Genomic DNA, 115,343 nt, shown 5'->3' on the forward strand with positions numbered 1-115,343 from the left:
CACGTCTCACTTTCTTTTTTCAGCCGGCACAATGATGGGGTTTTCGGTCTTGTTGTATTCTTTCTTATTTCGTCGAGAGGGGCAAAACCTCTATTTCATCTTGCTTGTCGGGATGATTCTCGGTACGTTTATGCAGAGTGTGACGTCGTTTTTGCAATATTTGATTGATCCGAATGAGTTTTCCATCATTCAAGACCGAATGTTTGCGAGCATCAACAATATGAAAACCGATTTGCTTTGGCCGGCTGGATGGTGCATTGCCGCTGCCACGGCCTATACATATCGCCACCTTCATGAGCTGGATGTGTTATCGCTAGGCAAAGATCACGCCATCAATTTGGGGGTGGACTATGAACGGATCGTCAAGCGATTGTTGATGGTGGTGGCTCTGCTTGTCTCAATTTCAACAGCGCTTGTCGGGCCCATCATGTTTTTCGGACTGATCGTCGCCAATCTTGCGTATGCGTTTTTTCAAACGTATGAGCATCGGTATTTGCTGGCGGGAGCGGGGCTGTTTGGCATCGCTGCCTTGATTGGTGGTCAGCTGATCGTCGAGAGAGTGTTTGTGTTTTCGACGCCATTGTCTGTCATCGTCAATATAGTCGGGGGCGCGTATTTTCTGTACCTCTTGATAAAGGAGCGAAAGGCATGGTAGAGGTGAAACAAGTGACAAAGCGGTACGGTGGAAAGACGGTCGTCGATCGCGTATCTTTAACCGTTCCGCCTCGGCAATTAACGTCGCTCATCGGACCGAACGGAGCGGGGAAAAGCACACTCCTTGCCATGATGAGCCGCTTGATTTCAAAAGATGACGGAGAAATCTGGGTTGAAGGAAAAGAAATCAGTTGCTATCGAACAGAAGAGTTAGCGAAAAAAATTTCTATTTTAAAGCAGTCCAATCATATCGCTGCCCGGCTGACGGTCAACGAATTGGTGTCGTTCGGCCGCTTTCCATACTCGCGCGGCCGTTTGACGCGCGAAGACCGGGACTATGTGCGCGAAGCGATTCGCTATATGGAATTGGAAGAGTTGCAAAACCGGTATATTGATGAGCTGAGCGGCGGACAGCGTCAGCGGGCCTATATCGCCATGGTGTTGGCACAAGATACGGATTACATTTTTTTGGACGAACCGTTGAACAATTTGGATATGAAACATGCGGTGCAAATGATGAAAGTGTTGCGCCAGCTGGTCGATGAGCTCAACAAAACGATTGTCGTTGTGATGCACGATATCAATTTTGCTTCCTGTTATTCCGATCATATGGTCGCTTTAAAAGATGGCACGGTCATCTGCGAAGGAGATGTCTCATCGATCATGCGCAATGAGCTTCTTCACCGTATTTACGATTTGGATGTGCGCGTGCAAACGATAGAGAATAGACGCATCTGTGTGTATTTTTAAGGTTGGCGATTACGGCGGCGCAAATGGGCCTGCCGAGAATAGCCGCATCTGTCTGTAGTTTTAAGAGACTGGTGAAAACCAACCGATTCGCCCGATCGGTGGAAATCACAAGAAATGATGACATTTCAAACGGTTCGATTGGAAACACCATGCGGGAGACTGGCGAAGCGCATGGATACACTCCTATTCCAGTAACGTACAACAGGTTGATCCGGCTTTTCTTGGAACATTGGCAAGAAAGGGCGCCCCTTGCCGTGGGAAAAGAAAGCCGTCAACATATACAGAACATTGTTGAAGGGGGTAAGAGCCAATGAAGCAGCGTTGGCTGATGCTAGTTGTAGCCTTGCTTGTCGTCATGTTGGCCGCATGCGGAAACGGCCAAACAAAGAGTGAAAGTAGCGGCACGAGCGGAAAGAATAACGAAAAGAAAACGGAACAGGCAGAAGAAATGACGATCAAGCACCAGCTTGGAGAAGCGAAAGTGAAGAAAAATCCTGAAAAAGTGGTCGTCTTTGATTTCGGGGTGTTGGACACATTAGATAAGCTCGGTGTCAAAGTGACCGCCTTGCCGCAGATGAATGTTCCGAAATACTTGGAAAAATACAAAAGCAATGAGTATCAAAACGTGGGAAGTTTGATGGAGCCAGATTTTGAGAAATTAAGCGAAATAAAGCCTGATGTTATTTTTATTTCCGGGCGGCAGGCCAATTTGTATGACAAGTTGAAAGAAATAGGCCCTACCGTGTACATGGGCATTGACACCCAGCATTATTGGGATTCGTTCACAAACAATATGAAGCTAATCGGACAAATATTCGGTAAAGAGAAAGAAGTGGATGGGGAATTAGCAAACATCGAGAAACAAATCGAAGAAGTGAAGGCGAAAGCGGGAGATAAGAAAGCGTTGATTATTCTAACGACAGGAGGAAAAGTAAGCGCGTATGGAACGGGATCACGGTTTGGTCTCATTCATGATGTGCTCGGCGTCCCGGCCGCGGATCCGAATTTGAAAGTAACGAATCCGCACGGACAAAGTGTGTCGTTTGAATACATTGCCGAAAAAAATCCAGATTACTTGTTTGTCATTGACCGCGATGCCGTTGTTGAAGGAAAGCCGACAGCCAAGCAAACCATTGAGAACGCGCTTGTGAAAAAGACGAAGGCATATCAAAACGGACAGATCGTGTATTTGGATCCGAACTATTGGTATCTGTCAGGAGGCGGATTGACGTCCGTATCCGAGATGGTCAAGCAGGTGGAAGAAGGATTGAAATGAGAACAGGCGGGCCGCAACAGCCCGCCTTCCTTCATAAAATGGCCTGTTTTATTACGATGCCGGTGATTTAAGGGAGCAGGTCGCTTACAAACCTCGTTTCTCAAATGGAAAAGCCTTGTCGCATCAGGATCGTCTTTCAAACGCTCCCCCCATTGCTGAAAAGAAACAACCATTTTTGACCAGCCCTTTAGAAGGTTGGTGAAAAGCGCCAATTCCCTTCAGCAATGGGAGAATGAGTGAAAAACAAGACCGGTGCAACAAGGTTTTTCGAATGGAGAAATGACATGGTAAAGACGTATCCGCGAGTCAATCCCTCTCTCTTAGAAGGTTGGTGAAAACCGCTGTTTGCCCTGATCGATGATGGAACGCGTGAACATAGAAGTTGAGGCAGCAAGTTCTTTCTACTTGGGAACCGATTCCGAGAAGCCGTTGCGCGAGTCAATCCCCATCCTCTTAGATGCCTCGTCCGTGTTCGGTGATTTTGTTTGAGAGGAAAAGGAGATTGTCGGTGCGTGAACGGTTTGCTTACAATAGAAAAAAGAGCATGTGCGAGAGGAGGAATGGCATGAGCCAACCGGATGAGCAACGCCGGTATACGCTAGGCGAGTTTTTTTCTTTAGCTGGAGACGAGCGGATGGAGCTGTACGAAGGAACGATGGTGTTAATGTCCCCAGCTCCTTATGAGCATGAAGGAGTGGTCGCCAATTTGATTGCCGAGTTTCGCATGGCGTTAAAACGAAGTTCTTGCCTTGTATTCGGCAGCAATCTCCAAGTTGTTTTTTTGTTTGAAGATGAACAAAAAGGAAAACGAAACGTGACCGTGTTGCCGGATCTAGCTATTGTTTGCGACCGGACGAAACTGCGCCAAGGGCGGTGTTATGGCGCCCCTGACCTTGTGGTGGAAGTGTTGTCGCCAAGTACGGCCCGCAACGACCGCCTGTTTAAGCGTTATTATTATGAGAAAGCGGGAGTCCGTGAGTACTGGCTTGTCGATTACCAGCACCAGACGATGGAAAAGTACGTTTGGCAATCGGGGACGTTTCAGCTAGAAGACGTGTACGATGTCGCCAACGGGATGGCTGCATCGACCGTGTTTCCCGAGGTGCGTTTTTCCGTGAAGGAGATTTTTGCGTTTTTGTCGTTGGACAGTTGACGTTTTTGGTCAATCATACAAGTTGACATAACCACATTTTATTTTTCAAAGGGGTGGAAGGGGTGTGCAAAATGGCCTCTTGCCACCTTGGAAAATCAATGGTAAAATGAAGGTGCTCTTGAAAGGGGAAGGCCTCGTTTAGAGGATTGACACACCTTTTTTGGTAATTATTACGTCCCCTTCTTCAATAGTCTTGAAAGAGGAAGGCCTCGTTTAGAGGATTCTACCCCGCTTCCGTTCGCAGGAGGCGGGGTTGTTTTTCGGCTAGAAATGGAGGCAGGAAAACCGTTTGCCATGGCGAAATAATGGAAACACGAGCACTTTTTCGCGGACATGGGGGAGGGGGCGTGCGATGGCAAACGGCGGCAGGAGAGCGAAAAAAGCAGCGAGGGCGCGGCTTGAGTTGGTTAAAGAGCTTTTTCCGGAGGCGGTGGCGAGCGGAGCGATTGACTGGGAGCGGCTGAAAAAGGCGCTTGGCTGCCAGGCGGAGGACGAAGTGTACGAGTTTACGTGGCCAGGAAAAGCGGAGGCGAAGCGGTTGGCAGAGGCGCCCGCTGCGGGGGTGCTGCAGCCGGACCGGGAAAAAAGCAAGAGGTGGGAGACGACAAGCAATTGGTACATTGAAGGGGATAATTTGGAAGCGTTAAAGCTTTTGCGCTCCTCGCATGAAGGAAAAGTGCAGATGATTTACATTGATCCGCCTTACAATACAGGAAAAGCGTTGATGTACAAAGACAATTGGCGCAAGCGAAAACGTGCCGCTTCAGGTTTAGGGCGGGAAGAGGCGCGTGCCCATGCCGGCTGGCTCAACATGATGTATCCTCGTCTTTGGGCGGCGAAGGCGTTGTTGGCTGAAACAGGGGCGATTTTTATCTCTATTGATGATACGGAGCAGGCGAATTTGAAAAAGGTGTGCGATGAAATTTTCGGTGAGCGGAATTTCGTTGCGACGTTCATTTGGCAGCGGGCGTTTTCGCCGGTGAATATGAACAAATTCGCCTCGCGCAATCATGATTTCATTTTATGTTACGCGAAAGATATCGACCGCCTCGCTTGGTACGGCTTGCCGCGCCATCCGGAAGCGGACGGGCGGTATGCCAACCCGGACAATGACCCGCGCGGTCCGTGGACGTCCGGCGATTTGTCGGTCGGCCCGCCGATTCCGGAAAAAATTTATGACATCGTGACCCCAAGCGGCCGGATTGTTTCGCCGCCCCATGGGTATTGTTGGCGGGTGACGAAAGAGCGCTTTGCCGAGTTGGCGGCGGACAACCGCATTTGGTTTGGCAAAGACGGCAACGGGGTGCCGCGCTTAAAGCGGTTTTTGCGCGAGGTGAAACCGACGATGACACCGCTCACGATCTGGACGCATGACGAGGTGTCCCACTCGCAGGAGGCGAAAAAGGAGCTGAAGGAGCTGTTTAACGGGGTGGCGGTGATGGATTACCCGAAGCCCGTCAAGCTGATTCAGCGTATGATCGCATTGACGACGAAGAACGATGATGTCATCCTCGACTTTTTTTCCGGCTCGGCGACAACGGCCCATGCGGTCATGCAGCAAAACGCCGAAGACGGCGGCCGGCGGTCGTTCATTATGGTGCAGCTTCCTGAACGGCTGGCGGAAACGTCAGCGGCATATCGGGCTGGGTTTCGGACGATTTGCGACATCGGCCGCGAGCGCATTCGCCGCGCGGGGGAGAAAATCGTTTATGAAAGGGAGACGGAGTTGGATATCGGTTTTCAAGTGTTTCGAATTGAACGGAAATCAAACCAGCCCGATCGCTAGGCGAACGGGTTGGTTCCTTGACTAGGTGAATGAAAGGCGCTGTCTCCGCTGTCCATCGTTTCGGGCGTTTTTTACAACGACGCCGCAGCCCAACGGTCATTGATAAAGACATCGTATTCTGCGGCAATCGTTTCTTTGAGCTCCGCTAAAGACGGGATGCCGTCGGCGAAAGTGTAGGTGTCAAGGAGAATGAGGGAGTATTCGTCGCCGGGATCAAATACGATGGTGACGACTTCTTCCGTGCCAGCGTCCACTTGCCGGACGGTGTCGCCGTCTTTTGGTTCAACGAGTACGTTTTGGTACGTTTCGCGAATAATGTAATAGCCTTTTTGAACTTGCTCGGTAAACAAATGTTCTATCCCTATCAGTTCATGAATGATCATAGTTTCGGCCTCCTAGTTTGTGAAATTGTTCTCAATATCAGTATATATAGCAATGGAATCGATGTATACCAATGCGAGAGGAAGTTTGAAAAGTTGTCAAGTTTGTATGTCTGTGTGGACGTGGTTGCGGGCGAGCAGAGAAGACGGGCTGTTCAAAAGGAATAGCGCCCTTTGTGATGGGCGCTAGGCTCATCCATCCATAATGAACGTTACTCTTTTATGACTGTTGATGCTGGCGGTTGGTAGTTTGGCTGAAGATGACGCCGGGCAAACACGAAGTAGCAAACGATCACGACAACGGTAATGAGCAATGTTAACAACAGCTGAGAAGCCATGGATTCAATGAATAGCATAGAAACGAGGATGACGAGCAAAACAAGAATTGTAAAATAAGTCAAGTATGGAAACAGCCACATTTTAATTTTTAAGGCAGCATTGGTTTCACGTTCGAGTTTTTTCCGTAGGCGGAGCTGCGAGACAGCAATAGCTAAATAGACGAGCAGCGCGATCGCCCCGGAAGAGTTGACGAGAAAGAGAAACACTTTATCAGGTGAAACGTAGTTCATGATGACGGCGATGTAGCCAAACAGCGTGCTGGCGATAACAGCTCGAACTGGGACGCCGTTTTTGTTCAGCCGCAAAAACGATTTCGGTGCCTCGCCTTTTTCCGCCAAGGAGTACAACATGCGTGACGTTGTGTACAGCCCGGAGTTGAGGCAAGACAATACCGCGGTCAATACAATAAAGTTCATAATTTGGGCGGCCGCAGGAACACCGACGTGTTCCAATACGGCAACAAATGGGCTTTTCAAGACACTTGCCGAGTTCCACGGCAGCAATGTGACGACAACGGCGATAGAGCCGATGTAAAACACTAAAATCCGCCATGTGACCGATTTCGTCGCCTTCGACACCGCTTCTTGCGGCTCGGCCGATTCTCCGGCGGCGATCGTGACGATTTCTGTCCCGAAGAATGAGAAAATGACGATGACGATTCCGACAAGGATCGAACCGATGCCATGCGGCATAAACCCGCCGTGGCCGGTCAAATTTGTCAAGCCGACCGGATCGCTGCCCGGGGCAAGGCCGAAGATGAACGCTAAGCCAAGAATGAGAAAAAGCACGATACTTGCCACTTTGATGAAGGCGAACCAATATTCAAACTCCCCGTACGATTGAACCGACCAAATATTGGTCAGTGTCATCAATATGGTCAGTCCAAGGCTAAGTAGCCATAACGGAATGGAAGGAAACCAATATTGGATGATGGCGGCCCCTGCATTCGCTTCAATGGCAATGACGATCACCCAGAAAAACCAATAAAGCCAGCCGACTGTAAACCCGGCCCACGGGCCGATCGCTTCATGGGCGTAAGCGGCGAATGATCCGCTCGTTGGGCGGGCTGCCGCCATTTCCCCGAGCATCCGCATAACAAGCACAACGAGCGCACCTGCTAGAGCGTAAGAGACAATGGCTCCTAGTCCTGTCGAGTGGATGACAGCTCCGCTTCCAACAAACAGACCGGCGCCGATGACCCCGGCGATGGCGATCATGGCCATATGACGTTCTTTCAATCCTTTTTGCAAGCTCGAATGATTCATCCGAACTCCTCCTCAATGAAGTTTGAATTTACGAAATAGTCAGATCATAATGTTGTTTTTAGTGTAAGTGGAAATCCTGTCTTGCGCATTAGACAAAGTGCCAACAAAAAATGGAGCATCATTGGACAATTTGTCAATAGACGCCTCCCATGATAGAAGGATTTTGGCTATAAAATTTCGAATGTTTTTATGAAAAATTAGGCTAAAAGAAAGGGGAGGAGAGGATGGGGGGCAACTTTCCCCTTACAGTCGCTGATATTTTGCAGCGAAAACATTTTGAAAATACAATGGTTGTCGCAGGGAAGGAAGGATTGTCCAGGACGGTCAAATGGGTGCATGTCGTCGAGGTGACGAAAATCAGCAACTTGTTGCGCGGCAAGGAGTTGATTTTGTCTACCGGAGTTGGATGGCGGGAGGACGATTCGCTCTTTTTGTCGCTGCTTCAGCAATTGATTGAGTGTGACGCCTCCGGGCTGTGCATTGAACTGGGAACATACGCTTCGTCCATTCCGGAAGAGGCGATCGAGTTGGCTGATCAGCACCATTTCCCACTTATTCTTTTTCTTGAGGAAGTCCCGTTCGTTGAGATCACCCATGACATTCATACCTATTTAATTAACCAGCAGTATAAGATGATTTCCCAGCTTGAGTCCTATTCCCAAGAGCTGAATAAAAAGTTGCTGGCCATCCACCATCATCGCGACATTTTGAAAGTTCTCCATCGCTGCCTAGGCCATGATGTCATGTTCAAAATGAACGGTGGGGAAGCTGAGTATGTCCCTGGACGGCCGAAGCGGGGGAACGAAAGCGGTGTTCCATCCGAAGCCAGCCTGCCGCCGGGCGCCGTTTCGAAACCGATTTCTTTGTTTGGCACGGAATATGCGGAACTGGCCCTTCTCCCCACCGATCGGGACATCAATGAGTTTGATTTGCTGATTTTGGATCGAACAGCTACTGCCTTGGCACAGCACTTGTTGCGGAATCTTTACATTGAGGAAAAGCGGCGGACGGAAGAAAACGAATGGGTGAAGGGATGGATGGAAGGGAAGTATACGGACGAAGAGGTTTCGTCTTATTTGTCTCATTATTTTCCATATTACCAAATCAACGGGGGAGCTGTGTGGGTGTGCAAAGCAGAAGGGGCCGGCCAAAAAGGAAATTTCGATTCGACGTACTTTAAGCTGTTGTGTCGGTCGGTGTTTGAGCAGCGTGGTTTTTTTCTGCTTTCATCCGACATGGGACGGCACTTGGCGTTTATCGCAATCAATCAACGGGATGAGGCGACGTGGAAAAGCCGGATCGCGGAAAGTATCAGGTGTCTTATGGAGTCAGAGTTTGTCCAAACGAGACTTCCTCATTTGCTCGTCGGCGTTGGGACGTTTGTCAAGTCCCTTTCGGCGATGAAGAAAAGTTATGCGGCCGCGCTCGAGGCGCTGACCATTCGGAGCCGGATGAAGGGGAAATCGACCAGCCTATTTTATAATGACCTTGATTTGTATCGGATGATCACGGTGCTTGATAAATATAGCGATCTTCGTGAAATGGTAGGCAGCTATTTAGGCCCGATTATCGAGTATGACCGGAAACATAACGGAAAGCTGCTCGAAACGCTTAAGGTGTATTTGCAGTGCAACGGCTCAAAACAAGAAACGGCGAGGCGGCTGTTTATTGTCCGGCAGACGTTGTACCACCGCATGGAAAAGCTAGAAAGATTCCTTGGGACTGATTTCATGGAAGCGGACAAGCGGTTGGCTCTCGAGTTGATGCTCAAAGCGTACGACTACTTGATGAGCGGCGGGGAGATGCATGGGCAACGGAGGGCCGCGCTTGGAGCCGAGTAAAGGCCATAGCCCTAGAGGGATGGACGCAGTCCTAGCAGAGATTCGTCTCTAGAGGGCTGGTGAAAAGCAGTGGTTTCCTTTGTTCAATGAATAAATGTGTACAGTGTTTCAAGTTTTTTTATTTAAGAAACAATGCCGAGAAGCGGTATGCACGATGTAATCGCCGGTCTCCTAGTGGTTTAGGGTGAAAATGGTAGTCAAACTGTGGAACGGATGAAACGACTATTTTTACACTTTGTCTAATGAACCGTGGTGCGGGATGAGCGATAATGGCTGTAAAATAGAACGATTTCCAATGGAAGGGAGCCAAGCGGTGATGAAAACCGAACCAACCCACCAACTGTGGCTCGACAAAGACGATCGATACGTTTGGCATTCGATGAAGCCGTATAACCCACAAGCAACGCTGATTGCGGACCAAGCAAAAGGCTGTTGGGTGGTGGACGCAGCTGGTCGTCAGTATTTGGATGCGATGGCCGGGCTTTGGTGCGTCAACGTCGGGTATGGGCGCGAGGAGCTGGCGGAGGCGGCGTATGAGCAGCTGAAAACGCTGGCGTATTTCCCGCTCACGCAAAGCCACCTGCCGGCGATCCAGCTCGGCGAAAAGCTCAGCGAACTGTTGGGCGATGAGTATGTCATCTTCTTCTCAAACAGCGGGTCAGAGGCGAACGAAACGGCGTTTAAAATCGCCCGCCAATACCATCAGCAACGCGGAGAACCCCACCGATACAAAATCGTCTCCCGCTACCGGGCGTATCATGGCAACTCGATGGGAGCGCTTGCGGCGACCGGGCAGGCGCAACGGAAATACAAATACGAGCCGCTCGCCCCGGGCTTCATCCATGTGCCGCCGCCTGATCGCTACCGCGATCCTGACACAGCGGACGATCCGCGCCAGCTTCGGGCCGTGAAAGCAGTTGACGATGTGATGACGTGGGAGCTGAGTGAGACGATTGCCGCCATGATCATGGAGCCGATCATCACTGGCGGCGGGGTGCTGATGCCGCCCGATGGATACATGAAAGCGGTCAAGGAAGTATGTGAAAAGCACGGCGCCTTGCTCATTGTCGATGAGGTCATCTGCGGTTTCGGCCGAACCGGGAAGCCGTTCGGGTTCATGCATGAAGAGGTTAAGCCGGACATCATTACGATGGCCAAAGGCATTACGAGCGCCTACTTGCCGCTGGCGGCCACGGCGGTGCGGAAAGAGATTTATGAGGCGTTTAAAGGAACGGACGAATACGATTACTTCCGCCATGTCAATACGTTTGGCGGCCACCCGGCTGCTTGTGCGGTGGCGCTGAAAAACATCGAAATCATGGAGACGGAGCGCTTGTTTGACCGTTCCCGTGAAGCCGGCGAATGGCTGCTTTCGGCACTGAAAACGAAACTGGCCGATCATCCGTACGTCGGGGATGTGCGCGGAAGAGGACTGCTTGTCGGCATTGAGTTGGTCGTCGACCGAGCGACGAAAGAGCCGCTTGATGTGTCGCTCGTCAACCAAGTAATCAGCCAATGCAAAGCCCATGGCGTCATCATCGGCAAAAACGGAACGACGGTCGCCGGGTACAACAACGTGCTCACCTTGTCGCCGCCACTTTGCATCAGTGATGACGAACTGTCGCTCCTTGTCCGCGTCTTAACAGAGGCGTTAGCAGCCATTCAATAAGAAGAAGGACAAACGCCAGCTTGGATCGACGGGCTGGCGTTTTGTTTGCTTTTGTGCGGATGTTTGGAAAAATATGGTATGAAACGGCTGCCGCGGGGGCAGAATGTTCTTCCGCCTATGCGCTTGGGTTTCGGGAGGGGAGATTTTTAGGAGCGTCTGCCCGATCATCGATTCCTGTCTGTTTGACGAAAGATCGATCATGAACACTGAATGGTCAGAACCGTTTTAACTCCATTCAAATACATACGTTAATGGAATAGCTAAGTCCTTAAATTGTACGGAATGCAGCGCGTCTTGTTGCCCGTATGTGGCATGCCGTTGATAGACCCCTTTGTGCAAAGTGTATACATGAAGCATTTTGTTAGCCGTATCGACGATCCAATATTCCGCAATGCCATAGTGTTGGTAAGTATAAAATTTTTCGTTGTAATCTTTTAAAGCGGTTGAAGGTGACAAGACTTCAACAACTAGCGCAGGCGCCCCGTAACCCCCTTTTTTGACAATCTGTTTTTTATTGCAAATCACCACAATATCGGGTTGGACAATGTCATCAGGGGTTTCATACGTTTCCTTTTTGCTAAGGAATACATCAAACGGCGCCATAAAGACGTAACAATGTTGGTTTTGGAAAAAATGGCGCAAAGCAAAATACAATTCTCCGACTGCAAATTGATGTTCCGAAGATGGAGGAGGGGTCATATTATAGGCTTTTCCATTGATCAGTTCCCAGCGACCTTCCCATGTTTTCCAGTCCGCGTACGTGTAAATTTTGTTCGGGTCAGGGATATTGCCCACTGTTTCCCCCTCTTTCATTTTAAGGATGCGTTTGTTTCCAGTTTAGCAAAAGAAATCAAGGAAGGGTAGGGAGGACGTTCATGAGAGGTTTATTCATCACTCGCCTACGCCCACAAGCCGAAGTGAAGGTTTTCTTGGTTCAGAAAGGAATGTAGCGTCTGTTTGTCGAATGACATGAGGGAAAAATGCATGGGGAAAGGGTGAGGAAACGATGTCCGCATTTCAAGCGTTTGTTGTCAACAAAACGGAAACGGAGTTTACAGCTGAGGTGAAAACGATCTCGATGGACGATTTGCCGGAAGGGGATGTCGTCGTCCGCGTCCATTATTCAAGCGTCAACTACAAAGACGGGCTGGCGTCGATCCCGGACGGCAAAATTGTGAAAACGTATCCGTTCGTGCCCGGGATTGACTTGGCCGGAGTCGTCGTCTCGTCGCAACATCCGCGGTTCCTTGAAGGGGATGAGGTGGTCGCTACCGGCTATGAAATTGGCGTCACCCACTTTGGCGGCTACAGCGAGTATGCGCGTTTGCCCGGCGACTGGCTCGTGCCATTGCCGAAAGGGTTGACGTTGAAAGAAGCGATGGCGATCGGCACGGCGGGGTTCACGGCGGCGTTGTCCATCCATCGGCTTGAGGAGCACGGGCTGACGCCGGAACACGGGCCGGTGCTCGTTACGGGGGCGACGGGCGGCGTCGGCAGTCTGGCGGTGTCGATGCTCGCGAAGCGCGGCTACACGGTAGAGGCGAGCACAGGCAAAGCGGCGGAGCACGATTATTTGCGCGCCCTTGGCGCCAAGGAAGTGTTGGCGCGCGAAGAGGTCACCGCCGAGCGCATTCGCTCGCTCGATCAGCAGCGCTGGGCGGCGGCGGTCGATCCGGTCGGCGGCCGGACGCTGGCGACCGTGCTAAGCCGCATCCGTTACGGCGGGGCCGTGGCGGTAAGCGGATTGACGGGAGGAGCGGACGTGCCGACAACGGTCTACCCATTCATTTTGCGCGGCGTCAGCTTGCTTGGCATCGATTCGGTCTATTGTCCGATGGATTTGCGGCTTCGCATTTGGGAACGGCTCGCTGGCGATTTGAAGCCGGATTTGGAGCGGATTGCCAAAGAGATTTCGCTCGCTGAATTGCCGCAGGCGCTTAAGCGCATTTTGCGTGGAGAGCTGCGCGGCCGGATGGTAGTGCGGCTGGCTTGATCAGGAACCATCTCGATTTTACCGGGCGACTATTCGTTTAGGAGGCCGGTGATTTCATGTAAAATGTTGCTGATTCCACCCATTTCTCAATTAGAGAAACTTTGCAGAATCAGCTTTCTTTTTTGAATGAAAATGCCGTTGATTGGTATGCGACAGCGGTTTTTCACCGGCCTTTTCGGCTTGCGAAGCAGTGAAACAAATGGTAAAAATTGAAAAATAAAAGCTGGTGAAACGAACGCTCTCATGTTGTTTAGCGGGAGGGGGAAGCGGCATCTCCCCTTCCCTTTTCGTTCGGGCTTCCTACCCAAGCTGATACCGCTCCAGCTCGGAGAAAAAATTTTTCACAAACCGGTAAAACACTTTCACCGACGGGGCGAGCTCGTGATGGTCGGAGATGATGATGCCGACGTTGCGCCGCACTTGCGGAGTTTCGATCGGCACTTTGGCGGCGTAGCGGAGGAGGCTCTCCGACAAGGCGCTTTCCGGCAGCAGAGTGACGCCGATGCCGGCGGAGACGAGCCCTTTAATGGCGTCGAGATCCTCGCCTTCCGAGGAGATGTTCGGGGAAAACCCCGCTTGATGACAGGCGTCAATTAAAATTTGATGCAAAATGTATCCTTTGGGAAACGTGACAAACGGGTCGTGGCGCAGTTCGTTCAACACGATCCGGTCGCGGCGAGCGAGCGGGTGGCTGTTCGGCAAGAGGGCGGCAAACGGTTCGGAAAATAAAATTTCCCCTTTAATGCCCATTTCGCGCGCGGGAATGGGGCCAAGAAAGGCCAAATCAATTTCCCGCTTTTTCACCGCTTCGATTAAATAATAGTACGATCCTTGGCGGAGATGGAACGAGACGTTTGGGTGTTCCGCTTTAAAGGCGGAGATGACCATCGGCATCATATGGCTCGCGAGGCTGGTCGGGAACCCGATTTTAATCGTTCCGCGCTCCGGATCCAAATACTCCTCAATTTGTTGCTTTGCATCCTCAACCGCTTTTAACACCGCTTCGGCGTGCGGCAAAAAATGGCGGCCGATCGGGGTGAGCTTGACGTTCCGTCCTTCCCGTTCAAAGAGCTGGACGCCAAGCTCTGCTTCTAAGTTGGCGATTTGCCGGCTGATCGCCGACTGCGCGACATGAAGGGCATCGGCGGCTTCAGAGACATGTTCGCGCCGGGCGACTTCCACAAAATATTGCAACTGCCGCAGCTCCATTGTTTCCTCTCCTTTTTCATTAATCGCGAAATGAGATCAATTTTATCTAAATTATATATTGTTTATATTAATTTTGAAAACTACAATGAATATTACAGACAATTCGGAACGGGAGGGGAAGGCAGCATGAAACACTACGGATTACCGAAAGCGCAAGGGCTGTATCGTCCGGAATTTGAACATGACGCGTGCGGGATCGGGTTTTATGCGCATTTAAAAGGAAAAGCATCGCATGATGTGATCGAAAAAGCGCTCCATATGCTCCGTCAACTTGAACATCGGGGCGGGCAGGGAAGCGATCCGGAAACGGGCGACGGCGCGGGCATTATGACGCAAATTCCTCACGAATATTTTCAAGACGTGTGCAATCGGATGAACTTGCCGGAAAAAGGGCGCTATGGGGTCGGGATGTTCTTTTTGCCGGAAAATGAAGAAAAACGGGCGTATTATGAAGCAAAAGTAAATGAAATCATCGCCCAGGAAGGACAACAGCTGCTCGGCTGGCGGACCGTGCCGGTTGACGGTACCAAGCTTGGCAAGCTGGCGCGGCAAAGCCAACCGTTCATTCGTCAAGTGTTTGTCGCGGCAGGGGATGATGCGGCCGATGAGCTGGCGTTTGAACGGAAGCTGTATGTGATCCGCAAACAGTTCGAAAAATGGGTGGAACACAACGAGTGCTATGTAGCGAGCTTCTCGAGCCGGACGATTGTCTATAAAGGGCTGCTTACGCCGGAACAAATCGATGCGTTTTATTTGGATTTGCAGGATGAACGGTTCCGCTCGGCGTTTGCCCTCGTGCACTCGCGCTTCAGCACGAACACGTTCCCGAGCTGGGAGCGGGCCCATCCGAACCGCTATTTGATTCATAACGGCGAGATCAACACGCTCCGCGGCAATGTCAACTGGATGGCGGCGCGCGAGAAGCAATTTGTGTCGGAAGCGTTCGGCGCCGATTTGGAAAAAGTGTTGCCGATTTTGGATACAAACGGGAGCGACTCGTCGATTTTGGACAATGCGTTTGAATTTTTCGTTCTTGCTGGCCGTAATCCGGCCCATGTGGCGATGATGCTCATTCCGGAACCGTGGTTTTGGGATGAACAAATGGATGACGCGAAAAAGGCGTTTTACGAGTATCATAGCTGTCTCATGGAGCCGTGGGACGGCCCAACGGCGATTTCGTTCACCGACGGCAAGCAAATCGGCGCCATTTTGGACCGGAACGGCTTGCGCCCGGCCCGCTATTACGTCACGAAAGACGATTACATTGTTTTCTCGTCCGAGGTCGGCGTCATTGATATCGATCCGAACAACATTTTATATAAGGAACGGCTGAGCCCGGGGAAAATGTTGCTTGTTGATTTAGAGCAAGGGCGGATCATTTCCGACCAGGAAATTAAAGAAGAAATGGCGAGCCAACAGCCGTACCGCCAATGGATCAATGAGCAAATGATCACGCTTGGCGATCTGGAGATTCCGGAGGACGTCGAAGCGCCGAAGCAGCTTGTCAAACGGCAAAAAGCGTTCGGCTACACGTTTGAAGATGTGGAAAAAACGATTTTACCGATGGCGACGGAAGGAAAAGACCCAACCGGCGCCATGGGCATGGATGCCCCGTTGGCGGTATTGTCGGAGCGGCCGCAAAGCTTGTTCAACTACTTCAAGCAGCTGTTTGCCCAAGTCACGAACCCGCCGATTGACGCGATTCGCGAGTATGTCGTCACGTCAACGATGACGCTGCTCGGCAAAGAAGGAAACATTTTGCATCCAGACGCCAAAGCGGCGCGGCGCATTCGCTTGGAAACTCCGCTATTGACGAACGAAGAATTGGCCGCGTTAAAAGCCAATCCGTATCCGGAGTTTACATGTGTGGTGCTGCCGACGCTGTTTACGGATGACTTGAAGCAAGCGTTGGATGAGTTGTTTGCCAAAGCGGACGAAGCGATCGCGAACGGGGCAACGCTTCTCGTTTTGTCCGATCGCGGCGTTGATGAGACGCATGTGGCGATTCCGGTGTTGCTGGCGGTGAGCGGGCTTCATCAACACCTGATCCGGAACGGGACGCGCACAAACGTCAGCCTGCTGGTCGAAAGCGGCGAAGCGCGCGAAGTCCATCATTTTGCGGCGCTGATCGGCTACGGGGCGGACGCCATTAACCCGTACTTGGCGCTCGAGACGATCCGCCAGGCGTCCGAAAACGGCGTCATTGCCTTGTCGTACCGTGACGCGGTGAGCACGTATAGGAAGGCGGCTGTTGACGGTGTGGTCAAAGTGATGTCAAAAATGGGCATCTCGACGGTGCAAAGCTACCGCGGTGCGCAAATTTTTGAAGCCGTTGGCATCGGCAACGCCGTCATTGATCAATACTTCACCGGCACCGCCTCGCAAATTGGCGGCATCGGGCTTGAGGAAATCGCCAAAGAGGCGAAAATGCGCCATGAAGCGGCATTTGCCGCCCGGCACGAAGATCATGTGCTCGATACCGGCAGCGAGCTGCAATGGCGGCGCAACGGCGAACATCACGCGTTCAATCCGAAGACGATCCATTTGTTGCAATGGGCGTGCCGGAAAAATGATTACAATCTTTATAAGCAATATTCGAAACTGGCCAATGAAGAACAGTTGACGTTCTTGCGCAACTTGTTCGACTTCGATCCGAACCGGACGCCGGTGCCGATTGAAGAAGTCGAGCCGGTCGAGTCGATTGTCCGCCGCTTCAAAACCGGAGCGATGTCGTTTGGCTCGATCAGCCAAGAGGCGCATGAGGCGTTGGCGATTGCCATGAACCGGATCGGTGGAAAAAGCAACAGCGGTGAAGGCGGGGAAGACCCGGCTCGCTATGTGAAGGACGAAAACGGCGACTGGCGCCGCAGCGCGATCAAGCAGGTCGCTTCCGGGCGTTTTGGCGTGAAAAGTCATTATTTGGTCAACGCCGACGAATTGCAAATTAAAATGGCCCAAGGGGCAAAACCAGGCGAAGGCGGGCAGCTTCCGGCCAACAAAGTGTACCCGTGGGTCGGCAAAGTGCGCGGCTCGACGCCGGGGGTGGAGCTCATTTCTCCGCCGCCGCACCATGACATTTACTCGATCGAAGATTTGGCTCAGCTCATTTACGACTTAAAAAATGCGAACAAAGACGCGCGCATCAGCGTTAAGCTCGTCGCCAAAGCGGGCGTCGGCACGATTGCGGCCGGCGTGGCGAAAGGGAACGCCGATGTCATCGTCATCAGCGGTTATGACGGTGGCACGGGCGCGTCGCCGAAGACGAGCATTAAGCACGCAGGGCTTCCATGGGAGCTCGGTTTGGCGGAAACACACCAGACGCTGATGCTCAACGGCTTGCGCGACCGCGTCGTGTTGGAAACCGACGGCAAACTGATGACCGGCCGCGACGTTGTGATGGCGGCGCTGTTTGGCGCCGAGGAATTTGGGTTTGCGACGGCGCCGCTCGTCGTGTTGGGCTGCGTCATGATGCGCGTTTGCCATCTGGATACATGTCCGGTCGGGGTGGCGACGCAAAATCCGGAGCTGCGCAAAAAATTTACCGGCCAACCGGAACATGTCGTCAACTTCATGTATTTTGTCGCTCAGGAAGTGCGGGAGATCATGGCCGAGCTCGGCTTCCGCACGATCGACGAGATGGTGGGCCGCGTCGATGTGCTGACAGTGAGTGAGCGGGCGAAAACGCATTGGAAAGCGAAACATCTCGACTTGTCGCGCCTGCTGCACCAAGTCGACGGCCCGCGCACTTGCGGCCAAGGACAAACCCATCGCATGGAAGAAACGCTTGACTATACGACGATTTTGCCGGCGGTGCAGCCGGCGCTCGAAAACCGGGAGCCGGTTGCGCTTGAACTTACGATCCGCAACGTCCATCGGACGGTCGGAGCGATGACCGGCAGCGAAATTTCGAAACGGTACGGCGAAGAAGGATTGCCGGATGATACGATCCGCCTCCGCTTCACCGGATCGGCAGGGCAGAGCTTCGCGGCGTTTGTGCCGAAAGGGATGACGCTCGAGCTTGTCGGCGACGCGAACGATTACGTCGGCAAGGGACTCTCCGGCGGCAAAGTGATCGTCCGTCCGCCGGATGAGGCGCCGTTTGCGGCAGCGGACAACGTCATTATCGGCAACGTCGCCTTCTACGGAGCGACGGGCGGCGAGGCGTATATTCGCGGCCGCGCCGGCGAGCGGTTCTGCGTGCGCAACAGCGGCGTCCATGCCGTTGTCGAGGGCGTCGGCGACCACGGCTGTGAGTACATGACCGGCGGCCGTGTCGTCATCCTCGGCTCGGTCGGCAAAAACTTCGCCGCTGGCATGTCGGGGGGCATCGCCTACGTCCTCGCTGATGAAGATAGCTGGACGCAAGCAGCCAACCTTGAGCTCGTTTCCTTGGAACGGCTCGAGAATGAGGAAGAAATTCGCGCCGTCCGCCGGATGATCGAAAACCATTTCCGCTATACCGGGAGTCCGCGGGCCTCGCTGGTGCTTGACGAGTGGGACGCTTATGTGAAACGGTTTGTCAAAGTCATTCCGCACAACTACAAACTGATGGTGGAAACGATTCAAGCGCTCGAACAATCCGGGCTTTCGTATGATGAAGCTGCCATGGCGGCGTTTGAAACGGTGGCGAAACAGAAAAAAGCGGCTGCCGCCAACGCTCCAATGTTGCAAGCGGCCGCAAAGTAGTCCCGCTTTTTCGGTCGGCTGCGCATGGCGGCGCCGCTTCGGCCCCGCGCCGCCGCGGGGCTCGCTTTTTGGCTGCCAAACAGGCGGGAAGGATAGAGCGGAGAGAAGAGAGGACGCAGAAGGAGGGGAACCGTCGTGGGAAAAGCAACGGGGTTTATGGAATATGCTCGCGAGGAAGAAAAAAAGCGCGACCCGCTTTCCCGTCTTGACGATTGGAAGGAATATACAAAGCCGTTTTCCGAAGACGTGTTGGCGCGCCAAGGAGCTCGCTGTATGGATTGCGGCACGCCGTTTTGCCATATGGGATTGGAGCTGAACGGTCTCACCTCGGGGTGCCCGGTGCACAACTTCATTCCGGAATGGAACGATTTGGTGTACCGCGGCCGTTGGAAAGAAGCGCTCGATCGGCTCTTGAAAACGAACAACTTTCCAGAGTTTACGGGCCGCGTCTGTCCGGCGCCGTGCGAAGGATCGTGTACGGTGGCCATTTCCGACCCAGCGGTGGCGATCAAAGGAATCGAACGGGCCATTATTGATAAAGGGTTTGCCGAAGGTTGGGTGAAACCGCGCATCCCGAAAACGCGCACCGGAAAAAAGGTGGCTATCGTCGGCTCCGGCCCGGCCGGGCTCGCCTGTGCCGACCAGCTTAACCAAGCCGGCCATTCGGTGACGGTGTACGAGCGGGCCGATCGCATCGGCGGCTTGTTGATGTACGGGATCCCGAACATGAAGCTGGAAAAAGACATCGTCGAACGGCGAGTGCGGCTGCTTGAAGAAGAGGGCATCACCTTTGTTGTAAACACCGAAGTCGGCAAAGATATTACCGCCGATGAGCTGCGCGCTCAATACGATGCCGTTGTGTTGTGCGTTGGGGCGCAAAAGCAGCGCGATTTGGCCATTGAAGGTCGGGAGCTTACAGGCGTTCATTTTGCCATGGATTATTTAACAGGCGTCACGAAAAGTTTGCTCGATTCGAATTTTGCCGACGGTCAGTTTATTGACGCCAAGAACAAACGTGTCATCGTCATCGGCGGCGGCGACACGGGGGCTGACTGTGTGGCGACCGCGCTGCGCCAAGGCTGCAAAAGCGTCGTCCAGTTTGGCAAACACCCGGCGTTGCCGGACAAGCGCCCAGACGATAACCCGTGGCCGCAATATCCGCTCGTGTTCACGCTTGATTATGCGTATGAGGAAGCGAAGGCGAAATTCGGGGCAGACCCGCGCCAATATTGCATTCAAACGAAAAAAATCGTAGGCGACGAGCACGGCCGGGTGAAAGAACTGCATACGGTTCAAATGGAAAAAATCATTGATGAAAACGGCAAAGCGACCTTTCAAGAAATTCCGGGGACGGAGCAAGTATGGCCGTGCGATTTGGTGTTCATCGCGATTGGCTTCGAAGGTCCTGAACAGCCACTGTTGCAGCAGTTTGGTGTGGAAACGGTCAACAATAAAGTGAAAGCTCCGTACGGCAAATATACGACAAACATTGAAGGCGTGTTTGCGGCCGGCGACGCCCGCCGCGGCCAAAGCCTGATCGTTTGGGCGATTCACGAAGGCCGGGGGGCGGCCCGTGAAGTGGACCGGTTCCTGATGGGAGAGACGAAGCTGCCGTCGTAACGGTTGTTTCCTCCTTAAAAAGTGCTGCTTTTTAAGGAGGATTTTTCTTTTGTTCGTAAAAATATTATTGAGAAACTTTCAATGTTTCTTTTGGGTTTCATCTCCATACAAATCTATTTGACGATCTCGTAGTGGACAACCGACTGATGTGGTTGTGAGGAAGCATCGATAAGGAGTGAGTCAGAGTGAACCGACGATTATGGATGATAGCGGCTGTCGGCGCGGTCTTTTTTTTAGCTGTTTGGGCAAGCGTGGCAGCCGGGGTGACAAAGGCGGCTGACGAAGGTGGGCTGCAGCTGTTTGATTCATGGCAATGGCTCGATCCGTTTACGTTTCTCGGCAATGGGAAAACAATAGGCATCATCAGTGTGATGCTTGTTATTGGTTTATGGTTTTTCCGCCGCGATGTCTATGGAATGGTGTTGGTGGTCGTCGCTGTTGGTGGGGGGTATGGCATCAATGAATGGATCAAGCATGTGGTTGGGCGGGAGCGCCCGCCGCATGCCGAGATCGGAGGATTCAGTTTTCCGAGCGGCCACGCGATGATCGGGACGATTTATTTGTTGCTTTTGGCGTATTTTTTGGCGCAAACGCGCACAAAGCGCGGGGAGCGGGCGGCCATTTACGGCGTGTTTGCGACGCTGGCGCTCTTAACCGGCTTAAGCCGGCTAAGCTTGCAAGTGCATTATCCGTCTGATGTGCTTGGCGGGTTTGTGCTTGGCGGCGCTTACTTGTCGGCCTGCCTTGCTCTTTATCGGATGTCGATTCATCGAGGCGACCGTTGGTAGCTGATCATCAAAAAATCACTTTTGCCCCATAGTGATTTGATGATGAAGCCGATTCATCGGCTTGATCTAGCGTCTCGTCTTGTCGAAAAGGCGCAGAAAATCTCTTTTTCTATACTATGACGTTGTGTGGGACCATGATACAATGGAGGAAAGGAGGTGAGAAACGATGAGTCAAGCCGAACTCGTGCAACTAATGGCTGAATTGCTTGACCAAAAGTTGAATCCGATCCACATGCGGCTCGATCGGATCGAAGGCGATGTCCGGGCCCTTCAAGAAGGACAAGCGCGTTTGGAAATTGAGATCCAAGCGCTGAAAGAAGGACAGGCGCGCTTGGAAGGTGAAGTGCAGTTGTTGCAAGAGGGACAAGCCCGCTTGGAACAGCGACTTGACCGAGTGGAAGAGGATGTGCGCACATTAAAAGCGGACATGGACATGGTCAAAGGCGATGTGCAAACGTTGAAAGCAGACATGGACATGGTCAAAGGCGATGTGCAAACGTTGAAAGCGGACATGGACATGGTCAAAGGCGACGTGCAAACGCTGAAAGCGGACATGGACATGGTCAAAGGCGATGTGCAAACGTTGAAAGCAGACATGGACATGGTCAAGGGCGATGTGCAAACGTTGAAAGCGGACATGGACATGGTCAAGGGCGATGTGCAAACGTTGAAAGCGGACATGGACATGGTCAAGGGCGACGTGCAAACGTTGAAAGCGGACATGGACATGGTCAAGGGCGACGTGCAAACGTTGAAAGCAGACATGGACATGGTCAAGGGCGATGTGCAAACGTTGAAAGCAGACATGGACATGGTCAAAGGCGATGTGCAAACGTTGAAAGCGGACATGGACGTGGTCAAAGGCGATGTGCAAACGCTGAAAGCGGACATGGACGTGGTCAAAGGCGACGTGCAAACGCTCAAAGAAGGACAACAACGGCTTGAAGTGAAAGTTGAACGGGTCGAAGAAAAAGTGGACAACCTTGCAACAGAAATGCGGAGCCACTTTCGCCACATCGAGAACATGCTTCATAAGCATCAGGCCGCTCTTGATCTGGCTTCGCGCGAATTCTCTTCCAAGCAAACATCCATCGATTATTTGATAAAAAAAGTGGCCGAGCATGATATGGAAATTTTCCACTTAAAACATCATCTCCAACTGTAATGTTCTTCATCGCAAGCAGGAACCGAGAAGACTGGTGACAAACAACCGTTGGAAAACAAAACGGAGAAAGAGGGTGGTGTTTCCGACAGTGTCAGCTTAAGAAGCGCTGTTGGAGCACCACCCTATCCGCGAGCCTTCTAGAGGGCTGGCGAAAAACGGTTGTTTCTTTTGAGCAATGGGGGAGCGTTTGAAAGATGATCCTGATGCGACAAGGCTTTTCTATTTGAGAAACGAGGTTGGTAAGGGACCTGCTCCCTTAAATCACCGGCATCCTAGCGAACCGGCAGCATCTGGAAACGTGCGAGGAAATAAGGCGTATTTTCAACGGTCTTCTAGACAGCTTTTTCTGCATATATTTTTATAGAAAAAACCAGTGACAAGGGGGAAGCGATATGGCGGCCCGGATCGTGAAAACAGGGTATGCGTTGGCGTTTTTGTGCATCATTGCCGGCATCGTGTATTTTTTTGCCGCCAACTGGCCGGAGATGGGGCGAGAGGCGAAAGTCGGAATCAGTATCGGCATGATGGCGGGGTTTTATGGAGCAAGCGCTGCTTTGGCGGGCCGCCATCGCTTTTTAGGGCGCTGGATGTTGATCGGTGGGGTGTTGTCGTTTGGCATCTCATTGGCGTTAGTAGGACAAATTTATAATTCTCACGCCGACAGTTATTGGTTGTTCCTCATTTGGCTGGCGCCGACAGCGTTGTTGGCGCGGCTGACGAAAGATCCGGCGCTTTCGGTCATCGCTGTCGTGCTGCTGCAACTTGCTTGCTGGTTTTATTATTTTCCTTCCGCTTACCATATCGAGTGGACGGAATGGGCATCGTTTGGCTGGCTGCTTCTGTTCGCTGTGGTCAACGGCGCGCTCGTTCGCTTCAGCCGTTCGCCTTGGACAGCGTATCCCGCGTATGCGGCGATGCACGGCTGGCTGCTTGTCATCGGCATCACCGGCTTTTCGTACGGGCGCGATGTTTGGTGGCCGTACGTGTATGCGGCGCTGCTTGTCGGGCTGCTTTACTACTTTTTCTCGGTTGCCAAACAGCGTGGCTATGGTTTGCTGACGAGTTTGTTTGCCGGCTTGTTTTTGTTCATTCAATACCACCGTTTGCTGGTGGATCATTTTGAAACATGGCTGCTTCTTCTCGGACTTGTCGTTTCCACCATCGTCCTGTACGGCGGGGTCGTCTTTTTGCGCCGGGCCGGAGTGTTTTCGGCGAGAACGCGGGCCGGGAAATGGTTTTTGGCTGCGTTTCAAGCGGTGATTACGCTCGCAGCTTCGTCGTTGGCCATATCGAGTTTGCTCGGTTTGTATTTTCTGTGGGCGGACACGTGGTCGCCGTATGTGCTGTTTTTCCTTTCGATCTTTGGATTGGTGCTTCCGGCTTGGCTCGGCCGCCGTTGGAACGCCGTTGTGCGTTATACGCTGCTGGCGGTCGGTTACGGGCTTGGCTGGACGGTGACGTGGGAACTGTCGACGGTGGTGTTGGTTCTTTATATCGCCGTGCTCGCCGTGGGAGTGATCCGTGTCCCGGAGCGCGGGATGCAGCGGTTGACGACGGTTGCGTTGACGCTTTATTTGTATGTAGTGCTTGATGGGAACATGGAGAATGGACGGGTGGAGCTGTTGCTGCTCGCCCTATGGAACGGGGCGTTGTACGCGTACAGTCGATGGAGAGGGAAGACGGCCGCGACCCCGCTCGTGCTGGCGCTTAGTGCGCTCGGGATTGCGACAAGTGTTCACATCTCCGAACCTGATGGGCTTTATATGGCGTCCAATCTCGCTATGGTAGCGGTGCTCGCCTTTTTCTTGTTTCAACGACGGCGCCGCGAGCGGACCATTGCTTGGGGGTATACCGTTCTTTATTTTGTGCTCAAATATTATGAGCTGGCGTGGAACTTGCTCCATAAATCGGTCAGTTTGTTGGCGGCTGGGGTGGTGTTGCTCGCTTGGGCTGTTTGGCTGGAAAAACGGAATCGGCTTCATTTCCCTAAGGAGGCGGCGTGGCCTCGCAACGTTTCCTTCGGTGTCCTGTTGATCGTTGTTGCCCAATTTCTGTTTACCGGATATACCGTATGGGAGAAAGAACGGCTATTGCGAGACGGACAGGTGGTAAAATTAGCGCTCGAGCCGGTGGATCCGCGTTCTGTGCTGCAAGGGGATTATATCCGGCTTCGCTATGACATTTCTACGATCTCGTCTCTGGATGGAAACGGCAAGGTGAAAGTTGCGCTGCGAAAGGGACCGGATGGGGTGCACCGCTTTGCTGGGGTGTACGCCGTGAATGGGGAAGAATGGCCCGGATTTAAGCGGCAACAAGGGGATATTTTGATTAACGGCACTTTTTATAGTACGCAAGTCGTATACGGGATTGAATCGTATTTCGTGCCGGAACAAAGCGGGGAACGGTGGCGGGACGCCCGCTTCGCTTATGTGCGCGTCAGCCGAAACGGCGATGCGCTGCTTGAAAAGATCGGCGCAGAATGAGCGAACTGGGGAGCGGGCCTGCTTGAGCGTCCGCTCCTTATCGACATACAGGCGGTGTTTTCGCAAAAAGGGCTGTTCGTATGGACAACTGGGTCAACGGCACGTACCATGTAACAAGTTTAGGAAAAGTCAACGGCAGCACGCTGGTGTTGCGTCCGGAATGAGCGGTCAAGTCAAGCGGGGGGCTACTCCCCCGCATAACGTTCAAGCACGCGGTCGACGGATCGGCCATACGATTCGCCAAACAGATTCAAATGCACGAGTAAATAAAACAGCTGGTAAAGCGGTTTTCGTTCATGATACTCCGGAGTAAGGGGCATCAGCTCTTGATAGCTTGCATAAAACCGAGCGGGAAAGCCGCCAAACAGCTCGGTGAACGCGATCTCCAACTCATAATGACCGTAAAACACGGACGGGTCGATCAAATAAGGAGCTCCGCCGGGACCGGGAAGCCAGTTGCCGCCCCATAAGTCGCCGTGCAACAACGACGGAAAACAATCGTTTGGAATCCAGCGGTCAAGCCGCTCAAGCAGCCGCTCCAACTTTCTTTGTCGCTCGGCGGGCAGGAGGCCGTTTGCCGCCGCCCGTTTCATTTGCGGGGCGAGTCGGGCATCGCGGTAATAGTCAAGCCAGCGGCCGTACCAGCCGTTTCGTTGCGGCAGCGTCCCGATATATGTATCGTGGTCGAGCCCGAACGCCGGCCCGCGGCATCGATGGAGGCGGGCGAGGCCGCGCCCGAGCTGTTTGGCCGTCTGCGCTGTTTCTGTTCCTTCAATCCACTCGAGGACAAGCCAGCCCCATCCGTTTGCTTCCCCCACGCCAAAGACAGCCGGGACGTGGATGGCGTCCGCCTGGCGAAGCCGTTCCAATCCTGCTTGTTCGGCGGTGAAAAAGCCGGTTGGCGGAAAGCGCTGCATTTTGATGAAATACGTTTGCTTGCCGCTTTGGACGCGGTAGGCGTCATTGATGTCGCCGCCGGATACGCGCCGCCAATGGCGGATTCGTGAATCATCGCCGATTGAGCGAAGCGCCTCTTGTAACATCGCTTCCCGGTTCATGACGTTCCTCCCGTCAGCTGTTCGTTAAGTTCTTTCAGCACGTCGCCAATTTTCCGTTGCTGGATGACGGCGTCAGCGAGATCATCAAGTTCCGTCGGTTCCCAATTGATGATGACGAGTTTGGCGCCGTTTCGTTTGGCGACAAGCGGCAGTTGGTTCGCCGGCGCTACTTGCAAGGATGAGCCGAGCACAAGGAACAAGTCCGCTTGGCGGGCGGCTTCCCACGCTGCATTGATGGCATTCTCCGGCAGCGGCTCGCCAAACAATACGACCGATGGACGCAAAACACCGCCGCATTCGCACGTCAACACACCGTGCAAATAGACAAAGCTAGGCTTTGATTGCCCGCACCGCTGACAATGGACGGTTCGGAGCGAGCCGTGCAGTTCGATGACGCATCGGCTGCCGGCTTGTTGATGAAATCCATCGACGTTTTGCGTCACAATCGTCTGCACGATTCCGCGCTGCTCCCAGTCGGCGAGCAGGCGATGTCCATCATGCGGCTGGCATTGCTGCAAGGTGCGGATGCGATATTGGTAAAACTCGACAAACGACTCGCGGCGGCGGTACAACGCATCGATGGTAGCGAGTTCGCTCGGGTTAAAACGCGCCCACAGCCCGGTGCGCGGCGAACGGAAATCCGGCAGCCCGCTTTCGGTCGACATGCCGGCGCCGGTAAGCACCACCGTTCGGCGCGATTCGGCGAGCCAAGAGGCAATGGTCATAGTTGATTCCTCCTTGATCATGCGCTTCTTCCTCGTTAAAGCTTCACACGCCCCTTTTTCTATCGATTCGACAATCATTTTGCTTTTCCTTTCCGCCGGTTTCCATTATGATAAAAGAGAAGGAAAAAATGGACAAGGGGGGCGAGAACGATGAGCAAAAAAGTGTTGATCATCACCGGCGACGCTGTTGAGGCGCTGGAGGTGTATTATCCGTATTATCGTTTGGTGGAGGAAGGGCATGACGTAACGATTGCCGCGCCGAAGAAAAAGAAACTGCACACCGTTGTCCATGATTTTGCCGACTGGGATACGTACGTGGAAAAACAAGCCTATTTGATCGACGCCCATGCCTCGTTTGCCGAGATCGACCCGACCGAATACGATGCGTTAGTCATTCCGGGCGGGCGGGCGCCGGAATACATTCGCCTTGATGAAAACGTGCAGCGCATCGTCCGTCATTTCTTTGAGGCGAATAAGCCGATCGCGGCGATTTGCCATGCTTCGCTCATTTTTGAGACGATGCCGGAGGTGCTGAAAGGGCGGAGCTTGACGGCGTATATCGCCTGCAAACCGGGGGTTGAAGCGCTCGGAGCAACGTATGTGTCCGACCGTACGGTGCATGTCGACGGCAACCTTGTTTCCGCCCATGCGTGGCCGGATTTGCCGGCGTTTATGCGCGAGTTTCTCCGCCTGCTTCAATAGCGGAAAGGCAGCGGTCTTCCTGCATCCGGGAAGGCCGCTTTTTTTCGTGAAACTCCTACCGACTAATGTCGCCAAAGCAGGTCTGTTTCTGCGCTGGCCGCTTTGCCTGTCACGCCAGCATCCGTTTGGCTTGTTCGAACAATAAGGGTTGTCTTTTTGGCGCTCATAAGATAACATTTGTACCGTAGACCATTTACAAAATATAGAGAAAAGGAAGGACGATGGGTATGGCATTACCAGGCGGGGCAGCGATGAACATTACGATTCGTCTTCAGTTTGAAAAAGACCGCGTCTCTTTTAGCGATATCGCCGCGGCGATCGGCAAGGCGGGCGGAGACATCGTCGGGATTGACGTCATCTCATCAAGCAAAGTCCATACGGTGCGCGACATCACCGTCAGTGCGCTTGATACGAAACAGTGCGACTTGATCATCGAAGCGCTGAAACGGATTCAGGGCGTCAAAATTGTGAACGTTTCCGACCGCACGTTTTTGATGCATATCGGGGGGAAAATTGAAACCAGCTCGAAAATTCCGGTGAAAACGCGCGATGATTTGTCGCGGGTGTATACGCCGGGCGTGGCACGCGTTTGCACGGCCATCGCTGAAGATCCGCGCAAAGCGTATTCGCTGACGATTAAACGGAATACGGTCGCCGTCGTCTCGGATGGCACAGCGGTGCTCGGGCTTGGCGACATCGGCCCGTATGCGGCGATGCCGGTCATGGAAGGGAAGGCGATGCTGTTTAAGGAGTTTGCCGGTGTCGATGCATTTCCGATTTGCTTGGACACGAAAGACACGGAAGAGATTATTCAAATTGTGAAAGCGATCGCTCCGGCGTTTGGCGGCATTAACCTCGAAGACATTTCCGCTCCTCGTTGTTTTGAGATTGAAAAGCGATTGAAAGAAGAGTTGGACATTCCGGTGTTCCATGATGATCAACATGGCACGGCGGTCGTGCTGCTCGCCGGATTGCTCAATGCCTTGAAAATTGTTGATAAAAAGCTGGAAGACATTAAGGTCGTCTTAACCGGCATTGGCGCGGCTGGGATTGCTTGCACGAAAATTTTGCTTGCCGCTGGCGTGCGCAACATTATCGGGGTGGACCGCCACGGCGCCATCCACCGCGACGAAACGTACGACAATCCGTATTGGCAAGAATATGCGCAAATGACGAATCCAGATAATCTGAAAGGAAGCTTGTCGGATGTGATCGCCGGCGCGGATGTGTTTATCGGCGTTTCCGCCCCCGGCATTTTGAAAGTCGAAGACGTGAAAAAAATGGCGCGCGACCCAATCGTGTTCGCGATGGCCAACCCGATTCCCGAAATCGACCCGGAGCTGGCCGAGCCGCACGTGCGCGTAATGGCGACCGGACGTTCCGACTATCCGAACCAAATCAACAACGTTCTTTGCTTCCCCGGCATTTTCCGCGGTGCATTGGACTGCCGGGCGAAAGAGATTAACGAAGAAATGAAGCTCGCTGCCGCGAAGGCGATTGCCTCTGTCGTGACGGAGGATGAATTGAACGAAACATACATCATCCCGAGCGTCTTCAACAGCAAAGTCGTGGAACGCGTCCGCCAGGCGGTGATTGAAGCGGCTTACCGCACCGGCGTTGCCCGGAAAGACAACATCCCGGTTGGCGGGTATACAGGGCAATAAAGAAACAAATACAACGAGCTGCTGGACGGTTTCCTTTGATAGGAAGCCGTTTTTTTGGCTGCAGGAGTGTTTCAGCCGCGGCTGTTGGGGGCCAAATCTAGTTTAGAGATAGAAAATCAAGCGCTTAAGAGGTGAATGGACGATGATCGATCAATATTTCCAAAAAGTGAACGAACGTTTGGAACTCGTTTTAAAACATGAGAAAGGCAATCTAAAAAAGCTGCTTATATAGTAAGTGAAGCCATTCAAAAAGTCGGAAACAAGCGTTGTAGCCAACCGCCATCGGTTCTTGCTAAAATAGTAGCAAACGAGAAGATGGTGGGGGATGGGAGACCGATGCGGTTTGACGAACGGGTGCGGCTGTATGCCGATAAGCTGAACGATACGGATGACCAAATTGTCGATTACATTATCAAACACCGTGAGGAGATCGCCGACATTCCGATTCAAAAAATGGCGGAAGCGCTTTATACAGTGCCGAACACGATCGTCCGGTTTGCCAAAAAATTAGGATATAAAGGGTTTGCAGAACTAAAGGCGGCGTTGGCGCTCGAGCAGCGCGATGAGACGGCGATCAAGGCGGACGGAAAAACGGTCATCGAAAAAACAAAAAAGTTGATCGATGAGCAGCTCATCGACGAAGCCAAACGAAGTGCAAACCGCACTCATTGTCGATCAAAAGCATGAATAACCGTCAAAGCTGGGGCGAAACGCCGCAGCTTCTTTTTTTATAACAAAACATTGAGGTTCTCTTCTGTTTTGTAACACAGCTGTAACAATTGTTAAACGAAACGGCCGAAATCAGAGGTTGTCAACTCCTTTTTTGCAAGAAAAATATAGATGGTTGAGGGGATACAGGAAAAAAAGGGATGACTGTTAGTGAAAGGATGTTTATTCCAACTGTTGCAGCCATCAACAATCAGTGTTGATTTGGCAATGAAAACAAGCGTCTTTTTTACCGAAGGCTGCCAATGCGCTGATTTTTCCATTTTGGACCAAAAATATTACAAAAACTCCGTGCTATAATGGGGACGAGGCAAGGGAACAAGAAAATCGTTTCCCTTCGAATCTCGTTGTGTAGTCAGATGGACGCAAGATCTATGAGACTTTTAAATAGATACAAGGAGGAATTCCCATGAAGAAAAAAATGGTAGCAACTATCGCCGCTTCGGTCGCACTCGTCGGCGCTTCGTTCGCGGCAACGAAAACGGAAGCAGCTGGGACAACATGTCCGACAGCGAATGCGTATCAAGTAAAATATGTCAGCACAAACGTTCAAGATGTGGAGAAATGGCTGCAACAATACTTCCCGTTCGTATCGTTCCAACCGGTAAAGCCGGTAACAAAACAACCGGCGGCAAAACAGCCAACGGCGGTGGCGAAACAGCCAACGGCGGTGGCAAAACAGCCAACGACGGTGGCAAAACAGCCAACGACGGTGGCGAAACAGCCAACGACAAAACCACAAGCGCCGGCAACGGTCAAACAGCCGGCGGCCAAACCGCAAGCCAATACGCAAGCGCCGGCGAAAACGCCAGCTGCGGCACCAAAGACCGGCACACAAAAAACAACCGGTTTAAACGCCTATGAGCAGCAAGTTGTTGAGCTGACGAACAAAGAACGGGCGAAATACGGCTTGCCGCCGCTTCAAGTTGACTTGGCCCTCAGCAAAGTCGCTCGCGAAAAATCGCGCGATATGGCGGTCAACAACTACTTCTCGCACAACAGCCCGACGTATGGCTCTCCGTTTGAGATGATGAAAAAATTTGGCATCTCGTACACAGCCGCTGGGGAAAACATTGCCAAAGGCCAACGCACCCCGCAAGAAGTCGTCAATGCGTGGATGAACAGCGAAGGCCATCGGGCGAACATTTTGAACAAAAACTTTACGCATATCGGCGTTGGTTTTGAAGAAAACGGCTATATTTGGACGCAGCAATTCATCCGCAAGTAAGATATACATGTCAGTCGAAGGTGTCCCAAAAGGATGGGGCACCTTTTTCTTATGGTCAAAAACCGTATGTTGCGTTTCGTTTCAGGAAAACAACGTTTGGGTCATTCTTTTATTTGAAAACTATTTCTACCGTTTCAATAAAAATATGATATAATTTCCAAAGAAGTTTGAGAGACGAAAGATTAGGGGGACAGCGGATGCGAATACGTGAGTGGGATCGCAACTTGAAAGTGCGCCTGTTTGGCGAGGCGCTGATGAATACGACATTTTGGATGTTTTTTCCGTTTATGGCTATTTACTTTGCCGATTCGTTCGGCAAAGAAACGGCGAGCGTGTTGTTGATCGTGTCACAGCTATTTTCTGTTGTGGCGAATTTGTGCGGCGGTTATTGTGCCGATGTGTTCGGACGCAAGCGGATGATGGTGCTGTCCGCCTACGGGCAAGGGGCAGCGTTTTTGTTCTTTGCTTTGGCTAGCACGCCATGGTGGTCGTCGCCGTTTGTCGGGTTTCTTTGTTTTACGTTTGCCGGCATTTGCGGGGCGTTTTATTGGCCGGCCAGCCAAGCGATGGTGGCGGATGTTGTGCCGGAACAAGAGCGGAGTCATGTGTTTGCCGTATTTTATACCTCGGTCAACATTTCGGTAGTGATCGGCCCCACCATCGGGGGGCTCTTTTATGCGGACCATCAGTTTGCATTGCTAATGGCTGCTGCTGGCTCATGTTTCGCGATGGCGACGCTATTGGCGAAACAGTTGCGCGAAACCGCGCCATTGGCAGCGCCCAGCCAGAAAGCGGGGTCATGGACGCAGTTTTGGCGTGAACAAATCCGGCAGTACGTTGTGATCGTCCGCGACCGGACTTTTTTCTTGTTTATCGCCGCTGGGGTATTGGTGGCGCAAACGTTCATGCAACTTGATTTATTGATTCCTGTGTATACAAAAGAAATAATGAAAGAGGAAACCGTATGGGGCCGTTTTACGGTGGACGGGGCCCAGGCGTTTGGGTTGCTGATTGCGGAAAACGGGTTGCTTGTCGCCCTGGGCACGGTGGTCGTGACGCGGTGGATGGGCCGCTACAATGAACGATGGGTCTTTATTGGTTCGTCAATGGTATACGGCGTCACGATGTGGTTGTTTAGCCATGCCACATCGATCATCGAGCTGATGGCGGTGATGGCGCTGTTTACGTTCGCCGAGCTGATGACGGCCGGCTTACAGCAGGCGTTTGTGTCGAAGCTAGCTCCTAGGGATATGCGCGGCCAATATTTTGCCGCGGCGAGCCTTCGTTTTACGATCGGTCGGATGCTGGCGCCGGTGTCGCTGGCGGCGGTGACTTGGATCGGTTATACGTGGACGTTTGCGTATCTCGGTTTGCTTGCTTTGGCCAGCGCGGGGTTGTATGCTTGGATGTTTCGACAAGCCGCGCGGCGATCCAGTGTCTCGCTGTCTTAATGTCCGGGTGGCCGGGACTGTGCAAACGGCTACCCGTTTTTTTTATTGATCATTATAATAAAAAACGTATCGGTGTTCATGTAACATAGATTCCCTGTCTCTTACATAAAGTGGAATTAGATAGAGAGAAGGAGAGGGGAAGGCAACATGAAGCCGTATACGTCTGAGCCGGACAGAATTGAGGGGGGAAGCGGGAAAGACGGCGCGGCGGCGTTGGCGCGTTATGCGAGACGCCAGCAAGCGCATGTCTTGTCCCGGGAAAAGAGAAAAAAAACCGTTCGTTTCTTCAGCTGGCTGTTTTTCGCTTTGGCTGTCGCTTGGGGAGCAGGAACGTTGATTTGGAACGGGTACGGCGCGTTAAAAACAGCGGCCAGCCGTGAAATGGCCATTCGCCAGCTAAAAAATGCCATTGACGATCATGATGTAGCTGCCTTGCGGGGGATGCTGCGGGTGACGAATGAAGAGGTGCCGATCAATGAAAAAACGCTGGCGCCGTTATTCGCTTACTTTGATCGGCATTCTGAAGCGTATGATGAATTGGATAAAGAGTTTGACCGCCAGCGCAAGGGGGAGCATGTATACATCAAAGGGCTGACATCCCGTCCCCCTGTGTTTGCGATCCATGCCTTTAGGGATCGGTACGTTTTTGAGCCTGCTTTCTATTTTCTCCATGTCCGCGTCGCTGACCCCGAGGTAACGCTTGTTGTCAATGGAGTGACAATGAAGGGGGAAGCAACGAAAGACCCGTTTGTTCAAAAAATCGGCCCGTGCTTGCCGGGTTTGTACGAGATCACGGTTGTTGATCGAAACGGGAAAAAGAAAACGGTCCGCGTCGAGTTGTTCGGCGGGGCCCGCGTTCGCGAAATCGACCTCACGAAATGAATGAATAGGCGAATATCGCTTTAACGGCGGCACAGATGGCCACATCTTGTGTCTGGATGGGCGGCGCTTTGGAAAAAGCAGCAACAGCCGTTTGCGAGTATGGTGCCGGCGGCGAGGCGGGCTTCTCTTTCAGCTCAACGGGTAGATCGTAAAGCGGCAAGCCAAGAGCGCGGGCAATGGCCAGCGCTTTTTCTTTGGCATTGTGGACGGCTCGTGCGAGCGCCTGTTGATAGTACACCGGCTCGTTTGCCAGCCGAAATTCCAAGCCGCGGGCCAGATTTGCCCCGTGAGTGACACCTGTTTCGTAAATGGAGCTGGCTTTTTTGGGTCGTGGACGGTGATGCGCAGCCAATGTTCAACCTCATAGCCGGACAAGGCCGGGGGGCTTTGCTTGATGAAACTTCCCGGAAAGCTTGTGCGTATCAAAATATGGACATGCTATAATGGAAGAAAAGATGAAGAAAGGGATGGAACCGTGAAGCCATTGTTTCGCACGATATGGCGTTGGTTTGTTTCGTGGAACGTTGGGGCTGTGACGGCTGTTGTCGTTTTTTTCGCCGCTGATTTTCGCTTTTGGCCGTCGTTCGTATCGGGAATGGCGGCGATGTGGGGAGTGTCGGCCGTCATGAAGAGGCGGCATCGCTTGGCGGCCGGTGTGCCGGTTGAGGAGCAGGCTTACGTCCGCAGTCAGCTTCACGAGGCGCGGGCGTTATGGAAACGGCTGCGCCGCGCTCGGTACCGGCTGCGCTCGGTAGCGATGTGGCAAACTGTCTCGCGGTTAGGGGCGGTCGTTGATCAGCTCATCCGCATCATCGAACAAAAGCCGCATCAGCTCCGCCTTGTTCAGCCGTTTTTCTTAAACGAATGGCCAACGGCAGTGGAGATGGTCGAAAAATACGTATATTTGTCGCGGCAACCGGTGCAAAGCGCCGACATGACGGAAGCGCTGCGGAAGACGGAACGGTTGCTCAGCGAGCTGACCGAAGCGGCGGAGCGGCAGCTGCTTGATGTGTTGTCAGGCGACGTTTGGTCGCTGCAGACGGAAGCGAAAGTGCTTGAGCAATCGCTCCAGCAGTCGGATCGGCTTCATCTCCGCTATCTGCAAGGAGAACCGCAATTCAAGCGTTAGCAAAACAAGGGAGCTGACCGGCTGTCGCGAACGAAAGGGGAATGACGATGGACGAACGGAATCGTGACAGGATCGACTTAGCTGAACGGAATCGTGACAGGATCGACTTATCTCATGAACAGGAACGGACAAGCGTGCTCGATGAACTGTTGGCTCGACCGTTTTCTTCTCCGGCGGCGCCGTTCGCCGAAGAGGCGGAAAAGCCGGCCAATGTGCTTGAGACGTTAAAGCCGGAACATAGAGAAAAAGCGCTGGCGCTTGCCAAACAGATCGATCCGGCCAATCATCAGGCTATTTTACAGTATGGCGTGGCAGCCCAAGCCGAACTGTCGAAGTTTTCCCATACGATATTGCATCATGTGCAGACGAAAGATGCCGGCCCGATCGGCGAAGTGATCAGCGAGCTGATGGCGAAAATTAAAGAGGTCAACCCGGATGACCTCATGCCGGCGAAAAAAGGATGGTTGTCGCGCCTGTTTGGCACGGTGGCCAAACCGCTGCAAGGCATGGTCGCCAAATATCAAAAAATCGGCGTCGAAATTGATAAAATCGCCGACCAGCTTGAGAAACATCGACATGGACTGCTGCGCGATGTGATGATGCTCGAGACGCTTTATGAGAAAAATAAAGACTATTTTGAGGCGCTCAATATTTATATTGCGGCGGCCGAATATAAGCTTGCAGAGCTGCGGACGAAAACGATTCCCGAAAAGCAGGCGGCCGCTGAGCGCTCCGGCGACCAAATGGCATGGCAGGACGTTCAGGACTTGCGGCAGTTCGCTGATCGGCTGGAGAAGCGGGTGCACGACCTGAAGCTCAGCCGGCAAGTGACGATCCAAACGGCGCCGCAAATCCGCATGATTCAACATATGAATGAGACATTGATCGAGCGCATCCAATCGTCGATTTTAAACGCGATCCCGCTTTGGAAAAATCAGATTGTCATCGCCTTGACCCTTTTCCGGCAACAAAAAGCGGCCGAGGCGCAAAAGCGGGTTGCCGAAACGACGAACGAACTGTTGCTGCGCAACTCGGAAATGTTGAAAACAAACAGCATCGAAATCGCCAAGGAAAACGAGCGCGGCCTTCTCGACATCGAGACATTGAAGCGAACGCAAGAAAACTTGATCGCCACGCTCGAAGAAACGTTAAAAATTCAAGCCGAAGGTCGGTTGAAACGGCAGCAGGCTGAACGCGAACTCGCAGCGATGGAAGCGGAACTAAAGCAGACGCTGCTGGCGCTGAAACGGCCGGAACAATAAAAAAGGCGCCGTTGCTCTTTGGCCATTGGCCGAACGGGCAGAGGGCGGCCCGTTGAGTGCGGAAACAAGCGATTAGGGTGAGTATCATCATATGTAAAACGGGTGTCTCGCGAGCGAGAAGACACCCGTTTTTTGCTGTTGTAGTGTTCCGCTTGGTGGAGAAACGAACAGACCGGTCGCCGTTCGGCCATCGCTAATGAGCATTGGTTATTTGGCGTCTGTTCGCTGCTTACAAAATAGGAGGATGGGGCGGTTCTTGTTCCTGCCGGTCTCCTTTTTGTTTCACCTGTGCGCCTTCTTGATCGCCGGGGCGGGCGGCGCGGACGTCAAACTCTTCCGCCGCTTCCGTTTGCCAACGCGGGCCGCCGGCAAGCGGTGCGTCTTCCTCTCCGTGTTGGCCGACGACAAACCGGAGAACATAGGCGTGCAACAGCAGCTCGCCAAACGCGGCAAGCAGCGCGGCGAAAAACGCTGCGTTTACGACCGCCCCGCCACCGGTGTCGTAAAACGCGCCAACACCAATCCAGACGGCAACGAAGACGAAGCCAAAATCGGCGATCGTCGCCGAAACGTTGCCAAGGCGCGGCAAAAGGTACAAGTCGCCGAGCGCATAGGCGGCAAGCGTTAGCCAGAGGCTGAACGACAATATTTCCGCTGATGAGATGCGCAAAAACAGCGGCAAAATAGCGAACATGACCGTCGCGGTAAGCAAATATTTGAGCGTCAACGCAAGCAAATGTCTCATCTTGCCCTGCCGCCTTTATTCCGCCGGGTAGTTCGGGCCCTCTAGTTTTTTATCGCCGTAGCCCGGTTGCTTTTCCAGTTCTTTGTCGGGTTGCTGCTTTTTTTGTTGTTGTTCTAAGCTGTCGTTTCGTTTCGGCTGCTTCATTGATCATCATCCTCTCTGTGAACGTTTATCATTAGTTTGTCGCGCGAGCCGCCATGTATGCATGCATCATCCATAAACTTCCTTCTTTTCTTTTTCCCTTTGTTCCACATAAATAAAATGAAGGTGATGAACGGAAAGGAGGGAGCAACGATGACAGAAAACAGACGATCGCTCGACGTCATCGGGCGCCACGCTGACCCATCCGCTGAGCCATCCGCTTCACTTCTTAACGCTGCGTTGGCGGAAACGCATGAACAAGTCAGCGATGTGTACATGGAAGGAACGATCGAGGCGGGGGACCGAAAAAAGGCGAACCCTCCTTTCTCCCAGCCTGAGTAAAGCGGCGGAGGTTGACTGCGACGGGCCCATCCCCGCCCCGGCTTGGTTGAGAAAAGGAAGGAAAACAGGAAAGAAAAACAGGAAAGAAAAACAGTTCGTACGTTTCGCCAAGGCGGTCTATACTAGTAATGCGCACGGCGATTCACCGATATAAGGGGGATGATCCTCGTGAGATGGCAGCGAGCATTGTTATCGTTGCTTAAGGAGCGCAAGGACCATTCGATTGCCTTGGCGATTGATACATCGAACCGTCCGGCGCGGCCGGTGCTGATTCAAAACATCGTCAACCTGTTTGAAAAACTGCGTCCGGACACATTGCTCGTCCAAGCGGATTTTAAAATTCGCGATGTCTCTCCGGTTGGCGTGGCGACGATCAAATATTTCAAGCACGGGAAATCGTCGTACACCGAAGTGCTGGAATGGGCCGCTAGGCAAAAAATTGATACGTTGTTTTACATTACCGATGTAACCGGCTATTTTTATGAAGAACTCGAAGTTGACTATGAAGTGTTTTGGCTTGTGCCGGACGATTATATGCCGCGCGTGCCGTTTGGCAAGCCGATTCGTGTGGCGTAACATGGTGAAGAATGCCCTTCGTGATGAGGGGCATTCTTTTATTGTCAAAAAAATTAACAAACTTTTTCTATCAGAAACCGGTTTCAAGAAAAAATGATCGTTGTTATTGGTTGAATTATGTTATATATTATTACATATATAAGTTATAAAAAATGACAGAGGGGGATGTGCACGATGGATGAAAAAACGTTGACGCTCGGGCTCGATGCCCTTTGGGTCATGCTCTCGGCGGTGCTCGTGATCGGCATGCAGGCAGGGTTTGCTTTGCTTGAGGCCGGATCCACGCGCATGAAAAACTCCGGGCATGTGGCCGGCAAACAAATTTTAAGTTTTGCCCTCGCATCATTGGCGTTTTGGGCGTTCGGCTTTGCGATTACATTTGGGGCTGGGAATGGCTTCGTCGGGACGGAAGGATGGTTTTTAAAAGAAGGAAAAGGAACGTTTGATTCGTTATCGTGGGCGAATGTGCCGCTCGAGCTCAAATTTTTATTCCAACTCGGCTTTGCCGGCGTGTCGCTGGCGATCGCTTGGGGCGGCTTTGCCGAGCGGGCGAAACTGTCTGTTTATTTTCTCTTTGGGACGATGTTTACGATCGCCATTTACCCCGTGATCGGCCATTGGGTGTGGGGCGGCGGCTGGCTTGGAAAAATGGGAATGCAAGATTTTGCCGGTTCAACAGTCGTCCATCTGCAAGGAGCGATTGCGGCGCTTGTGGCGACGGTTTTGCTTGGGCCGCGCATCGGCAAGTTCAATAAAGATGGGACGCCAAACGTGATCCCCGGGCATAACCAAGTATATACGGTCATCGGTGGGTTGATTTTATGGATCGGCTGGTTTGGTTTTAACGCCGGCAGCACGATGGCCGTTGGTGACGGATTTTTCGGCTATGTGGCGCTGACGACGAATTTGGCTGCTGCGGCAGGGGCGGTTGCCGCGATCTTGACGGCGAAAATTTTGGTTGGCAAAGCGGACATTCCGGCGATGGTGAACGGTGTGCTCGCCGCTTTAGTCGCCATTACCGCCGCATGCGCGTTCGTCGAACCGTGGGCGGCGGTGGTGATCGGCGCGGTGGCCGGGGCGCTGACATTCTGGACATCGATTTATTTTGAGCGCAAAGGGATTGACGATCCGATTTACGCGTTTTCTGTCCACGGGATTGCCGGCATCATCGGCACGATTTCCACCGGGTTTTTCGCCTCGCCGCGTTTAGTCGAGATCACGGGCATCGGGAAGGCTGGGCTGTTTTACGGGGGCGGATTTGATCAGCTGATTGTGCAAACGGTCGGTGTGCTCGGTGCGGCAGTGTATGTCGCGGCTGTCTCGTTTGTTATCTTATATGCCATGAAGAAAACGGTCGGGCTGCGTGTTACGGCCGAGCAAGAAATTTCCGGTCTTGATATTAGTGAGCACGGTTCGTATGGCTATCCGGAACAGCTCGATCCGGCGTATCAGCCCAAAACCCTCGCCCAGCAGTAATCGGGAGGGGAAAAGAGGATGGAATTATTGGCGGCAAAGGTGGTCGAGCGGCTAAACCGAGCCGAGTCGGCCGCCGAACTTCGTTTTTGCCACGATGAACTGGCGCGTGAACTGCGGCGCTATGCAGTACGTGAACAAATGGGTCAGCTCGCCAATGACATCGTTTCTGTTCATGAAGCCATCCTTCGCCGCGCGTTCTTCCTTGCCGAGCGGGAGACGATGAAACGGTCGGTCGGCGTTCGTCCCTCAGCGTGGTGCTGGTATGTGATGGGAAGCATCGGCCGGTGTGAGCCGACGATTTGGACGGATCAAGATCACGGCATTTTATTCAACTGTCCTGAGAACGAGGAAACGGCTTGTTATGAATTCATTCGCCATATGGCGACGATCGGGGTGGATATGCTGCATGAGGCTGGGTATCCGTACTGTTCCGGTTACGTGATGGCGACGAACAAGCGGTGGGCACAGTCAGTCCGCGGTTGGGAGCAACAGCTTGTTTCCTACTTGGACAGCGGGTGGCCGAACGACATTCGTTTTTTGTTGATTGCGATGGATATGCGGCCTCTTTATGGGGAAGCGGAATTGGCTGAGACGGCAAGAAAGGCGCTGTTTGCGGCGGTGGCCGAACGGCCGCTGCTGTTGACGCGCATGGGCGAGCACGTTCAGTTTCCTCCGGTTCCGCTCGGCTGGTTGGGCAACGTGCAAACGGAGCGATGGGGGCCGTATAGCGGGGCCGTTCATATGAAACAGGGCGGTTACGTGCAGCTCACCAACGCTTTGAAATGGTTGGCGTGTTTTGCGCACGTCCCGGCGGCGGGCACAGCCGAGCGGCGGCGGGCGCTTGAAGCGAATGGCGTGTTGACGGCGCCGTTTTCCGACGCCGTTTGCGAGGCGCTTTCTGTTTACTATTCGATTCGCCTGAAGTACAGCACTGAGGCGGGGGACGGGCGTGAATACGTGTTATGGCGGGCGCTTGAGCGGCCGGAACAAAAGCGGCTGAAACAAGCGATGCGCACCGCTAAACGATTGCAGCGCTTTGTCGCCCGGCGGGTGGCTAACATTCATGCATGAGCGGCACCGGTTTTGGCAGCGGGCGCTCCGCATGTTGTCGCTCGGCGTTCCGCGCGAGGCATCATCCGCCTTATTTGGACAGGACCATTCATGGCAACAAGAATCGTGGCTTCGCTCGCTGCAAAAGGAAAAACAGCACGTCATCGATTGGCATGACCGTTTGATCGATATCCCGTTTGTCATCATCGATCTGGAAACGACCGGCTTTTCCCCGGAGCAAGGCGATGAAATTTTGGCCATGGCGGCGGCGAAAACGGTCGGAGGGATCGTGACGGATGCGTACATGACGCTCGTCAAGCCGGAAAAGCCCATTCCAGAACCTATATCCGCCTTGACCGGCATTGAGGCGAAGGATGTCATGTTCGCTCCGCCGCTTGCCGAGGCGCTGCGCGCGTTTGTGCCGTTTATTGCCGCCGGTGTACTCCTCGGTTATCACATTGGCCATGACTTGGCGTTTTTACGCCATGGCCTTTGGCGCCATTACCGGCAAAAATGGAGCGGGCGCTTTCTTGACTTGCAGCCGATGATGACGCTGATCGGCCATTCATGCCCGACGTTTGACGATGCATTAGCCTGTTATGGCATCCGCTGCCCGCGCCGTCATACGGCGGACGGCGATGTGGAAGCGATGGCGAAGTTATGGGTCATCTTGCTCGACGAACTGCGTAAACGCGGCATCGAAACATTGCATGATTTGTACGCCGCGCTCAGCCGGTGTTGATGTTGCCCGCGCCGACAGGCCATTGGGGGAGTATCTTTGACAGGGGAACTCGAGTTTTAACACATTGACCGCGAAGTCTCCCACCTCTAAAAGGTCGGTGATTTAGGGCAAAATACCGCTGAGTTTTACCCATTTCCCAATTAGAAAAACCTCGCAGAATCAGCTTTCTTTTTTGAGTGAAAATGCCGCCGATTGGTGTGTAACAGCGGTGTTTCACCAGCTTTCTAAGAGGCTGGTGATTTAATCTTGGATCCAGCTTTGCAATGTCACTTCTCAACTAGAAAAACCTTGGTGTATCGATCCTGCGTTTCACGTGTTCTCCCATTGGAGGAAGGAACTCCGCCGTTTTTCACGATCCTTCTAAGCACAGTGTAGGTGGGAGAGGTTCATCAGCTGATCTTGGAGGTTGGTGCTTGAATTGTGCATATATCCTTACCATTTTATTTCTAAAAACATTGTTTTATCGGTCCTGCTTTCCGCTTATTCTTCCATTGAGGGGATCAGCCGTTTTTCACGAGCCTTCTCGGCCAACAGGCGGAACGAACCGTCAAAAAGCGCTGGGTCTCATTGGGCTGTTTCTCTTGCTTCTTAGCGCCGTATGGATGAGAACGCTCAGCGGAACAAAAACGACGGAAAAAAGCGCCCAGTTCGGCGCTTTTTTCATTAGGATTAAAGCGGTTTTGTCGGTGTCGGTTCGGCGTAGCCTTCTTTGTATTTTTCGTCGATCATATGCCGGATGTCGTTGATCGATTTCCCTTGATTGTAAGCAGCGATCGATTCGGCAGCGATGTCGAGACAGACGCCGCATTTAGTTGCATGATCATCCCAGACAATCGATCCGTCTTTTTTATTTTCATAGACAAAGCAGTCATAGTTGTTTTTATGGCCGGCCGATTGTCCGCAGCCGCAATAGCACGGGATGTTTTCAAGCAGTTCGCGGTGTTCCGCGGCCTGTTGGTACAACACAGCCATTTCCTCTTCGAACGCGCCTAAAAAGCTTGGTAAATGCTCGACCGATTTCGTTGTCTCGCGAATATCGCCAGTGGCGGTTTTCGTCATATGCGAATGGCTTTGTTCTTGGCTGCTGTCATCAGCACAGCCTGACAATAGAACGCTAAGCGACAACAGGCATGCTGCGATCCGTGCTGGATGGTTCAATCGTCTTCTCCCTTTCTTTCGTTCATTTCATAGTTTGAATGTATCACAATTTGCGTTAAACGGCAATGGAGTTGCTGTCAGGGGCGCTTGCCTAGCATCGAAATGTTTAAGCAATTCATCCAGATCATCGGTTTTGTGCCCGGATGCTTTGCGGGAACGGAGAGTAGGAAATGCGGAGGAAAAGGGAAGAGGAAGGCTGTGCAGAAGATTCGGTATGCCATCTTTCGCACAGCCTTTACGTAAGATTATTGTTTCTGCAAGAAATATTTCTCGATATCGTCCAGCATCAGATGGGCAGCGAGCACACCGCCAGCTGTGTTCCAAATCGTGTCGCTCACTTTGTACACCTTGCCTTGTTTCGCGACGTTTAAGTTTTGAAAGAGCGGATCGTTAATCCATTCTTTTTCGATTTCGCTTGCTTTGCCGTCGCCTGTTTCATACGTAAAGTAGAACAGGATGTCGCCGTCCATGGCCGGGATGCGTTCTTTCGTCACACCGGTTTCCGCGAAGTCGTTCACGTTTTGCGATTCCGGACGGGCGAAGCCGAGCTGGTCCAAAATGACGCCGGAGAACGAGTCTTTATGGTAGATGCGGACGTCACCAGCCATGAAGCGGACGACCGACACGTTCATTTTCAGCTTGTCGCCGAGTTTCGCTTTTACGTCTTCAATGCGCTTGTCGTAGTCGGCAATGACTTGTTTCCCTTTCTCTTCTTGATTCACCGCTTTCGCATAGAGCATAAAGTTGTCTTTCCAGTTGCCGCGCAGCGTTTCAGAGAATACGGTTGGAGCGATTTGTTTCAACTGTTCATAAATTTTTTCATGGCGCATTTTGTTGCCGATGATCAAGTCCGGCTTTAAAGCGGCGATCGCTTCAACGTTCGGCTCCGATTCCAATCCGAGCTCTTTGACGCCGTCCATTTTGTCTTTAATGTGGTCATACCACGGATCGCCCGTCCACGATTTGACGGCGCCGACCGGTTTCACACCTAGCGCAAGCAGGGCTTCTGTTCCTTCGTTCGTTAAAATGACGACTCGTTTTGGCGTCCCTTTGATTTCGGTCGTGTCCATGGCGTGTTCGACGGTGTAGCTTGCTTCTTTCGATTGATTGCTGCCCTTCGGTTTGGCCGTTTCTTCCTGTTTCCCACCGCAGCCGGCGAGAAGAAGGAGAGAAAGGAGGAAGGTGAAAAGAAGATGGGTTTGTTTCATATTCACGGTGCAAATCCCCCTTTTCCATTTCACGGAATTGATAATGAGTTTCATTCACGCCAATATCATAAATAATAGTGATAATCATTGTCAACAAAAAATAAAAAAATCATGAGAAAATCATAAAAAGATGGCAAAAAATATTGACGATGAGAGTCATTATCAAATAGACTTAACGATAGATATCATTATTAAATGAAATACTGAGGGAGATTTCACACCATGTTCGCAACGAACCGTCAAAAAACGATGGGCCTCATTGGGCTGTCGATCTTGCTTCTTACCGCCATGTGGATGAGCGTGGTGTACGGGTATACCGATACGAACTGGCGGGAGGCGATGGCCGCCTTGATCGACAACAACGGTTCAAACGCCCATTTAGTGGTGGCGACGGTGCGGCTGCCGCGGGCGCTCATTGCCGCGGCGGTCGGCGCGAGCCTAGCGATGGCCGGGGCGCTTATGCAAGCGCTGACGCGCAATCCGCTTGCTTCGCCGGGCATTTTCGGTATTAATGCCGGGGCTGGCTTTTTCATTGTCGTGATGGTTACGTTTTTTTCCATCTCTTCATTGCAAATGTTGTCATGGGTCGCGTTTGTGGGGGCGGCGGCCGCGGCGGCGATCGTATTTGTGATCAGCGCCGCAGGGAAAGACGGGCTGACACCGCTGAAGATGACGCTTGCCGGCACAGCCGTCGCTGCCTTATTTGCCTCGTTGACGCAAGGGATGTTGGCAATGAACGAAAAGGCGCTCGAAGAAGTGCTCTTTTGGCTGGCCGGGTCGGTCGCCGGCAGGAAGCTCGAGCTGTTGGCTGCCGTTTTCCCGTATTTGGCCGCCGCCTGGCTCGGAGCCATGCTGCTGGCGCGCCATGTCAACATTTTGCTGATGGGGGATGATGTAGCGAAAGGACTTGGGCAGCGGACGACTGTGATCAAGGCTGCCGCCGTCCTGCTAGTCGTGCTGCTCGCCGGCGGCTCGGTCGCTGTCGCTGGTCCGATTGGCTTTATCGGCATGATGGTGCCGCATATGGCGCGGGCGCTGGCCGGCATAGATCACCGCTGGCTGCTTCCGTACTGCGCCTTGCTCGGAGGGATCTTGCTTTTGGCTGCCGACATCGGGGCGCGCTACGTGCTCATGCCGCGCGAAGTGCCAGTCGGCATCGTCACCGCCTTGATCGGCGTTCCGTTTTTCGTCTACATTGCCCGCAGGGGGATCACTGCAAAATGAAAAAATACGTCACTGTCCGGATGGGAAGCTATGGATCGTTTTTCTACGATAAAAAAGCGGCCGTCGTGATCGCCGCGCTCGGATTGGTCGCGGTTCTGCTTTTTCTTATCAGCATCGGCAGCGGGGAGATGCGCATTTCGCCGTTTGCCGCCGCCGCTGCGCTGCTTGGCTATGGTGAGGAAATTCATCGGACGGTCATTTTGACGTTTCGACTGCCGCGCGTGTTGGTGGCTTGGCTGGCCGGAATGGCGCTTGCGGCCGCGGGTGCGATTTTGCAAGGAATGGTGCGCAATCCGCTCGCGTCGCCGGATGTGCTCGGCATCACCGGCGGGGCGGCCGCCGCGGTCGTCGGTTTTTTGGCGCTGTTTAGCGATGAAAACAACTCCCTCACCGTCAGCATCCACTGGCTGCCGCTCGCGGCTTTTCTCGGCGCTGCAGCCGCCGCTTGGCTCGTGTATACGCTGGCGTGGAAAAACGGTCTCGCCCCGCTTCGGCTCGTGCTTGTCGGCATTGGCATTTCTGCGCTGATGCAGGCGTTGACAACGCTGCTGATGATCGTCGGGCCGATTTACCGGGCGAGCCAGGCGAACGTTTGGATCACCGGCAGCGTATATGGCGTATCTTGGCAACACGTCTCGTTTATGGCGCCATCGGTCATCGGGTTGCTTCTTATTGCTATGTTCGCCGCTCGACACGTCAACGTGCAAGAATTAGGCGACGAGCTGGCAATTGGGCTTGGCGGCGCGGTTGAACGGCAACGGCTCGGGCTGGTGTTGCTGAGCACCGCGCTCACTGGGGGAGCGGTCGCCTTCGCTGGCGGCATCGGCTTTGTTGGGCTGATGGCGCCGCATATGGCGCGTCGCCTTGTCGGTTCAGCGTTTGGTGCGCTGCTTCCGGCGGCGGCGCTGTTCGGCGGTGTGCTCGTCATGGGAGCGGATCTCGCCGGACGAATGCTGTTGGCGCCGACGGAAATTCCAGCGGGCGTATTTACCGCCGCCCTTGGCGCGCCGTATTTCATTTATTTATTGTACAGAGTCGGAAAGCATCAATGAAGGAGGGGGGAAAGCATGCACGTGCTGCAGGCGAAGGAGTTAACATTATCTTACGGGGACGCGCTCGTGATCGACCGCTTACATTTGACGATTCCGAAGGGGAAAATGACCGTGTTTATTGGGGCGAACGGCTGCGGCAAGTCGACGTTGCTGCGCGCCTTGGCCCGGCTGTTGAAGCCGGCAGGCGGCGCCGTTTTGCTCGATGGAAAGGAGATCGCCAAACAGCCGACCAAGGAAATCGCCCGTCGCTTGGCCATTTTGCCGCAGTCGCCTGTCGCTCCAGAAGGGTTGACCGTGCTGCAGCTCGTCAAGCAAGGGCGGTACCCATACCAAACGTGGTTCAAACAATGGAGTGAGGAAGATGAGCGTGCCGTTGCGCGCGCTTTGGCGGCGACCGGGCTGACAGAGCTCGCCGAGCGGCCGGTTGATTCGCTTTCCGGCGGACAGCGCCAGCGCGCATGGATTGCCATGACACTGGCGCAAGAAACGGACATCATCTTGCTTGACGAGCCGACGACGTATCTTGATTTGGCCCATCAAATTGACATTTTAGATTTATTGTTTGAGCTGAATGAAAAGGAACGGCGGACGATCGTGATGGTGCTTCATGACGTAAATTTGGCCTGCCGTTATGCACATCATCTCGTCGCCATTCGCGACAAGGCAGTGTACGCCGAAGGGAAGCCAGAAGACGTCATTTCCCGCCAGCTCATAAACGATGTGTTTCAGTTGGATTGCCAAATTACGTACGATCCGCTCTTTGGCACCCCGCTTTGTATCCCGTATGGAAAAGGGCGGCGCATTTTACAGAAAGAAGGCGTATCATGATGAGACTGTGCGAAGACGAAATGAGAGCGTTAGAAACGTATCGTTTTTCAAGCAAGCAGCCCGATGCTTCGGCGTCGATGCGGTTTTCCCAGCTGCTGGAGGACGCCGAACAGCTCGCTAAGTATGTCGCCCACGTGCGTGATGAGATGGGGGCGGCGAATGACGCTGTGGCGGCGTCGATGCTGGTCAAGCGCCTCAGCTTTTTAGCGCCGATGGCGTTATACGCCATGTCGGCATGGAACAAGCGGCTTTTGCTTGACCCTGAGCGCATTTGGCTTGATACGGACGGTGAAGGAGAGACGTGGATGCCGCGCTTTCGCCTTGAGCCGGCAGAAGCGGAGATGTGCGGCAGCGAACGAAGCCGCTGGCGCGAGCAAGCCGTTTGCGACGTGTTCGCCGGGCTGTTCGCGCCGCTCATTGCTCAGTTGCGCCGTCTGACGCGCATCTCCTCGCTCGTCTTGTGGGAAAATGTCGCCATTTACGTGTATTGGGTATATGAACGTTGGCTGGAGGATGAATCGCTTGCGCTCGTCGCCGATCGGCTGCGGGACGATTTTCGTTTTCTCGTTCATGAAGCTGATGGCCGTCTGTTTGGCCAAAAAGACAACCCGCTCCGCCGCTTTTTTAAAGGGGCGAGCGGCATGCAGCGAACGACGTGCTGCTTATACGTGCATACAACGGGGGGAACGTGTTGTCAAACGTGTCCGCTTCGCGCCCGCCAGCGGCAAATTGGGTGATCGGTCAGCCGCCGGTGGGCGGTTTCTTATTTTGGCGCTGGTTTTTTGCGAAATTTGTTGATTTTTGCCGATGTTTTCGTGAAAATGGAAGTGAGGATAACGGTATATTTCGATCAATGGCGAGGTAACCATTGCATGGACAAGTATACAGCCTTTTTCCATCACTTCAATGAAGCAGTTGCCATCTTGAATGGGCAAGGTACCATGATTTATCGAAACCCTGCCTTTACCGGGTTAGCGCTGAGTGAAGAAACGGAAAAGGCGCTGATGGCTGCGGGGCGGGAGTTAGCCAAGCGGATGAAAGAACAGCTAGCCGCTTTTCAAGTGGAACTGTCCGGCGGCGCCTTCGTTGCCGGGTTGTCGCCGATCATTGATGAGCGCGGCCAAGCGGCCGCTATATTGTGCGTGTTGCGCCGTCAAGCCCAAGCGGAGGAGCTGCGGGCGCGGCTCGCTGAGGCGGAGCGGCGTTTGCAGCTGATCGTCGAACATTCAAACGATTATGTCTTCATTTTTTCACGTGACCGTCAGCTGTCGTACATTCCGCCATCATGGAAGGGAAAAATGAACTGGCAGCCAGCGTCGTATGATGATATGTTGGCGTTTGTCCACCCTGACGACGCGCCGGTGATCACGCAAAAATTGGCGAATTTGTATGATACATATGAGACGCAAACAGCGGAATTTCGCAAGCGGGACGAACATGGCGAATGGATTTGGATGGAAGCTAGCGGGAAAGCGATCATTGATGAGGCCGGAAAGCTCGATTGCGTCATCGTCACGGTAAAAAACATCAGTGAGCGGAAGCAGTATGAAGAAAAGCTGCGCCAACTTGCTTACTTTGATTCGCTCACTGGCATCGCCAACCGCATCTATTTCGAACGGCAGATCGGTGAGCTGATGGCGAGCGGCACGCCATTTGCCCTCTGTTATTTAGATTTTGATAAATTTAAATGGATCAACGATCATTTTTCTCACCAAGCTGGCGACTATTTTTTGCGCGAAGCGGTGAAACGCGTCAGTCGGGAGCTGCGCCATGATGACTTTTTCGCCCGCATCGGCGGCGATGAGTTCGTGTTGCTGCTGCCGAATGTAACGAAAACGGAAATGACCGCTTTGGCGGAACGGTTGGTCAGCTCGTTCCATGAGCCGTTTTATTATGAAAAACAGCTCATTCAATCGACGTTATCGATCGGCATCGCCTTTTTCCCAAAAGACAGCGACCGGATCGAGCAGGTGATGAAATACGCCGATCAGGCGTTGTATGAGGTGAAGGAGCGGGGACGGAACGGTTATGCGTTTTATCGCCCGGTCGAGCATCGGCGCATCGTGATCGAGCAGGATTTGCCGTTTGCCATTATGCGTGGGCAGTTTTATTTGTGCTATCAGCCGAAAGTGCGGTTGACCCAAGGGCGAGCGATGGGAATTGAGGCGCTGTTGCGCTGGCGCCATCCGACGCTCGGTGAGATTCCGCCGCTCGATTTTATTCCGTTGGCTGAAGAGAGCGGATTTATTTTTGAAATTACGCTTTGGGTGTTAGAACGGGCGTGCCGCCAAGTGAAAGAATGGGAAAGGAAATTTCCCGGGCTGAAGTTAGCGGTGAATTTGTCGCCGTTTTTGCTCAACCGTCCCGAACTTGTTGAACATGTGAAGCGCATTTTGCGGGAGACGGAGCTGGCGCCCGACCGCTTGATTTTAGAGGTGACCGAAAGCGGGCTGATGGAAAACATTGAGACAGGAAGGCACATTTTAACCGAATTGCAGCAGCTTGGCGTGCAGGCGGCGATCGACGATTTTGGCACCGGCTTTTCCTCGCTCGCGTATATTCGCAATTTGCCGGTGTCGCTGCTCAAAATTGACCGCAGCTTCATTCAAGGAATTGCCGAAAATTCGAAGGACGCTACGATCGTTGATACCATCATCCACTTGGCGAAAAGCTTGGATATTGAAGTGCTGGCCGAAGGGGTGGAGACCGAATCGCAGGTGGTCCTTCTTTCACAAATGGATTGCGATTACGCCCAAGGGTTTTATTTCAGCCGTTCGCTTGAAGCGGAAAAGCTGCAGCAATGGCTCGAGGAATACAACCGCTCGGCCGCTAGCCATCGAAAGGGAGAGGGACATGATTGCTGAACTTCATATAGCCGACTACGAGACGGCTGTTATGGTGCTGCACCTGCAGCGGCGTGCGTATACGATCGAGGCGCAGATCATCGGCAGCACGGCGCTCCCGCCGCTTCGCGATACGATCGCTTCTCTGCAACGATGCGGCGAGCGTTTTTTCGGCTATTTTCAAGGTGAACGGCTCGTTGGGGCGATCGCTTGCGAGCGGAATGGGAAGACGCTTCACCTTTGTCGGCTGATGGTTGACCCGGATTATTTCCGTCAAGGGATCGCCAGCGCGTTGCTCGACTTTGTGATCAAGCAAGAGCCGTCGATAAACGAGATCGTCGTGACGACCGGAAGCGGCAACGTCCCGGCCCTTCGCTTTTACGAACGCCATGGGTTTCGGGCCATCGAGCGCATCGAAACGCCGGAAGGAATGGAACTAATGAAACTCGTGAAAACGAACGGAAAAAGATGAACAGCGCTGCGGATTTGGTAATAAAATCCAGTTGTCCAACGGCATTCAAGCGGAGATCAAGGATGGCAGGAACGCCCATGCCGCGTTTCGTTGGCTGGAATCGGCTATTAGGTGGATAGAGAGGAGAGAAACGAGGGGAAACATGAGGACAACTTTGTATTTGACAAGACATGGGGAAACGAAGTGGAATGTCGAAAAGCGGATGCAAGGAAGACAAGACTCGCCGCTCACGGAAAAGGGGCGGCAAGACGCCATGCGGCTTGGAAAACGGCTCGAAGCGGTCGAGTTGGCCGCCATTTATACAAGCACGAGCGGTCGGGCGCTTGAGACGGCCGAGCTGGTTCGCGGCGCGCGGCTTATTCCGATTGATCAAGACGAGCAGCTGTGCGAGATTCATCTTGGCGATTGGGAAGGAAAGACGCATGATGAAATCCAGCAAATGGATCCGGTTGCGTTCGACCGTTTTTGGAACGCACCGCATCTGTACGCGCCACAGCGCGGGGAGCGGTTTTTCGATGTGCAACAGCGGGCGCTGGAAGCGGTGCGGCGCATCGTCGGGCGGCACGAGGGGGAGACCGTCTTGATCGTCACCCACGGTGTCGTACTGAAAACCCTCATAGCGGCATTTAAAGGCGCGCCGCTTGACCAGCTTTGGGCGCCGCCGTATATGTACGGGACAAGCGTGACGATCGTCGAAGCGGATGAAGACGGGTTTCGCGTAATCGTAGAGGGAGATGCTTCTCATGTGGAGAATGTAAAAGAAGTATAGACGGGAGTTGATTTCGGTCAATAAACGGAGGCTGACGTACAAGGTCTGTCTTCAAGATAGGGACAACGGGTCGCGTGACATAAGAAGCCGGTGCGTATGCGAAAGAGGGGGAGAAGCTGGTGATCAACGCAACCGTTTCTCGGAGGTTCATCACCACAACGTGTACTTGACAGACGGTGCACTTCTCTGAACAGGTGTAAGCAAAACATGATTGGTTTCCTGTTCTTTCGTGGATGCATAAGTAAGATGTGTGCTGGAAAAATCAAGTACAACTGTTGGTGAAGAGCCTTCTCGGAATCGGTTCTCAAGTAGAAAAAAACTTGCTGCATCAGCCTCGATGTTCACGCGTTCCATCATCGATCAGGCAAACAGTGGTTTTTTCACCGACCTTCTAAGAGTCCGGTGATTGATTCGTGGATCCGGCATTGCCATCTCAAAACCTTGTTACATCGGTCCTCCTTTTCACGCGCTCCCTCATTGATGAAGGGAATTAGCGGTTTTTTCACCCACTTTCTAAAAAGTCGCCGGTCTGCAATACAGACACAACATGAAGTTGGTGTGTACATATAAAAAGAGGCTGTCTTGACAGGTTGTTAAACCGACCTGTCGAGACAGCCTCGAGTGTTAAACGAGCCCGAGCCATCTTGCCAACTGCGCGGTCGTAAAGGTGACCATAATGGCAATCGCTGTCGGCAAGGCGAAGGCGACGAACGTCCATTTCACGCTTTTCGTTTCTTTGTAAATGTTGACGAGCGTCGTGCCGCACGGGTAGTGAAGCAGGGAAAACAGCATCATATTGAGGGCGGTGAGCCACGTCCAGCCGTGGTCGAGCAAAATTTGTTTCAATGACGATAGTCCGTCGACTTCGGTGAGCGCTCCGGCGGATAAATAGCCCATCAATAAAATGGGAAAGACGATTTCATTGGCTGGCAAGCCTAAAATGAACGCCAGCAAAATGTAGCCATCCAATCCCAACGCTTTGGCAAATGGGTCAAGTCCGTCGGCTAAATACGCCAGCACGGTCGTATCTCCCACGTGAACGTTGCCGAGCACCCACGTAAGAATGGCGGCTGGCGCTGCCACCGTCACTGCTCGCTTTAGCACGTAGAGCGATTTGTCAAGGGTGGCCCGGATGATCGTTTCCATGATTTTCGGGCGTCGGTATGGCGGCAGCTCCAACGTGTAATGGGTCGGAATCCCGCGCAAAGCTGTCTTAGACAAAATCCATGAAACCGCCAGCGTGACGATGATGCCAAACAGCACCATGGCGACGACCACTGCGGCAGTGACGAGCGTGTTCCAGCCCCCTGTATAACCAGCTGCCATAAATAGCGAAGAAAGCAAAATCAGCGTCGGCCAACGCCCGTTGCACGGGACGAAGTTGTTGGTCAAAATGGCCAACATCCGCTCGCGCGGCGATTCGATAATGCGCGTCGACATAATGGCGGCGGCGTTGCAGCCGAAGCCCATGGCCATCGTCAGCGATTGTTTGCCGTGCGCGCCTGCTTTTTTAAACAAGCGATCCATGTTAAAGGCGACGCGCGGCAAATAGCCATAGTTTTCAAGAAGCGCAAACAGCGGAAAGAAAATGGCCATCGGTGGCAGCATCACGCTGACAACCGCGGCAGTGCCGCGGTATAGGCCAAGTACAATAAGCCCGTGCAGCCAGTCGGGGGCGTGAATCGCTTGAAAAGCCATGGTCAGATACGTTTCAACCGTCCCGAACAAACGAGCGAGCGAATCGGAAAATACGTTGGCGCCGACAATGGTCACGTACAGGACAGCGGCGAGCAACGCCAGCATAATCGGAAATCCCCACCGTTTCGATGTGACGATCCGGTCAATTTGTTCCGTTCGATCCCGCTTCACGCTATGTGTATGAGTGACACATTCTCGGCAAAGCGCAGCCGATGTTTGAAAGATGGCGGTGACGATCTGTTCACGCGTGTCAGCTGGCGCCAGCGTTTGCGCTTCTTCTAGCAAACGATCAAATCGATTTGACCGATCCGCAACAAGCATAAGCGCCCCCCTCCTTTGTGTCCCGTTGCGGCGGCTGTTTTAACGCAGCCAAGAGCGATGTATCGCCGTCAAGCAGCCGAAGCGCAATCCAGCGCGCCGGATACGCATCGCCGACCGTTTCGCGAATATTTGGCATAAGCTTGGAAATGGCTTGTTCAATTTCGGGGCTGTACTGGATGGAAAGCGGGTTCGTCTTGATGCGGTCGCGTACCATTGCATCAACAGTGTTCATCAACTTGTCGATTCCTTCTTTATTGCGGGCGGATATCGGTACAACCGGTACGCCGAGTTTGTTTTCCAATTTTTTGCTGTTGATAAGAATGCCTTTCTTTTTCGCTTCGTCCATCAAATTGACAGCGACGATGACGCGGCCGGTGATTTCCAATACTTGCAACGCCAAATTCAAATTGCGCTCCAATGCCGTTGCATCAACGACGACGATGGTAAGATCGGGCCGTTCAAACAATAGAAAGTCGCGCGCCACTTCTTCATCAGCGGAGTTGGAATAAAGCGAGTATGTTCCTGGCAAGTCAACAATTCGGTATGTGGCACCGCGGTGGGCGAATTCTCCTTCTGCACGAATGACAGTTTTTCCCGGCCAGTTTCCAGTATGTTGGCGCAGGCCTGTCAAAACATTGAACAACGTGCTTTTTCCCGTATTTGGATTTCCCATTAAGGCAATTGTATAGTTCGTTCTAGTCATTGTTGATTCTCTCCCCGTAAATATAATTGCTTTCTTCTTTTCTTAATGCAATCGTTGTTCCTCGTACGCGGTAAGCAGTCGGATCGCCGAGCGGACTTTTTTGGCCGACTTCTATTTCCCCACCGGGCACAAAGCCTAAGTCAAGCAATCTTCTTCTCAGCACAGGGTCAGGAATGGCGATGTTCGCAATGCGAAACCGATCTCCCTGCTTCATACGGGAAAGGGGACAATCATTTCGTTCGGCCATAAAAGTTTCCCTCCTATTAATATTTTAGGTAAAGGACATTTTTTTTACCTAGACCAACTTTTGTGTTTATCATATTCCAGTTTGGCTTTTTTGTCAATCCGTTTGTTCCGCTCTTTTCCGACAAAATGGGCGGAGAAACGTCTATTCAAAATAGTTTGAAAGAATGGTATCATATAAATAGTCTGAATCAACTATCGACAGAAAGGCGGTGACGGCGTCCATTGACGCGCCATCCAATGAAAGCGATTACGGAAGGAACGATCCTTTGGAAACCGACAGAAGAACAAATCCAACGGTCAAATATTCGGCGGTATATGGACTGGCTGAAAGAGAAAAAGGGGTTGTCATGTAACTCGTATCGCGAGCTATGGACATGGTCAGTTGAGCATCTTGAAGAATTTTGGGAAACGGTTTGGGAGTATGGCGGTGTGCAAGCGGCGACGCCGTATGAATGCGTGCTGCGCGAGCGGAAGATGCCGGGGGCGGAGTGGTTTCCGGGCGCGACGCTCAACTATGCGAAGCATATGTTCCGGCATGCGCGCGCCGACCGTTCGGCCATCATTTTCCGCTCGGAGCGCGTGCCGTATCGGGAAGTGTCATGGCAGGAGCTGAGCGAAACAACGGCGGCGATCGCCAAAGCATTGCGAGCGATGGGGGTAAAGCGCGGCGATCGTGTGGTTGCGTATATGCCGAATATCCCCGAGACGGTGATGGCGTTTTTGGCGTGCGCGTCGCTCGGCGCCATTTGGTCAAGCTGCTCGCCGGACTTTGGCGCCGGCAGCGTCATCGACCGGTTTGCGCAAATCGAGCCGACGGTCTTGTTTGCCGTCGACGGCTGCCAATACAACGGCAAAGAGTTTGACAAACTGCCGGTCGTATCCGAACTGCGCGCCAAGCTGCCATCATTGAAAAAGACGGTGCTGCTTCCGTATTGGCGCGGGCAGATGGAGGCCCCGGATGAGGGGGTCGTGCTATGGGATGATCTCGTGGCGAATAAGGGAGAGCTCGCCTTTGAAGACGTCCCGTTTGACCATCCGCTTTGGATTTTGTACTCTTCGGGAACGACCGGTTTGCCAAAGCCGATCGTCCAAGGACATGGCGGCATTTTGCTTGAACATTTGAAAGCGTTGACCATTTCCGAGAACTTGACGAAAGACAGCACGTTTTTCTGGTTTACGACGACCGGATGGATGATGTGGAACTTTCTCATCGGCGGCCTGCTGGCTGGATCGACCATTGTGCTCTATGACGGCAGCCCGACGTATCCGGACGGCAACGTTTTATGGGAGCTCGCCGAGAAGGCAGGCATCACCCATTTCGGCACAAGCGCGGCGTTTATTAACGTCTGCATGAAGCTCGGCCTCAAACCGAACGAGCGCTATGACTTATCGAAGCTTGAGGCTGTGCTTTCGACCGGCTCGCCGCTGACGGTCGAAGGGTTCGCCTGGGTGTATGAAAACGTCAAGGATGACATTTGCCTAGCATCATGCAGCGGCGGAACGGATGTGTGCACCGCGTTTGTCGTCGGTTCGCCGATTTTGCCGGTGCGCGCCGGTGTCCTCTCGTGCCGCGCGTTGGGCGCCGATGTGCAGGCGTTTGACGAAAACGGCCAGCCGCTCGTGAATGAAGTCGGTGAACTAGTGATTACAAAACCAATGCCGTCGATGCCGCTCTTTTTCTGGAACGACCCGGACGGCGAGCGGTACCGGAACAGCTATTTTGACACGTATCCAGGCGTCTGGAAGCACGGCGATTGGATTAAGATTGATGAACAAGGCGGCTGCGTCATTTACGGCCGCTCCGACTCAACGATCAACCGCGCCGGCGTTCGCATGGGCACGAGCGAAATTTATCGCGCCGTCGAAGCGGTCGACGGGGTGCTCGAGAGCCTTGTCGTCGATTTAGAAATGATGGGCAAGCAGTCGTTTATGCCGCTGTTTGTCGTCCTGAAGCCAGGCGTGGCGCTCGATGATGAGCTGAAAGACCGCATCCGCCAGTCGATTCGGCAACACGTCTCGCCGCGCTTTGTTCCAGACGAAATTTACGAAGTGAAGCAAATTCCAAAAACGCTAAATGGAAAGAAGATGGAAATCCCAATCCGCAAGCTGCTCTTAGGCTTCCCGCTTGAAAAAGCGGTCAACTCGGGCTCGATGGCCAATCCAGAGGCGCTCGACGTTTTCCTCGAGCTGGCGAAACAATTGGCGGCGAAATGGAACATGAGTGGGCATTTTTCGTAAAGCGCGAGAAAGGTTGTTATTGAGCAAGGATGCTTAATAACAACCTTTATGCTTACTACAAGGCTATAAACAAAGGGAGCTGGTATTATGAATGAAAGCAAGCGACAGAGGCTGATGAAAAAAATTGAGAACCACTTACGGACGACAGCACGGAAATTAGTAAAGTTTGATACCGAAAAGGAGGCTTTGCAATACTTGGTGAACGCTTTTCGTGAGGAACTGGAGTGCGATCTGATCGCCATTGTGCTAAAGGAAGGGGATCACGTCATTCCAACATTATATCAAGGTGATTTTCAATATGGAATTCCACACTCACCGATTGCAATGGCTAACTGTTTGCCCCGGTTGTTTAAAGGGAGTACAACGTTTCAAGAAGTGGATGACGAGTGCGCGTGTCCATTGATTGGCTTGTTGAAAAAAAATAGGATAAAAACGTGGTTCAGCGTTCCAATTAAAGATGAAGAAAACGAATACGGAATTTGTATGATCGGGTTTCAACGTCACGTTTCACTACTCGCAGAGGCTAAGCAATTGTTTGATCACTTTGGAGAAGATGTTGCCCTTGCTGTGACAGTGGCTCGGAACAAGGAAGTGCAACGACGAAAAATGATCGACCTTGAGTGGATTGCTCAACACTTTTCGCTCGACTCACCTCTTGAGCAGTTTGTTGAAAAAATTGTCGAGCGAGCAGGCAAGGGAACAAATGCGGATGGTGCCTGCATGTATTTATACCGGGAGGAGGACAATAGTTTCGTTGTTCATCCTCCTTTATATGGAAATATAGCTAGTCCGAAACAAGTAATGATGAAAAATAATTACCGGGTCAGTGATTATTTTCGCTTTTTAGAGAGACCAGGTGGAGATGAGCTAACAGTGCCGCTCGTTGTTAACTTCAAAACAATTGGTGTGTTGCATGTTGAGCGGAAACAGGAAGGAAAATTCACAAAAGAAGATTTAGAAATTTTGGATATGTTAGCCAACTATGTTGCGGTTACGCTCGAAAACCTCCGATTATATCGTCAGGAACGGGATCATACCTATCGTCTTCATCTTCTCCTTCAATATCAACAAAAGTTGATGAAAGAAACGATTCAACACGAAAACTTTCAAGGCATTACGAAGACACTTAGTCAAATGTTTGCCAAAGCAGTTATGGTATTTGATCGTTTTATGCGGCCAATCGCTTATGAGTTAGGGACTTTAAATGAGCAACAATTGCAGGACATTGCCAAGAAAGCATTACAACAAGCGGTCGGACAAAGCCGAATGGAAGGATATACTTTGCTCGATGGCTTACCGGACGTTCCGGTGACAGTTTGGCCAATTAACAGGGGAAGGGATGTGGTGGGCTATTTAGCTATTGGCGTACATCCACAAGAGATTGATGATTTTTTTCGCTTGAGTGTTGAACTAGCTCTTAATATTTTTTCTATCCAGTTTATGAAACAAAAGCTCGTTTTTGATACAAGGGAGCAACTAAAAGATAGTTTTTTAAATAAATTGTTGGCTGCAGAAATCGAGGAGGAAGAGAGCATTATCCAGTATGCCAATGTATTTCAATGGAATATTTTTGATGAGCACCGTATTGCCGTCTTGCATTTTCAATTTTCCGAACCGGAAGGGCAGGTAGATCTGTTTAAAAGGAATGTTGAGAAAACAACATTATGGGATCGTTTAAAAGCACGAATTACTATGGAGGATCCTAACGTGTTATACGGAGTTATTGGGGATTGGTATACTTTGATTGTACCAGCTCGCAAGGAAGGAAAATTTCCAATTAAATACTGGGAAAAATGGTACCAACGGATTAACGAGTGGATCAAAGAGGAGGGGGCGTCATGCCGAGCTTTTTTGGGGATCGGAGGGAAGACAGCATCGATCCGTGACTATTATTTTTGCTATCAGCAGGCGGTTCAGGCGTTGCACGTCATTCTCCATAGTTTTCAAGGGACAAGCTTGGCGTTTTTTGACGAGCTTGGGGCATACACGGTATTGCACCATTTAAAAGAGCTGGAGGCGGCAAAACTGTTTGTCGACAACTATCTTGGCCCGTTGATCCGGCATTCCGCGGAACGAAACGTGGATTGGCTGCAAACGATTCGTGTCTTTCTCGATTGCAACGGTCATTTGACTGAAACCGCCGAAAGGCTGTATATTCACCGCAGCACCCTTCAATACCGGCTCGAAAAGATTGAAGAAATGCTCGGTTTCTCTTTGAGCGGGGCAGAGCAGCGATTCAATTTGATGATGGCGTTAAAGTTGTACGATTTATATGGCCTGCCTTCCGCCAAAATACTGAAAAGATAAGCGTGTTTTCCTGCATTATGCAGGTATTTTTTTTTATTTACCTTATTTATAATCAATAGCAAAGACAATATAGAAAATTCAAAAAACAAGGGAGGATTTGACGAATGACAGCAACGCTCGGAGTCGTGGGAGCTGGTACGATGGGAAGCGGCATCGCCAATTTAGCTGCGTTATCAGGATTTAATGTCATTTTAGTAGATATTGACGAGCCTATGTTGCAAAAAGCGCGCTCACGCATGGAAGCATTTATGGATAAAAGCGTGGCCAAAGGGAAGCTGACCACCGAGCAAAAACATGAAGCGCTGGAACGAGTGAAGGGATCAACTAACTTACAGGAAATGAGACAGGCAGATGTCATTATTGAAGCGGTCATCGAAAACATGGAGGTGAAAAAAGAAGTTTTTTCTCAATTGGACAACATTGCAGCAGAACACACCATCCTAGCAACGAACACATCATCGATGTCCATCACAGAAATCGCTTCTGCCACCAACCGTCCAAGCCAAGTTGTTGGTATGCATTTTTTCAATCCCCCCCAGCTGATGAAACTCGTCGAAGTAGTACGCGGATACAAAACGAGTGATGAAACGGTCGAACAGGCGAAAGAGCTCACCCGGAAACTGGGGAAAGAGCCGGTTGAGGTGAAAAAAGATTCCCCGGGGTTCATCGTCAACCGCATTATGATTCCGCAGTTTATCGAAGCAATTCGCCTTGTCGAGGAGGGAGTGGCTTCGATGGAGGACATCGATAAAGCGGTGACGCTTGGTTTGAACTACCCAATGGGGCCGTTTACGTTGCAAGATTTCGCCGGAGTCGATATCGGCCTTCATGTCATGGACTATTTTTACGAAGAGTTTAAGGACGATCGGTTTGCCGCTCCTTTATTGCTCAGACAACTTGTCCGGGCAGGAAGGCTCGGCCGAAAAACAGGAGCCGGGTTTTATGATTACGATGATGTCTGATAAACGGAGAGGTGGTGATGTCGGCTATACGCCACAACTACGTTTCTAAAAATTTGAAGGGGAGGAATGGGTTGTGAACTACGAATTTTTGCATTGTGAAATCGAAAATCGAGTGGCGGTTGTATCCATTCACCGCCCTCCGCTCAATCCGTTGAATACAAAAGTGTTTCAAGAGCTATCCGCCTTAATCGATGAGCTCGAAGTCAATCAGCAGGTTGGAGCGGTAGTCATTACGGGAGCGGGGGAAAAAGCGTTTGTGGCCGGCGCCGATATTCATGAAATGATGGACTTGGATTTGGCCGGCATGATGGAAATGAACAAAATATCGCGAAGTGCGTTTTTGAAAATTGAAAACGCATCCAAACCGGTGATCGCGGCGGTGAACGGGCTGGCGCTCGGCGGGGGCTGCGAATTGGCGCTCGCATGCGATTTGCGCATTTGTTCTGAGCATGCCAAATTTGCCTTTCCAGAGATCAATCTCGGCATTATGCCGGGCGGCGGCGGGACGCAGCGGTTACCGCGCATCGTCGGCCAAGGGGTGGCGAAAGAATTGCTTTATTTCGGCGAAATGATCGATGCCCAGCGGGCGCTTTCTATTCATTTGGTAAACAAAGTCGTCCCATCCGACGAACTTTTGCCGACGGCGAAAGAATGGGCCGGAAAATTGGCGAAAAAACCGGCCATTGCCATGCGTATGCTCAAAGAAGCGGTCAACACGGGAGCTAATGTTGACTTGCAGTCCGGGTTGATGGTGGAAACTGCCTGCTTTGGAAACGCTTTTGCGACTGAAGATCGAAAAGAAGGAATGCGAGCGTTTACTGAAAAACGAAAGCCAGTTTTTAGCGGTAAATAGATTGTTTTAGAAATTGACAAAATAAATCTTATGTTTACAAAGGTTGCTGATAGATTGAGATCAGTATCCGTTACCTTTGGGAAAGGAGGGCTCAATGAACATCCTGAAGGAAACGGATAACAAAAGCTATTCAGGGAGGGAATCCATGTGAAACAAATCCATCCGTTTAATGTGATCGATAATAGTTCGATCCGTCCATTCCACATTTTGCTTATGATTTGGTTGTTTTTAGTGATCATGCTTGATGGGTATGACGTAGTGATTTACGGTGCTTCGGTTCCTTTATTGATTCGCGAGTGGGGAATTTCAGATGTTACAGCTGGCGCCATCGGGAGTTATACGGTGATTGGAACAGCCATTGGAGCAGTATTATTCGGTATGCTAGCTGACCGAATGGGACGAAAAAAAATTATTTTGTTGACTACACTTTTGTTCGGCTTTTTTACTTTCCTTGCTGGCTTTGCTCCAAATCCAACTTTATTTACCATCTCTCGGATCATTGCTGGGATTGGTCTCGGCGGCGTTATGCCCAACGTCATTGCCCTAGCGACAGAAATTTTTCCGAAACGAGTTCGTACAGCCATTGTTGCCTCGATTTTTTGTGGTTATTCTGTTGGTGCGATTGCCGCGGCGTTGACGAGCCGTGCACTCTTACCGACAGTTGGGTGGGAATCTATTTATTGGATCGGAGGCATTCCGGTATTATTGCTTCCGTTTTTGATGAAAGGTGTTCCTGAGTCGGTTGGTTTTCTTCTAGAGAAGGGAAGAGAAGAGGAAGCGCGAAAGGTTCTTGCTTTGATTGATCCTCATATTCGCCATGATGGTGCTATTGAACTAGTCAAGCCTGAAAGAAAGACTCAAGATTCTTTGCCTATCGTGAAATTATTTACAGAGAAGCGGGCGTTTAGCACCGTAATGTTTTGGCTATCTTGCTTCAGTGCATTTGTTCTCATTTACTCAATGAACACATGGCTTCCTCGGCTAATGATGGAGGTTGGCTATGATTTGAGCTCTAGCCTTGTGTTTACCGCGGTGATGCAAATCGGGGCGATCATTGGCACCGTTGTTTTTGGGCCATTGGTTAATAAATGGGGGTTTAAGAAAGTGCTTGTTCCCTTATTCTTTTGCGGAGCGGTTGCTTTATCACTCATTGGTTTTGCGAACAGCATGATGATTGCTCTTGTTCTCATTGCCATTATTGGTGCGGCTTCGGTCGGTGTCCAAAACATTGCCAACGCATTTGTTTCTCAATATTATCCAGAAGCGATGCGGTCCACTGCCTTAGGAAGCACGATGGCGTTTGGCCGGATAGGAGGTATCGTTGCACCAACATTTGTTGGATTTTTGCTGTCTTTGAACTTGTCGCCACAATATAACTTTGCAGCTATTGCTAGTGCCGCAGTATTAGGAGGAATTGCCGTGTTATGTGTACAGGAAAAATACGCAGTTTATCGTGCGGAGCGGGTTGAATTAACCAATGAACAGATTACTGTTTCATAACATGTGCTGTCGGCATTCCGCAGAAAATGCAATTGGGATTGGGAAGGGAGAAAATGAACATTCAGTTTGAACACCTATTTACGGCTTATGTCGAGGTGGGAAAGCCAATCGAGATCGGCGAAGTTGGTTTTGGCTATCGGAGGATAGTACCGATTATCGGTGGAAGGTTTGAAGGAAAGAGGATGCGGGGACGTGTGCTTTCAGGAGGAGCAGACTATCAATTGATTCGGAAAGACGGAGTCATAGAGTTGCTTGCTTGTTATGTGATTGAGACAGATGATGGAATACCTATTTATGTTGTGAATAGAGGATACCGACACGGACCACAAGAAATCATCAATAAAATTTCTCGTGGCGAGGATGTACCACAAGGTTCGTATTATTTTAAAACGACTCCTACTTTTGAAGTGCGGAATAGTCGGTATGATTTTTTAAACAGAATGGTATTTATTGGAGAAGGGATTCGAAAGCCAGCGGAAGTACAAGTAGCGTTTTATCAAGTGAACTAACTTTTGGGGAAACGGAGGAGGGGGAGAGGTGGAAACAGTTCGCGTTTTGTCTGTTCCGCAATTGTTGGAGCGAGCGGCGGCGGACAATCCATCTAGAGAAGCTGTTTATGACCTTCGTCATCGGATGACTTATGGTGAGTTGTATAAAGAAGTACGACAGTTGGCATCAGCGTTGATCGCACTCGGCATTAAACAAGGAGATCGAGTCGGCGTTTGTTTACCAAACTGGCTTGAGACAGTTCAACTATTTTTTGCTATCTCCCAAATAGGGGCGATCGTTGTTCCTTTTAATCCGAAATATCGACAGCACGAAGTCGAACATATTATAAAAAATTCTGGAATGAGGACTGTGTTTGTATGTGAGGAAATCGAAAAGCATATTGGATTGAATCTCATTCAGACCATTGTCAATCAGATCATCACCGTTCGGTTTGTCAAATCGGGCTTCCTTTCCTTGGAACAACTTAGATCCTATGCAACTGATCAACCGTTGCGTACGGTGGCAATCGACCCGCAGCATGACTTGTTTTGTCTTTTATATACATCAGGTACGACTGGAATCCCAAAAGGGGTGATGATGACTCATCGCGGCATCGTCCAATCAGGTATGGCCATTGCAGATAACTTGAAGTGCCGTCAAGATGATGTGTTTCTTATTTGTACACCGATTTTCCATGTGTTTGGCATGGCGTGCAACTTGATGTCTGCTGTATACAGCCAAGCAAAAATGGTGTTACAGGAAAGATACAACCCAAGAGAGGCGTTGCAACTGATCGAAAAAGAACGAGTAACAATTCATCATGCGGTACCGGCAATGTTTCATATGGAGTTGCATGTGTTGAATAATGAGTCATTTGATTTGTCGTCATTGCGCGCGGGAATGACGGGAGCTGATATTTGTCCATTGGAAACAGTGAAAGCGGTGCGTGAAAAAATGGGAACGGTATTATGCATATCATTCGGGACAACAGAGACTGGCTCTGTTACGATCACCCCGTTTGAGGCAAAAGAAGACCGAATATTTGAAACGGTTGGCAAGGCATTGGAAGGAAATGAGGTGAAGATTGTGAATGAACGGAGAGAGGTGCTGCCGCCAGGGAGAATTGGTGAAATTGCCTGCCGAGGGTTTGGTGTCATGAAAGGATATTACAACATGCCGGAACAAACAGCGGAAGTGCTTGACGAGGAAGGTTGGTATTATACCGGCGACCTCGGGATGATGGATGAGGACGGATATATTCGGTTTATGGGTCGGAAAAAGGAGCTGATCATCCGCGGGGGATACAACATTTATCCGAAAGAGATCGAAACCATTTTGCAACGGCACCCGGGTGTCTTCGCCGCGGCAGTGATCGGTCTGCCTGAGCCGGTGTTGGGAGAGGAGGTTTGCGCTGTCATCCAACCAAAGGAAGGGTCTTATATAACTGAGGCGGACATTGTCGAGTTTTTGCGTCCATTGGTTGCGGACTATAAACTTCCGAACAAAGTTGTTTTTGTTGACCAATTTCCGACGACGGCGAGCGGAAAAATTCAGAAAGGAAAATTAAGAGAGATGATCAAAGAGGGTTAAACCTTGGGAGGGAAGAATATGCGGACAGACATTGTGCTGCTTGAAGGAGCACGCACTGCATTCGCCAAATTTTGCGGCTCGTTTCGTGAAATCTCCGCGACCGATTTAGGAGCTATCGCAGCGAAGGAAGCGATAAAAAAGGCGAACGTTGAACCGGAAGAAATCGATCATGTCGTATTTGGTAATGTTCAGCAGTCAAGCCGCGATGCTCACTTGCTCGCTCGCCACGTCGGCTTGAAGGCCGGGGTGCCGATCGATGTGCCCGCCGTAACGGTAAATCGTTTATGTGGAACAGGACTCGAGACGATTATCATGGGGGCACGCCTCATTTTAACCGGGGAAGCGGAAGTGGTGCTGGCGGGGGGCACCGAAAACATGAGTCAAGTGCCGCACGTCATCCGAGGTATGCGCTGGGGAACGCCATTAGGCAGTCCGACGGTGGAAGACTGGTTGTGGGACGGTCTGTATGATACCGTTGGTGGTTGTAGCATGGCGATAACAGCAGAAAATTTAGCGAAAAAATATGACATCACGCGCGAAGAGGCCGACCAACATGCGCTCCGCAGCCATGAGCGGGCGCTTGCGGCGATGGCCAACGGATATTTCCACCAAGAAATTGTCCCCGTGACCGTGCGAGAAAAAAAGGGAGAAACGGTCGTTGACACCGATGAGCATCCGCGCCAGACAAGTCTGGAACAGTTAAGGGCGCTTCAACCGCGCTTCCTTGAAAATGGAGTGGTAACCCCAGGAAACGCCAGTGGGATGAACGATGGAGCTGCGGCAGTCGTTATTGCTTCGGAGGATTATGCCACCAAGCGTGGATTGAAGCCGCTCGCCCGTCTCGTTTCGTGGGGAATCGTCGGCGTTGAGCCGCAGTACATGGGAATCGGCCCGGTTCCGGCGATTCGCCAAGCGCTTGACAAGGCGAATTTATCGATGAATGACCTTGACTTAATCGAAATCAACGAAGCATTTTCAGCTCAATATTTGGCTTGCCAGAAAGAACTGGGATTTGACGACGACAAAGGTAACGTCAATGGCGGCGCAGTTGCGCTTGGTCATCCGTTGGCAGCATCGGGAACGCGCCTCACATTGACGCTCGTTTATGAATTAGGAAGAAGAGGAAAGAAATACGGCGTTTCTTCGCTATGCATTGGTGGCGGCCAAGGCATTGCTGCGATTTGGGAGAGACTGTAATAGGCTAAGAGAAAGTTTGTAAGCTCGCAAAAGAATTATAAGGACGGTATTTTTACAATGGAAGGTAATTGGCAAATGAGTCGTAACAGCGGTTTTTCCATGCCCAACAGGAAAAACCGCCTGATTTTATATAACGCATTAATGAAGTGGAAAAGAAGACACTTTTTATGCGGAGGGGGATGGGGAAGATGTCCAAGCCGTTTCGATATATGTCGGGCCGTATCGACCGTTTGACGGATCAGCTCAGGCAATGTCTCGGCCATTTTAAATGTGGTACCAGCCAGTCCGATAGCGCCGATGATGCCAGTTCGATCAAAAACGGGTGCGGCAATCGCTGTAAAACCGATAGTTTCATCCCTGTCGACAAAAAATCCGTTTTTGCGAATGACACGCAAACGCTCGAGAAGGAGAGGGAATGATGGCGGATACGAGAATGAGGGCGCTTGAGCGGCTTCATGAAGAGTTGGAAAAAGTGTATTTAGGTCCGTTGTGGGAAAAACTCGGTAAAATGGTGACGCCCGAGCCCGATCATGAAGTTGTTCCGTACTTGTGGAAATGGGAGACGATTCGCAAGCATTTGCTGGAGGCTGGAGAGTTGCTTCGCTTAGGGAGAGAGAGCGAACGGCGAGTCGTTTATTTGCAGAATCCATCGCTATTGAAACGAGGTCTAATCGGTTATTCGACCAACACGCTGTATGTTGGAGTGCAACTGTTGTTGCCGGGCGAAGTGGCACCCGCACATCGCCATAGCCAATCGGCGATCCGATTCATTATTGAAGGTGAAGGGGCTTATACGGCTGTCGATGGCGAACGAACATATATGGAGCGCGGGGATTTGATTTTGACCCCGGCATGGACGTGGCATGATCACGGTCACGAAGGAACGGAACCGGTCATTTGGATGGATGGTCTCGACGTCGGATTGGTGAGAAATTTTGCTGGTTCGTTCTTTGAACCGTATTCCGAAGATGTATTCCCGGTTGTCGCCCCTCACAACGGTTCAACGTTCAAATATGCAACGGGAGCGCTGCGTCCGGTTTCCGACCGGAAGCGAAAAGGCTACCCATCTCCGTTGATCGCCTATAAATGGAAGACAACGAAACAAGTACTTGAGAATTTATCCCAACTTGATCCTGATCCCTATGACGGTTATGCGGTTGATTACATTAATCCATTGACAGGGGGATCAGCAGATTTGCGTATTGGGACAACAATGCAAAAATTAACTCCTGGTATGCACACGAAGGCGCATCGCCATGTCCACAGCGCCGTGTATCACGTTCTTGACGGTGAAGGATACACGATCATCAACGGTGTCAAATTTGAATGGGCGAAAGGTGATTTCTTCATTTTACCGCCTTGGAGTTGGCATGAGCATGTCAATACAGGTGAGGGAGACGCTCATTTATTCTCCATTAATGATCTGCCGATTATGGAGAAGCTTGATTTGGAAAGAGAAGAGGAGTATGACAAAAACGGTGGTTATCAATCTATCGTTGATGTGTTCGAGCCACTTTCCCAAATCTAGTATATACACATTGCAACATATCATCATCGTTGGGGAGAGAAAGCATCCTGATCACTATAGTTTCGAGTCGTTGTTGACAGGTAACGGGCTTTCGGTGAATGACGACAGGATTTCGCCAGATGATCCAATGATCATGATGTTTACCTCGGGAACGGAGTCTGATCCAAAAGCAGTCATCCATACGTATGAGACATTTATTCCCGCCCATTTGTACAATGGGCGGGAGTACGGGCTGACGGATGATGACGTTGTTCTTTGTTTGACCCCAATGAGCCATATGTTTTCTTTACCAATGATTTTAATGAGCCTTTATAACGGTGCTGCTCAAGTCATGCTATCGCAATTTTCAGTTGAGCACGTTTTAGATGCGTTCAGCCAGCACGGAGTAACCTTTTGTGTAGCTGCACCTGCCCATTTGATTGATATATTAAAAGGAACGGATGAAACAAAAGAATATCCCTCAACACTGCGTTTTGTCTTAACCGGGGGAACAAAAATTCCGTCTTGGATGGTCGAATCGTTCCGTCATCATTGACGAGCTGCTGACGACAGCATCAGGAAAGGTGAGCAAAGGAATGTTGCGCAAGCAATACGCGCAAACGGGAGTCCAGTAGGAAAAAGGAGTGAATGAACTATATGAAACTAGCGCTGTTTAATGACTTTCAGCTTGGGGTCATTGTGGATGATGTCATTTATGAGATTGGAAGCCGACTGTTCGGCCGTCTGCATCAAGGGGTTGGTTTCTGTCCAATGACACAGCTGGTTGCCGAGTTTGACACCTATTATCCGCAAATTGAAAACCATTTATACGAATGTCCGGCTTATGCGTTAGCGGATGTTCGGCTGCGCCAGCCGGTGAAAAAGCCGAGGAAAATCGTTGCGGCTCCTGTTAACTACGTGTCCCACCAAAAGGAAATGAAAGTGGAGCATACAGCAAGAGGGCTAGGCTTTTTCTTGAAAGCGCCTTCTTCCATTATCGGGCCCGGCGACACGATTGTTTTGCCGGATCCGAACCGTCGTTTCGACCATGAGCTGGAATTCGCATTTGTTATCGGAAGAACAGCAAAAAATGTCAAAGCGGAAAACGCCTACGATTATATATTTGGCTACACCGGGTTGATCGATGTCACGATGCGTCCGGATGAAACGCACCACGAGGAACGGTGTTTGCGCAAGTCATTTGATACGTTCACACCGATGGGGCCGTGGATCGTGACGAAAGAGGAAATTGCCGACCCTAACAACGTCAATATGGTGCTGACAGTCAATAGAGAGGTTCGGCAGCAGGTCAACACAAAGGAAATGATCTGTTCTGTCGCCGAGTTGGTGGAAATTTATTCGCACATGATGACACTTGAACCGGGCGATGTCATTACGACAGGAACACCGGATGGCGTTGGGCCGATTCATGATGGGGATGTCATCCATATGGAAATTGAGGGAGTCGGAGGATACTCCGTTCATGTTGCCTTAGCCTCTAATACGGCTGTATTGCGGTAAACGAGGGAGGAATGGTTTATGGAGAAAGGTTGGCAGCGGTACCATACCATATGGCTAATGCTCTTTTTAGGCTAGGTTGTTTCTTACATTGATCGGACGTTAACTATGTTGCCGCATTTAGTAGACATTTTTAGGCGTGGTCATTGATTTAGGCATGGACAATGAACAATATTGTTTTAAAATGGTAATGTAGACGAGGCAAAGGGGACGACAAAGAACATTCGTCCCCTTTTTGCTTGTTTTCCTTTATGGCAAGCCTAAGAAAGCCTGAACGGCTTCAAGGCTTGACTGCACAGGCGGCCATTGTGATAAATCGAACGGAAAATCTGAGCCCGGAAGCACCCGATCTTGGCCGACGAGGTCGAGCAATAGCTGCAGCACGCGATGATCCCAAACAACGGTGTCGAACCAAAAACGGCGCAAATAGTCGAGCGGCGGGGCTTGCAGTGAAGACGCCACTGGGTGCCATACGTCATACCCTTTCTGCAACCGTCCGATTTGATAGGGAAGAAAGCCGCCGCCATGGGCCAATAAAATGCGGACGTGCGGGTAGCGGTCGAGCCAGCCGCCAAGCAGCAAATCGGCAGCGCAAACGGTCGTTTCCCAAGGGACGCCAATCAAATTTGTCATTCGCCGGCCTTTCAGGCGTGGGTCGTCGCAAAGAAGCGGATGAATAAATAGAATGGCGTCTAGCGCATCCGCTTCTTCCCAAAATGGGATGAATGAATCGTCGGTGAGGAGCTTTTGTTCGACAGAGGGGCCGATAATTGCCCCTTTTAAGCCGTTTTTCATGGCCCGGCGCAATTCCAAGGCTGCTTGTTCCGGATGATTGAGCGGCACTGTTGCCAAAGCCGACAGACGATCAGGGTGGTTTGACGCCAATCGGCACAGCGCATCGTTGTAAAGGCGTGCCAGCTCATTGGTGACGGCGGCTTCCACGTTGTATAAAAACAGCTGTGGAATGGGAGAGAGGAGTGAATGGAAAACGTCCGCCCGCCGTTGCGCCTCGAGGTAAGCATGGAGATCGATGAATTCCTCCTTTAGGCGAAATCCCCACTGATGGTTGATAGTCAGCATTTTTTCCGCGTCATCCCAATGAACAGGAATGTGGGTTTGTTCTTCTCTCAGCCACTGCATTACTTCCGGTGGAATGAAGTGCGTATGGACATCAAAACGTTTTTCCATCGTTTTCTTCTCCTTTCTACATCATGGTATCGTCGGCTGTTTCGTTGGCGGTGACGACGGCCAATAGCCGATTTTTTCCGAAATCTCACTTGCTGCGCGTTTTACTTTGGCGATGACCGTAGGATCGTATGGATGAAAACGGTGAATCGGCCCGATCACGCTGAGTGCGTAGGAGACTTTTCCGGTGTAGTCGCGGATCGGCGCTGCGATGGAAGCGACCCCTTCACGGAGTTCCTCGATACTAACGGCGTAACCTTGGCGGCGAATGGCATACAATGCCTCGCGCAGCACGTGGGGGTCGGTCATCGTATTCAGCGTAAACTGCGTCAATCCTTGCTCGATGTATGCTTCAATATCCTCATCTTTTTGATGAGCGAGCAGCACTTTGCCTGAGCTGGTGCAATGGAGAGGGTTTCTTCGACCAATGTGTGAAAGAGCTTGAACAGGTTGCCGGCTTTCCACTCGGTGAATGTAAATCACACTCTGGTCATCAAGCATGGCAAGATGCGCTGTTTCCCGCAAGTCGTCGACCAACTGTTCCAGTATCGGTTGCGCTTCTCGGTTGATTTCTAGATGGGATGTCAGCACCGTGTTTAGTTGCAAAATGGTCAAGCCAAGCCGATATTTTTGCGTTTCCGGATCTTTCGTGACGAATCCTTCGCTGGCTAATGTGTGAAGAAGACGACTGACAGTGCTTTTTGATAATCCAAGGGAAGAGGCTAATTCGGTCACTTTTTTCTCCGGTTCATCCAGTGAGAAGCTACGCAAAATGCGGAGAGCGTTTTTGACGGATGAAAGCAAGTAGTCTTCTGTATTGCGTGCCATCGAATGCAGCTCCTTTTTATAGTTTCATATAAAAGAACAATATTTCTTATATCATAACATAAGGAACATGGTTTCTGAAAATGTCATAAAAAATAAAAATAAAAAATTTTTTATTGTTTCATATAAAAGAACATTAGTGTTGTATACGGTACAAAAAATCATTATGATGGGGACAAAAGATTCTAAATTCTTTGATTTCGATGCTTTCTGACAAGGGAGGAGACATTGAATGCAAACAGAAGCAATGATCAGTGAGAAAGTGAAAGCGTTTGACTGTCAACATTTCATCAATGGGAGGTTTTTGTCTTCAAAAAGCGGAAAGGTGTTTCCAAATATCAATCCCGCTACGGGGGAAGTGATCGGCACTGTCTGTGAAGGAGGAAAAGAAGAGATTGACTTGGCCGTAGCCGCTGCAAGAAGAGCATTGGATGGTCCATGGAAGCGGATGACGACAGGGGAGCGGATCGCAGTTTTGCGGCGTATCGGTGATCTCATTTTAGAGCGCAAAGAGGAATTGGCTCGCCTCGAGTCGCTTGATACGGGAAAGCCATATTCGCTCTCCCTCACGTTGGATATTCCGCGTGCAGCGTATAATTTCCATTTTTTCGCCGACTACTTGCGTTCGGTTGGCACGGAAGCGTATCAAACCGATGAGGTAGCTATCAACTATTCGATCCGTCGGCCTGTTGGGGTCGTCGGGTTGATCAATCCGTGGAATTTGCCATTGCTGTTGTTGACATGGAAGCTCGCCCCGTGTTTGGCCGGTGGGAATACAGCCGTCATCAAGCCGGCGGAATGGACGCCGCTCACTGCAACTGTATTGGCAGAAATTTGCAAAGAAGCCGGGGTGCCGGATGGCGTTGTGAATGTTGTCCATGGATTTGGCCCGAACTCAGCAGGGGCTGCGTTGAGCGAGCATCCGGATGTTGACGCTATTACGTTCACCGGAGAGACAACAACAGGGAAAGTCATTATGGCGGCAGCGGCGAAATCGTTAAAAAAGCTGTCTTACGAGTTGGGGGGGAAAAATCCGAACATCATTTTCGCCGATGCAGATTTGGACGAAGCGATCGAGACAACGTTGAAATCGAGTTTTATGAACCAAGGAGAAGTGTGTCTCTGTGGATCAAGAATTTATGTAGAACGGCCGGTTTATGAACAATTTTTGCAAAAATTTGTAGCGAAAACGAGAGAACTTGTTGTCGGCGATCCGTTTGACCCGAAAACCAATGTCGGCGCACTCATCAGCGAAGAGCATTATGAACGGGTAATGAGCTACATCGAGCTAGCAAAGGAGGAAGGTGGTCGTATTCTAACAGGGGGTAAGCGACCGGATGGCCTAGCTCGAGGATATTACCTTGAACCGACCATTATTGTCGGTGTCAACCGAAATTGCCGCATCGTCCGGGAAGAAGTGTTCGGCCCGTTGGTGACGGTCATGCCGTTTGACGAAGAAGAGGAGGTGATCGCCCAAGCGAACGACACCCACTATGGATTGAGCGCGACGATTTGGACGAACGATTTGCGTCGGGCTCACCGGGTGGCGGCGCGTATTGAAGCCGGAATCGTTTGGGTAAATACATGGTTTTTGCGGGATTTGCGCACACCGTTTGGTGGCATGAAACAAAGCGGCATTGGGCGTGAAGGAGGCATGCATAGCTTTGAGTTTTATACAGAGTTGACGAATATTTGCATTAAGCTTTAGCCGCGATGACCGAAGGAGGTGATGATGGTGAAGAAGTGGAACGATTATGCCAAGTTACTGCTGGCTGCTGAGAGGGAGAGACGTCCTCTCTCTCCCTTGACGACACTCGATTCGGCGCTAACCGTGTATGACGCCTATCAAATTCAATTAAGGACAATTGAACAAAAAGTAAAGGAAGGGCGTCAGATTGTCGGCAAGAAAATCGGATTGACCTCTAAGGCGATGCAGCAGTTGTTGGGGGTTGACCAGCCGGATTATGGCCATTTGCTTGATGATATGGCGGTGGAAAACGGTGGGGTTGTTTCGTGGGAGCAGGTGTTGCAGCCAAAGGTGGAAGCGGAAATTGCGTTTGTCTTAAAACGTGACTTAGTTGGCCCGCGCGTGACTGTCATTGATGTGCTACTGGCGACGGATTATATCGTCCCGGCGCTGGAGATCGTTGACAGTCGCATTGCCGATTGGAATATCTGTCTTGAGGATACAATCGCCGATAACGCTTCATCGGGACTTTATGTTTTGGGGGAAAAACGGTTGCCTGTTCATGCCGTTGATATTGCGCAAATCGGCATGGCTCTTTATCGAAACGGGAAGTTGGCCAATACGGGCGTTGGGGCCGCAGCGCTCGGACATCCTGCGCTTTGTGTCGCTTGGCTGGCAAACAAGCTCCATGAATATGGAAAAGAGTTGAAAGCAGGAGAAGTGATTTTATCTGGCGCTTTGTCGGCAGCGGTGAGCGTCGAGCCCGGCGATGTGTTTTTCGCTCGCTTCGCCCATTTGGGGGAAGTGCGGGTCGAGTTTGCGCCATAAGTAAGGGAGGAGAGACTGTGGAGAAGATCAATGTAGCGATTCTTGGTTCTGGAAATATCGGAACTGACTTGATGTTGAAGCTTGAGCGTTCGGATGTGTTGCGGTTGACGACAGTAATTGGGATCGATCCGCAGTCGGAAGGGTTGCGTCTGGCGCGGGAGAAAGGGTATCGCGTCATTGACAGCGGCATTCAAACGTTTTTAGAACACCCGGAATGGGCGGATTTCGTCTTTGATGCGACGTCGGCGAAAGCGCACATCCGTCATGCAAAGCTGTTGAAGCGGATCAAGAAGGTCGTCTTTGATTTGACGCCGGCGGCCGTTGGACCGTTTGTTGTGCCGCCTGTTAATATAACGGACCATTTAGAAGAAACCAACATTAACTTCATCACATGTGGTGGACAGGCGACGATTCCGATCGTTCATGCCATTGGACGCGTCCAACCGGTCGCTTACGCTGAAATTGTCGCGACGATTTCAAGCAAAAGCGCAGGGCCAGGGACAAGAGCGAACATTGATGAATTTACAGCAACGACTGCTCGAGGGCTTGAAAAAATCGGTGGGACAAAGCGCGGAAAAGCCATCATTATTCTCAACCCGGCTGAGCCACCCATTTTGATGAGAAATACGATTTATGCACTTGTGGAAGGAAATAAAGCAGCGGCGCGCGAAATTTGCGATTCGATCGAGGAAATGGTAGAAACCATTCGTTCGTACGTTCCCGGCTATCGGTTGCGCACAAGTCCGATCATTGAAGGGAATAAGGTGACGGTGATGATTGAAGTCGAAGGAGCGGGCGATTATTTACCGAAGTATGCCGGAAATTTGGATATTATGACCGCCGCTGCGGTGAAAGTGGCGGAAGAAGTCGCGAAACATCGACTGTCGAAGTTGTTGGCTGAGGAGGGAAAACGATGAAGCGAGCAATTACGATTACAGAAGTGGCATTGCGTGACGGCAGCCACGCCATCGCCCACCAATATACAACGGAGCAAGTGGCCATGATCGCCAAAGCGCTCGATGAAGCGAACGTTCCGTATATTGAAGTATCGCACGGAGATGGTTTGGGCGGGTCTTCGCTGCAGTATGGATTGTCGCGTACCGATGAATTTGCACTGATTGAAACAGCTGTGTCAGTTTGTCGGCAGGCCAAAATTGCAGTGCTTCTTCTTCCTGGCATCGGAACGGTTAAGGAATTGAAACAAGCCGCCCGCTTAGGAGCGAAAATGGTACGCGTCGCCACTCATGTGACCGAGGCAGATATTTCAGCCCAACATATTTCCGCAGCGAAGGAGCTTGGAATGGAAACAGCCGGGTTTTTAATGATGTCGCATATGGCGCCTGTGGAGGTGCTTGTCCATCAAGCGCAGCTTATGGAAAGCTACGGAGCGGATGTCGTCTATGTCGTAGATTCAGCCGGCGCCCTCTTGCCGCATGAAGTGAAAGAACGCGTTCGTGCATTAAGGGAAAGTCTTGGAATTGAGGTTGGTTTCCACGCTCATAACAATTTGTCATTGGCGATGGCCAATACATTAGCCGCGATCGAGGAAGGAGCGACGCGCGTTGACGGCAGTGTTCGCTGTTTAGGGGCTGGCGCTGGGAACACGCAGACGGAAGTGCTTGTTGCGGTGTTGGATCGGATGGGCATTCCGACCGGCATTGATTTGTATAAAATGATGGATTTGGCCGAGCAGCTTGTGGCACCGATCTTGCCAAAAGCTCAGGAGATTACGCGCGACAGTTTGACTCTCGGATATGCGGGTGTTTATTCAAGCTTTCTTCTTCACGCGCAACGGGCCGCTCGTATGTTTGGCATCGATGTCCGCGATATTTTAATCGAACTTGGCCGTCGAAAGGTTGTTGGCGGTCAAGAAGATATGATTGTCGATGTTGCTGCTGAAATGGCACGCCAAAAGGCTACTGTCGGGGAGGGAAAGTGGCGATGACCTCTCTTGACTATGGAAAACTCGCTGTGGAGCTTCTGAATGCTGAATATGAGAAGAGAGAAATTGTTCGCCTAACTGTTCAGTATCCAAACATGACAGTTGAGGAGGCGTATGCAGTTCAAGAGCGGCTCGTGGCGATGAAACGGGAGAACGGCTATCGCATCATCGGCCCAAAAATGGGATTGACGAGCGCCGCGAAAATGGCGCAAATGGGGGTGAACGAGCCGATCTACGGATATGTGTTCGATTATATGGTCGTCTCTAACGGGGGGACGGTGGCCATGAATGAGCTGATCCATCCGAAGGTGGAAGCGGAAATCGCCTTCATTTTAAAAGAAGATGTTAAAGGGCCGAATATTGACGCGGCAGACATTTTAGAGGCAACGCAGTATATCATCCCGGTTTTAGAAATTATTGATAGCCGCTATACTAACTTTCAATTTACGCTGATGGATGTGATTGCCGACAACGCTTCCTCATCCCGAGTCGTATTCGGAAGCCGCCTTGTTTCTCCAAGCGCCCTTGAACTCGACTTGCTTGGAGTGAGTTTATCAATCAATGGTGAAGGAAAGGCGTTCGGTGCTGGTGCGGCGGTGTTGGGGCATCCAGCTAACGCGATTGCCATGCTGGCTAACATGCTGTCCAGAAAAGGGGAGGGACTGAAAGCTGGGGAAATCATTTTAGCTGGAGCGATGACGGAAGCTGTCCGCTTTGTGGCAGGGGATGTCGTGTTTGCCCAGTTCGATCAATTAGGAACGGTTTCGTTCCGAGCGACAGATTAAGGAAAGGATGATCCGCGTGCCGATTGTTCATATCTATTTGCTCGAAGGAAGGACGGAAGAAAAGATTCAAGGAGTCATTCGCGAAGTAACTGATACAATCAGCACTGTTTTAGGCTCGCCAAAGGAAAACGTGCGGGTCATCGTGTCAGAAGTGCCAAAATCTCATTGGGGTGTCGCCGGCATCCCAATGTCCGATAAACAATGAAAATGGAAGAGGAGGAAAAATCACGATGAGTTTGGAGTTAGCCATGCTTGTTCCGCATACGCCGCGAATGTGTTTTGAGGATCGCACTCCTGAGTTTCAACATGAACTCGTCAAAGGAATGCACGAAGTGGCGAAAATCGTCGAGCAAGTCAAACCGGATACCCTTGTTTTGATCTCGTGCCATTGGATGTCAAGTTTCGACCATTTCGTTGATGCCACCCCAAGACATAAGGGGATATTGACCGCTGTAGAATGTCCGGATTTGATTGCTGATGTTCCTTACGATTATCCAGGGGATGAAGAGCTTGGTAAACAACTTGTGAAGGTGGGGAAAGAAGCAGGGCTTCGGGTCGTTGAAGTCAACGATCCAACCTACATTTGGGATTACGGGACGGTCGTTCCTCTTCGCTACTTAGTGCCAAATGAGGATATCGCTGTTATTAGTCTATCAGTGACATGGGCAGCCAACTTGGAAGAAACGTATACGTGGGGACAAGTGATCGGCAAAGTGTTGCGTGAAAGCAAGAAAAAGACGATGTTTGTATGTAGCGGTGCGTTAGCGCATAACCTCGTTCGGCGCCCCGAGGCGCTACCGACATTGGCCGAGCAGGCGTTGGACCGCGAATTTTTGCAATATTTACAAAACAATCGTGTGCGAGCCGCTTGGAACATGCTTCCGCAATACGCGCGAGCAGCCGGTGTTGAATCCGGAGGCCGCCACTTGGCCGCCTTGCTTGGTGTCATTCAAGAAAACTATCACAGCCGTTATTATGGGTATGGCCAATCATCCGGCAGTGGGAATGTGGTAATGACGTTCGAACCTGTCCCTGTCCAATACAAGACGTTGTACGTTCCGCAACAGACTGCACAGCACTCGTGAAAGTTGTTTCATTTGGTTTCCTGCTGAAAAAACATTGCTTTTAGTTTTGTTTCATATAGAGGAGTACAGCGCTTTCATACGCAACAACCTTTGCATTAATATAATAGTTGTAATCTTTTAAATATTTACAATATATTCCGTGGCATGCGCTGGGGATGGGTTTTCATTTTCTTGATTGGTGATTGATTCACTTTACAAAAAATGAAAACGCTTTAATAACCAAGGGAGGCGAGAAGAATGAGGAAAACGAAAGGGTTTTGGAAACGGGCAATGGGGATGATGGTGATGGCCGCCTTGCTCATGACGGCGGGATGTGCGCAAAGTAACACATCGAGTGGATCCGGTTCAGATAAGGGCAATGGAGGAGATTCAGGGGGATCGGTCAAAATCGGTTTTATTCTTTCGCAAACCGGTACGTTTGCTCCTCTATCCGAAGGGATCATCAACGGTTTTCAACTGTATTTAGAACAGCATAACGGGATGCTTGGTGGAAAGAAGGTTGAAATGAAGGTGGAAGATGATGAAGCGAACCCACAGGTGGCTTTGCGTAAATATCGGCAATTAGTTCATGGTGAAAAAGCTGATATCCTTGTAGGACCGATTTCTTCAGCGGTTGCGTATGCCTTGCGTGATGAAGTCGAAAAGGACAAAAAAGTGCTAATCGATGCCAACGCTGCTGGTGATGATCTTTCATGGAGCAAAAAGAGCGATTACGTCTACCGTGTCTCATTCTCGAACTGGCAAAACGGTAGCAGCACCGCGAAATATTTAGCAGAACAAGTCGGCAAAAAAGCCGTTATCCTTGCTCCGGACTACCCAGCTGGGAAGGAAGTGCTTCGGGCGTTCAAGGTTACCTTTGAAGCAGCGGGTGGAAAAGTTTTGAAAGAAATTTATCCGAAGTTGAACACGAACGATTTCGCCCCGTATCTTCAGCAGGCGTCAGCGGAAAAACCGGATTTCATTTACGCGTTCTTTACTGGAAGCGACGGCATTCGGTTTATTACTCAGTATAAAGAATTTGGTTTGAAAGGGAAGATTCCGTTGACAGGTCCTCTGGAGTTTGGGGATGAGCTTTTAACTCAGCCTACTGGGGAAGCGGCTGAAGGCATCATCGCTGGGATTAACTATTCACCGTACTTAGACAACGAACAAAATAAACAATTTGTTGAAGCTTATAAAGAGAAATATGGAAAATTGCCAAATATTTTTGCCGTCCAAGGATACGACTCAGCGGCAGCGATTGATCAAGCGATAAATAAAGCTGGAAGTTTAAACTCTCAGGATTTGATTAAAGTCTTGAAAGGCATTTCTCTCGATAGCCCGCGTGGTAAAATTACGATCGATCCGGCAACACATAACCCAGTTCAAAATTTCTATATTTCAAAAAATGTTTTAAAAGACGGTGCCATCGTTCCCCAAATCATGGAGACCGTAGAGAATGTCAAGATGCCCGAGGACTCACCATTTTAATTCACCAGCAAGGAGGAGATGGTCGTCTCCTCCTTCCTAAAAAATTAGCACTAGAACTGAAAATTTAGAAAAAAAGGTGGGATGAGAGGTGTCTGCCATTCTAGCACAGTTGCTCACAGGAGTAGCCTATGGGATGCTCTATTTCATGATTGCCGCTGGTTTGACGATTATCCTTGGGGTCATGAATGTTGTGAATCTTGCTCACGGAACGCTGTTTATGCTTGGCGCTTATATTGCGTTTACGTTTATCAATGATGAACTAAGCTTTTGGATTTCTTTGCTTCTAGCTATTTTTCTGATTGCTGTATTGGGATTAGTGCTGGAAAAATGGCTGATTAAGCCTGTATATGGCAAAGAGCTTGAACAAGTGTTGCTGACCTTCGGGTTAAGTTTTATCATTGCCGATGCTGTTAAATGGATATGGGGTACGGAAATGCATACGCTTCCAACACCGGATTTGTTGAGTGGGTCATTATCCATTGGAAGCACGGAGTTTCCGGTGTATCGGCTGTTCGTTGTTTTGGTTGGGTGTTTATTGGCTTGGTTGCTATGGTACTTGGAAACAAAAACACGTATCGGAGCGATTATCCGCGCGGGTGTGGACGACCGTGCCATGGTTAGCGCACTTGGTGTTAATGTTGGACTTGTGTTTACTGGAGTGTTTGCTTTTGGGGCGGCGCTGGCAGGATTAAGCGGCGTATTGGGCGGGCCGTTGATCGGCATGTATACGGGCATGGACAATGAAATTCTTGTCACGTCTCTTATTGTCGTCGTCATTGGCGGACTAGGGTCATGGAAGGGCTCGTTTATTGGTGCGATTGCAGTCGGAGTGATTGAAACCTTTGGAAAAGTATGGTTCCCCTCTTTGTCTATGTTGATCGTGTTCCTCATCATGATGATGGTTCTTATCGTTCGACCGCAAGGGTTGTTTGGAAGAGAGGTGGTATAGAGTGAAAAAGTTGTTGTTTGGTGCTGTGTTGTTGATTGCTCTTGTTTTTGCTATGCCGCTCGTTTTGTCAGATTTCGGGATCAACTTGGCAACGGAGATCTACATTATGGCCATTTTTGCGATGAGCCTTGGGTTGATCATGGGCTATGCAGGAATGGTGTCGCTTGGGCACGCCGGTTTTTTTGGCATTGGTGCTTATACAGTGGCCGTTATCGGTCAGCACGTAGCAAATACATATTTGTTGCTTCTGCTGGCTGTGGTCATTTCAGGGCTTATTGCCTTAGTCACCGGAGTTGTGTTTATTCGTACGTCCAAGTTTTACTTTTTAATGATTACTCTCGCTTTTGGACAATTGTTGTATGTGTTGTTTTGGCAATTAAAGACTTGGACGGGCGGGGCAGACGGAATGTCCGTTTCCGCTGTCATGAATTTTGGGTTTGGAGAAATTGTATCTCCGAATGGTCTCTATTATGTCATGGGACTCGCTTTTGTCATTTCTTACTTTCTTTTGCACCTGTTTGTTGAATCACCAGCAGGAAGGATTACGAGAGGTGTGATGGAAAATGAGGCGCGAATGAGCGCTCTCGGTCATAACGTTCGAACTTACAAACTGCTTGTTTATACATTGTCTGGATCATTGGCAGGACTGGCCGGTGCGCTCTATGCCTATTTTAATGTATTCGTTTCGCCGGATTTGTCCAGCTGGATGTTTTCTGGGCAAGTGATGGTGATGGCGATTATCGGCGGAGTAGGCACGTTGCTTGGGCCAGCACTTGGCGCCAGCATCTTTATTTACTTGCAAAATTTTATGAGCACGTATACCGAAAGATGGCCGATGATCATGGGAGTATTGCTTGTCGCTCTTGTTCTTGCTGGAAAAGGAGGGCTTATTCATTGGCTGCAACACGGAAGGCGTCTTTTGGTTTCACGCAAACGGACCGGTGAGGCGGTTTCGCAACAGCCGATAAAAAAGGGGGAGGCTGTCCATTGAGCTTGCTTAGAGTAGAAAACATTAGCAAGTCGTTTAAAACGTTGCAAGTGCTGCGCGATGTTTCTTTGGAGGTGAACCACGGGGAGCGCCATGTCATCATTGGACCGAACGGTGCTGGGAAAACGACGCTTTTCCATTGCATAACGAACATCCTGCCTATTGACACCGGTGCTGTGTATTTGGACGGAAAAGAGATCAGCAAACTTCCTGCCCATCATCTTGTCCATTTAGGCATGTCAAGGACGTTCCAAAAAAACAACTTATTTGGCGACTTGACAGTGGAAGAAAATATTCATTTGGCGCTTGCAGCAAAAAAAGTGTATCGGTACGATATTTTTTTACCACTGACTGCCCGGTCGGATATACGCAAGGAAACCAATGATATTTTGGAACAGTGGGAAATTTTCAATCGTCGTCATGTAAAGGTGAAGCATCTTTCTTATGGGGAGCAGCGATTGCTTGAAGTGTTGTTGGCCATGGCCAGCAATCCGAAGGTTCTTTTGCTCGACGAACCGACATCAGGAATGTCGCCGGCGGAAACGGCGCAGACAGCGGCAATGATTCAAAAGGTGCCTCGCTCTATAGCGCTGGTGATTATTGAACACGATATGGACGTTGTCTTTGCCATTGCGGACCGCATCACAGTTCTGCACCATGGGGAAGTGGTGTTAAGCGGCTCCCCAGATGAGATCAGAAACAATGAGATGGTCAAAGAAATTTACTTTGGAGGAGGAGCGAAACAATATGCTTGAGCTCCAAGATGTTCACTCGTACTATGGAACGAGTTACATTCTTCAGGGAGTCAGCTTTTCTGTTCCAAAAGGAAAATGCGTCGCTTTGCTTGGACGGAACGGAGCAGGAAAAACGACTACCATTCATACAATTGTCGGGTTGCATAAGGCAAGACAAGGAAGCATTCGGTTCAAAGATCGATCGATTGAATCGCTTCCTCCCCATCAAATTTCTCGCCTTGGCATCGGGTTTGTGCCGCAGGGGAGGAGAATCTTCCCGTCGTTGACGGTAAAAGAAAATTTGACGATGCCGGCGCGGAAACGAGAGCAGGAAGGACGCGGCCATTGGGAGCTGGAGAATGTTTATCAGTTGTTTCCTGTCTTAAAGGAACGGGAGAACAACTTAGGCACGCAGTTGTCAGGCGGCCAGCAGCAAATGCTGGCGATTGGGCGAGCGCTGATGACCAATCCCGAGCTTTTGTTAATGGATGAACCGTCTGAAGGGCTGGCGCCGATCATTATTGACCAGGTTGGGGAGATTATCGTTCAGTTGAAAGAAGCGGGGTTGTCGATTTTGATTGTGGAGCAAAATATCGCCCTCGCCTGCAAAACAGCAGATGAGATTTTGGTTATGAATAAAGGGAAAATTGTATGGAGCGGTTCGCCGAATGAATTGATGGCCAATGAAGATGTCCGACATAAGTATCTAGGGGTTTCAGCTTAAGATAATTTGCAAGGAGTGAAAGAAGATGGAACGGTACGAACAATGGAACAAAAGCTTTATTAATGGAGAATGGGTGGAAGGAGAAAGCGGCCGTACCTATGATATTTTGAATCCGTATGATCGATCGGTTATTGCCTCTGTCCCGTTGGCTACAGCCGAACAGCTTCATCGGGCATTTGAAGCGGCGAGCGAAGCGCAAAAGGAGTGGGGACGTTCTTCAGCGGGCCAACGAAAAGAAGTGTTGCACAAAGCGATGGCCTATTTGCAAGCAAATCGTGAGGAGATCGTCGACTTGATTGTCCGCGAAACAGGCGGAACACTGCTGAAAGCGAACGTGGAGTTTCATTTGGCGCTTGAGCTTTTGGAAGAGGCGCTACATTATGTTGATGAGGTTGGAGCTGTAAAAGAGGTGCCTTCTAACATAGAGGGGAAAGTCAACTACATTTATCGGTTGCCGTTGGGGGTGATTGCTTCCATTTCTCCATTCAACTTCCCGTTAAATTTATCGTTGCGCACGATTGTTCCTGCGATTGCCTTGGGCAATGCCGTCGTGCATAAACCCGATATTCAAGTTGGACTCGTCGGGGGTGTGGTGATTGCTCGAGCGTTTGAGTACGCTGGGCTGCCGAAAGGGGCATTGAACGTTTTGTTAACCGACATTGATGAGATTGGCGATGAGATGTTGACCAATCCACATTCACGCCTTATCAGTTTTACCGGGTCGACGACGGTAGGCAGACGAATTGGTGAGATTGCCGGCAGACAGTTAAAACGAGTGGCATTGGAATTAGGGGGAAATAGTCCGTTTGTTGTTTTATCCGATGCGGATGTAGATCAAGCAGTGAATGCAGCGATTTTTGGCAAGTTTATTCATCAAGGACAAATTTGCATGATCATCAACCGCATTATTGTCCATGAAAGCAAATATAACGAATTCGTCGAGAAGTTCGTGCAAAGGGCGGCTGCGCTTCCGTGCGGCGATCCGCGCGACCCAAGCACCGTGATTGGGCCAATCATCAACGAAAAGCAAATGCAAAAGGCGCTGCAGATGATTGAAGAAGCCAAGCGGGAAGGAGTCCGAGTGGCCTTGGAAGGAAAGCGGATCGGCAATGTGTTGACCCCATATGTGTTTGTTGATGTCGATCCAGCAAGCAAGCTCGCCCAAACAGAACTGTTTGCCCCCATTGCGGTGGTGATTAAAGCGAAAACAGACGAAGAGGCAATCTCCATTGCTAACCAAACGGAATACGGACTCAGTTCCGCTATTTTTACGGGTGATATTGAAAAAGGAAAAGAGTGGGCGTTGCAAATTGACAGCGGAATGACACACATTAACGATCAGACGGTTAATGACGCTCCAAACATTCCGTTTGGCGGCAATAAAGCAAGCGGCTTAGGCCGTTTTGGAAATCCGTGGGTGGTCGATGAATTTACGACAGTGAAATGGGTGTCCGTGCAGACGAAGGCAAGAACGTATCCATTTTAATGAAGGGAAAGCCTGGGAGATCAGGTTTAGTCGGATCTTCCAGGCTTTTTGTAATAATATGGAAGAAGTCCATCTTTTTCGTCATTGGTTGCACTTGGTTAGAGAAAGCTTTATTCATAATATCCAAGCAGCAATGAAATGTCGCGGGCGGCTTGGCAAGCGAGCTGAACCAAATGAAGAATGTTTGCTTGAGTAATCCGCTGATTTGGCCCGACGATGCTGACGGCGGCGACGACTTCACCGGAATAGTCGCGAATAGGGGCGGCGATGCTTGTCGCTCCTTCATGGAGTTCATCGATGCAGACGGCGTACCCTTGCTGGCGGATGGCTGCTAACTGGTGGATAAACTCGTTTGGGTCGGTCACTGAGTTCGGTCCGTATTTTGGCAACCCGCGGCGGAGAATGCTTTCTACTATCGATTTTGGACTGAATGCTAGAATGACTTTACCCGAGCTTGTGCACGTACACGGGTTGCTTCGGCCAATATGAGAGAGCAGACGCACTGGGTGCGAGCATTCTATTTTGTACAGGTAAACAATTCGATCGTCTTCCAATACCGATAAATGAACAGCTTCATTAGCCTCTTTCATCAAAGATTCTAGGATCGGAACGGCGTCTTGAAATATTTCTGTATGCAAATCAACCACTCCGCTTAAATGCAAAATGGAAAGGCCAAGGCGGTATTTGCGAGTTTTTTTATTTTGTTCAAGAAATCCTTCTTTTTCTAATAGCGTGGCTAATCGATGTACGGTCGTCTTGTGCAGCCCGAGTCGTTGAGCCATCTCCGTAACGCCTAGTTCCGGCGTTTCAACAGAAAATAAACGCAAAATGCGCATCCCGTTTTTTACAGAGGAAAGAGTATCAGTAACTTTTTCCAAAGTAAGGATCCTCCTTTTGTTTTTTCATCACATCTGGGCTTGTTCTATAAGTTCGGTGGATCGTTTTTACAGTTTGGCAGAAATCGCATGGGCTGTTTGCATGACAAGCTGTACGAGATGAGGGATGGAACGGTCATTGATGCGTTGGATTGGTCCGGCGATGGAAACAGAGTAGCGCACCTCACCGTTACGGTGACGAATGGGAGCACTGATTGACGTTACCCCTTCATGAAGTTCTTCTTTGCTGATGGCATAGCCTTGCTGTTTTACTTGCGTTAATTTTTCACGAAACGCCGATGGCGAGGTGATCGTTCTTGGTGTAAACGAAGGAAGTCCACGGGCGATGATGCGGTCGATCGTTTCCCTCGGCTGATAAGCAAGAATGGCTTGACCGGTGCTTGTGCAAAACGCTGGATTTTTTTTGCCTACGTAAGAAAGAAGGCGAACCGGATGATCACATTCTACTTTGTGCAAATAAATGACATCAGCACCGTGCAGCGTGGCGATATGTGCGCTTTCTCCTGATACCGAAACAAGTTCTTGTAAGAAAGGAAGAGCAATCTGGCAAATCGGAAAGCGGGAATGAATGATTTTTCTCATTGCTAGTAAAGAAGCACCGAGGGAATATAGATTCGTTTTCGCATCTTTTTTGACAAATCCCTCGCTTTTTAACGTTTGCAGCAGTCGGTGGGCGGCGCTTTTACTAATATTCAGCCTCTCGGAAATATCGATGATGCTAAGTTCTGTTTCATCCATCGAAAACAGCTGCAGCAGTCTCAACGCATTTTCTAACGAAGAAAAAGACGTTCGAGTTTTGCGCACTCCCATGAGTTTCCCTTCCTCCTTCGCTTAAAAGAAATCGTTTTCAAAAAATCTTGTGATGTTTCGTATAGAGAAATATAAAACTTTTATACGGGACAATAATAGTATAACATATATTTCAGAACGTTTTAAATATTATAAACTTCGTTGAGAACAAATATAGAAAAGAGGGGATGGGGTTGTCGGTTCGGGAGATGGAACTCGATTTAAAGCAGTATCAGCTGCAAAAAATCAATGAATTGCTCATCTTTGTCACCCAGTTTAACGAGTTTTATAAGGAGAAGTTCCGCAGCCTTTGTTTGCCGATCCGGACGATGGAGGAGTTCCGGAAATTGCCGTTTACAACGAAAGAAGAGCTTGTGCAAGACCAACAGCTTTACCCACCATTTGGCCGGAATCACTGTTACCCGGAAACGAGTTATGTCCGCTACCATCAAACATCGGGCACTTCCGGCAAGCCGCTCAAAATTTTAGATACGGAAGAAAGCTGGAACTGGTGGCGGGATTGTTGGGTTGAGGTATTGAAATCAAGCGGAGTGACAAATCGCGACCGACTATTTTTGGCGTTTTCGTTCGGACCGTTTATCGGTTTTTGGTCCGCCTATGAGGCGGCGAAAAAAATGGGGGCGCTTGTTATCCCAGGAGGCGGACAGTCGTCGAAGGAGCGATTGTACAGCATGATTGAAAATCAAGCGACCGTATTGCTTTGTACGCCAAGCTATGCCCTTCATTTAGCCGAGGTGGCTGAGGAGATGGGCATTGATTTACCATCGACGTCGGTTAGAGCCATCATCACCGCAGGAGAGCCGGGCGGATCAGTGCCATCAACGCGAGAGCAGATTGAAACGCGCTGGGGAGCTGCCGTGTACGATCATGCCGGGATGACGGAAATGGGAGCGTACGGTTACTCCTGTTCGGTCCGAAACGGGCTTCATATTAACGAAGCACAATTTCTGGCGGAAATTATCGATCCAGAAACACTGCAACCAGTGAAAGAAGGGGAGCGCGGAGAACTCGTGCTCACCAACTTCAGCCGTTACGGTTACCCACTGATCCGTTATCGGACGAGAGATATCGTGCTTTGTTCGTCAGCGCCATGTTCTTGTGGTAATCCGTATCGCTTTTTGCCGGGAGGGATCATTGGACGGGCTGACGACATGGTTGTTGTTCGTGGTGTCAATATTTTCCCATCGTCGATTGAAACGGTGGTCAGGGAATTTATAGAGATTAAAGAATTTCGCATTGTCTATTATACAGAGCACAAAATGAATCAAGTAAAAGTGCAAATCGAGTCGGAAGCGGATGTCGAACGGCGTTTAGCCGACCGCCTCAGAGAACGGATCGGCATTCGAATTGATGTCGAACGGGTCGCGCCGGGATCATTGCCCCGTTTTTCGATGAAGGCCAAGCGAGTCATCGATGAGCGCAATCACCAACAACAAGTGGGTTAATTGAGTAAGGAAACAAAAGTCATAGGAAAGAAGGGAGAAGGGACGATGAGCCAATCTAACGTTCAACGGCGCTCTGTTCTCGTTGTCGGGGCGGGACCGATCGGAATGACTGCTGCTTTAGCATTGCGTCATCTCGGACTTCCTGCGACGATATTGGAAGCGGAACCAAAAGACCGCCTTCGCCCAGGAAGTCGGGCAATCTATTTTCATAAGGCGACATTGCAGCATTTAGAGGATATTTCTCCCGGGCTAGGCAGAACCTTTGCCCAACATGGCATCGTATGGCCGATTAAGCGCACATTGTTCCGCGGCAAGGAAGTGTATGTAAAGCGATATCCGTCTCCTGATCCGAACGCGCTTCCGCCGTTTACGAGTTTGCCGCAGGTGGAAGCGGAAAAATTTTTGTATAACGCCTGCCTTGAGGAGGGGGTCGAATTCGTCTGGGAGACGCCGGTTTCCAATGTCCAGACCGATGAGGAAGGAGTCACTGTCATCACCGCATCCGGTGAACGGTGGTCGTGCGATTATCTCATTGCTGCTGACGGGGCACGCTCGACTGTCCGCCAATCGGTCGGCATTGAAATGGAAGGGCCGCGGACGAAAGACTATTTTGTTGTCGTCGATGTGAAGGAAGATGAAGCGGATCCGTTGCCGCTCGAGCGAGTGTTTCATTATCAACACCCGGCTGTGGATGGGCGCAACGTCCTCTTTGTACCGTTTGCTGGTGGATGGCGCATTGACTTGCAGCTGCTTGATGGGGATGACCCGGAACAGTTCGGTAGTGTGGAAGGCGTGAAACAATGGCTGCCGAAAGTGATGCCGGACAAATACGCAGACCGCATCACATGGGTGTCAACGTACCGCTTTTTCCAAGTGGTTGCTAAATCACTTACCGACCGCCATCATCGTGTGCTGTTAGCCGGGGAGGCGGCGCACTTGTTTGCCCCGTTTGGCGCCCGCGGCATGAACTCCGGCGTGCCGGATGCGATCATGGCGGCGAAAGCGATTCGGGCCGCTCTTGACACAGAAGACCGCGAAGAAGCAAAAGCAGCCATTGCGGCAGCGGCCAGCGAGCGGCTGATCGCGGCAAGATACAATCGCGATTGCGCAGGCATCGCCTTAGAGCATATTCAAGGCACCGATCCGGCCATTCATCTGAAGCGTGAAGTAGCAGCTTCGCTTGCTCCGATTTTGCCAAGTCTCGGCAAATGGCTTGATGAAGGACCGTATGGACCGAAATCGGGCCCGCCGCAACTGTCAACGAAATATTGAACAGGAGGAAACGCGATGGAGTACGCTTTTCAAGTGCGCTGGGGGGATACCGACGCGGCAGGCATCGTCTTTTACCCGAATTTTTATAAGTGGATGGACGAAGCGTCTCACCACTTTTTCGCCAGCCTTGGGCATTCGACATGGAAATGGTTTCAAGAGGAGCGAATCGGCATGCCGATTGTGGAAGCGAAATGTCAGTTTCTTGCCCCGCTCTTTTTTGAAGATCACGTTTGTGTGAAGTCATCTATCGCCGAGCTACGAGAAAAATCGTTCCGTATCCAGCATCAGTTTTTCCGCGGGGACCAGCTCGTGGCTGACGGGTATGAGGTGCGGGTGTGGACGACATTCGCTGGCGGCAGGCCGAAAGCCGCTCCCATCCCGGCGGAGCTTCGTGAGAATATGAGGCAGACAGCGGCCATGACCACACGTGAGGAGGGACAATGATGAAAATCATCAACTACCGATTGGGGGATGCGGTGCGCGCTGGGTGTATCGTTGAAGACAAAGTCATCGATCTCCATCAAGCGTATGTGGCCCGGCTAAAAGCCGATGGGCATCCGCGCGCCGAGCAGCTTGCCGCCGCGCTTGTTCCAGCCGATACCATCGGGCTGCTTGAAGGCGGAGAGAAAAGTTTGGAAGAGGCGCAAAAAGCGGTTGAATTCGCCTTGGCACATGGGCTTACGATCGACCGCGCCCATGTCAAAATGGAAGCGCCGGTGTTAAAGCCAAACAAAATCATTTGCGTCGGCCATAATTACCGTGAGCATATTCTCGAAATGAAACGAGAACTGCCTGAATACCCTGTCATTTTTGCCAAGTTTAGCAATACTATCATCGGTCCGGAAGATGACATCCCGTTGCCGCCAATCACGAGTCAGCTCGATTACGAAGCGGAATTTGCGTTCGTCATCGGCAAACGGGCGCGGAATGTAAAGCAGGCGGATGCGCTCAAGTATGTGGCTGGGTATACGATTGTCAATGATGTGACAGCACGGGACTTGCAACGGCGGACGATCCAATGGCTGCAAGGAAAAACGCTTGATGGGAGCGCGCCGATGGGACCGTGGCTTGTGACAAAAGACGAAATTCCCGATCCGCATTCTTTGGAGATTTCATTGACCGTTAATGGGGAAGAGCGCCAACGGTCGAATACGAAAAACTTGGTGTTTAATGTTCATTATCTTGTAGAATTTTTGTCTCATATTATGACGCTTGAACCGGGCGATGTCATTTGCACTGGAACGCCGGGCGGTGTCGGCGTTGCCCGCAATCCGCAAGTCTTTTTGCAGCACGGGGATATCGTACGCATTGAAGTGGAGAACATTGGCGCACTCGAGAACCGGGTCGCCGCTGTACCGAGTCCGGCGGAGGTGGAACCGTCATGCCGTTGATCGAGCAATACCGCCAAGAAATTAAAGAGTCGGTAGAGAAGATTATCCAAAAAGTTGGCACGTTGACAGAAGAAGAGATCCGCTGGAAACCGTCTGCCGACGAATGGTCCATCATGGAAATCCTTTGTCACGTTGAAGAAGTGATCGGCTACTGGATAAGGGAACTTGTTCGTGTCATTCAAGCTGGCGGCGGCGAGTGGGGACGGGGGCTCAATGATGAAGCGAGGCTGGCGGCGGTTCGCCAAGCGGACGTCCGCCATGTCGATGAGGTGATTCACGGGATTCAGGAGGCGGCGGAATTGGCCGATCAACAACTGGCGGCGCTAAATGACGAACAGTTGGCGTTGGAAGCGCCACACCGCAATCCGAAATTTGGCGTGAAGCCGATGACGTTTTTAATTGAGCATTTTTTGACTGAACATTTGACTGGCCATTTACGCCAAATTGAACGAAATTTGCATAAATATGAAGCTATGCAATCGAAACAATGAGGAGGGGGAATGTTTATGGCAGAAATGAATCCGTTTTTTCAAAGTAAAGAGGTGAAAGATTTTACGAAAAAAATTGAACAGTATCATTTAGGTCCGCTTTGGGAGGCAATCCCGGATTTGATGCATACAGAACCGAGGCCGGAAGCAGTGCCGTACTTATGGAAGGGAGAAACGATCCGCGAATTACTTCTGGAGGCCACGCAAATTTTCACACCAGAGCGCGGCGGAGAACGGCGAGCCATTTACTTGCAAAATCCCGGGCTCAAGCAGCGGCAGCCCTGGGGATGGGCATCAACGACCAACACGCTATATGCGGCTGTTCAACTTATTTTGCCGGGTGAAACAGCACCGTCGCATCGCCATACACAAAGCGCCATGCGGTTTATCACAGACGGAAAAGGGGCGTATTCGATCGTCCAGGGCGAACGTCTGTTTATGGAAGAAGGAGATTTTCTCATCACCCCAGGCGGATTATGGCATGGCCATAGCCACCCGGGGGAAGAGCCGATGTTCTGGATGGATTGTTTAGATATCCCGTTTATTTATTCGACAGGCGGTACATTCTTTGAACCGTACCCGGATGGCATTGAGCCGCCGTCGCTTCCGGATGATTACTCGGCGCGCAAGTATCGCGGCGGCATGGTTCGGCCGATTGGCGACCGGAAGCCGCAAGTCGCACCGCTTGGGTTGTACAAGTGGAAACAGACTGAAGCGGCATTGACGGGGTTAAGTGATTTTGAACCGGATCCGTATGATGGCATTGCGGTCGAGTACATTAATCCATCAAATGGTCATACGGCCAACCCGAACATTGCTGCTTGGATGCAAAAATTGCCAGTCGGCTATCACTCAAAGGCGCACCGCCACACGTATTCAGCGATTTATCATGTGTTCAAAGGCGAAGGATATACAGTCATTAACGGTGTCCGGTTCAACTGGACAAAAGGCGACTATTTCGTCATTCCGAACTGGGCCTGGCATGAACATGTGAACACGTCCAATGAGGATGCGCTTCTCTTCTGCGCCAATGATTTGCCGATTATGGAAAAACTGGGGTTGCAGCGTGAAGAAGCATACCCGGATAACAACGGATATCAATCAGTTGTCGGGGAGTTCGAGGCAGAGGCGGTAAGCAGTTAAATGCCGTTCCCTTGCGATCGGCAGCTGCAGGGGGTATAAATAAGGAGGGGGACGATGAGCACAGTTTCTGAAAAGGGAACCAATCAGACAGCCACAACGATGACGGAAAATGTAGCAGTCCGCCGTTTGCTCGACCGTTTTGTAAATATCGGTTGGCTTTGTTCGCTTGGCCGGCAGGGAGATGAACAGGTTGAACAGTCGCTTCGCCAATTTGCTGATTTTTTCGGCGTTCATCACGTCGGGGTGAAGTGGCTAGCTGAACAAGAATTGCGATCGTCAATCGAGGCCATTCGTCTCGAAGAGGATGGCATTTGGCAGGCGCTGCGGCATGTTCCTGATCAATTCAAGCGCCAGGCTGAACAGGCAGGAAGATTGGAAGCGCTTTTGGTGCTGGCCGATGAGGTACCGGCTGCGATTTTTCAACACAGTTTTGACCCGTTATTTGCGGTGTTACGTCCGTATGGAGATAATGTTGTCACTACCGCGGTCGGCTATATGATGTACATCGGTGGAATGGCTTGTGCTTGGGAACTGTTGTCTGATCTTGAAGGACGGGAGACAAATCCGTTTCACTTTCTCATTGCTGTGCTAGAACGCGGCCATTGGCCGTTAGGGGTTGTCAACGGCCAGTTTGTTGTTATTTAACGTAATTTCCGAAGGAAGTCTTCCGTCTCAAGGAATGTGCAGGGCGATCGCCCAATGAGTAGGAGGGGATGAATGTCGGTTGGCCATCGCCAGCGAATAGGATCATTGATGGTTGGAACGGATGGAGGCGTAAAGGGCTCTTGTGTGTGGCTTACCGTTCGGTGAACATGCACAAGTCGCTTGAAGTCCCGCTTCTAAGCGAAACCTAGGCGGTGGGTAGTTCACACGCTAATAAACGATGGTGACAGGAAGGCCCAAGAGATCGTTAGGCAAGATCTCTTGGGTTTCTTTTAAGGCCGCAAGATATGTCCCGGCTGTAAGGGCAATGGGGGACATTCGACAGCTCTATAGCGCCGGTTGCCTGCAAATGGAGTGGTTTAAGCGGATTCAGGAGCGGTCGTGTTTGGCGGAACGACGAATGATATCAACGTCAAAATCAAGTATTTGCTGCTGAGTTCTGAGCTTGATCATATGGCTAGAAGGTCGATGAAAAGGATCCCTCTTCGAGTGTTTATTACAAACTGCGAAGAATTTGGCTTAGGTCCAACATATACATAGCCCGCGGTTGCTCAAACAACCAATGGTTGTGGACAGCGGTGACGGGAATGCCCCGTTTTGTCAACTCCTCTGGATGAGTGAAGCAAAGATGAGAAACAAATCGAGAGGAAAGCAACGAAATGGTAAAACGGGCGAAAGGATCAGCCTTAATACAGGTTGAGCGTCGTTTTGATGCGCTTGATCTCCTTTTTGTTTTCGAACAGCTCTTCCACTAAAATTTTTTGGCCGTTGGCGACATCGGTGAGCCGCCGATCCATGTCGGACACTTGTTCGCTTAACCGGTGCACTTGTTCGTTTGTTTGTTGCACTTGTTTGGTGAGCTGTTCGACTTGTTCGTTTGTTTGTTGCACTTGTTTGGTGAGCTGTTTGACTTGTTCGTTTGTTTGTTGCACTTGTTTGGTGAGCTGTTCGACTTGCTCGTTCGTTTGTTGCACTTGTTTGGCGAGTCGCTCGACTTGTCCGTTTGTTTGTTGAAGCTGATCGGCGAGTTCTTTGATGGCTTGCCAAATCATTTCATTAGTGATCTCTCCCATTCGACAATCCCCTTTCTCGTTCGATTCTTTTCTCTATTATACATGACGAAAGAAGGGAACGATAGGGAAAAGATGACGAAATGTTTTTCTTTGCTGTGCTCCCTCTGAATGTGATATAACAAAAGAATGTCAACAGCATTGCGTCTATTGGGGGATGAATGTCGTGATCCGTGTCAGCCATTTGCATAAATCGTTCCGCGTCCATCGTCGCGAAGCCGGATGGCTTGAGGCGGTGCGCCATTTATGGCGCCGTGACTACCGGATCGTCGAGGCGGTGAAAGACGTTTCGTTCACGATTGAAAAAGGGGAGATTGTCGGTTTTTTAGGCCCGAACGGGGCGGGGAAGACGACGACGATGAAAATGCTGGCCGGCCTGTTGCACCCGACGTCGGGGGAAATCACGGTCGGCGGTTTTGTGCCGTTTGAACAAAAGCCGGAGTTTAAAAAGATGATGAGCTTAGTGATGGGACAAAAAAGCCAGCTTATTTGGGACATTCCGCCGATGGAGACGTTTTTGGTCAATAAAGCCATTTATGACATTGACGATCGGGTGTTCCGCCAGACGCTCGAGGAGCTCACCGAGCTGCTTGATTTGGCGCCCCTGTTGGACAAACCGACGCGCAGCTTGTCGCTCGGCCAGCGGATGCGCTGCGAGCTGGCGGCGGCGCTGTTGCATCGGCCGCACGTGTTGTTTTTAGATGAGCCGACGATCGGACTGGACGTTCATACGCAAGAAAACGTGCGCCGTTTTATCGTTGACTACAATCGAGAGCACGAGACGACCATTTTGTTGACGTCGCATTACATGGGTGATGTCGCCGCGCTTTGCGACCGGGTGATGATTATTAACTACGGGCGGCTCATTTACGACGGCGAGCTTTCGGTGCTGACGGAGAAACTGGCGCCGTACAAGCGGCTTGAGGTTCGGTTTTCGCGGCTGCCGAAGGTGAATTGGAGCGAGTATGGCGAAGTGGCGGAAGTCGAAGAGGGGGCGGTCGTGCTTAGAGTGGCGCGCGAGACGGCGGCGGAAACGGCGGCGCGGCTGCTTCAGCAGTTTGAAGTCCGTGACATCAATATCGAAGATCCGCCGCTGGAGGAAGTGATTGCGCGCGCGTTTCAGGAGGAGCACGTATGATTCGCAAATATATTGCCCTGCTGCGGATGAAATACATTGAAATGCTCGCGTATCGGCTCGCGACGTTCGTCTGGATGACGGGCGCGGTTACGCAGCCGCTCATCACGATGTTCGTTTGGATGAACATTCATCCGGAAGAGAGCGAGTCGTTTGTCTTTTATTTTATGGCGGTCATTTTTGTCGAGCGGATGACGAGCGCGTGGGATGTATGGGAGCTCGACCGTGAAATCCGCGAAGGGACGTTTTCGAACTTGTTGTTGCGGCCGCTTCATCCGATCCATTGGGCGATCGCCGAGAATATCGTCTATAAATGGTTGTTTCTCGTCATTTTAGTGCCCGTTTGGACAGTGGGATCGGCGTTTTGGCCGGCGCTTCGCCCGCATATGACGGGAAGTCAAATCGGGTGGTTTTTGCTGGCGGTCGTGTTGGGGGCGGCGCTTCGTTTCTTGTTGAGTTACTCGTGCGGACTGCTGGCGTTTTGGGTGACCAAAGTGGCGGCTGTGTACGGCGTCATCGATGTCATTTCGCTGTTTTTGTCGGGAAGAATCGCGCCGCTTGAGCTGCTTCCGCCGCGGCTTCGGGAATGGAGCGAGTGGCTGCCGTTCCGCTATATGATCAGCTTTCCGATTGAAATCGCCACCGGAGCGGCGGATGGCGGGGAGTTGGTGCGCGGTTTTGCGATTGCTGGCGGGTGGATGGTGGTGTTGACGGCCGCTTTGCAATGGTTGTGGAGAGCGGGAATGCGAAAAAATCAGGCGGTAGGTGGATGAACGTGCGGCGGTATGGACGGGTGTTCCGCGAATTTTTCCGCGCTTGTTTGGTCGAGGAAATGGAATATCGGAGCGAGTTTTTCGGCAATGTCATCTCCAGCTTTTTCGGCATTGGCATGGCGCTGCTCACCATCCAGATCTTTTTTTACCAGACGGATCGCTTAGGTGGCTGGACGTATGGGGAAGTGCTTGTGTTGCTTGGTGTCTTCAATACGTTGCGTGGATGTATCGATTTTGCGCTCCGCCCCAACATGCCGAGACTGCTTGAACACGTCCGGCGCGGCACGCTCGATTACGTGTTGACGAAGCCGGTCGACAGCATGTTTTACGTCAGCTTCCGTCACCTTGTGTTTTGGCGGCTCATCGATGTCGTGCTCGGCTTTGGCGTCATCGGCTACGGCTTGTATGTCGAACGCTACGTGCCATCGGTGGCGGACGTATTGGTGTTTCTTGTCGTCATGGCCGCTTCGTTCTTGCTTATTTATTCTCTATGGATGATGCTCATGACGACGTCGTTTTGGGTGGTGCGCATCGACGACTTGTCGTTTATTTTCGACTCGTTTTTTGAAACGGCCCGCTTCCCCGGCAGCATGTACCGCGGCGCGGTTCGGATGGTGATCACCTACATATTGCCGGCCGTATTAATCACGAATACGCCCGCGCTGGCGCTGCTTGGCAAATGGAGCGCTCGGACAGCGTTTGCCGCTTTGGTTGTGGCTCTCCTCTTTTTATGGATTGCCCGTCGCTTTTGGCGCTTTGCCTTGCGCTTTTATACAGGAGCGGGCGGGTGAGGATTCATCCAGCTTCAAGGAAAGGGTGTCTCGTTTTTGCTGAGACATCCTTTTTTCTTTGTTCCTCAAGCAAGATGTTGATTGACTTTTACGTCAACGTAAACTAAAATAAAATTCAGAATATTAATACTGAAAAGGGATGGCCATGCACTATTTCACCATTTCCGATTTGGCGCACGAGTTTGATGTGAGCACGCGGACGATCCGCTATTACGAAGAGCGCGGGCTGCTTGCCCCGATTCGCACGGAATCCGGGCAGCGGCTGTATACGAAAAAGGAGCGGGCGAAGCTCAAGCTCATTTTGCGCGGCAAACGGTTCGGCTTCTCGCTTGACGAAATTCATGAGATGATTGCGCTGTTTGATGAGGATCGCACGGGAAAGAAACAACTCGAAAAAACGGTCGAATACGGGCGGCGAAAACTGAAGGAGGTGAACGAGCGGATCGAGGATTTATTGCAACTGAAGGCGGAGATGGAATCCCTGCTTTCCGATTTTGAAAAGCGATTGCGAGAATGGGAGGAATCGGGCGGATGAACATTTCGGAGTTGCTTGCCCGCCAAGCGAGGAAATTTCCGGCGAAAACGGCGGTCATTGATGGGGAAACGGAGCTTTCGTATGCCGAAGTCGATCGCATGGTCAACCGCTTGGCTTCGTCATTGGCTCGACTTGGCGTCGGCCGCGGTGATAAAGTCGCGCTGTATATGCCGAATACGAAGGAGTTTGTCGTTTCGTACTTTGCTGTTTTGCGCCTTGGCGCGGTTGTCGTGCCGATCAACGCCCGTCTTACGGCGGCGGAAGTGCAATACATTCTCGGCCATAGTGAAGCAAAATTGCTCATCGCCCACGATTGGGTGCATCAGGCGCTCGCCTCGCTTGTTGGTGGAAGCCATATCACCTGGATTAAGACAGGGGAGGCGGAAGACGGCTGGCTGTCGCTTGAGGAGTTGATCGGTTCAGGTGATCCGCAAGCGATCGTCTGTCCGGCCAAAGAGGACGATGAGGCGACGATTTTGTATACATCGGGAACAACAGGGCGGCCGAAAGGCGTGTTGTTCACGCACCGCAACATTCTCACGGTCGCGGACATGATCGTGATCGAAACGAAAATCGACCGTCAAAGCCGCCTGCTGCACCTGATGCCGCTCAGCCACTCGGCGCCGCTTCATCTGTTTTTTGTCGGCGGCACGTATGTCGGCGCGACCCATGTCTTGGCGCCTGCGTTCTCCCCTGAGGTATTGCTTGAATTGGTGGAGCGGCATAAAATTACTCACTTTTTCGGTGCGCCGGTGGCGTATTTGTTGACGGCGAAGCATCCGCGGTTTTCCGATTATGATCTTTCTTCCGTCCGTTGTTGGATGTACGGCGGGGCGCCGCTGTCGCGCGAGGAAGTGCGGTTTGTCGCCGACTGCTTTGGCGTCGAGCGGATGATGTGTTTATACGGTTTGACCGAGGCCGGTCCGAACGGTACGTACTTGGCGCCTGAGGAGCATGCGGAGAAAGCAGGAAGCGTTGGCCGCTATGCTGCCCTCCATTGTGAAGTGGCGATCGTGGACGAAAACGGGCAGGAAGTCGCGCCCGGCGAGGTCGGCGAGATCGTGCTGCGCGGGGAGGGCGTGATGAAAGGGTATTACAAAGACGAGGAAAAAACGAATGAAGCGATCCGAAACGGCTGGCTGTACACCGGCGATTTGGCGCGCCGTGACGAGGACGGCTACATTTGGATCGTCGACCGGAAGAAAGATGTCATTATTTCCGGCGGCGTCAATATTTACCCAAAGGAAGTGGAAGATGTGCTGCGGACGCATCCAGCGATCGCCGATGTCGCCGTGATCGGCGTGCCGCATCCGGAGTGGGGGGAAACAGCGAAAGCGTTCGTTGTGCTGAGTGCGCCGCTTGCGTCGCTTGTTGACGAGTGTAAGCGCTTCCTATCCGACAAGCTGGCTGACTATAAAATTCCCCGCTTGTATGAGGCAATCGCTGAACTGCCGCGCAATGCGACGGGAAAAGTGTTGAAACAAGCGCTGCGGGCGCGGGAGGCGGCAACACAGAAGACACAGGCATGAATAAGAAGGGAGGAAAGGGGAGGGACGATGAAACCGCTTCGTGAAGCCGATCCGAATTTGCTGGCGAATTTGAAACGGTATTTGGATGATGAGTTGTACCAATATGCAGAGGAAAAACTCTCATCGTTTTACGAGTTTTGTTTGACGGACGTCGACCGCCGCGCCGTGCATACCGATCGTGAAGGGCAGCCGCGCCTGATCAAATATGACCGCTTTGGCAACGACATTTCCGAAGTGTGGGTGAACGAAGGGTACGAGCAGACGGCGAAACAAACGTACGAAACGGGGATTGTCGGGTATGTGCACAAACCGATTCCCGAGCTTGGGAGAAAAGGAAACTACATGTATTCGTACGCCCAAGGGTACATTTTATCCCAAGCTGAGCCGGGGTTTTATTGTCCGGTGACGCTGACGATGGCAACCGCCTATGTGCTTGAACATTTTGCCGACGACGAGTTAAAAGCACGGTACTTGCCCCATGTCATTTCCACCGGCGAGGTCGAGCTGTATGAAGGGGCGACGTTTTTAACGGAGCGGCAAGGCGGGTCGGACGTTGGCGCCAACGCCGTGCGCGCCGTGCCGTGCGGCGATCATTATCAGTTATACGGGGAAAAATATTTTGCCAGCAACGCCGGGCGCTGCGGCGTAGCGCTCGTGTTGGCGCGCATTGACGGGAGCGGTCCGGGGACGAAGGGGCTGAGCTTGTTTCTCGTCCCATGGCGCAACGAGGATGGAACAGTAAACGGCATCACCATCCGCCGCTTAAAAGATAAATTAGGGGTGCGCGCCGTGCCGTCGGCCGAAGTCGTGTTTGATGGCGCCAAGGCGTATGTCGTCGGCGATCCGCGCAAAGGCTTCTATTATATGATGGAAGCGCTTAATCTCTCGCGCGTCTGCAATGCGATCGCCTCGGTCGGCATCATGAAGCGGGCGCTCGAGGAAGCGAAACAATACGCTGAGCAGCGCACGGCGTTTGGCCGGCGGTTGACCGATTACCCGATGGTGCGCGCGACGCTTGCCGACTTGACAGCGCGGCAAGAAGTGGAAACGAGCGCCTGTTTTGACATGGTCGCCTTGTTTGACCGCGTCATGACCGCGCCGCATGAGGCAGATGAGGGAGAGAAAGCCTGGCTCCGGCTTCTGATTGCTCTTCTTAAGATGCGTACGGCCGAAGAAGCGATCGCGTTCAGTCATGAGGCGATTGAACTGCACGGCGGCAACGGATACATTGAAGATTTTGTCACCCCGCGTCTGCTTCGTGACGCCCAAGTGCTGACCGTCTGGGAAGGGACGGCCAACATTTTGGCGCTTGAAGTGCTGCGGCTCATGCGCAAATACCGCATTCACGAACGGTTTGCCGCCGAGATGAAGGCGCGGCTTGAGGGGGTGGCGGACGAGATGAAGCCGCTTGCCCGCCCGGTTGAAGAAGGGTTGAAGGAATGGATGGCGGCGCTCGCGCATCTTGGCGGCCAAACGGACGAGGTGCAGACGTTTCATGCGAAAACGGTGGCCAATCGGATGTGCGATGTGTATTTGAGCGTCATCGCCCTCGAACGCGGGCAAGAAAACGAGCGGAACAAGCGGATCGCCGAGCTGTTTTTGCGCCATGTGTGGGAGCGCGGGCTTGTCGACGAGCGGATGACATCGGTGCGTGAGTTTGACTTGATCGTCAGATGGAAAGGAGCGTCTGCGCCGCTTGCTCATTCGTAAGTTGGCGGCATGGATAAAAGGATGTTCGTTTTTGGCGGACATCTCTTTTTTTGATTGCCAAATGAGCCATTCAACAAGAAGGATGAAAGAAAGGAAGGGGAAACCGATATGGAAGTGGTGCGCACCCCGCGCCGAGCGAAACGGCGCATTTGGATTTCGGCGGCCATTGGCGTTGTCATTTTCGGATTGCTCGTTTGCGTCGGTTTATCCGTTTACGTCGGCTGGCAGCTGACGCATAAACCGCGCGCGCCGATTACCGTGACGCCGAAAGACTACGGCATGGCGTATGAAAACGCGACATTTACAAGCAAAGATGGGAAAACGGTGCTCAAAGGCTGGATCATTCCGTCTACCGGGGCGGCGAAGATGACGGTCATTTTTGCCCACGGATACGGCAACAACCGCGTCCAAGAAAATGTACCGTTTTTGCCGATCGCCAAGCGGCTCGTTGCCGAAGGGTACCGCGTCATCTTATTTGATTTCCGCGCCAGCGGCGAGTCGGGAGGCGATATGATTACGATCGGCGTCAAAGAGAAGGATGATTTGCTTGGCGTGATCGATTACGCAAAGAAACACTTCCGTGAACCGATCGCGCTGTACGGAGTTTCGATGGGGGCGGCGACATCGATCTTGGCGGCGGCAGAAGACAGTGATGTTCGTGGGGTGATTGCGGACAGCCCGTTTAGCGACCTCGAATCGTATTTGCGCGCCAACATGCCGGTATGGACGCACTTGCCGAACGTGCCGTTTACGTACTTGATTTTAGCGATCGTCCCGGCGCTTGCGGATTTGGATTTGGGGGTGTCTTCGCCCATCCATGCGGTCGATCGTGTCGCGCCGAGACCGATTTTGTTCATCCACAGCAAGGACGATCGTTCGATCCCATACGAGGAAAGTGTGAAGTTGTACCGTACTCATTCCGATGTCTTTCAACTATGGCTGACGGAAAAAGCCGATCATGTGAAAAGTTTTTCTCTCTACGGCGATGAGTATATCGAACGCGTGTTGACATTTTTGCGCTCATTGGAAAAAACGTCGTTTTCAGGTGGCCGCCATTCGTATTCGGCCACTTTTTTGATTATAATGGAAAAAATGAAGATGGCGCTCGCGTCAATGAACGAATCAGGGAGTGAATGCCATGTGTGGTCGGTTTACGTTGACAGCTGAGTTGGAAACGCTGCAAGCGTTGTTTCGGTTTCGGTATGAAGGCCCGCTCGCCCCGCGGTTTAACATCGCTCCGAGCCAGGAAGTGCTAACGGTTGTGGCGGAAAAAGGAGAGCGAGTCGGGAAAATGATGCGCTGGGGGCTAGTGCCGTTTTGGGCGAAAGACGTTCGCATCGGCACCAAAATGATCAACGCTAGGGCGGAGACGGTTGATGAGAAGGCGAGCTTCCGCCAGGCGTTCAAGCGGCGGCGCTGTTTGATTTTAGCCGATGGATTTTACGAGTGGAAAAAAGAGGGGAAGACAAAAGTGCCGTACCGGTTTACGCTCGCAACGGGCGCGCCGTTTGCGTTCGCTGGCCTGTGGGAGCGCTGGGAGGGAGCGAGCGGGCCGCTGGAGACGTGCACGATCATTACGACGAGGGCGAACGAGCTGATCGCTCCCATTCACGACCGGATGCCGGTCATCCTGCCTTCTGAGCGGCACGATGACTGGCTCGATCCAAGCTTCGATGACAGCGAGTATTTGAAAACGTTCCTGCGGCCGTATCCGAGCGAACAAATGCGAATGTACGAGGTGGCGCCGCTGGTCAATTCGCCAAAAAACGATGTCAGCGCCTGCATTGAGCCGGTTAACAGCCGATAGCGGGGGGAAAGTGGGATGCAACCGATCATTTTGTTTGATGGCGATTGCTTGTTTTGCCATGCGAGTGTCCGGTGGGTGGCCGCTCGCGACCGGAAGGCGGTGTTCCGCTTTGCCTCGCAGCAAAGCGCCGTCGGCCGGGCGTTGTTGGAACGGGAAAACGGGCTAGCCGGGGGCACGGTCGTGCTCATTGAAGACGGCTGCTATTATGTCAAGTCGGATGCCGTGTTGCGCATCGGTCGGCGTTTGGCCTGGCCGTGGAACATGCTAGCGGCGGCTGGGTTTCTCGTTCCGCGGCCGCTCCGCAACTTTGTCTATGACCAAATTGCTGTTCGCCGCCACCGGCTCATTCGCCAGCACGATCGCTGTCCGCTGCCGCCCCCTGAGCTACGCGCCCGTTTTCTAGACGAATTGCCGCGGTGAAGAAGGAAAATCGGTCCGTTTGTCGTATTGGAAAGGGAAAGAAACAAAGGGGGGAAACGATGACAAGCGGAACAACAAGGTGGCTTGATGAATGCACGGTCGCGGCGTTGGAACGGTTTGCGGATGAGGTGGGGGCGATGGCTGAGCAGAGCGGAGACGAAGCCCGCCGCCGGTTTTATGAAGGAATGGCGGTGGCGGCGAAACTCATCGCGCTGCGCTGGGAAGGAAAATGCGCTTATATTGACGACCATTTGCTTCATAACGTGTATGAAGCGCTCACCGCTTTCCCGCTTGACAAGCTGGAAGAGGCTTTGGCGCTCGAAGCGCAGGAAGCTCGCAACGGCCGTTGTTCGTTTTGCCTGAAAGAGAAGCCGCGGCTTGTCAACGGCCCGATGGTGGCGATTTGCGAAGATTGCCTGCAGTTTGGGCTCGAAATCATGGCGAAACAGCCGTAAGCGAAGCGGCGGTCATCCTCGGGGCGATGGCCGCCGTTTTTCTGCGGACCGGATAGCGGGCCATGCCAATACACGGGCGATGGCGCCGCTTTGTGGAAGGTGAGCCGAGCCGCGGTTGCGGCCGCTCCGGTGGAGGCTGGTGAAAATGAGAGTTTTGCTCGCACCGACTGGATGGGCAAGGAGAGCAGATTTGACAGGCTTCCCTCATTGAACGAGAGATACAACGAGCCGTTCCGTTCGTTCATTCACCATCTTTCGAAAAGGTTGGTGAAAAACCGCGGTTTCCCTTCATCAATCGGAGAATGAGTGAAAAACAGAACCGATGCAACAAGGGTTCTCTCATTGAGAAATGACATGGTAAAGCCGTATCCACGAGTCAATCACCAGCCTCCTAAACCATACAACCGAGCGGCCCCAGCGCTAATGGACGCGCGAACGTTCATCGATTCAGGCGCTCGTTATTGAATGTCGTCGATAAAGGGAAACGTTCTCTTCCTGTTTCGCTTGCAAAATTCGGATGAAACTTGGCGAATGGAAAGGGCTACACCTTGAACGTTCGTAATTTAGGAAGAGTTACAATCGGATGGAAAGGGGAATGGACAATGATTCCGATCGTGACGACTGGTGAAATGTACGCCATTGACCAAGAAGTAGAGGAGAAAATTGGCATTCGTAGCGATTCGTTGATGGAAAACGCTGGACAGGCGCTGTTTCGGGCGTTGAAAGAGCGGATCTCGCGCGCCGCTCGGGTCGCGGTGCTCGCCGGGACGGGCAATAACGGCGGCGATGGGTTCGTCATCGCGCGCATGTTGAAAAGTTATGGCTATGAAACCGATGTCTGGCTCATTCCGCCGCGGGAAAAGGTGAAAGGGGCGGCGCTCCTAGCGCTTGAGGTGTACGAGCGGTCCGGCTATTCGTGGCTGCCTTATGAGGGCAATGAACAGGCGTTTGCGGCACGCCTCCCGCATTATGACGCCATCGTTGACGCGCTCCTTGGCATTGGCGTCAAAGGGACGGTGCGCTCGCCGTACAAAGAAATCATTGAACAAGTGAATCGCGCACCGGCGACAATATATGCGATCGATGTGCCGAGCGGGGTGCCGGCGGACGGCGGCGACGTCAGCATCGCCGTTTGCGCCGATGTCACGCTCACGATCCAATGCCCGAAGCTTGGGGCGTATACGTTTCCAGCCGCGGATTATTACGGAGAGCTCGCTGTTGTCGATATCGGCATTCCGCCCGCAGCGGTGCAGGCGAAGGCGGCTGCCCGGTTTTTGTGGGAAGAGGGCGATGTCGCGCGGACGATGCCAAAGCGAACGCGGTCCGCGCATAAAGGAACGCACGGCAAGCTGCTTATTGTCGGCGGATCCAAGGCGATGAGCGGGGCGGTGACGATGGCGGCGAAAGCAGCGCTTCGCGGCGGGGCTGGTCTTGTGACGATGGCGGTTCCGGAAACGGTGTACGAGGTGGTGGCGAGCCGCGTGCCGGAGGCGATGTGTCGGCTATGGCCGGCGGAAGATGGCACATTTGCCGGCGCTGCCGATTGGGACAGGCTTGACATCGATGCGATGGCGATCGGTCCGGGAATGGGTCGGACAGACGGCGTGCGCCGCTTAGTAAGCGAACTAGTGCGCCAGCCAGTGCCGCTCGTTCTTGACGCAGACGCTCTGTTTTTTTGGGATGACTACGCCGAACAAGTGCGCGGACGGAGCGCGCCGACGGTCATTACTCCGCATCCCGGGGAGATGGCGCGCATCGTCCATCGTTCCGTTCGCGACGTGGAGCATGACCGCTTTGGCGTATCGAAGCGATTGGCGATCGAATACGGAGTCTATGTCGTCTTAAAAGGGCCGTATACGATTGTTGCGACGCCGGACGGGGCGCAGTATGTGAACGCGACCGGCAACCCGGCGTTGGCAAAGGGCGGCAGCGGCGATGTGCTGACGGGCATCATTGCGGCGTTTTTGCTGCAGCATAAGGAGGTGCAGCCGGCGGTGAGCAATGCGGTGTTCGTGCATGGAAAGGCCGCTGATTGGCTTGTCCAACACGGCCATTCTCCGTGGGATGTACTGGCATCGGACGTGATTGATACGTTGCCGGCTGTGCTGGCTTCGTTGACGTATAACGAGAAGTCAATCCCGAAAAGGTTCCCCCATTAGCGAAGCCAAACGGTAAAGCGCCATGTCCCTTGCATTTCGATTTTTCTCGACAAGTGGAAATGACATCGTCTACAATTCAGTAGCAAAAAGGAGAGGAAAACCATGCCATCGTTTGTTTGGCTTGAAACCGAAGAGGAAGTACGAAGCGCTTTTCCCATCATGCGCGAACTGCGCACGCACTTGGATGAAGAAACGTATGTTTCGCTTGTGCGCGAAGCTCAAGAAAAAGAAGGGTATAAGCTGGTGGCGTTGAATGATGATCAAGGCAAAATGGTGGCCGTCATCGGGTTCATGCCGATGATTACGCTTTACAACGGCCGTTTTGTTTGGGTATGCGACTTGGTCACTGCTGCAAGCGAGCGGTCGAAAGGGTACGGAAAGGCGTTACTGTCGTACGTGCATGAATGGGCGAAGGCGAACGGCTACGGAATTGTTTCGCTGTCATCGGGCTTGCAGCGGGTTGATGCTCATCGGTTTTATGAGGAAAAAATGGAATACCAAAAGGTGAGCTATGTGTTTTTGAAACGCCTCTCGGTTTGAAGCCGGCCGGCGCTGATCGATAAGGTCGCCGCCCTTCAAGATAGGCCAAATAGATATAGATCGGCATAAGCGGTAAGCGCCTGCCGATAGCGGTGAAAGAGGATGTCCCGCTCGCTGTGGGACATCCTCTTTTCATTTTGTGCTAGGAGCCCGGTGATTGGCTAACACAACCGCTTCCTTAGGAGGCTGGTGATTGACTTGCGTAACCGCTTCTCCACATCGTTTCTCAAGTGGAAAACCTTGTTGCATCCGCCCCTGTGTTCGATCGATCAAGGAAACCACGTTTTTTCATCCGCCTTCTAGAAGGATGGTGATTTAAGGGAGCAAGCCGCTGATCAAGCCCGTTTCTCAAATCGAAAAGCCTCGTCGCATCAGGATCACCTTTCAAACGATCCCCCATTGCTCAAAAGAAACAACCGTTTTTCACCGCCCTCCTAGGAGGCCGGTGATTTCGTGCAAAATACTGCTGAACTCCACCCATTTCTCAATGAGAGAAACCTCGCAGCATCCGCTTTCTTTTCTGAATGAAAATGCCTCCAATTGGTGTGTGACAGCGGTTTTTCACCGGCCTTCTAGAAAATTATTTTATTTTTCATTATAATAAGAAATAGATAATTCTTATTTTGGAATTCATATTCTGAAATTTGGAACAAGAGGGGCGACGATGAATAAAACGGTCTTAAAAACGAAAGAACTGCTCGATTTGTTTCTTGAGAGTGAACGGTTGACGCTGCCAGAGATGGTCGCGCGGCTTCAAATGCCGAAAACTTCGGTGTATCGCATGGCGCAGTCGCTTGTCGCGCTTGGTTTTCTGCAAAAACAAGGCGATTACTATGAGCTTGGGTTGTCATTGCTAACGTTTGGAACGCTCGTCGCCGAGCGGCTTGATCTTCGCCGGGTGGCATTGCCGGTCATGGAGCGGCTGAAAGAAGAAACGAAAGAAGCGGTCAATCTCGTCATCCGGGATGGTGATGAGGCGCTGTATATCGAAAAAGTCGAGACGTCTGAACCGGTGCGCGTGTACACGAAGGTTGGGCGACGCGCGCCGCTGTACGCCGGGGCGTGCCCGCGCATCTTGCTGGCGTTTATGAATGAGGCCGATCGGGAACGATATGTCGAACAAGTCGAGTTAGTGAAAATGGCGAAATGTACAGTGACGGACAAGCAAGTGTTGCGCCGATTGCTGGAGGAAGGCCGAAACCGCGGCTATACGGTCAGCTATTCCGAGCTCGAAAACTATTCGGCCGCCGTTGCCGTGCCGATTTTCAACCATGAAGGAGCGGCGGTCGCCGGACTGAGCGTTGCCGGCCCGGAACAACGGTTTTCGCCGGACGATATAGCGCGCATCGTTCCGCGGTTGAAACAGGCGGCGATGGCCATTTCGCGCGAGCTTGGGTTTCGGGGGCAGGGATGACGATGGAGTATACGTTGGTTCCATTATGTGAATACGCGGTGACGATTCGGTTTGCCGACCGTATTGACGAACGGGTCAACGATGTCGTTCATGAGGTGGCGGCGCGGCTCGAAGGCGCGCGCAAAGAAGGGATTATAGAAATGGTCCCGGCGTTTTCGTCGCTCACCGTTTACTACGATCCGTTCGTCGTCGGCTCTGCTGCCGATGTATGCGCTTGGCTGCGCGAGCATCTCAAGTCATCGGAACCGGTCGTTCGCCCTCCGGCGCGGACGGTCGTCATCCCGGTTTGTTACGGCGGCGAGTTGGGTCCGGATTTGGCGGAGGTCGCCCGCTTTCATGGAATGACGGAGGACGAAGTGGTGGCGCTTCATGCTGGGGGACGTTACCGCGTCTATATGATCGGCTTTTCTCCAGGGTTCGCTTATTTGGGAGGATTATCGCCGCGCTTGGCGACGCCGAGGCGACGAGTGCCGCGCACCATGGTGCCCGCCGGTTCGGTCGGCATCGCCGGGGCGCAGACCGGCGTCTATCCGCTGGCAACGCCAGGGGGCTGGCAGTTGATCGGCCGGACACCGGTCAAACTGTTCGACCCGCACGGCGAAAAGCCAAGCTTGCTTTCAGCCGGTGACATCGTCCAGTTTCGGCCGATTGGCCGCGAGGAATTTGCACGTTGGGAGAGAGAACGATGATTGATGTGCTGGAAGGCGGATTTTTTACGACTGTTCAAGATCGGGGGCGCAGCGGCTACCGGCACGTCGGCGTACCGCCCGGCGGGGTGATGGACGTCTGGGCGTACCGTCTCGCCAATGCGCTTGTTGGCAACGCCGGCGATGAGGCGGTGCTCGAAGCGACGATGGTCGGTCCCACGCTCCGCTTTCACGTTGAGACGGTCATCGCTGTATGTGGCGGTGATTTCCCGTGCATGCTCAATGGACGGCCGCTTCCGCTTTGGAAACCGGCAATCGTTCGGCCGGGGGACGTCCTAAAGATCGGCGTGTGCCGGGCGGGGTGGCGCGCGTATATCGCGGTGACAGGCGGCATCGCTGTGCCGCCTGTCATGGGCAGCCGCTCGACATACGTCCCCGCACGGCTCGGCGGCTTATCAGGCCGCCCGCTCCAGCCGGGGGATGTGCTGCCGACGGGCGCTGCATGCCGGCACCGCGTTGCCAAGCCGCTTCGCTGGGGGCTGGCCCGTTCAGCCAGCCGATATATTGGCGGAAAAACAAAAACGGTGCGCGCCGTCCCCGGCCCGGAGTATGGCGAGTTTACACCGGAAAGCCGCCGCCAGTTCTTTGCCGCTTGCTACGAGGTGACGGCGCGGTCCGATCGGATTGGCTACCGGCTTGCCGGTCCAGCGTTGGCGCTTGAGCGGGAGCGGGAGATGGTGTCGGAAGCGGTTGTGTTCGGCACGGTGCAAGTTCCGTCCTCCGGTCAGCCGATCGTGTTGATGGCCGACAGCCAGACAACGGGCGGCTATCCGCGCATCGCCCAAGTGGCGGCAGCCGATTTGCCCGTATTGGCGCAGGCGCGCCCTGGTGATCATATTCAATTTGCGCTGATCGCGCGCGAAGAAGCGTTGCGACTTTATAGCGAACAACAGCGGCGGCTCAGCCGATGGATCGCCGCCATTCGCTGCCAATGGAGGAGAGAACAGTGAAAACGATTGATTTGAACTGCGATTTCGGTGAACGTTTTGGCGTGTATCGGCTTGGACAGGAGGAGATTTTGTCGTATGTCACGTCCGTCAACATTGCTTGCGGGTTTCACGCCGGTGATCCGCTCGTCATGAGGGAAACGGTGCAGCTCGCCATCCGGCACGGCGTCGCCATCGGCGCCCATCCGGGATTCCCCGATTTGCTTGGTTTCGGCCGGCGAATGATGGCCGTTTCGCCGGAGGAAGTGTATGCGTACGTCGTCTACCAAATTGGCGCGCTATCAGCGTTCGTCAAGGCGGAAGGCGGCGTGATGACGCACGTCAAGCCGCACGGAGCGCTGTACAATATGGCGGCAACCGATGCCGCCTTAGCCAAAGCGGTCGCCAAGGCCGTGCGGGATGTCGATCCGGGGCTTGTCTTGTACGGCCTAGCAGGCAGCGAGCTCATCCGCGCTGGTCAAGCGCATGGGCTGCGGACGGCAAGCGAGGCGTTCGCCGACCGCACGTATCAGGCCGATGGCACGCTCACGCCGCGAAACCGTCGCGAAGCCGTCATTGTTGATGAAGAGAAGGCCATCAGGCAAGTGCTTATGATCGTTCGCGAGCGGCGCGTTCGTTCCGTGCAAGGGACAGAGGTGGCGATCGACGCTGACACCATTTGCGTGCACGGCGACAACGAGCAGGCGGTCCGGTTTGCCCGACGGTTGCATGCGGCATTGCAAAACGAAGGGATTGCCGTTCGCCCCATATCACCGATAGACAAAGCAGCGGGAGGAACGTAAGCGGCTGAGAGCGGCGGCGCGGCGATTTTCCCTTCCTTCATGACAGTCGATCGCTTTTTCGGATACAATAAAGGGAGAATGGCGGGAGAAAGGAGGGGTGCTGATGTATTATGCCACTCCTGTTGTGGTGGTGAGCGAGTGTCTAGGTTTTTCCGCTTGTCGCTATAACGGGGATATCATTCATCATTCGTTGATCGCCCGTTTAGCCGATGTTGCCCGCTTCATTCCGGTATGTCCGGAGGTAGCCATCGGACTCGGTGTTCCGCGGGAGACGGTGCGGTTGGTCAAGCGCGGCGAGGAAAAACGGTTGGTGCAGCCCGCGTCCAATCGCGATTGGACGGAGGAAATGAAGACGTTTGCTCGCGAGTTTCTTGAGACGATCGGTGAAGTGGACGGATTCATTTTCAAAGGACGCTCACCAACTTGCGGCATAAAAGAAGTGAAAATTTATCACGAAGGAGACCGGGCCATGCCGGTCGAAAAAGGGATGGGAATGTTCGCGGAACAGGCTGTTCGCCACTTTCCCTATGCGGTTGTTGAAGAAGAAGGACGTTTGATGAATGCGGCGATTCGCGAACATTTTTTGACCAAATTGTTCTCGCTCGCCTTGTTTCGCGAAGTGAAAGCGGAACGATCAATGCGTGCGCTCGTGCGCTTTCATTCCGAACATAAATACTTGTTCATGGCGTACAGCCAGACCGGCTTAAAGCAGCTTGGCCGTTTGGTGGCCAACCGTGAACGTCTCCCGATTGAGGAGGTGCTAAACGCGTACGAGCAAGGATTGCACGCGCTGTTTGCCCGCGCGCCGCAGCGGCGCTCGCATGTGAATGTTTGTCAACATCTGATGGGATATTTCAAAAAAGAAATGTCGGCAAAGGAAAAGCAATACGTGCTTGAACTCCTCGCCCAGTATCGGGCGCACCAACTTCCGCTCAGCAGCGTGACGAGCGTGTTAAAGTCGTGGGCCATTCGTGAAGAGAACGAGTATTTGTTGCAGCAGCGTTATTTTGCTCCGTATCCGCCGGCGTTGATGGACGTTCGCGACTCGGGCAAAGGAAGAGATGCGGTGTAAGGGGAAAATGAATCGGCCAAAACGCCAAGGGGTGATCCCGCCCTTTGGCGTTAGGCAACAGGCGAGCAGCAAAAGGAAGGCCCGCCGGCGATCCCTCTCCCTCTTTCCCCCCGTCGACCGCGTCACAGTGAACACCTCATCAACCAAGAGCATCTCGTTTGCTGTCGCCTGCGTCACCTATCCCCTGTCGGCATATAGGTTGGATCCATCAAGAGCATGTCGCTGGCCCGCCCGCGTTTGCGCGGGGGGCTCTGCATGGACGTGTAAGCGCAGAGAAGATCTTGTTATTTTATATTCTGAATATTATTGAAAATAAAAATGAAAGCGTGTACAATAAAAGCAGCCGCCCGCATACCAACTGGTCAGAATGGGTTTGGACCTCATCGTTGACCATCGTTGTCTTTGGCCTAAGAGCGGTTCTGGCGGCGATCGCGCCAAAAATAAGGAGGGATGAGATGAATACCCGTCATTATCCGTACTGGCCAAAACGGTTGTCGAAAACGCTGGCTGTGCCCGAGACGACGCTTGTGGACCATCTGGAAACAACGGTGAAACGCTACCCAAACAGACCGGCCCTTTACTATTACGGCGCTGCGTATTCGTACAAACAGCTGCTTGATGACGTCAACGCGCTTGCCGGCTACTTGCAGCAAACGCTGTCCGTCAAACCGGGCGACCGCGTCCTGTTGTACATGCAAAATTCTCCGCAATTTATCATCTCCTACTACGCCATTTTGCGCGCCGAAGCCATTGTCGTGCCGATCAACCCGATGAACACCTCAGAAGAGCTGTCCTTTTACGTCAACGATTGTGACACGAAAGTCGGTCTTGTTGGACAGGAGCTGCTTGATAACGTCGTTCCGCTTTTCGGCCGGACGCCGCTTGAGCACGTTATCGCCGCGGCGTACTCCGATTATGCGTCCGCTGAATCACCGGTCGCCTTGCCGGCGGAAGTGGCGGCGCCGCGTCGAGGTTGGCGCGATGAGCGAATTCGTTTGTGGACAGACTGCCTTGCCGCCCAATTGCCGCCGCTTCCATACCACGGCCATGTCGATGACATCGCCGTTTTGCCGTACACGTCCGGGACGACCGGGGTGCCAAAAGGCTGCATCCACCCGCACCGGACGGTGAACGCGAACATCGTCGGCGCTTACCATTGGGGCGATGTGACGAGCGACTCGGTCGCGCTGGCGACGCTGCCGTTTTTCCACGTTACCGGCATGGTTCACAGCATGCATACGCCGATTTTCGCCGGCGCAGCGATCGTTCTCATGACGCGCTGGGATCGGGATGCGGCCGCTCGGTTGATCGAGCTGTACCGTTGCACGCATTGGGTGAACATCAGCACGATGCTGATCGACTTTTTGGCCAATCCAGCGCTTGACCGGTATGACATTTCCTCGCTTTCCAGCATTTCCGGCGGCGGGGCGGCGCTTCCGGAAGCGGTCGGGGAAAAATTGTTCGAACTTACCGGCGTTCGCTATTTTGAAGGTTACGGGTTGACGGAAACCATTTCGCAGACGCATTTCAATCCGCCGGATCGCCCGAAATTGCAATGCCTTGGCGTGCCGGCTTTCGATGTCGACGCGCGCATCATCGACCCGGCGACCGGCCGAGAGCTCGGCGTTGGCGAGATCGGGGAAATCGTTGTCCATGGCCCGCAAGTGTTCCGCGGTTATTACCGGCGTGAGAAGGAAACGGAAGAGGCGTTCATCGAATTGGATGGCAAGCGGTTTTTCCGCACCGGCGACATCGGGCGGATGGATGAGGAAGGTTACTTTTTCATCGTTGACCGCGTCAAGCGGATGATCAACGCTTCCGGGTATAAAGTGTGGCCGACTGAGGTTGAATCGCTCCTTTACAAACATCCGGCCGTCCAGCAGGCGTGCGTCGTCGGTGTGCCGGATCCGCGCCGCGGCGAAACGGTCAAAGCGTTTATCGTCCTTCACGACGAGTATGTGGGCAACGTGACGGAAGAGGAGATCATCGAGTGGGCGAAAACGCAAATGGCGGCGTACAAATATCCGCGCCTCGTTGAGTTCCGTCGGTCGCTGCCGATGACGTCAAGCGGCAAGCTGCTTTGGCGAAAATTGCAGGAAGAGGAATATGAAAAAGCGGGGAAAGGGGCGAACGCCTGATGGCGAAGACGGTCGAGACGGTTCTTGGTCCGGTGCCGGCGGATCAGCTCGGCAAAACGCTCATCCATGAGCATTTCCTCTTCGGTTATCCGGGGTTTCAAGGCGATGTGACGCGCGGCCCATTCCGCGAAGACGAAGCGCTGCGCGTGGCGATCGAAGCGGCCGAGAAAATGAAACGGCACGGCGTCCAAACGGTCGTGGACCCGACGCCGAACGACTGCGGGCGCAATCCGGCGTTTTTGCGGCGCGTCGCTGAAGAAACCGGACTGAACATCATTTGCGCCACCGGCTATTACTATGAAGGGGAAGGGGCGCCGCCGTATTTCAAGTTCCGTCAGCTGCTCGGGACCGCTGAGGACGATATTTATGATATGTTTATGGCCGAATTGACCGAAGGCATTGCTGATACCGGAATCAAGGCGGGTGTCATCAAGCTCGCCTCGAGCAAAGGGCGCATCACCGAGTATGAGAAGCTGTTTTTCCGCGCTGCCGCCCGCGCGCAAAAAGAAACGGGCGCGGTCATCATCACTCACACGCAAGAAGGAACGATGGGGCCGGAGCAAGCTGCCTATTTGCTTGAGCACGGCGCCGATCCGAAAAAAATCGTCATCGGCCATATGTGCGGCAACACCGACCCCGATTACCACCGCCGCACGCTCGCTTACGGCGTCTATATCGCTTTTGACCGTTTCGGCATTCAAGGGATGGTCGGCGCGCCGGCTGATGACGAACGGGTTCGTACGCTGCTTGCCCTTCTTCGTGACGGATATGCCGATCGGATCATGCTTTCCCATGATACGGTCAACCTTTGGCTCGGACGCCCGTTCACGCTGCCGGAGCCGTTTGCGGAAATGATGATCAACTGGCATGTCGAGCATTTGTTTGTAAACATCCTTCCGGTTTTGAAAAACGAAGGAATCAGCGACAAGGAGCTGGAGCAAATATTTATCCGCAATCCGGCCGCCTTGTTCTCCGCTTAACAAGGCCGAAAGAAAAACGAGTTGGCCGATCATACGGCGGCATCGTTCCGAGTGCCGGGTCGGCCAAACAGGTTGTCTGTCTTTAACGTCATTTCCTTGAAGAGATGAATGCGAAACCCGCTGTCGCTTGGCTTAGCCGAGCCGCCAGCGGGGTTTTATTTGACCCCCGTTTTTTTCCATCATCATGAATAATTTTCCTGATATGTTGAAAAATAAGGAAAGACATGAGCCGGGCGAAAGGAGGAGAAAAGGTGCCGGCGATTGAAAAGCGACTCCTGTTCTTCTCGCTGCTTGCCATCGCCTTGTACGTGTCGCCGTATTTTGTCCTCGGTGAAGATGCCCATCTGCGCGTTCACGACAATTTGGACTCGAACATCGCTTGGTATAAAGTGCTCGCCCGCAGCGGCGAATTGTTCGGGCCGGTCGATGGGATCATTCCGCAAATCATGAACGGGCTGCCGCGCAACGCGTTCGGCACGGAATTCAGCGGCATCGTTTGGCTCCATGCGTTGTTTCCGTCCGTGTATGCCTACGGAATGAGTCAAGCGATCACTCGCGTCTTTGCGTTCATCGGCATGGATTTGTTGTTGAAAACGCATGTCTTGCCAGACCGGCGTTGGCTATGGATTCGCATCGGTGCTGCGTTGACGTTTGCCTTGACGCCGTTTTGGCCGTCGGGCATGTTAAGCACGCTCGGCATGCCGCTTGCGCTTTGGGCGTTTTTCAACATCCGCAACGGCGAGCGCTCATGGGTGAACTGGGCGGTGTTGACGTTCTTGCCGCTGTATTCCAGTTTTGTTCTCGGCTTTTTCTTTTTCTTAAGCGCGCTCGGTGTTTGGTGGCTTGTGGACGTCATCCGCGGCAAAGGCTGGAACTGGCGGTTTTTGGCGGCGATCGCCTATATGACAACGCTTTATTTGGCGGTCGATTACCGGCTCGTTCATTCGCTGTTGTTTTCTGATGAACCGACGAGCCGTGACGAGTATTTCCACGCCCGTTTGCCGCTTTGGCGCGTCATCCGCTTGACGTTCAAAAACTACGTGCTCGGGCACACGCATGTGATGACCGTGCATGGGCTCGTCATCTTGCCGGTGACGTTGATCGCCTTGTATTTCGTTTGGAAACGGAAGCGTTGGCGGCAGGAAACGCCGTTTGTCGTGCTGCACGTGCTGAACGTTGCCTTGTCTACGTGGTACGCGTTTTGGTTTTACAAAGGATGGCTGCCGCTCACCGAACGATTTGATTTGCTCGATAAGTTCAATTTTGCCCGCTATCATTTCTTGCGCCCGATGGTCATTTATGTCTTGTTTGCGATGGCGCTGAAAATCGTTTGGCAGGAAGGACGAAAGTGGCGGGCGGTCGCTGCGGCGGCCATCGGTTTGCAGCTGGTGGTGCTCATCTCGTACAACGAGCAAATCGTCTACCGAAATCAACCGTCGTTCCGCGAATTTTACGCCGAAAAGCAGTTTGCGGCCATCCGCGAGTATATCGGCCGCCCTGTGCATACATACCGCGTCGCCAGCATTGGCATCCATCCGGCGATCGCGCAATACAACGGCTTTTACACACTTGATACGTACAACAATTTCTATCCGTTGGAATATAAATACCGCTTCCGCCGCATCATTGCCAAAGAACTCGAAAAAAACAAAAAACTGCGCGAGTATTTCGATGAGTGGGGCGGGCGCTGCTACGTGTTCGTCGATGAGCTTGGCAAGCGCTATATGTTTATGAAAAACTCGAAACGGACGATCCGCCATCTTGAATTGAACACGGAGGCGTTTTACGAGATGGGCGGGCGCTACATTTTTTCGGCGCTGCCGATGGAAAACGCAGCGGAAAACGCCCTTCGGCTTGAACGGGTGTTCCGCTCTGATGAATCGGCTTGGACGATCTACTTATACAAAGTGGTGCGGGAAGGAGGAAGATGACATGTCTGACCCGATCTTGGCTATTGTCGTGCCGTGCTACAATGAGGAGGAAGTGCTGCCAGAGACGATCGGCCGCTTGCGGGCGTTGCGCGAAGAGCTGATCGAAGAGCGGCTCATTTCGCCAAAAAGTGCGCTCCTGTTCGTCGATGACGGCAGCCGCGACAGCACGTGGAAGCTCATTTACAAGGCGAGCTTGCGCTATCCGGAAGTGAAGGGACTGAAACTAGCGCGCAACGCCGGTCACCAAAACGCGCTGTTGGCCGGACTGTTTGCGGCGAAAGCGCACGCCGATTGCCTCGTTTCGATCGACGCTGACTTGCAAGACGATGTGTCGGCCATTCGCGAGTTTGTACAAAAGTTTCGCCAAGGCTATGATATCGTTTACGGCGTACGTCGGCGCCGCGACACGGACACGTGGTTTAAACGCCATACCGCCCAAGGATTTTACCGGTTAATGAAGATGTTTGGCGTCGACCTCGTTTACAATCATGCCGACTACCGCCTCATGAGCCGGCGGGCGGTTGACGCGCTGGAACAGTTTGGGGAAGTGAACTTGTTTTTGCGCGGCATCGTCCCGCTTCTTGGCTTCCGGTCAACGGCCGTTTATTACGATCGGAAGGAGCGGCTGGCTGGGCAAACGAAATATCCATTGAAAAAGATGATTTCGTTTGCTCTTGATGGAGTGACCTCGTTTAGCGTCACCCCGATTCGCTTTATTTCGCTCATCGGGTTGTTCTCTTTTGTCATCAGCCTCGCCTTTGGAGCCTACTTCCTTTTTCTTAAATGGGCCGGGCATACGGCGACAGGGTGGACATCGCTCATTACCTCCATTTGGCTGTTAGGCGGCTTGCAGCTGATGGCGCTCGGGTTGATCGGTGAATATATTGGGAAAATGTATAAAGAAACAAAACGGCGGCCGCGCTATATCGTTGATCTCGATCTGTGGAACTGGCCGCTGCCGCAGCGGCTATTATCGTCGGCCGATGAGCTCGAAGCGGTGAAACCGGCGGGAGGGCCGTTGAAGAAGTAGTAAATCAGGCGGTGTTGACAGCCGCCTTTTTTTTCTTTTCTTGCAATTGAAAAAAAGAAAGAGTAGACTGATGGATGGGACGAATGGCTGGCTTCGTTAGCAGGAAGATTGTTGTGATGTTGGCGCTGCTAAGCCGGAGACAGCGGTAAAGAGGTCGAGTGAAAAGGGGGATGGATTCGGGAATGAGCCATCGGTATGAATGGGCGGAGCTGCTCGAGCGCGTGCGAAAAGCGAATCCGCTCGTCCACAATATCACGAATGTCGTCGTGACGAACTTTACGGCGAACGGGCTCTTAGCGCTCGGCGCTTCGCCGGTGATGGCGTATGCGAAAGAGGAAGTGGCCGAGATGGCGAAGCTCGCCGGGGCGCTCGTGTTGAATATCGGAACATTGAACGCGGCCGAAGTCGAGGCGATGCTTATGGCCGGCCGGGCGGCCAACGAGGCTGGTGTGCCCGTCATTTTCGATCCGGTCGGTGTCGGAGCGACCGGCTACCGAACGGAGACGGCGCGCTGTATCGCCGAACAGATCAAACTCGCCGTTGTACGCGGCAATGCGGCGGAGATCGCCAATATGATCGGTGAACGATGGATGATTAAAGGGGTTGATGCCGGCCAAGGAAGCGGAGATGTGGTCGCTTTGGCCAAACGGGCGGCCATCGAGCTTGGCACCGTCGTGGCGATTACGGGAAAAGAAGATGTCGTCACCGATGGACAAACGGTCTATGTGGTCGGCAATGGGCACCCGCTGCTGACGAAAGTGACAGGCACCGGCTGTTTGGCAACGTCGGTCATCGGAGCGTTTGCGGCCGTTGAGCGCGATGCGGTCAAAGCGGCGGTGGCGGCGCTCACGTATTATGGCGTTGCGGCGGAACGGGCGGCTGCGGAGGCAGGAGAGCGCGGCCCGGGCAGCTTCCAAGCAGCGTTTTTGGATGCGCTCGCGCATACGACAGCCGATGATGTGAAGCGTACTGGCCGGGTCGAA

105 protein-coding genes and 2 pseudogenes (2 of these 107 running past the window's edge) are annotated in these 115,343 nt (G+C 52.0%); 86 read left to right on the plus strand and 21 right to left on the minus strand.

Annotated features, from left to right (window positions below):
* The 5 genes from ACTVIM_RS06865 to ACTVIM_RS06885 all read left to right on the plus strand — a co-directional run.
* On the plus strand, positions 1-655 hold the 3' portion of the coding sequence (locus tag ACTVIM_RS06865; RefSeq protein ID WP_033022685.1) for an iron chelate uptake ABC transporter family permease subunit. It extends 296 nt beyond the left edge of the window; the window shows 655 of its 951 coding nt (coding positions 297-951); its start codon lies off the left edge, out of view; it ends in the stop codon at positions 653-655.
* Entirely contained in the window at positions 649-1,404 is a 756-nt protein-coding gene (locus tag ACTVIM_RS06870; protein ID WP_445614028.1) for an iron ABC transporter ATP-binding protein, read from the plus strand. The genes ACTVIM_RS06865 and ACTVIM_RS06870 overlap by 7 nt, the downstream gene beginning before the upstream one ends.
* A 310-nt stretch (positions 1,405-1,714) precedes the next feature.
* Complete coding sequence (locus ACTVIM_RS06875) at positions 1,715-2,680, plus strand: siderophore ABC transporter substrate-binding protein (protein ID WP_445614029.1); 966 nt, start codon at positions 1,715-1,717, stop codon at positions 2,678-2,680.
* A gap of 565 nt (positions 2,681-3,245) precedes the next feature.
* A complete protein-coding gene (locus ACTVIM_RS06880; RefSeq protein WP_445614030.1) occupies positions 3,246-3,833 on the plus strand; it encodes a Uma2 family endonuclease in 588 nt (195 codons plus the stop codon).
* Between the two features lie 352 nt (positions 3,834-4,185).
* Entirely contained in the window at positions 4,186-5,619 is a 1,434-nt protein-coding gene (locus tag ACTVIM_RS06885; RefSeq protein ID WP_445614032.1) for a site-specific DNA-methyltransferase, read from the plus strand.
* Positions 5,620-5,690: 71 nt separating this feature from the next.
* Here the strand turns inward: ACTVIM_RS06885 and ACTVIM_RS06890 are convergent, their stop codons facing one another.
* Together ACTVIM_RS06890 and gabP are read right to left on the minus strand one after the other, a co-directional pair.
* Positions 5,691-6,002, minus strand: a complete 312-nt coding sequence (locus ACTVIM_RS06890) for a hypothetical protein (protein ID WP_445614033.1) — start codon at positions 6,000-6,002, stop codon at positions 5,691-5,693.
* Positions 6,003-6,211: 209 nt separating this feature from the next.
* Positions 6,212-7,603, minus strand: a complete 1,392-nt coding sequence (gene gabP, locus ACTVIM_RS06895) for a GABA permease (protein ID WP_445614034.1) — start codon at positions 7,601-7,603, stop codon at positions 6,212-6,214.
* Positions 7,604-7,827: 224 nt separating this feature from the next.
* Here gabP and ACTVIM_RS06900 point away from each other — a divergent pair, with 224 nt between their 5' ends.
* Together ACTVIM_RS06900 and ACTVIM_RS06905 are read left to right on the plus strand one after the other, a co-directional pair.
* Complete coding sequence (locus ACTVIM_RS06900; RefSeq protein WP_445614035.1) at positions 7,828-9,444, plus strand: PucR family transcriptional regulator; 1,617 nt, start codon at positions 7,828-7,830, stop codon at positions 9,442-9,444.
* Positions 9,445-9,760: 316 nt separating this feature from the next.
* Entirely contained in the window at positions 9,761-11,113 is a 1,353-nt protein-coding gene (locus ACTVIM_RS06905; protein WP_033022671.1) for an aspartate aminotransferase family protein, read from the plus strand.
* 225 nt (positions 11,114-11,338) lie between these two features.
* Here ACTVIM_RS06905 and ACTVIM_RS06910 read toward each other — a convergent pair whose 3' ends face one another.
* Complete coding sequence (locus ACTVIM_RS06910; RefSeq protein WP_445614036.1) at positions 11,339-11,908, minus strand: Uma2 family endonuclease; 570 nt, start codon at positions 11,906-11,908, stop codon at positions 11,339-11,341.
* Between the two features lie 211 nt (positions 11,909-12,119).
* Between ACTVIM_RS06910 and ACTVIM_RS06915 the strand changes: the two genes are divergently transcribed.
* Positions 12,120-13,106 (plus strand): NADPH:quinone oxidoreductase family protein, encoded by a 987-nt coding sequence (locus ACTVIM_RS06915; protein WP_445614037.1) that lies wholly within the window; start codon positions 12,120-12,122, stop codon positions 13,104-13,106.
* 300 nt (positions 13,107-13,406) lie between these two features.
* Here ACTVIM_RS06915 and ACTVIM_RS06920 read toward each other — a convergent pair whose 3' ends face one another.
* Positions 13,407-14,315, minus strand: coding sequence for a LysR family transcriptional regulator (locus tag ACTVIM_RS06920; RefSeq protein WP_033022665.1), 909 nt, complete (start codon positions 14,313-14,315; stop codon positions 13,407-13,409).
* Between the two features lie 126 nt (positions 14,316-14,441).
* On the opposite strand from ACTVIM_RS06920, the gene gltB reads away from it, so the two are divergent.
* From gltB to ACTVIM_RS06945, 5 genes are all read left to right on the plus strand, one after another.
* Entirely contained in the window at positions 14,442-19,001 is a 4,560-nt protein-coding gene (gltB, locus tag ACTVIM_RS06925; protein ID WP_445614038.1) for a glutamate synthase large subunit, read from the plus strand.
* 135 nt (positions 19,002-19,136) lie between these two features.
* Positions 19,137-20,621, plus strand: coding sequence for a glutamate synthase subunit beta (locus ACTVIM_RS06930; protein WP_445614039.1), 1,485 nt, complete (start codon positions 19,137-19,139; stop codon positions 20,619-20,621).
* 203 nt (positions 20,622-20,824) lie between these two features.
* Positions 20,825-21,409 carry a phosphatase PAP2 family protein gene (locus ACTVIM_RS06935; RefSeq protein WP_445614321.1) on the plus strand — a complete coding sequence of 195 codons (585 nt, stop codon included), beginning with the start codon at positions 20,825-20,827 and terminating at the stop codon, positions 21,407-21,409.
* A gap of 166 nt (positions 21,410-21,575) precedes the next feature.
* A complete protein-coding gene (locus tag ACTVIM_RS06940) occupies positions 21,576-22,574 on the plus strand; it encodes a hypothetical protein (RefSeq protein WP_445614040.1) in 999 nt (332 codons plus the stop codon).
* Positions 22,575-22,966: 392 nt separating this feature from the next.
* Positions 22,967-25,057 carry a GDYXXLXY domain-containing protein gene (locus ACTVIM_RS06945; RefSeq protein ID WP_445614041.1) on the plus strand — a complete coding sequence of 697 codons (2,091 nt, stop codon included), beginning with the start codon at positions 22,967-22,969 and terminating at the stop codon, positions 25,055-25,057.
* Between the two features lie 185 nt (positions 25,058-25,242).
* On the opposite strand, the gene ACTVIM_RS06950 is transcribed toward ACTVIM_RS06945, so the two are convergent.
* Positions 25,243-26,115 carry a fructosamine kinase family protein gene (locus tag ACTVIM_RS06950; protein ID WP_445614042.1) on the minus strand — a complete coding sequence of 291 codons (873 nt, stop codon included), beginning with the start codon at positions 26,113-26,115 and terminating at the stop codon, positions 25,243-25,245.
* A complete protein-coding gene (locus tag ACTVIM_RS06955; RefSeq protein ID WP_033022699.1) occupies positions 26,112-26,840 on the minus strand; it encodes an NAD-dependent deacylase in 729 nt (242 codons plus the stop codon). Before ACTVIM_RS06955 ends, ACTVIM_RS06950 begins: the two co-directional genes overlap by 4 nt.
* Positions 26,841-26,990: 150 nt before the next feature.
* Between ACTVIM_RS06955 and ACTVIM_RS06960 the strand changes: the two genes are divergently transcribed.
* The 6 genes from ACTVIM_RS06960 (at position 26,991) to ACTVIM_RS06985 (ending at position 33,493) form a co-directional block, all read left to right on the plus strand.
* Positions 26,991-27,542 (plus strand): DJ-1/PfpI family protein, encoded by a 552-nt coding sequence (locus ACTVIM_RS06960; RefSeq protein ID WP_445614044.1) that lies wholly within the window; start codon positions 26,991-26,993, stop codon positions 27,540-27,542.
* A gap of 227 nt (positions 27,543-27,769) precedes the next feature.
* Positions 27,770-29,206: an NAD-dependent malic enzyme gene (locus tag ACTVIM_RS06965; protein ID WP_033022649.1), complete on the plus strand. Its 1,437-nt coding sequence runs from the start codon at positions 27,770-27,772 to the stop codon at positions 29,204-29,206.
* A gap of 336 nt (positions 29,207-29,542) precedes the next feature.
* Positions 29,543-29,893, plus strand: a complete 351-nt coding sequence (locus ACTVIM_RS06970) for a MurR/RpiR family transcriptional regulator (RefSeq protein ID WP_231559899.1) — start codon at positions 29,543-29,545, stop codon at positions 29,891-29,893.
* 448 nt (positions 29,894-30,341) lie between these two features.
* A complete protein-coding gene (locus tag ACTVIM_RS06975; RefSeq protein ID WP_445614045.1) occupies positions 30,342-31,160 on the plus strand; it encodes a CAP domain-containing protein in 819 nt (272 codons plus the stop codon).
* A 197-nt stretch (positions 31,161-31,357) separates the two neighbouring features.
* Positions 31,358-32,611, plus strand: a complete 1,254-nt coding sequence (locus ACTVIM_RS06980) for an MDR family MFS transporter (protein ID WP_033022646.1) — start codon at positions 31,358-31,360, stop codon at positions 32,609-32,611.
* A 147-nt stretch (positions 32,612-32,758) separates the two neighbouring features.
* Positions 32,759-33,493 (plus strand): hypothetical protein, encoded by a 735-nt coding sequence (locus tag ACTVIM_RS06985; protein ID WP_445614047.1) that lies wholly within the window; start codon positions 32,759-32,761, stop codon positions 33,491-33,493.
* Here ACTVIM_RS06985 and ACTVIM_RS06990 read toward each other — a convergent pair.
* Positions 33,483-33,868: pseudogene (locus ACTVIM_RS06990) on the minus strand (SIMPL domain-containing protein); the annotation flags it as partial. The gene ACTVIM_RS06985 and the pseudogene ACTVIM_RS06990 sit on opposite strands and share 11 nt — an antisense overlap.
* Before the next feature lie 100 nt (positions 33,869-33,968).
* Between ACTVIM_RS06990 and ACTVIM_RS06995 the strand changes: the two are divergent.
* The gene (locus tag ACTVIM_RS06995; protein WP_033022697.1) at positions 33,969-34,622 is read left to right on the plus strand and encodes a 5-bromo-4-chloroindolyl phosphate hydrolysis family protein; all 654 of its coding nucleotides are present in this window, start codon (positions 33,969-33,971) and stop codon (positions 34,620-34,622) included.
* Between the two features lie 47 nt (positions 34,623-34,669).
* The gene (locus ACTVIM_RS07000; protein WP_445614049.1) at positions 34,670-35,884 is read left to right on the plus strand and encodes a toxic anion resistance protein; all 1,215 of its coding nucleotides are present in this window, start codon (positions 34,670-34,672) and stop codon (positions 35,882-35,884) included.
* 229 nt (positions 35,885-36,113) lie between these two features.
* Here ACTVIM_RS07000 and ACTVIM_RS07005 read toward each other — a convergent pair whose 3' ends face one another.
* Both ACTVIM_RS07005 and ACTVIM_RS07010 read right to left on the minus strand, forming a co-directional pair.
* Positions 36,114-36,629: a YndM family protein gene (locus ACTVIM_RS07005; RefSeq protein WP_445614050.1), complete on the minus strand. Its 516-nt coding sequence runs from the start codon at positions 36,627-36,629 to the stop codon at positions 36,114-36,116.
* A gap of 15 nt (positions 36,630-36,644) precedes the next feature.
* A complete protein-coding gene (locus tag ACTVIM_RS07010) occupies positions 36,645-36,773 on the minus strand; it encodes a hypothetical protein (protein ID WP_445614051.1) in 129 nt (42 codons plus the stop codon).
* A gap of 150 nt (positions 36,774-36,923) precedes the next feature.
* On the opposite strand from ACTVIM_RS07010, the gene ACTVIM_RS07015 reads away from it, so the two are divergent.
* From ACTVIM_RS07015 to ACTVIM_RS07035, 5 genes are all read left to right on the plus strand, one after another.
* Positions 36,924-37,112 carry a YozQ family protein gene (locus ACTVIM_RS07015; RefSeq protein ID WP_445614052.1) on the plus strand — a complete coding sequence of 63 codons (189 nt, stop codon included), beginning with the start codon at positions 36,924-36,926 and terminating at the stop codon, positions 37,110-37,112.
* A gap of 168 nt (positions 37,113-37,280) precedes the next feature.
* Complete coding sequence (locus ACTVIM_RS07020) at positions 37,281-37,688, plus strand: VWA-like domain-containing protein (RefSeq protein WP_033022695.1); 408 nt, start codon at positions 37,281-37,283, stop codon at positions 37,686-37,688.
* Between the two features lie 174 nt (positions 37,689-37,862).
* The gene (locus ACTVIM_RS07025; protein ID WP_445614054.1) at positions 37,863-39,164 is read left to right on the plus strand and encodes an ammonium transporter; all 1,302 of its coding nucleotides are present in this window, start codon (positions 37,863-37,865) and stop codon (positions 39,162-39,164) included.
* Positions 39,165-39,182: 18 nt separating this feature from the next.
* On the plus strand, positions 39,183-40,235 hold the full coding sequence (locus tag ACTVIM_RS07030) for a DUF294 nucleotidyltransferase-like domain-containing protein (RefSeq protein WP_445614055.1): 1,053 nt from the start codon (positions 39,183-39,185) through the stop codon (positions 40,233-40,235).
* Complete coding sequence (locus tag ACTVIM_RS07035; RefSeq protein ID WP_033022824.1) at positions 40,228-40,956, plus strand: 3'-5' exonuclease; 729 nt, start codon at positions 40,228-40,230, stop codon at positions 40,954-40,956. Before ACTVIM_RS07030 ends, ACTVIM_RS07035 begins: the two co-directional genes overlap by 8 nt.
* 669 nt (positions 40,957-41,625) lie before the next feature.
* Here ACTVIM_RS07035 and ACTVIM_RS07040 read toward each other — a convergent pair.
* The gene (locus tag ACTVIM_RS07040; RefSeq protein WP_445614056.1) at positions 41,626-42,114 is read right to left on the minus strand and encodes a PCYCGC motif-containing (lipo)protein; all 489 of its coding nucleotides are present in this window, start codon (positions 42,112-42,114) and stop codon (positions 41,626-41,628) included.
* 245 nt (positions 42,115-42,359) lie between these two features.
* Entirely contained in the window at positions 42,360-43,322 is a 963-nt protein-coding gene (locus tag ACTVIM_RS07045; protein ID WP_445614322.1) for an ABC transporter substrate-binding protein, read from the minus strand.
* A gap of 222 nt (positions 43,323-43,544) precedes the next feature.
* Between ACTVIM_RS07045 and ACTVIM_RS07050 the strand changes: the two genes are divergently transcribed.
* The 7 genes from ACTVIM_RS07050 (at position 43,545) to ACTVIM_RS07080 (ending at position 50,510) form a co-directional block, all read left to right on the plus strand.
* Entirely contained in the window at positions 43,545-44,546 is a 1,002-nt protein-coding gene (locus ACTVIM_RS07050) for a FecCD family ABC transporter permease (protein ID WP_445614058.1), read from the plus strand.
* Positions 44,543-45,598 (plus strand): FecCD family ABC transporter permease, encoded by a 1,056-nt coding sequence (locus ACTVIM_RS07055; protein ID WP_445614059.1) that lies wholly within the window; start codon positions 44,543-44,545, stop codon positions 45,596-45,598. Before ACTVIM_RS07050 ends, ACTVIM_RS07055 begins: the two co-directional genes overlap by 4 nt.
* A gap of 15 nt (positions 45,599-45,613) precedes the next feature.
* Positions 45,614-46,426: an ABC transporter ATP-binding protein gene (locus tag ACTVIM_RS07060; RefSeq protein WP_445614061.1), complete on the plus strand. Its 813-nt coding sequence runs from the start codon at positions 45,614-45,616 to the stop codon at positions 46,424-46,426.
* Complete coding sequence (locus tag ACTVIM_RS07065; protein ID WP_445614323.1) at positions 46,426-47,163, plus strand: IucA/IucC family C-terminal-domain containing protein; 738 nt, start codon at positions 46,426-46,428, stop codon at positions 47,161-47,163. The genes ACTVIM_RS07060 and ACTVIM_RS07065 overlap by 1 nt, the downstream gene beginning before the upstream one ends.
* A 135-nt stretch (positions 47,164-47,298) precedes the next feature.
* Positions 47,299-49,290 carry a putative bifunctional diguanylate cyclase/phosphodiesterase gene (locus tag ACTVIM_RS07070; RefSeq protein ID WP_445614063.1) on the plus strand — a complete coding sequence of 664 codons (1,992 nt, stop codon included), beginning with the start codon at positions 47,299-47,301 and terminating at the stop codon, positions 49,288-49,290.
* Complete coding sequence (locus ACTVIM_RS07075; protein WP_445614064.1) at positions 49,280-49,741, plus strand: GNAT family N-acetyltransferase; 462 nt, start codon at positions 49,280-49,282, stop codon at positions 49,739-49,741. The genes ACTVIM_RS07070 and ACTVIM_RS07075 overlap by 11 nt, the downstream gene beginning before the upstream one ends.
* A 142-nt stretch (positions 49,742-49,883) precedes the next feature.
* Positions 49,884-50,510 carry a histidine phosphatase family protein gene (locus tag ACTVIM_RS07080; protein ID WP_033022834.1) on the plus strand — a complete coding sequence of 209 codons (627 nt, stop codon included), beginning with the start codon at positions 49,884-49,886 and terminating at the stop codon, positions 50,508-50,510.
* A 624-nt stretch (positions 50,511-51,134) separates the two neighbouring features.
* Here the strand turns inward: ACTVIM_RS07080 and ACTVIM_RS07085 are convergent.
* Genes ACTVIM_RS07085 through ACTVIM_RS07095 form a run of 3 tightly spaced genes read right to left on the minus strand, consistent with a single transcriptional unit; the run spans position 51,135 to position 53,479 of the window.
* Positions 51,135-52,529 carry a nucleoside recognition domain-containing protein gene (locus ACTVIM_RS07085; protein ID WP_445614066.1) on the minus strand — a complete coding sequence of 465 codons (1,395 nt, stop codon included), beginning with the start codon at positions 52,527-52,529 and terminating at the stop codon, positions 51,135-51,137.
* Positions 52,498-53,232, minus strand: a complete 735-nt coding sequence (locus ACTVIM_RS07090; protein ID WP_445614067.1) for a FeoB small GTPase domain-containing protein — start codon at positions 53,230-53,232, stop codon at positions 52,498-52,500. Before ACTVIM_RS07090 ends, ACTVIM_RS07085 begins: the two co-directional genes overlap by 32 nt.
* Positions 53,225-53,479 (minus strand): FeoA family protein, encoded by a 255-nt coding sequence (locus ACTVIM_RS07095; protein WP_033022837.1) that lies wholly within the window; start codon positions 53,477-53,479, stop codon positions 53,225-53,227. Before ACTVIM_RS07095 ends, ACTVIM_RS07090 begins: the two co-directional genes overlap by 8 nt.
* Positions 53,480-53,715: 236 nt before the next feature.
* Here ACTVIM_RS07095 and ACTVIM_RS07100 point away from each other — a divergent pair, with 236 nt between their 5' ends.
* From ACTVIM_RS07100 to ACTVIM_RS07135, 8 genes are all read left to right on the plus strand, one after another.
* Positions 53,716-55,716, plus strand: a complete 2,001-nt coding sequence (locus ACTVIM_RS07100; RefSeq protein WP_445614324.1) for an acetoacetate--CoA ligase — start codon at positions 53,716-53,718, stop codon at positions 55,714-55,716.
* Between the two features lie 87 nt (positions 55,717-55,803).
* Positions 55,804-58,023, plus strand: a complete 2,220-nt coding sequence (locus tag ACTVIM_RS07105; protein ID WP_445614069.1) for a helix-turn-helix domain-containing protein — start codon at positions 55,804-55,806, stop codon at positions 58,021-58,023.
* 104 nt (positions 58,024-58,127) lie between these two features.
* Positions 58,128-58,985: a 3-hydroxyacyl-CoA dehydrogenase family protein gene (locus tag ACTVIM_RS07110; RefSeq protein WP_445614071.1), complete on the plus strand. Its 858-nt coding sequence runs from the start codon at positions 58,128-58,130 to the stop codon at positions 58,983-58,985.
* A gap of 73 nt (positions 58,986-59,058) precedes the next feature.
* Complete coding sequence (locus tag ACTVIM_RS07115) at positions 59,059-59,838, plus strand: enoyl-CoA hydratase/isomerase family protein (protein ID WP_445614073.1); 780 nt, start codon at positions 59,059-59,061, stop codon at positions 59,836-59,838.
* A 147-nt stretch (positions 59,839-59,985) separates the two neighbouring features.
* Positions 59,986-61,338 (plus strand): MFS transporter, encoded by a 1,353-nt coding sequence (locus tag ACTVIM_RS07120; RefSeq protein ID WP_445614074.1) that lies wholly within the window; start codon positions 59,986-59,988, stop codon positions 61,336-61,338.
* Between the two features lie 53 nt (positions 61,339-61,391).
* Positions 61,392-61,847, plus strand: coding sequence for a DUF3237 domain-containing protein (locus tag ACTVIM_RS07125; RefSeq protein WP_445614076.1), 456 nt, complete (start codon positions 61,392-61,394; stop codon positions 61,845-61,847).
* Positions 61,848-61,875: 28 nt separating this feature from the next.
* Entirely contained in the window at positions 61,876-63,417 is a 1,542-nt protein-coding gene (locus ACTVIM_RS07130; RefSeq protein WP_445614077.1) for a class I adenylate-forming enzyme family protein, read from the plus strand.
* An 18-nt stretch (positions 63,418-63,435) separates the two neighbouring features.
* The gene (locus ACTVIM_RS07135) at positions 63,436-64,614 is read left to right on the plus strand and encodes an acetyl-CoA C-acetyltransferase (RefSeq protein WP_445614078.1); all 1,179 of its coding nucleotides are present in this window, start codon (positions 63,436-63,438) and stop codon (positions 64,612-64,614) included.
* Positions 64,615-64,649: 35 nt separating this feature from the next.
* Here ACTVIM_RS07135 and ACTVIM_RS07140 read toward each other — a convergent pair whose 3' ends face one another.
* Positions 64,650-65,009 (minus strand): IclR family transcriptional regulator domain-containing protein, encoded by a 360-nt coding sequence (locus tag ACTVIM_RS07140; protein WP_445614079.1) that lies wholly within the window; start codon positions 65,007-65,009, stop codon positions 64,650-64,652.
* Positions 65,010-65,047: 38 nt separating this feature from the next.
* Here ACTVIM_RS07140 and ACTVIM_RS07145 point away from each other — a divergent pair, with 38 nt between their 5' ends.
* The 3 genes from ACTVIM_RS07145 (at position 65,048) to ACTVIM_RS07155 (ending at position 67,642) form a co-directional block, all read left to right on the plus strand.
* Positions 65,048-66,142, plus strand: coding sequence for a cupin domain-containing protein (locus ACTVIM_RS07145; protein ID WP_031409992.1), 1,095 nt, complete (start codon positions 65,048-65,050; stop codon positions 66,140-66,142).
* Positions 66,081-66,677 (plus strand): AMP-binding protein, encoded by a 597-nt coding sequence (locus ACTVIM_RS07150; protein ID WP_445614080.1) that lies wholly within the window; start codon positions 66,081-66,083, stop codon positions 66,675-66,677. Before ACTVIM_RS07145 ends, ACTVIM_RS07150 begins: the two co-directional genes overlap by 62 nt.
* A 101-nt stretch (positions 66,678-66,778) precedes the next feature.
* The gene (locus ACTVIM_RS07155) at positions 66,779-67,642 is read left to right on the plus strand and encodes a fumarylacetoacetate hydrolase family protein (protein ID WP_445614325.1); all 864 of its coding nucleotides are present in this window, start codon (positions 66,779-66,781) and stop codon (positions 67,640-67,642) included.
* A gap of 246 nt (positions 67,643-67,888) precedes the next feature.
* On the opposite strand, the gene ACTVIM_RS07160 is transcribed toward ACTVIM_RS07155, so the two are convergent.
* Complete coding sequence (locus tag ACTVIM_RS07160; protein WP_445614081.1) at positions 67,889-68,827, minus strand: amidohydrolase family protein; 939 nt, start codon at positions 68,825-68,827, stop codon at positions 67,889-67,891.
* A 21-nt stretch (positions 68,828-68,848) separates the two neighbouring features.
* Entirely contained in the window at positions 68,849-69,652 is an 804-nt protein-coding gene (locus tag ACTVIM_RS07165; protein WP_445614082.1) for an IclR family transcriptional regulator, read from the minus strand.
* Between the two features lie 229 nt (positions 69,653-69,881).
* Here ACTVIM_RS07165 and ACTVIM_RS07170 point away from each other — a divergent pair, with 229 nt between their 5' ends.
* The 13 genes from ACTVIM_RS07170 to ACTVIM_RS07230 all read left to right on the plus strand — a co-directional run bounded on the left by ACTVIM_RS07170 (position 69,882) and on the right by ACTVIM_RS07230 (position 82,327).
* On the plus strand, positions 69,882-71,357 hold the full coding sequence (locus tag ACTVIM_RS07170; RefSeq protein ID WP_445614083.1) for an aldehyde dehydrogenase: 1,476 nt from the start codon (positions 69,882-69,884) through the stop codon (positions 71,355-71,357).
* 21 nt (positions 71,358-71,378) lie between these two features.
* A complete protein-coding gene (locus tag ACTVIM_RS07175; protein WP_445614084.1) occupies positions 71,379-72,164 on the plus strand; it encodes a 2-keto-4-pentenoate hydratase in 786 nt (261 codons plus the stop codon).
* 17 nt (positions 72,165-72,181) lie between these two features.
* Positions 72,182-73,081 (plus strand): acetaldehyde dehydrogenase (acetylating), encoded by a 900-nt coding sequence (locus ACTVIM_RS07180; RefSeq protein WP_445614085.1) that lies wholly within the window; start codon positions 72,182-72,184, stop codon positions 73,079-73,081.
* The gene (dmpG, locus tag ACTVIM_RS07185) at positions 73,078-74,109 is read left to right on the plus strand and encodes a 4-hydroxy-2-oxovalerate aldolase (RefSeq protein ID WP_445614086.1); all 1,032 of its coding nucleotides are present in this window, start codon (positions 73,078-73,080) and stop codon (positions 74,107-74,109) included. Before ACTVIM_RS07180 ends, dmpG begins: the two co-directional genes overlap by 4 nt.
* On the plus strand, positions 74,106-74,891 hold the full coding sequence (locus tag ACTVIM_RS07190; RefSeq protein ID WP_031409973.1) for a 2-keto-4-pentenoate hydratase: 786 nt from the start codon (positions 74,106-74,108) through the stop codon (positions 74,889-74,891). Before dmpG ends, ACTVIM_RS07190 begins: the two co-directional genes overlap by 4 nt.
* A gap of 16 nt (positions 74,892-74,907) precedes the next feature.
* Positions 74,908-75,096, plus strand: coding sequence for a 4-oxalocrotonate tautomerase (locus ACTVIM_RS07195; protein ID WP_445614087.1), 189 nt, complete (start codon positions 74,908-74,910; stop codon positions 75,094-75,096).
* 25 nt (positions 75,097-75,121) lie between these two features.
* A complete protein-coding gene (locus tag ACTVIM_RS07200) occupies positions 75,122-75,976 on the plus strand; it encodes a DODA-type extradiol aromatic ring-opening family dioxygenase (protein ID WP_445614088.1) in 855 nt (284 codons plus the stop codon).
* A gap of 237 nt (positions 75,977-76,213) precedes the next feature.
* The gene (locus ACTVIM_RS07205) at positions 76,214-77,446 is read left to right on the plus strand and encodes an ABC transporter substrate-binding protein (protein ID WP_445614089.1); all 1,233 of its coding nucleotides are present in this window, start codon (positions 76,214-76,216) and stop codon (positions 77,444-77,446) included.
* Between the two features lie 88 nt (positions 77,447-77,534).
* The gene (locus ACTVIM_RS07210; RefSeq protein ID WP_445614090.1) at positions 77,535-78,395 is read left to right on the plus strand and encodes a branched-chain amino acid ABC transporter permease; all 861 of its coding nucleotides are present in this window, start codon (positions 77,535-77,537) and stop codon (positions 78,393-78,395) included.
* 1 nt (position 78,396) lies between these two features.
* Positions 78,397-79,386 (plus strand): branched-chain amino acid ABC transporter permease, encoded by a 990-nt coding sequence (locus ACTVIM_RS07215; protein WP_445614092.1) that lies wholly within the window; start codon positions 78,397-78,399, stop codon positions 79,384-79,386.
* Positions 79,383-80,138 (plus strand): ABC transporter ATP-binding protein, encoded by a 756-nt coding sequence (locus ACTVIM_RS07220; protein WP_445614093.1) that lies wholly within the window; start codon positions 79,383-79,385, stop codon positions 80,136-80,138. Before ACTVIM_RS07215 ends, ACTVIM_RS07220 begins: the two co-directional genes overlap by 4 nt.
* Positions 80,131-80,841: an ABC transporter ATP-binding protein gene (locus tag ACTVIM_RS07225; RefSeq protein WP_144974116.1), complete on the plus strand. Its 711-nt coding sequence runs from the start codon at positions 80,131-80,133 to the stop codon at positions 80,839-80,841. Before ACTVIM_RS07220 ends, ACTVIM_RS07225 begins: the two co-directional genes overlap by 8 nt.
* Positions 80,842-80,866: 25 nt before the next feature.
* Positions 80,867-82,327, plus strand: coding sequence for an aldehyde dehydrogenase family protein (locus ACTVIM_RS07230; RefSeq protein ID WP_445614094.1), 1,461 nt, complete (start codon positions 80,867-80,869; stop codon positions 82,325-82,327).
* A 110-nt stretch (positions 82,328-82,437) separates the two neighbouring features.
* Here ACTVIM_RS07230 and ACTVIM_RS07235 read toward each other — a convergent pair whose 3' ends face one another.
* Together ACTVIM_RS07235 and ACTVIM_RS07240 are read right to left on the minus strand one after the other, a co-directional pair.
* A complete protein-coding gene (locus ACTVIM_RS07235) occupies positions 82,438-83,205 on the minus strand; it encodes an IclR family transcriptional regulator (RefSeq protein ID WP_445614095.1) in 768 nt (255 codons plus the stop codon).
* Between the two features lie 66 nt (positions 83,206-83,271).
* Positions 83,272-84,033, minus strand: a complete 762-nt coding sequence (locus ACTVIM_RS07240) for an IclR family transcriptional regulator (protein ID WP_445614096.1) — start codon at positions 84,031-84,033, stop codon at positions 83,272-83,274.
* Between the two features lie 167 nt (positions 84,034-84,200).
* Between ACTVIM_RS07240 and ACTVIM_RS07245 the strand changes: the two genes are divergently transcribed.
* Genes ACTVIM_RS07245 through ACTVIM_RS07275 form a run of 7 tightly spaced genes read left to right on the plus strand, consistent with a single transcriptional unit; the run spans position 84,201 to position 90,417 of the window.
* Positions 84,201-85,478, plus strand: coding sequence for a phenylacetate--CoA ligase family protein (locus ACTVIM_RS07245; RefSeq protein WP_445614097.1), 1,278 nt, complete (start codon positions 84,201-84,203; stop codon positions 85,476-85,478).
* A gap of 45 nt (positions 85,479-85,523) precedes the next feature.
* Positions 85,524-86,750, plus strand: coding sequence for an FAD-dependent monooxygenase (locus ACTVIM_RS07250; RefSeq protein ID WP_445614098.1), 1,227 nt, complete (start codon positions 85,524-85,526; stop codon positions 86,748-86,750).
* Between the two features lie 15 nt (positions 86,751-86,765).
* Entirely contained in the window at positions 86,766-87,194 is a 429-nt protein-coding gene (locus tag ACTVIM_RS07255) for an acyl-CoA thioesterase (protein WP_445614099.1), read from the plus strand.
* On the plus strand, positions 87,194-88,141 hold the full coding sequence (locus ACTVIM_RS07260) for a fumarylacetoacetate hydrolase family protein (protein ID WP_445614100.1): 948 nt from the start codon (positions 87,194-87,196) through the stop codon (positions 88,139-88,141). The genes ACTVIM_RS07255 and ACTVIM_RS07260 overlap by 1 nt, the downstream gene beginning before the upstream one ends.
* Positions 88,132-88,632 carry a DinB family protein gene (locus tag ACTVIM_RS07265; protein WP_445614101.1) on the plus strand — a complete coding sequence of 167 codons (501 nt, stop codon included), beginning with the start codon at positions 88,132-88,134 and terminating at the stop codon, positions 88,630-88,632. Before ACTVIM_RS07260 ends, ACTVIM_RS07265 begins: the two co-directional genes overlap by 10 nt.
* 15 nt (positions 88,633-88,647) lie before the next feature.
* Positions 88,648-89,772 carry a cupin domain-containing protein gene (locus ACTVIM_RS07270; protein ID WP_445614102.1) on the plus strand — a complete coding sequence of 375 codons (1,125 nt, stop codon included), beginning with the start codon at positions 88,648-88,650 and terminating at the stop codon, positions 89,770-89,772.
* Between the two features lie 54 nt (positions 89,773-89,826).
* Entirely contained in the window at positions 89,827-90,417 is a 591-nt protein-coding gene (locus ACTVIM_RS07275) for a hypothetical protein (RefSeq protein ID WP_445614103.1), read from the plus strand.
* A gap of 547 nt (positions 90,418-90,964) precedes the next feature.
* Here ACTVIM_RS07275 and ACTVIM_RS07280 read toward each other — a convergent pair.
* Both ACTVIM_RS07280 and ACTVIM_RS07285 read right to left on the minus strand, forming a co-directional pair.
* Positions 90,965-91,042 (minus strand): annotated as a pseudogene (locus ACTVIM_RS07280) (DUF1259 domain-containing protein); the annotation flags it as partial.
* Between the two features lie 79 nt (positions 91,043-91,121).
* Positions 91,122-91,508: a hypothetical protein gene (locus ACTVIM_RS07285; RefSeq protein ID WP_445614104.1), complete on the minus strand. Its 387-nt coding sequence runs from the start codon at positions 91,506-91,508 to the stop codon at positions 91,122-91,124.
* 163 nt (positions 91,509-91,671) lie between these two features.
* On the opposite strand from ACTVIM_RS07285, the gene ACTVIM_RS07290 reads away from it, so the two are divergent.
* From ACTVIM_RS07290 to thiM, 22 genes are all read left to right on the plus strand, one after another.
* Entirely contained in the window at positions 91,672-92,643 is a 972-nt protein-coding gene (locus ACTVIM_RS07290; protein WP_171660410.1) for an ABC transporter ATP-binding protein, read from the plus strand.
* Entirely contained in the window at positions 92,640-93,413 is a 774-nt protein-coding gene (locus ACTVIM_RS07295; RefSeq protein ID WP_445614105.1) for an ABC transporter permease, read from the plus strand. Before ACTVIM_RS07290 ends, ACTVIM_RS07295 begins: the two co-directional genes overlap by 4 nt.
* Positions 93,414-93,415: 2 nt before the next feature.
* A complete protein-coding gene (locus ACTVIM_RS07300) occupies positions 93,416-94,204 on the plus strand; it encodes an ABC transporter permease (protein ID WP_033022868.1) in 789 nt (262 codons plus the stop codon).
* Between the two features lie 145 nt (positions 94,205-94,349).
* Positions 94,350-94,739 carry a MerR family transcriptional regulator gene (locus ACTVIM_RS07305; protein WP_033022843.1) on the plus strand — a complete coding sequence of 130 codons (390 nt, stop codon included), beginning with the start codon at positions 94,350-94,352 and terminating at the stop codon, positions 94,737-94,739.
* Entirely contained in the window at positions 94,736-96,268 is a 1,533-nt protein-coding gene (locus ACTVIM_RS07310; protein WP_445614106.1) for a class I adenylate-forming enzyme family protein, read from the plus strand. The genes ACTVIM_RS07305 and ACTVIM_RS07310 overlap by 4 nt, the downstream gene beginning before the upstream one ends.
* Positions 96,269-96,295: 27 nt before the next feature.
* Positions 96,296-97,978: an acyl-CoA dehydrogenase family protein gene (locus ACTVIM_RS07315; protein WP_445614107.1), complete on the plus strand. Its 1,683-nt coding sequence runs from the start codon at positions 96,296-96,298 to the stop codon at positions 97,976-97,978.
* A 108-nt stretch (positions 97,979-98,086) separates the two neighbouring features.
* Positions 98,087-99,145 carry an alpha/beta hydrolase gene (locus ACTVIM_RS07320; RefSeq protein WP_445614108.1) on the plus strand — a complete coding sequence of 353 codons (1,059 nt, stop codon included), beginning with the start codon at positions 98,087-98,089 and terminating at the stop codon, positions 99,143-99,145.
* Positions 99,117-99,785 carry an SOS response-associated peptidase gene (locus tag ACTVIM_RS07325; protein WP_445614109.1) on the plus strand — a complete coding sequence of 223 codons (669 nt, stop codon included), beginning with the start codon at positions 99,117-99,119 and terminating at the stop codon, positions 99,783-99,785. Before ACTVIM_RS07320 ends, ACTVIM_RS07325 begins: the two co-directional genes overlap by 29 nt.
* 15 nt (positions 99,786-99,800) lie before the next feature.
* Positions 99,801-100,205: a thiol-disulfide oxidoreductase DCC family protein gene (locus ACTVIM_RS07330; protein ID WP_033843995.1), complete on the plus strand. Its 405-nt coding sequence runs from the start codon at positions 99,801-99,803 to the stop codon at positions 100,203-100,205.
* 59 nt (positions 100,206-100,264) lie between these two features.
* Positions 100,265-100,660 carry a ClpX C4-type zinc finger protein gene (locus ACTVIM_RS07335; protein WP_033022855.1) on the plus strand — a complete coding sequence of 132 codons (396 nt, stop codon included), beginning with the start codon at positions 100,265-100,267 and terminating at the stop codon, positions 100,658-100,660.
* A 602-nt stretch (positions 100,661-101,262) separates the two neighbouring features.
* Positions 101,263-102,819, plus strand: a complete 1,557-nt coding sequence (locus tag ACTVIM_RS07340; protein WP_445614110.1) for an NAD(P)H-hydrate dehydratase — start codon at positions 101,263-101,265, stop codon at positions 102,817-102,819.
* 102 nt (positions 102,820-102,921) lie between these two features.
* Positions 102,922-103,359, plus strand: a complete 438-nt coding sequence (locus tag ACTVIM_RS07345; RefSeq protein WP_033022856.1) for a GNAT family N-acetyltransferase — start codon at positions 102,922-102,924, stop codon at positions 103,357-103,359.
* 664 nt (positions 103,360-104,023) lie between these two features.
* Positions 104,024-104,773 carry an IclR family transcriptional regulator gene (locus ACTVIM_RS07350; RefSeq protein ID WP_445614111.1) on the plus strand — a complete coding sequence of 250 codons (750 nt, stop codon included), beginning with the start codon at positions 104,024-104,026 and terminating at the stop codon, positions 104,771-104,773.
* Positions 104,770-105,462 (plus strand): 5-oxoprolinase subunit PxpB, encoded by a 693-nt coding sequence (gene pxpB, locus ACTVIM_RS07355; protein WP_172706210.1) that lies wholly within the window; start codon positions 104,770-104,772, stop codon positions 105,460-105,462. Before ACTVIM_RS07350 ends, pxpB begins: the two co-directional genes overlap by 4 nt.
* Positions 105,459-106,430 carry a 5-oxoprolinase subunit C family protein gene (locus ACTVIM_RS07360; protein WP_445614112.1) on the plus strand — a complete coding sequence of 324 codons (972 nt, stop codon included), beginning with the start codon at positions 105,459-105,461 and terminating at the stop codon, positions 106,428-106,430. The genes pxpB and ACTVIM_RS07360 overlap by 4 nt, the downstream gene beginning before the upstream one ends.
* Complete coding sequence (locus ACTVIM_RS07365) at positions 106,427-107,209, plus strand: 5-oxoprolinase subunit PxpA (protein ID WP_033022860.1); 783 nt, start codon at positions 106,427-106,429, stop codon at positions 107,207-107,209. The genes ACTVIM_RS07360 and ACTVIM_RS07365 overlap by 4 nt, the downstream gene beginning before the upstream one ends.
* 103 nt (positions 107,210-107,312) lie before the next feature.
* Positions 107,313-108,281 carry a YbgA family protein gene (locus ACTVIM_RS07370; protein WP_445614326.1) on the plus strand — a complete coding sequence of 323 codons (969 nt, stop codon included), beginning with the start codon at positions 107,313-107,315 and terminating at the stop codon, positions 108,279-108,281.
* A 455-nt stretch (positions 108,282-108,736) separates the two neighbouring features.
* Positions 108,737-110,419 (plus strand): long-chain fatty acid--CoA ligase, encoded by a 1,683-nt coding sequence (locus ACTVIM_RS07375; RefSeq protein ID WP_445614114.1) that lies wholly within the window; start codon positions 108,737-108,739, stop codon positions 110,417-110,419.
* Positions 110,419-111,399 carry a phosphotriesterase family protein gene (locus tag ACTVIM_RS07380; RefSeq protein WP_445614115.1) on the plus strand — a complete coding sequence of 327 codons (981 nt, stop codon included), beginning with the start codon at positions 110,419-110,421 and terminating at the stop codon, positions 111,397-111,399. Before ACTVIM_RS07375 ends, ACTVIM_RS07380 begins: the two co-directional genes overlap by 1 nt.
* Positions 111,400-111,650: 251 nt before the next feature.
* Positions 111,651-113,330: a DUF6044 family protein gene (locus ACTVIM_RS07385; protein ID WP_445614116.1), complete on the plus strand. Its 1,680-nt coding sequence runs from the start codon at positions 111,651-111,653 to the stop codon at positions 113,328-113,330.
* 1 nt (position 113,331) lies between these two features.
* A complete protein-coding gene (locus ACTVIM_RS07390) occupies positions 113,332-114,360 on the plus strand; it encodes a glycosyltransferase family 2 protein (protein WP_445614117.1) in 1,029 nt (342 codons plus the stop codon).
* A gap of 182 nt (positions 114,361-114,542) precedes the next feature.
* Positions 114,543-115,343 carry the 5' portion of a hydroxyethylthiazole kinase gene (gene thiM / locus ACTVIM_RS07395; protein ID WP_445614118.1) on the plus strand. It continues 9 nt past the right edge of the window, so only the first 801 of its 810 coding nucleotides appear in the window; the start codon lies at positions 114,543-114,545; its stop codon lies beyond the right edge, outside the window.

Source organism: Geobacillus sp. YF-1, assembly GCF_052692335.1.

Bases quoted from the DNA above. Each gene is read 5' to 3' on its own strand.
- ACTVIM_RS07240 (WP_445614096.1), bottom strand. From the start codon at position 84,033: ATGGGAGTGCGCAAAACTCGAACGTCTTTTTCTTCGTTAGAAAATGCG.
- ACTVIM_RS07330 (WP_033843995.1), top strand. From the start codon at position 99,801: ATGCAACCGATCATTTTGTTTGATGGCGATTGCTTGTTTTGCCATGCG.
- gltB (WP_445614038.1), top strand. From the start codon at position 14,442: ATGAAACACTACGGATTACCGAAAGCGCAAGGGCTGTATCGTCCGGAA.
- ACTVIM_RS06900 (WP_445614035.1), top strand. From the start codon at position 7,828: ATGGGGGGCAACTTTCCCCTTACAGTCGCTGATATTTTGCAGCGAAAA.
- ACTVIM_RS07170 (WP_445614083.1), top strand. From the start codon at position 69,882: ATGCAAACAGAAGCAATGATCAGTGAGAAAGTGAAAGCGTTTGACTGT.
- ACTVIM_RS06875 (WP_445614029.1), top strand. From the start codon at position 1,715: ATGAAGCAGCGTTGGCTGATGCTAGTTGTAGCCTTGCTTGTCGTCATG.
- ACTVIM_RS07155 (WP_445614325.1), top strand. From the start codon at position 66,779: ATGAAACTAGCGCTGTTTAATGACTTTCAGCTTGGGGTCATTGTGGAT.
- ACTVIM_RS06980 (WP_033022646.1), top strand. From the start codon at position 31,358: ATGCGAATACGTGAGTGGGATCGCAACTTGAAAGTGCGCCTGTTTGGC.
- ACTVIM_RS07160 (WP_445614081.1), bottom strand. From the start codon at position 68,827: ATGGAAAAACGTTTTGATGTCCATACGCACTTCATTCCACCGGAAGTA.
- ACTVIM_RS07380 (WP_445614115.1), top strand. From the start codon at position 110,419: ATGGCGAAGACGGTCGAGACGGTTCTTGGTCCGGTGCCGGCGGATCAG.
- ACTVIM_RS06890 (WP_445614033.1), bottom strand. From the start codon at position 6,002: ATGATCATTCATGAACTGATAGGGATAGAACATTTGTTTACCGAGCAA.
- ACTVIM_RS07035 (WP_033022824.1), top strand. From the start codon at position 40,228: ATGCATGAGCGGCACCGGTTTTGGCAGCGGGCGCTCCGCATGTTGTCG.
- ACTVIM_RS06915 (WP_445614037.1), top strand. From the start codon at position 12,120: ATGTCCGCATTTCAAGCGTTTGTTGTCAACAAAACGGAAACGGAGTTT.
- ACTVIM_RS07230 (WP_445614094.1), top strand. From the start codon at position 80,867: ATGGAACGGTACGAACAATGGAACAAAAGCTTTATTAATGGAGAATGG.
- ACTVIM_RS07030 (WP_445614055.1), top strand. From the start codon at position 39,183: ATGGAATTATTGGCGGCAAAGGTGGTCGAGCGGCTAAACCGAGCCGAG.
- gabP (WP_445614034.1), bottom strand. From the start codon at position 7,603: ATGAATCATTCGAGCTTGCAAAAAGGATTGAAAGAACGTCATATGGCC.
- ACTVIM_RS07005 (WP_445614050.1), bottom strand. From the start codon at position 36,629: ATGAGACATTTGCTTGCGTTGACGCTCAAATATTTGCTTACCGCGACG.
- ACTVIM_RS07000 (WP_445614049.1), top strand. From the start codon at position 34,670: ATGGACGAACGGAATCGTGACAGGATCGACTTAGCTGAACGGAATCGT.
- ACTVIM_RS07390 (WP_445614117.1), top strand. From the start codon at position 113,332: ATGTCTGACCCGATCTTGGCTATTGTCGTGCCGTGCTACAATGAGGAG.
- ACTVIM_RS07080 (WP_033022834.1), top strand. From the start codon at position 49,884: ATGAGGACAACTTTGTATTTGACAAGACATGGGGAAACGAAGTGGAAT.
- ACTVIM_RS06985 (WP_445614047.1), top strand. From the start codon at position 32,759: ATGAAGCCGTATACGTCTGAGCCGGACAGAATTGAGGGGGGAAGCGGG.
- ACTVIM_RS07250 (WP_445614098.1), top strand. From the start codon at position 85,524: ATGAGCCAATCTAACGTTCAACGGCGCTCTGTTCTCGTTGTCGGGGCG.
- ACTVIM_RS07070 (WP_445614063.1), top strand. From the start codon at position 47,299: ATGGACAAGTATACAGCCTTTTTCCATCACTTCAATGAAGCAGTTGCC.
- ACTVIM_RS07260 (WP_445614100.1), top strand. From the start codon at position 87,194: ATGAAAATCATCAACTACCGATTGGGGGATGCGGTGCGCGCTGGGTGT.
- ACTVIM_RS07205 (WP_445614089.1), top strand. From the start codon at position 76,214: ATGAGGAAAACGAAAGGGTTTTGGAAACGGGCAATGGGGATGATGGTG.
- ACTVIM_RS07255 (WP_445614099.1), top strand. From the start codon at position 86,766: ATGGAGTACGCTTTTCAAGTGCGCTGGGGGGATACCGACGCGGCAGGC.
- ACTVIM_RS06920 (WP_033022665.1), bottom strand. From the start codon at position 14,315: ATGGAGCTGCGGCAGTTGCAATATTTTGTGGAAGTCGCCCGGCGCGAA.
- ACTVIM_RS07315 (WP_445614107.1), top strand. From the start codon at position 96,296: ATGAAACCGCTTCGTGAAGCCGATCCGAATTTGCTGGCGAATTTGAAA.
- ACTVIM_RS07350 (WP_445614111.1), top strand. From the start codon at position 104,024: ATGAATAAAACGGTCTTAAAAACGAAAGAACTGCTCGATTTGTTTCTT.
- ACTVIM_RS07200 (WP_445614088.1), top strand. From the start codon at position 75,122: ATGAGTTTGGAGTTAGCCATGCTTGTTCCGCATACGCCGCGAATGTGT.
- ACTVIM_RS06870 (WP_445614028.1), top strand. From the start codon at position 649: ATGGTAGAGGTGAAACAAGTGACAAAGCGGTACGGTGGAAAGACGGTC.
- ACTVIM_RS07320 (WP_445614108.1), top strand. From the start codon at position 98,087: ATGGAAGTGGTGCGCACCCCGCGCCGAGCGAAACGGCGCATTTGGATT.
- ACTVIM_RS07305 (WP_033022843.1), top strand. From the start codon at position 94,350: ATGCACTATTTCACCATTTCCGATTTGGCGCACGAGTTTGATGTGAGC.
- ACTVIM_RS07275 (WP_445614103.1), top strand. From the start codon at position 89,827: ATGAGCACAGTTTCTGAAAAGGGAACCAATCAGACAGCCACAACGATG.
- ACTVIM_RS06975 (WP_445614045.1), top strand. From the start codon at position 30,342: ATGAAGAAAAAAATGGTAGCAACTATCGCCGCTTCGGTCGCACTCGTC.
- ACTVIM_RS06885 (WP_445614032.1), top strand. From the start codon at position 4,186: ATGGCAAACGGCGGCAGGAGAGCGAAAAAAGCAGCGAGGGCGCGGCTT.
- ACTVIM_RS07135 (WP_445614078.1), top strand. From the start codon at position 63,436: ATGCGGACAGACATTGTGCTGCTTGAAGGAGCACGCACTGCATTCGCC.
- ACTVIM_RS07175 (WP_445614084.1), top strand. From the start codon at position 71,379: ATGATGGTGAAGAAGTGGAACGATTATGCCAAGTTACTGCTGGCTGCT.
- ACTVIM_RS07085 (WP_445614066.1), bottom strand. From the start codon at position 52,529: ATGCTTGTTGCGGATCGGTCAAATCGATTTGATCGTTTGCTAGAAGAA.
- ACTVIM_RS07125 (WP_445614076.1), top strand. From the start codon at position 61,392: ATGAACATTCAGTTTGAACACCTATTTACGGCTTATGTCGAGGTGGGA.
- ACTVIM_RS06955 (WP_033022699.1), bottom strand. From the start codon at position 26,840: ATGACCATTGCCTCTTGGCTCGCCGAATCGCGCCGAACGGTGGTGCTT.
- ACTVIM_RS06960 (WP_445614044.1), top strand. From the start codon at position 26,991: ATGAGCAAAAAAGTGTTGATCATCACCGGCGACGCTGTTGAGGCGCTG.
- ACTVIM_RS07110 (WP_445614071.1), top strand. From the start codon at position 58,128: ATGACAGCAACGCTCGGAGTCGTGGGAGCTGGTACGATGGGAAGCGGC.
- ACTVIM_RS07050 (WP_445614058.1), top strand. From the start codon at position 43,545: ATGTTCGCAACGAACCGTCAAAAAACGATGGGCCTCATTGGGCTGTCG.
- ACTVIM_RS07285 (WP_445614104.1), bottom strand. From the start codon at position 91,508: ATGGGAGAGATCACTAATGAAATGATTTGGCAAGCCATCAAAGAACTC.
- ACTVIM_RS07145 (WP_031409992.1), top strand. From the start codon at position 65,048: ATGAGGGCGCTTGAGCGGCTTCATGAAGAGTTGGAAAAAGTGTATTTA.
- ACTVIM_RS07340 (WP_445614110.1), top strand. From the start codon at position 101,263: ATGATTCCGATCGTGACGACTGGTGAAATGTACGCCATTGACCAAGAA.
- ACTVIM_RS07065 (WP_445614323.1), top strand. From the start codon at position 46,426: ATGAGACTGTGCGAAGACGAAATGAGAGCGTTAGAAACGTATCGTTTT.
- ACTVIM_RS07010 (WP_445614051.1), bottom strand. From the start codon at position 36,773: ATGAAGCAGCCGAAACGAAACGACAGCTTAGAACAACAACAAAAAAAG.
- ACTVIM_RS07190 (WP_031409973.1), top strand. From the start codon at position 74,106: ATGACCTCTCTTGACTATGGAAAACTCGCTGTGGAGCTTCTGAATGCT.
- ACTVIM_RS07245 (WP_445614097.1), top strand. From the start codon at position 84,201: ATGGGGTTGTCGGTTCGGGAGATGGAACTCGATTTAAAGCAGTATCAG.
- ACTVIM_RS07335 (WP_033022855.1), top strand. From the start codon at position 100,265: ATGACAAGCGGAACAACAAGGTGGCTTGATGAATGCACGGTCGCGGCG.
- ACTVIM_RS07325 (WP_445614109.1), top strand. From the start codon at position 99,117: ATGTGTGGTCGGTTTACGTTGACAGCTGAGTTGGAAACGCTGCAAGCG.
- ACTVIM_RS07165 (WP_445614082.1), bottom strand. From the start codon at position 69,652: ATGGCACGCAATACAGAAGACTACTTGCTTTCATCCGTCAAAAACGCT.
- ACTVIM_RS07090 (WP_445614067.1), bottom strand. From the start codon at position 53,232: ATGACTAGAACGAACTATACAATTGCCTTAATGGGAAATCCAAATACG.
- ACTVIM_RS07060 (WP_445614061.1), top strand. From the start codon at position 45,614: ATGCACGTGCTGCAGGCGAAGGAGTTAACATTATCTTACGGGGACGCG.
- ACTVIM_RS07370 (WP_445614326.1), top strand. From the start codon at position 107,313: ATGTATTATGCCACTCCTGTTGTGGTGGTGAGCGAGTGTCTAGGTTTT.
- dmpG (WP_445614086.1), top strand. From the start codon at position 73,078: ATGAAGCGAGCAATTACGATTACAGAAGTGGCATTGCGTGACGGCAGC.
- ACTVIM_RS07270 (WP_445614102.1), top strand. From the start codon at position 88,648: ATGGCAGAAATGAATCCGTTTTTTCAAAGTAAAGAGGTGAAAGATTTT.
- ACTVIM_RS07075 (WP_445614064.1), top strand. From the start codon at position 49,280: ATGATTGCTGAACTTCATATAGCCGACTACGAGACGGCTGTTATGGTG.
- ACTVIM_RS06940 (WP_445614040.1), top strand. From the start codon at position 21,576: ATGAGTCAAGCCGAACTCGTGCAACTAATGGCTGAATTGCTTGACCAA.
- ACTVIM_RS07360 (WP_445614112.1), top strand. From the start codon at position 105,459: ATGATTGATGTGCTGGAAGGCGGATTTTTTACGACTGTTCAAGATCGG.
- ACTVIM_RS06965 (WP_033022649.1), top strand. From the start codon at position 27,770: ATGGCATTACCAGGCGGGGCAGCGATGAACATTACGATTCGTCTTCAG.
- ACTVIM_RS07310 (WP_445614106.1), top strand. From the start codon at position 94,736: ATGAACATTTCGGAGTTGCTTGCCCGCCAAGCGAGGAAATTTCCGGCG.
- ACTVIM_RS07105 (WP_445614069.1), top strand. From the start codon at position 55,804: ATGAATGAAAGCAAGCGACAGAGGCTGATGAAAAAAATTGAGAACCAC.
- ACTVIM_RS07295 (WP_445614105.1), top strand. From the start codon at position 92,640: ATGATTCGCAAATATATTGCCCTGCTGCGGATGAAATACATTGAAATG.
- ACTVIM_RS06950 (WP_445614042.1), bottom strand. From the start codon at position 26,115: ATGAACCGGGAAGCGATGTTACAAGAGGCGCTTCGCTCAATCGGCGAT.
- ACTVIM_RS07015 (WP_445614052.1), top strand. From the start codon at position 36,924: ATGACAGAAAACAGACGATCGCTCGACGTCATCGGGCGCCACGCTGAC.
- ACTVIM_RS06935 (WP_445614321.1), top strand. From the start codon at position 20,825: ATGATAGCGGCTGTCGGCGCGGTCTTTTTTTTAGCTGTTTGGGCAAGC.
- ACTVIM_RS07045 (WP_445614322.1), bottom strand. From the start codon at position 43,322: ATGAAACAAACCCATCTTCTTTTCACCTTCCTCCTTTCTCTCCTTCTT.
- ACTVIM_RS06880 (WP_445614030.1), top strand. From the start codon at position 3,246: ATGAGCCAACCGGATGAGCAACGCCGGTATACGCTAGGCGAGTTTTTT.
- ACTVIM_RS07345 (WP_033022856.1), top strand. From the start codon at position 102,922: ATGCCATCGTTTGTTTGGCTTGAAACCGAAGAGGAAGTACGAAGCGCT.
- ACTVIM_RS07025 (WP_445614054.1), top strand. From the start codon at position 37,863: ATGGATGAAAAAACGTTGACGCTCGGGCTCGATGCCCTTTGGGTCATG.
- ACTVIM_RS06970 (WP_231559899.1), top strand. From the start codon at position 29,543: ATGCGGTTTGACGAACGGGTGCGGCTGTATGCCGATAAGCTGAACGAT.
- ACTVIM_RS06905 (WP_033022671.1), top strand. From the start codon at position 9,761: ATGAAAACCGAACCAACCCACCAACTGTGGCTCGACAAAGACGATCGA.
- ACTVIM_RS07225 (WP_144974116.1), top strand. From the start codon at position 80,131: ATGCTTGAGCTCCAAGATGTTCACTCGTACTATGGAACGAGTTACATT.
- ACTVIM_RS07375 (WP_445614114.1), top strand. From the start codon at position 108,737: ATGAATACCCGTCATTATCCGTACTGGCCAAAACGGTTGTCGAAAACG.
- ACTVIM_RS06945 (WP_445614041.1), top strand. From the start codon at position 22,967: ATGGCGGCCCGGATCGTGAAAACAGGGTATGCGTTGGCGTTTTTGTGC.
- ACTVIM_RS07095 (WP_033022837.1), bottom strand. From the start codon at position 53,479: ATGGCCGAACGAAATGATTGTCCCCTTTCCCGTATGAAGCAGGGAGAT.
- ACTVIM_RS07150 (WP_445614080.1), top strand. From the start codon at position 66,081: ATGACAAAAACGGTGGTTATCAATCTATCGTTGATGTGTTCGAGCCAC.
- ACTVIM_RS07100 (WP_445614324.1), top strand. From the start codon at position 53,716: ATGAAAGCGATTACGGAAGGAACGATCCTTTGGAAACCGACAGAAGAA.
- ACTVIM_RS07055 (WP_445614059.1), top strand. From the start codon at position 44,543: ATGAAAAAATACGTCACTGTCCGGATGGGAAGCTATGGATCGTTTTTC.
- ACTVIM_RS07265 (WP_445614101.1), top strand. From the start codon at position 88,132: ATGCCGTTGATCGAGCAATACCGCCAAGAAATTAAAGAGTCGGTAGAG.
- pxpB (WP_172706210.1), top strand. From the start codon at position 104,770: ATGACGATGGAGTATACGTTGGTTCCATTATGTGAATACGCGGTGACG.